This window comes from Rhodococcus sp. NPDC080181 (genome assembly GCF_040702225.1).
Lineage (GTDB): Bacteria > Actinomycetota > Actinomycetes > Mycobacteriales > Mycobacteriaceae > Rhodococcoides > Rhodococcoides fascians.
The window spans coordinates 225,912-337,353 of the sequence record NZ_JBFBKN010000003.1; the positions used below are offsets into that span (position 1 = coordinate 225,912).

111 protein-coding genes, 1 tRNA gene, 2 pseudogenes and 1 riboswitch (2 of these 115 only partly in view) are annotated in these 111,442 nt (G+C 65.1%); of the genes and pseudogenes, 49 read left to right on the forward strand and 65 right to left on the reverse strand.

What is annotated here, in order from left to right:
* Both AB0O58_RS05150 and AB0O58_RS05155 read left to right on the forward strand, forming a co-directional pair.
* A protein-coding gene (locus AB0O58_RS05150; RefSeq protein ID WP_283541985.1) for a sensor histidine kinase KdpD crosses the window boundary here: on the forward strand, positions 1-1,413 show its 3' portion. It extends 1,041 nt beyond the left edge of the window; the window shows 1,413 of its 2,454 coding nt (coding positions 1,042-2,454); its start codon lies beyond the left edge, outside the window; its stop codon occupies positions 1,411-1,413.
* On the forward strand, positions 1,410-2,087 hold the full coding sequence (locus tag AB0O58_RS05155) for a response regulator (protein WP_032367717.1): 678 nt from the start codon (positions 1,410-1,412) through the stop codon (positions 2,085-2,087). Before AB0O58_RS05150 ends, AB0O58_RS05155 begins: the two co-directional genes overlap by 4 nt.
* 19 nt (positions 2,088-2,106) lie before the next feature.
* On the opposite strand, the gene ggt is transcribed toward AB0O58_RS05155, so the two are convergent.
* Both ggt and AB0O58_RS05165 read right to left on the reverse strand, forming a co-directional pair.
* Positions 2,107-4,029: a gamma-glutamyltransferase gene (gene ggt, locus AB0O58_RS05160; protein ID WP_032373476.1), complete on the reverse strand. Its 1,923-nt coding sequence runs from the start codon at positions 4,027-4,029 to the stop codon at positions 2,107-2,109.
* A 36-nt stretch (positions 4,030-4,065) separates the two neighbouring features.
* Complete coding sequence (locus tag AB0O58_RS05165; RefSeq protein ID WP_032373617.1) at positions 4,066-6,288, reverse strand: bifunctional diguanylate cyclase/phosphodiesterase; 2,223 nt, start codon at positions 6,286-6,288, stop codon at positions 4,066-4,068.
* A gap of 201 nt (positions 6,289-6,489) precedes the next feature.
* Here AB0O58_RS05165 and AB0O58_RS05170 point away from each other — a divergent pair, with 201 nt between their 5' ends.
* On the forward strand, positions 6,490-7,200 hold the full coding sequence (locus tag AB0O58_RS05170; protein ID WP_196249528.1) for a Clp protease N-terminal domain-containing protein: 711 nt from the start codon (positions 6,490-6,492) through the stop codon (positions 7,198-7,200).
* Positions 7,201-7,209: 9 nt separating this feature from the next.
* On the opposite strand, the gene AB0O58_RS05175 is transcribed toward AB0O58_RS05170, so the two are convergent.
* Positions 7,210-8,199, reverse strand: coding sequence for an NAD(P)/FAD-dependent oxidoreductase (locus AB0O58_RS05175; protein ID WP_366237970.1), 990 nt, complete (start codon positions 8,197-8,199; stop codon positions 7,210-7,212).
* A 293-nt stretch (positions 8,200-8,492) separates the two neighbouring features.
* Between AB0O58_RS05175 and AB0O58_RS05180 the strand changes: the two genes are divergently transcribed.
* Positions 8,493-8,681 carry a hypothetical protein gene (locus AB0O58_RS05180; protein ID WP_366237971.1) on the forward strand — a complete coding sequence of 63 codons (189 nt, stop codon included), beginning with the start codon at positions 8,493-8,495 and terminating at the stop codon, positions 8,679-8,681.
* Here the strand turns inward: AB0O58_RS05180 and AB0O58_RS05185 are convergent.
* Positions 8,678-8,836 carry a hypothetical protein gene (locus AB0O58_RS05185; protein WP_167328122.1) on the reverse strand — a complete coding sequence of 53 codons (159 nt, stop codon included), beginning with the start codon at positions 8,834-8,836 and terminating at the stop codon, positions 8,678-8,680. The two genes, AB0O58_RS05180 and AB0O58_RS05185, sit on opposite strands and share 4 nt — an antisense overlap.
* A 252-nt stretch (positions 8,837-9,088) precedes the next feature.
* On the opposite strand from AB0O58_RS05185, the gene AB0O58_RS05190 reads away from it, so the two are divergent.
* Both AB0O58_RS05190 and AB0O58_RS05195 read left to right on the forward strand, forming a co-directional pair.
* Complete coding sequence (locus tag AB0O58_RS05190; protein WP_366237972.1) at positions 9,089-9,976, forward strand: SGNH/GDSL hydrolase family protein; 888 nt, start codon at positions 9,089-9,091, stop codon at positions 9,974-9,976.
* 61 nt (positions 9,977-10,037) lie between these two features.
* Positions 10,038-10,679, forward strand: a complete 642-nt coding sequence (locus tag AB0O58_RS05195) for a LysE family translocator (protein ID WP_363796998.1) — start codon at positions 10,038-10,040, stop codon at positions 10,677-10,679.
* A 12-nt stretch (positions 10,680-10,691) separates the two neighbouring features.
* Here the strand turns inward: AB0O58_RS05195 and atzF are convergent.
* The 5 genes and pseudogenes from atzF to AB0O58_RS05220 all read right to left on the reverse strand — a co-directional run.
* Positions 10,692-12,362, reverse strand: a pseudogene (gene atzF, locus AB0O58_RS05200) (allophanate hydrolase); the annotation flags it as partial.
* On the reverse strand, positions 12,352-14,376 hold the full coding sequence (locus tag AB0O58_RS05205) for a 5-oxoprolinase/urea amidolyase family protein (RefSeq protein ID WP_366237973.1): 2,025 nt from the start codon (positions 14,374-14,376) through the stop codon (positions 12,352-12,354). The pseudogene atzF and the gene AB0O58_RS05205, both read right to left, overlap by 11 nt.
* Positions 14,373-14,999, reverse strand: a complete 627-nt coding sequence (locus AB0O58_RS05210) for an urea amidolyase associated protein UAAP2 (RefSeq protein WP_032373482.1) — start codon at positions 14,997-14,999, stop codon at positions 14,373-14,375. The genes AB0O58_RS05205 and AB0O58_RS05210 overlap by 4 nt, the downstream gene beginning before the upstream one ends.
* Complete coding sequence (locus tag AB0O58_RS05215) at positions 14,996-15,778, reverse strand: urea amidolyase associated protein UAAP1 (protein ID WP_032400984.1); 783 nt, start codon at positions 15,776-15,778, stop codon at positions 14,996-14,998. Before AB0O58_RS05215 ends, AB0O58_RS05210 begins: the two co-directional genes overlap by 4 nt.
* A 6-nt stretch (positions 15,779-15,784) precedes the next feature.
* Positions 15,785-17,332, reverse strand: a complete 1,548-nt coding sequence (locus AB0O58_RS05220; RefSeq protein WP_032373484.1) for an amino acid permease — start codon at positions 17,330-17,332, stop codon at positions 15,785-15,787.
* A gap of 187 nt (positions 17,333-17,519) precedes the next feature.
* Here AB0O58_RS05220 and AB0O58_RS05225 point away from each other — a divergent pair, with 187 nt between their 5' ends.
* Genes AB0O58_RS05225 through AB0O58_RS05240 form a run of 4 tightly spaced genes read left to right on the forward strand, consistent with a single transcriptional unit; the run spans position 17,520 to position 20,149 of the window.
* Positions 17,520-18,221, forward strand: a complete 702-nt coding sequence (locus AB0O58_RS05225; protein WP_032367727.1) for a TetR/AcrR family transcriptional regulator — start codon at positions 17,520-17,522, stop codon at positions 18,219-18,221.
* A complete protein-coding gene (locus AB0O58_RS05230) occupies positions 18,218-18,883 on the forward strand; it encodes an SDR family NAD(P)-dependent oxidoreductase (RefSeq protein ID WP_032367728.1) in 666 nt (221 codons plus the stop codon). Before AB0O58_RS05225 ends, AB0O58_RS05230 begins: the two co-directional genes overlap by 4 nt.
* Before the next feature lie 14 nt (positions 18,884-18,897).
* A complete protein-coding gene (locus tag AB0O58_RS05235; protein WP_032373485.1) occupies positions 18,898-19,338 on the forward strand; it encodes a cupin domain-containing protein in 441 nt (146 codons plus the stop codon).
* Positions 19,331-20,149 carry a fused MFS/spermidine synthase gene (locus tag AB0O58_RS05240; protein ID WP_366237974.1) on the forward strand — a complete coding sequence of 273 codons (819 nt, stop codon included), beginning with the start codon at positions 19,331-19,333 and terminating at the stop codon, positions 20,147-20,149. The genes AB0O58_RS05235 and AB0O58_RS05240 overlap by 8 nt, the downstream gene beginning before the upstream one ends.
* 22 nt (positions 20,150-20,171) lie before the next feature.
* Here the strand turns inward: AB0O58_RS05240 and AB0O58_RS05245 are convergent, their stop codons facing one another.
* Positions 20,172-21,524 (reverse strand): 8-oxoguanine deaminase, encoded by a 1,353-nt coding sequence (locus AB0O58_RS05245; RefSeq protein WP_176457184.1) that lies wholly within the window; start codon positions 21,522-21,524, stop codon positions 20,172-20,174.
* 81 nt (positions 21,525-21,605) lie between these two features.
* On the opposite strand from AB0O58_RS05245, the gene AB0O58_RS05250 reads away from it, so the two are divergent.
* On the forward strand, positions 21,606-21,902 hold the full coding sequence (locus AB0O58_RS05250; protein ID WP_027495153.1) for an antibiotic biosynthesis monooxygenase: 297 nt from the start codon (positions 21,606-21,608) through the stop codon (positions 21,900-21,902).
* Here the strand turns inward: AB0O58_RS05250 and AB0O58_RS05255 are convergent.
* From AB0O58_RS05255 to AB0O58_RS05270, 4 genes are read right to left on the reverse strand one after another with little or no spacing between them, the layout of a single operon-like run.
* A complete protein-coding gene (locus AB0O58_RS05255) occupies positions 21,880-23,700 on the reverse strand; it encodes a bifunctional diguanylate cyclase/phosphodiesterase (protein ID WP_230595188.1) in 1,821 nt (606 codons plus the stop codon). The two genes, AB0O58_RS05250 and AB0O58_RS05255, sit on opposite strands and share 23 nt — an antisense overlap.
* A 55-nt stretch (positions 23,701-23,755) precedes the next feature.
* Positions 23,756-26,125 (reverse strand): lysylphosphatidylglycerol synthase transmembrane domain-containing protein, encoded by a 2,370-nt coding sequence (locus tag AB0O58_RS05260; protein ID WP_283541988.1) that lies wholly within the window; start codon positions 26,123-26,125, stop codon positions 23,756-23,758.
* Positions 26,126-26,134: 9 nt separating this feature from the next.
* Complete coding sequence (locus AB0O58_RS05265) at positions 26,135-26,722, reverse strand: GNAT family protein (RefSeq protein ID WP_032367733.1); 588 nt, start codon at positions 26,720-26,722, stop codon at positions 26,135-26,137.
* Positions 26,691-27,974, reverse strand: a complete 1,284-nt coding sequence (locus tag AB0O58_RS05270) for an MFS transporter (RefSeq protein ID WP_032373488.1) — start codon at positions 27,972-27,974, stop codon at positions 26,691-26,693. Before AB0O58_RS05270 ends, AB0O58_RS05265 begins: the two co-directional genes overlap by 32 nt.
* Positions 27,975-28,061: 87 nt before the next feature.
* Here AB0O58_RS05270 and AB0O58_RS05275 point away from each other — a divergent pair, with 87 nt between their 5' ends.
* Positions 28,062-28,376 carry a helix-turn-helix transcriptional regulator gene (locus AB0O58_RS05275; protein WP_027495157.1) on the forward strand — a complete coding sequence of 105 codons (315 nt, stop codon included), beginning with the start codon at positions 28,062-28,064 and terminating at the stop codon, positions 28,374-28,376.
* Positions 28,377-28,410: 34 nt separating this feature from the next.
* Positions 28,411-29,580 carry a macrolide family glycosyltransferase gene (locus AB0O58_RS05280; RefSeq protein ID WP_032373622.1) on the forward strand — a complete coding sequence of 390 codons (1,170 nt, stop codon included), beginning with the start codon at positions 28,411-28,413 and terminating at the stop codon, positions 29,578-29,580.
* Here AB0O58_RS05280 and AB0O58_RS05285 read toward each other — a convergent pair.
* From AB0O58_RS05285 to AB0O58_RS05310, 6 genes are all read right to left on the reverse strand, one after another.
* Positions 29,573-30,031: a hypothetical protein gene (locus tag AB0O58_RS05285; RefSeq protein ID WP_032373489.1), complete on the reverse strand. Its 459-nt coding sequence runs from the start codon at positions 30,029-30,031 to the stop codon at positions 29,573-29,575. The genes AB0O58_RS05280 and AB0O58_RS05285 overlap by 8 nt on opposite strands.
* Positions 30,032-30,050: 19 nt before the next feature.
* On the reverse strand, positions 30,051-30,374 hold the full coding sequence (locus AB0O58_RS05290; protein ID WP_032373490.1) for a hypothetical protein: 324 nt from the start codon (positions 30,372-30,374) through the stop codon (positions 30,051-30,053).
* 57 nt (positions 30,375-30,431) lie between these two features.
* A complete protein-coding gene (locus AB0O58_RS05295) occupies positions 30,432-31,175 on the reverse strand; it encodes an AIM24 family protein (protein WP_027495161.1) in 744 nt (247 codons plus the stop codon).
* A gap of 9 nt (positions 31,176-31,184) precedes the next feature.
* A complete protein-coding gene (locus AB0O58_RS05300; RefSeq protein ID WP_027495162.1) occupies positions 31,185-31,862 on the reverse strand; it encodes an AIM24 family protein in 678 nt (225 codons plus the stop codon).
* Position 31,863: 1 nt separating this feature from the next.
* Positions 31,864-32,472: an AIM24 family protein gene (locus AB0O58_RS05305; RefSeq protein WP_027495163.1), complete on the reverse strand. Its 609-nt coding sequence runs from the start codon at positions 32,470-32,472 to the stop codon at positions 31,864-31,866.
* Positions 32,473-32,537: 65 nt separating this feature from the next.
* Complete coding sequence (locus AB0O58_RS05310) at positions 32,538-33,515, reverse strand: LLM class F420-dependent oxidoreductase (protein ID WP_032368006.1); 978 nt, start codon at positions 33,513-33,515, stop codon at positions 32,538-32,540.
* Positions 33,516-33,574: 59 nt separating this feature from the next.
* On the opposite strand from AB0O58_RS05310, the gene AB0O58_RS05315 reads away from it, so the two are divergent.
* Positions 33,575-33,952, forward strand: coding sequence for a VOC family protein (locus tag AB0O58_RS05315; RefSeq protein WP_287452175.1), 378 nt, complete (start codon positions 33,575-33,577; stop codon positions 33,950-33,952).
* Positions 33,953-33,962: 10 nt separating this feature from the next.
* On the opposite strand, the gene AB0O58_RS05320 is transcribed toward AB0O58_RS05315, so the two are convergent.
* Both AB0O58_RS05320 and AB0O58_RS05325 read right to left on the reverse strand, forming a co-directional pair.
* Positions 33,963-35,087: a trypsin-like peptidase domain-containing protein gene (locus AB0O58_RS05320; RefSeq protein WP_366237975.1), complete on the reverse strand. Its 1,125-nt coding sequence runs from the start codon at positions 35,085-35,087 to the stop codon at positions 33,963-33,965.
* A gap of 38 nt (positions 35,088-35,125) precedes the next feature.
* Positions 35,126-36,670: a metallophosphoesterase gene (locus AB0O58_RS05325; protein WP_283541992.1), complete on the reverse strand. Its 1,545-nt coding sequence runs from the start codon at positions 36,668-36,670 to the stop codon at positions 35,126-35,128.
* Positions 36,671-36,739: 69 nt separating this feature from the next.
* On the opposite strand from AB0O58_RS05325, the gene AB0O58_RS05330 reads away from it, so the two are divergent.
* The 3 genes from AB0O58_RS05330 to AB0O58_RS05340 all read left to right on the forward strand — a co-directional run bounded on the left by AB0O58_RS05330 (position 36,740) and on the right by AB0O58_RS05340 (position 38,613).
* Entirely contained in the window at positions 36,740-37,573 is an 834-nt protein-coding gene (locus AB0O58_RS05330; RefSeq protein ID WP_366237976.1) for a DUF72 domain-containing protein, read from the forward strand.
* Between the two features lie 128 nt (positions 37,574-37,701).
* Positions 37,702-38,403, forward strand: coding sequence for an NAD-dependent epimerase/dehydratase family protein (locus tag AB0O58_RS05335; protein ID WP_283541994.1), 702 nt, complete (start codon positions 37,702-37,704; stop codon positions 38,401-38,403).
* The gene (locus AB0O58_RS05340; protein ID WP_283541995.1) at positions 38,404-38,613 is read left to right on the forward strand and encodes a hypothetical protein; all 210 of its coding nucleotides are present in this window, start codon (positions 38,404-38,406) and stop codon (positions 38,611-38,613) included. It abuts the gene before it with no gap.
* A gap of 238 nt (positions 38,614-38,851) precedes the next feature.
* Here AB0O58_RS05340 and AB0O58_RS05345 read toward each other — a convergent pair whose 3' ends face one another.
* Positions 38,852-39,418, reverse strand: coding sequence for a TetR family transcriptional regulator (locus AB0O58_RS05345; RefSeq protein ID WP_032368008.1), 567 nt, complete (start codon positions 39,416-39,418; stop codon positions 38,852-38,854).
* A 117-nt stretch (positions 39,419-39,535) separates the two neighbouring features.
* Between AB0O58_RS05345 and AB0O58_RS05350 the strand changes: the two genes are divergently transcribed.
* A complete protein-coding gene (locus AB0O58_RS05350) occupies positions 39,536-41,119 on the forward strand; it encodes an MFS transporter (RefSeq protein ID WP_032382430.1) in 1,584 nt (527 codons plus the stop codon).
* 70 nt (positions 41,120-41,189) lie between these two features.
* Here the strand turns inward: AB0O58_RS05350 and AB0O58_RS05355 are convergent, their stop codons facing one another.
* The 3 genes from AB0O58_RS05355 to AB0O58_RS05365 form a co-directional block, all read right to left on the reverse strand.
* Entirely contained in the window at positions 41,190-41,936 is a 747-nt protein-coding gene (locus AB0O58_RS05355; RefSeq protein ID WP_027495176.1) for a GTP pyrophosphokinase family protein, read from the reverse strand.
* Positions 41,937-42,358: 422 nt separating this feature from the next.
* Positions 42,359-42,514, reverse strand: coding sequence for a DUF6131 family protein (locus AB0O58_RS05360; protein ID WP_094611554.1), 156 nt, complete (start codon positions 42,512-42,514; stop codon positions 42,359-42,361).
* A gap of 93 nt (positions 42,515-42,607) precedes the next feature.
* Complete coding sequence (locus tag AB0O58_RS05365; RefSeq protein ID WP_236253927.1) at positions 42,608-44,557, reverse strand: DEAD/DEAH box helicase; 1,950 nt, start codon at positions 44,555-44,557, stop codon at positions 42,608-42,610.
* A 48-nt stretch (positions 44,558-44,605) separates the two neighbouring features.
* Here AB0O58_RS05365 and AB0O58_RS05370 point away from each other — a divergent pair, with 48 nt between their 5' ends.
* From AB0O58_RS05370 to AB0O58_RS05390, 5 genes are all read left to right on the forward strand, one after another.
* Complete coding sequence (locus AB0O58_RS05370) at positions 44,606-45,319, forward strand: type 1 glutamine amidotransferase (RefSeq protein ID WP_366237977.1); 714 nt, start codon at positions 44,606-44,608, stop codon at positions 45,317-45,319.
* Positions 45,320-45,328: 9 nt separating this feature from the next.
* Positions 45,329-46,507 (forward strand): alpha-hydroxy-acid oxidizing protein, encoded by a 1,179-nt coding sequence (locus AB0O58_RS05375; RefSeq protein ID WP_027495180.1) that lies wholly within the window; start codon positions 45,329-45,331, stop codon positions 46,505-46,507.
* A complete protein-coding gene (locus AB0O58_RS05380) occupies positions 46,507-47,802 on the forward strand; it encodes an alpha-amylase family glycosyl hydrolase (RefSeq protein ID WP_366237978.1) in 1,296 nt (431 codons plus the stop codon). Before AB0O58_RS05375 ends, AB0O58_RS05380 begins: the two co-directional genes overlap by 1 nt.
* A gap of 73 nt (positions 47,803-47,875) precedes the next feature.
* Positions 47,876-47,968: riboswitch (TPP riboswitch) on the forward strand.
* Positions 47,969-48,017: 49 nt separating this feature from the next.
* The gene (locus AB0O58_RS05385; RefSeq protein ID WP_230074158.1) at positions 48,018-48,779 is read left to right on the forward strand and encodes a 3-oxoacyl-ACP reductase; all 762 of its coding nucleotides are present in this window, start codon (positions 48,018-48,020) and stop codon (positions 48,777-48,779) included.
* Position 48,780: 1 nt separating this feature from the next.
* The gene (locus AB0O58_RS05390; protein ID WP_032400998.1) at positions 48,781-50,049 is read left to right on the forward strand and encodes an LLM class flavin-dependent oxidoreductase; all 1,269 of its coding nucleotides are present in this window, start codon (positions 48,781-48,783) and stop codon (positions 50,047-50,049) included.
* 9 nt (positions 50,050-50,058) lie between these two features.
* Here AB0O58_RS05390 and AB0O58_RS05395 read toward each other — a convergent pair whose 3' ends face one another.
* The 3 genes from AB0O58_RS05395 to AB0O58_RS05405 all read right to left on the reverse strand — a co-directional run bounded on the left by AB0O58_RS05395 (position 50,059) and on the right by AB0O58_RS05405 (position 52,964).
* On the reverse strand, positions 50,059-50,949 hold the full coding sequence (locus tag AB0O58_RS05395) for an alpha/beta fold hydrolase (RefSeq protein WP_032400999.1): 891 nt from the start codon (positions 50,947-50,949) through the stop codon (positions 50,059-50,061).
* 12 nt (positions 50,950-50,961) lie between these two features.
* Positions 50,962-51,981 carry a PDR/VanB family oxidoreductase gene (locus AB0O58_RS05400; RefSeq protein WP_230593531.1) on the reverse strand — a complete coding sequence of 340 codons (1,020 nt, stop codon included), beginning with the start codon at positions 51,979-51,981 and terminating at the stop codon, positions 50,962-50,964.
* 83 nt (positions 51,982-52,064) lie between these two features.
* Complete coding sequence (locus tag AB0O58_RS05405) at positions 52,065-52,964, reverse strand: metal-dependent hydrolase (RefSeq protein WP_027495186.1); 900 nt, start codon at positions 52,962-52,964, stop codon at positions 52,065-52,067.
* 114 nt (positions 52,965-53,078) lie between these two features.
* Here AB0O58_RS05405 and AB0O58_RS05410 point away from each other — a divergent pair, with 114 nt between their 5' ends.
* A complete protein-coding gene (locus tag AB0O58_RS05410; RefSeq protein ID WP_283550289.1) occupies positions 53,079-53,594 on the forward strand; it encodes a hypothetical protein in 516 nt (171 codons plus the stop codon).
* Positions 53,595-53,734: 140 nt separating this feature from the next.
* Here AB0O58_RS05410 and AB0O58_RS05415 read toward each other — a convergent pair whose 3' ends face one another.
* The gene (locus tag AB0O58_RS05415; RefSeq protein ID WP_283550288.1) at positions 53,735-54,202 is read right to left on the reverse strand and encodes a 2-isopropylmalate synthase; all 468 of its coding nucleotides are present in this window, start codon (positions 54,200-54,202) and stop codon (positions 53,735-53,737) included.
* A 229-nt stretch (positions 54,203-54,431) separates the two neighbouring features.
* Between AB0O58_RS05415 and AB0O58_RS05420 the strand changes: the two genes are divergently transcribed.
* Complete coding sequence (locus AB0O58_RS05420) at positions 54,432-55,634, forward strand: ATP-binding protein (RefSeq protein ID WP_032367752.1); 1,203 nt, start codon at positions 54,432-54,434, stop codon at positions 55,632-55,634.
* 10 nt (positions 55,635-55,644) lie between these two features.
* Here the strand turns inward: AB0O58_RS05420 and AB0O58_RS05425 are convergent, their stop codons facing one another.
* Positions 55,645-56,826 (reverse strand): alkane 1-monooxygenase, encoded by a 1,182-nt coding sequence (locus AB0O58_RS05425; protein ID WP_366237979.1) that lies wholly within the window; start codon positions 56,824-56,826, stop codon positions 55,645-55,647.
* Positions 56,827-56,993: 167 nt separating this feature from the next.
* Here AB0O58_RS05425 and AB0O58_RS05430 point away from each other — a divergent pair, with 167 nt between their 5' ends.
* Together AB0O58_RS05430 and AB0O58_RS05435 are read left to right on the forward strand one after the other, a co-directional pair.
* Positions 56,994-57,860 carry an alpha/beta hydrolase gene (locus AB0O58_RS05430; RefSeq protein ID WP_045841608.1) on the forward strand — a complete coding sequence of 289 codons (867 nt, stop codon included), beginning with the start codon at positions 56,994-56,996 and terminating at the stop codon, positions 57,858-57,860.
* A 30-nt stretch (positions 57,861-57,890) separates the two neighbouring features.
* Positions 57,891-58,739, forward strand: a complete 849-nt coding sequence (locus AB0O58_RS05435) for a patatin-like phospholipase family protein (RefSeq protein WP_045841609.1) — start codon at positions 57,891-57,893, stop codon at positions 58,737-58,739.
* A 16-nt stretch (positions 58,740-58,755) separates the two neighbouring features.
* Here AB0O58_RS05435 and AB0O58_RS05440 read toward each other — a convergent pair whose 3' ends face one another.
* Both AB0O58_RS05440 and AB0O58_RS05445 read right to left on the reverse strand, forming a co-directional pair.
* The gene (locus tag AB0O58_RS05440; protein ID WP_366237980.1) at positions 58,756-59,664 is read right to left on the reverse strand and encodes an amidohydrolase family protein; all 909 of its coding nucleotides are present in this window, start codon (positions 59,662-59,664) and stop codon (positions 58,756-58,758) included.
* Positions 59,651-60,337: a dienelactone hydrolase family protein gene (locus AB0O58_RS05445; RefSeq protein WP_366237981.1), complete on the reverse strand. Its 687-nt coding sequence runs from the start codon at positions 60,335-60,337 to the stop codon at positions 59,651-59,653. Before AB0O58_RS05445 ends, AB0O58_RS05440 begins: the two co-directional genes overlap by 14 nt.
* Positions 60,338-60,443: 106 nt before the next feature.
* On the opposite strand from AB0O58_RS05445, the gene AB0O58_RS05450 reads away from it, so the two are divergent.
* Positions 60,444-61,421, forward strand: a complete 978-nt coding sequence (locus AB0O58_RS05450) for an NADPH:quinone oxidoreductase family protein (protein ID WP_027495194.1) — start codon at positions 60,444-60,446, stop codon at positions 61,419-61,421.
* 21 nt (positions 61,422-61,442) lie between these two features.
* On the opposite strand, the gene AB0O58_RS05455 is transcribed toward AB0O58_RS05450, so the two are convergent.
* The gene (locus AB0O58_RS05455; protein WP_366237982.1) at positions 61,443-62,798 is read right to left on the reverse strand and encodes an AarF/UbiB family protein; all 1,356 of its coding nucleotides are present in this window, start codon (positions 62,796-62,798) and stop codon (positions 61,443-61,445) included.
* Complete coding sequence (locus AB0O58_RS05460) at positions 62,795-63,358, reverse strand: TetR/AcrR family transcriptional regulator (RefSeq protein WP_045841613.1); 564 nt, start codon at positions 63,356-63,358, stop codon at positions 62,795-62,797. The genes AB0O58_RS05455 and AB0O58_RS05460 overlap by 4 nt, the downstream gene beginning before the upstream one ends.
* A 103-nt stretch (positions 63,359-63,461) precedes the next feature.
* On the opposite strand from AB0O58_RS05460, the gene AB0O58_RS05465 reads away from it, so the two are divergent.
* Positions 63,462-64,079, forward strand: a complete 618-nt coding sequence (locus tag AB0O58_RS05465; RefSeq protein WP_366237983.1) for a DUF998 domain-containing protein — start codon at positions 63,462-63,464, stop codon at positions 64,077-64,079.
* On the opposite strand, the gene AB0O58_RS05470 is transcribed toward AB0O58_RS05465, so the two are convergent.
* Positions 64,062-64,841 (reverse strand): enoyl-CoA hydratase/isomerase family protein, encoded by a 780-nt coding sequence (locus tag AB0O58_RS05470; RefSeq protein WP_045841615.1) that lies wholly within the window; start codon positions 64,839-64,841, stop codon positions 64,062-64,064. The genes AB0O58_RS05465 and AB0O58_RS05470 overlap by 18 nt on opposite strands.
* Positions 64,842-64,913: 72 nt before the next feature.
* On the opposite strand from AB0O58_RS05470, the gene AB0O58_RS05475 reads away from it, so the two are divergent.
* Positions 64,914-64,987, forward strand: a tRNA-Met gene (locus AB0O58_RS05475).
* A 72-nt stretch (positions 64,988-65,059) separates the two neighbouring features.
* Here the strand turns inward: AB0O58_RS05475 and AB0O58_RS05480 are convergent.
* The 5 genes from AB0O58_RS05480 to AB0O58_RS05500 all read right to left on the reverse strand — a co-directional run bounded on the left by AB0O58_RS05480 (position 65,060) and on the right by AB0O58_RS05500 (position 72,844).
* Positions 65,060-65,698, reverse strand: a complete 639-nt coding sequence (locus tag AB0O58_RS05480) for an LON peptidase substrate-binding domain-containing protein (protein ID WP_366237984.1) — start codon at positions 65,696-65,698, stop codon at positions 65,060-65,062.
* On the reverse strand, positions 65,695-66,624 hold the full coding sequence (locus AB0O58_RS05485; protein WP_027495200.1) for an alpha/beta fold hydrolase: 930 nt from the start codon (positions 66,622-66,624) through the stop codon (positions 65,695-65,697). The genes AB0O58_RS05480 and AB0O58_RS05485 overlap by 4 nt, the downstream gene beginning before the upstream one ends.
* Before the next feature lie 111 nt (positions 66,625-66,735).
* Positions 66,736-69,336, reverse strand: a complete 2,601-nt coding sequence (locus AB0O58_RS05490; protein ID WP_231578228.1) for an alpha/beta fold hydrolase — start codon at positions 69,334-69,336, stop codon at positions 66,736-66,738.
* A 182-nt stretch (positions 69,337-69,518) separates the two neighbouring features.
* Positions 69,519-72,041, reverse strand: coding sequence for an FtsX-like permease family protein (locus AB0O58_RS05495; protein WP_283542040.1), 2,523 nt, complete (start codon positions 72,039-72,041; stop codon positions 69,519-69,521).
* Between the two features lie 68 nt (positions 72,042-72,109).
* The gene (locus AB0O58_RS05500; RefSeq protein WP_032367760.1) at positions 72,110-72,844 is read right to left on the reverse strand and encodes an ABC transporter ATP-binding protein; all 735 of its coding nucleotides are present in this window, start codon (positions 72,842-72,844) and stop codon (positions 72,110-72,112) included.
* A 75-nt stretch (positions 72,845-72,919) separates the two neighbouring features.
* On the opposite strand from AB0O58_RS05500, the gene AB0O58_RS05505 reads away from it, so the two are divergent.
* Positions 72,920-73,684: a deoxyribonuclease IV gene (locus AB0O58_RS05505; protein WP_027495204.1), complete on the forward strand. Its 765-nt coding sequence runs from the start codon at positions 72,920-72,922 to the stop codon at positions 73,682-73,684.
* A gap of 12 nt (positions 73,685-73,696) precedes the next feature.
* Here the strand turns inward: AB0O58_RS05505 and AB0O58_RS05510 are convergent, their stop codons facing one another.
* From AB0O58_RS05510 to AB0O58_RS05530, 5 genes are all read right to left on the reverse strand, one after another.
* Positions 73,697-74,392, reverse strand: a complete 696-nt coding sequence (locus tag AB0O58_RS05510) for a hypothetical protein (protein ID WP_155288737.1) — start codon at positions 74,390-74,392, stop codon at positions 73,697-73,699.
* A 56-nt stretch (positions 74,393-74,448) separates the two neighbouring features.
* Positions 74,449-74,973: a DUF309 domain-containing protein gene (locus AB0O58_RS05515; RefSeq protein WP_045841731.1), complete on the reverse strand. Its 525-nt coding sequence runs from the start codon at positions 74,971-74,973 to the stop codon at positions 74,449-74,451.
* 54 nt (positions 74,974-75,027) lie between these two features.
* Positions 75,028-76,191, reverse strand: a complete 1,164-nt coding sequence (locus AB0O58_RS05520) for a multidrug effflux MFS transporter (protein WP_366237997.1) — start codon at positions 76,189-76,191, stop codon at positions 75,028-75,030.
* A 168-nt stretch (positions 76,192-76,359) separates the two neighbouring features.
* Positions 76,360-77,304 (reverse strand): aldo/keto reductase, encoded by a 945-nt coding sequence (locus AB0O58_RS05525; RefSeq protein ID WP_363797041.1) that lies wholly within the window; start codon positions 77,302-77,304, stop codon positions 76,360-76,362.
* Positions 77,305-77,354: 50 nt separating this feature from the next.
* Positions 77,355-78,299 carry a DNA-3-methyladenine glycosylase gene (locus tag AB0O58_RS05530; protein ID WP_045841617.1) on the reverse strand — a complete coding sequence of 315 codons (945 nt, stop codon included), beginning with the start codon at positions 78,297-78,299 and terminating at the stop codon, positions 77,355-77,357.
* A 106-nt stretch (positions 78,300-78,405) separates the two neighbouring features.
* Between AB0O58_RS05530 and AB0O58_RS05535 the strand changes: the two genes are divergently transcribed.
* The 3 genes from AB0O58_RS05535 to AB0O58_RS05545 all read left to right on the forward strand — a co-directional run bounded on the left by AB0O58_RS05535 (position 78,406) and on the right by AB0O58_RS05545 (position 83,155).
* On the forward strand, positions 78,406-80,877 hold the full coding sequence (locus AB0O58_RS05535; RefSeq protein WP_082079202.1) for a LuxR C-terminal-related transcriptional regulator: 2,472 nt from the start codon (positions 78,406-78,408) through the stop codon (positions 80,875-80,877).
* Between the two features lie 82 nt (positions 80,878-80,959).
* Entirely contained in the window at positions 80,960-82,198 is a 1,239-nt protein-coding gene (locus AB0O58_RS05540; protein ID WP_269431376.1) for an MFS transporter, read from the forward strand.
* Positions 82,199-82,279: 81 nt separating this feature from the next.
* A complete protein-coding gene (locus AB0O58_RS05545) occupies positions 82,280-83,155 on the forward strand; it encodes a helix-turn-helix transcriptional regulator (RefSeq protein ID WP_045841619.1) in 876 nt (291 codons plus the stop codon).
* On the opposite strand, the gene AB0O58_RS05550 is transcribed toward AB0O58_RS05545, so the two are convergent.
* From AB0O58_RS05550 to AB0O58_RS05560, 3 genes are all read right to left on the reverse strand, one after another.
* Entirely contained in the window at positions 83,101-83,646 is a 546-nt protein-coding gene (locus AB0O58_RS05550; protein WP_204847291.1) for a hypothetical protein, read from the reverse strand. The genes AB0O58_RS05545 and AB0O58_RS05550 overlap by 55 nt on opposite strands.
* A 109-nt stretch (positions 83,647-83,755) precedes the next feature.
* Complete coding sequence (locus AB0O58_RS05555; protein ID WP_366237985.1) at positions 83,756-84,769, reverse strand: DJ-1/PfpI family protein; 1,014 nt, start codon at positions 84,767-84,769, stop codon at positions 83,756-83,758.
* The gene (locus tag AB0O58_RS05560; RefSeq protein ID WP_366237986.1) at positions 84,766-86,058 is read right to left on the reverse strand and encodes a LuxR C-terminal-related transcriptional regulator; all 1,293 of its coding nucleotides are present in this window, start codon (positions 86,056-86,058) and stop codon (positions 84,766-84,768) included. Before AB0O58_RS05560 ends, AB0O58_RS05555 begins: the two co-directional genes overlap by 4 nt.
* Before the next feature lie 133 nt (positions 86,059-86,191).
* Between AB0O58_RS05560 and AB0O58_RS05565 the strand changes: the two genes are divergently transcribed.
* The 4 genes from AB0O58_RS05565 (at position 86,192) to AB0O58_RS05580 (ending at position 88,863) form a co-directional block, all read left to right on the forward strand.
* Complete coding sequence (locus tag AB0O58_RS05565; RefSeq protein ID WP_230074136.1) at positions 86,192-86,452, forward strand: DUF3263 domain-containing protein; 261 nt, start codon at positions 86,192-86,194, stop codon at positions 86,450-86,452.
* 37 nt (positions 86,453-86,489) lie between these two features.
* The gene (locus AB0O58_RS05570) at positions 86,490-87,575 is read left to right on the forward strand and encodes an S-(hydroxymethyl)mycothiol dehydrogenase (protein WP_366237987.1); all 1,086 of its coding nucleotides are present in this window, start codon (positions 86,490-86,492) and stop codon (positions 87,573-87,575) included.
* Positions 87,572-88,204, forward strand: a complete 633-nt coding sequence (locus AB0O58_RS05575) for an MBL fold metallo-hydrolase (protein WP_045841624.1) — start codon at positions 87,572-87,574, stop codon at positions 88,202-88,204. Before AB0O58_RS05570 ends, AB0O58_RS05575 begins: the two co-directional genes overlap by 4 nt.
* Positions 88,205-88,317: 113 nt before the next feature.
* Positions 88,318-88,863: a ribonuclease H gene (locus tag AB0O58_RS05580; RefSeq protein WP_032367901.1), complete on the forward strand. Its 546-nt coding sequence runs from the start codon at positions 88,318-88,320 to the stop codon at positions 88,861-88,863.
* A gap of 26 nt (positions 88,864-88,889) precedes the next feature.
* On the opposite strand, the gene AB0O58_RS05585 is transcribed toward AB0O58_RS05580, so the two are convergent.
* From AB0O58_RS05585 to AB0O58_RS05600, 4 genes are all read right to left on the reverse strand, one after another.
* Positions 88,890-89,774, reverse strand: a complete 885-nt coding sequence (locus AB0O58_RS05585; protein WP_094643620.1) for a pirin family protein — start codon at positions 89,772-89,774, stop codon at positions 88,890-88,892.
* A complete protein-coding gene (locus tag AB0O58_RS05590) occupies positions 89,774-90,229 on the reverse strand; it encodes a MarR family winged helix-turn-helix transcriptional regulator (RefSeq protein ID WP_032369579.1) in 456 nt (151 codons plus the stop codon). The genes AB0O58_RS05585 and AB0O58_RS05590 overlap by 1 nt, the downstream gene beginning before the upstream one ends.
* A complete protein-coding gene (locus tag AB0O58_RS05595) occupies positions 90,219-91,328 on the reverse strand; it encodes an LLM class flavin-dependent oxidoreductase (protein WP_366237988.1) in 1,110 nt (369 codons plus the stop codon). Before AB0O58_RS05595 ends, AB0O58_RS05590 begins: the two co-directional genes overlap by 11 nt.
* A gap of 88 nt (positions 91,329-91,416) precedes the next feature.
* Positions 91,417-91,791 (reverse strand): hypothetical protein, encoded by a 375-nt coding sequence (locus AB0O58_RS05600; RefSeq protein ID WP_366237989.1) that lies wholly within the window; start codon positions 91,789-91,791, stop codon positions 91,417-91,419.
* A gap of 229 nt (positions 91,792-92,020) precedes the next feature.
* Here AB0O58_RS05600 and AB0O58_RS05605 point away from each other — a divergent pair, with 229 nt between their 5' ends.
* A complete protein-coding gene (locus AB0O58_RS05605) occupies positions 92,021-92,521 on the forward strand; it encodes a GNAT family N-acetyltransferase (protein ID WP_032372551.1) in 501 nt (166 codons plus the stop codon).
* Positions 92,522-92,592: 71 nt separating this feature from the next.
* Here AB0O58_RS05605 and AB0O58_RS05610 read toward each other — a convergent pair whose 3' ends face one another.
* Positions 92,593-93,480: an oxidoreductase gene (locus AB0O58_RS05610; protein ID WP_027495223.1), complete on the reverse strand. Its 888-nt coding sequence runs from the start codon at positions 93,478-93,480 to the stop codon at positions 92,593-92,595.
* A gap of 83 nt (positions 93,481-93,563) precedes the next feature.
* On the opposite strand from AB0O58_RS05610, the gene AB0O58_RS05615 reads away from it, so the two are divergent.
* Positions 93,564-93,713 carry a helix-hairpin-helix domain-containing protein gene (locus AB0O58_RS05615; RefSeq protein ID WP_141214575.1) on the forward strand — a complete coding sequence of 50 codons (150 nt, stop codon included), beginning with the start codon at positions 93,564-93,566 and terminating at the stop codon, positions 93,711-93,713.
* A 4-nt stretch (positions 93,714-93,717) separates the two neighbouring features.
* Here the strand turns inward: AB0O58_RS05615 and AB0O58_RS05620 are convergent, their stop codons facing one another.
* Positions 93,718-94,524: a pentapeptide repeat-containing protein gene (locus AB0O58_RS05620; RefSeq protein WP_032372549.1), complete on the reverse strand. Its 807-nt coding sequence runs from the start codon at positions 94,522-94,524 to the stop codon at positions 93,718-93,720.
* Positions 94,525-94,570: 46 nt separating this feature from the next.
* Positions 94,571-94,954 carry an MmcQ/YjbR family DNA-binding protein gene (locus AB0O58_RS05625; protein WP_027495226.1) on the reverse strand — a complete coding sequence of 128 codons (384 nt, stop codon included), beginning with the start codon at positions 94,952-94,954 and terminating at the stop codon, positions 94,571-94,573.
* 81 nt (positions 94,955-95,035) lie between these two features.
* Between AB0O58_RS05625 and AB0O58_RS05630 the strand changes: the two genes are divergently transcribed.
* The 4 genes from AB0O58_RS05630 to AB0O58_RS05645 all read left to right on the forward strand — a co-directional run bounded on the left by AB0O58_RS05630 (position 95,036) and on the right by AB0O58_RS05645 (position 100,990).
* Positions 95,036-95,797, forward strand: coding sequence for a putative protein N(5)-glutamine methyltransferase (locus AB0O58_RS05630; protein WP_032372548.1), 762 nt, complete (start codon positions 95,036-95,038; stop codon positions 95,795-95,797).
* A gap of 127 nt (positions 95,798-95,924) precedes the next feature.
* Entirely contained in the window at positions 95,925-96,626 is a 702-nt protein-coding gene (locus AB0O58_RS05635; protein ID WP_027495228.1) for a type 1 glutamine amidotransferase domain-containing protein, read from the forward strand.
* Positions 96,627-96,794: 168 nt separating this feature from the next.
* Entirely contained in the window at positions 96,795-99,050 is a 2,256-nt protein-coding gene (gene lon / locus AB0O58_RS05640) for an endopeptidase La (RefSeq protein ID WP_230593532.1), read from the forward strand.
* 65 nt (positions 99,051-99,115) lie between these two features.
* Complete coding sequence (locus AB0O58_RS05645; RefSeq protein WP_032372546.1) at positions 99,116-100,990, forward strand: ABC transporter ATP-binding protein; 1,875 nt, start codon at positions 99,116-99,118, stop codon at positions 100,988-100,990.
* 103 nt (positions 100,991-101,093) lie between these two features.
* Here the strand turns inward: AB0O58_RS05645 and AB0O58_RS05650 are convergent, their stop codons facing one another.
* The 3 genes from AB0O58_RS05650 to AB0O58_RS05660 all read right to left on the reverse strand — a co-directional run bounded on the left by AB0O58_RS05650 (position 101,094) and on the right by AB0O58_RS05660 (position 105,925).
* Complete coding sequence (locus tag AB0O58_RS05650; protein ID WP_032372545.1) at positions 101,094-102,089, reverse strand: iron-siderophore ABC transporter substrate-binding protein; 996 nt, start codon at positions 102,087-102,089, stop codon at positions 101,094-101,096.
* Between the two features lie 83 nt (positions 102,090-102,172).
* A complete protein-coding gene (locus AB0O58_RS05655; RefSeq protein ID WP_027495232.1) occupies positions 102,173-103,387 on the reverse strand; it encodes a lipase family protein in 1,215 nt (404 codons plus the stop codon).
* A 231-nt stretch (positions 103,388-103,618) separates the two neighbouring features.
* Entirely contained in the window at positions 103,619-105,925 is a 2,307-nt protein-coding gene (locus AB0O58_RS05660) for an ATP-dependent DNA ligase (protein WP_366237990.1), read from the reverse strand.
* A 59-nt stretch (positions 105,926-105,984) separates the two neighbouring features.
* On the opposite strand from AB0O58_RS05660, the gene AB0O58_RS05665 reads away from it, so the two are divergent.
* The gene (locus tag AB0O58_RS05665; RefSeq protein WP_027495234.1) at positions 105,985-106,413 is read left to right on the forward strand and encodes an SRPBCC family protein; all 429 of its coding nucleotides are present in this window, start codon (positions 105,985-105,987) and stop codon (positions 106,411-106,413) included.
* A gap of 92 nt (positions 106,414-106,505) precedes the next feature.
* On the opposite strand, the pseudogene AB0O58_RS05670 reads toward AB0O58_RS05665, so the two are convergent.
* The 4 genes and pseudogenes from AB0O58_RS05670 to AB0O58_RS05685 form a co-directional block, all read right to left on the reverse strand.
* Positions 106,506-106,715: pseudogene (locus tag AB0O58_RS05670) on the reverse strand (HNH endonuclease signature motif containing protein); the annotation flags it as partial.
* Complete coding sequence (locus AB0O58_RS05675; protein WP_366237991.1) at positions 106,673-107,131, reverse strand: hypothetical protein; 459 nt, start codon at positions 107,129-107,131, stop codon at positions 106,673-106,675. The pseudogene AB0O58_RS05670 and the gene AB0O58_RS05675, both read right to left, overlap by 43 nt.
* A 109-nt stretch (positions 107,132-107,240) precedes the next feature.
* The gene (locus AB0O58_RS05680; RefSeq protein ID WP_143547111.1) at positions 107,241-107,366 is read right to left on the reverse strand and encodes an NAD-glutamate dehydrogenase; all 126 of its coding nucleotides are present in this window, start codon (positions 107,364-107,366) and stop codon (positions 107,241-107,243) included.
* A gap of 5 nt (positions 107,367-107,371) precedes the next feature.
* The gene (locus tag AB0O58_RS05685) at positions 107,372-107,632 is read right to left on the reverse strand and encodes a hypothetical protein (RefSeq protein WP_219519297.1); all 261 of its coding nucleotides are present in this window, start codon (positions 107,630-107,632) and stop codon (positions 107,372-107,374) included.
* Positions 107,633-107,701: 69 nt separating this feature from the next.
* Between AB0O58_RS05685 and AB0O58_RS05690 the strand changes: the two genes are divergently transcribed.
* A complete protein-coding gene (locus AB0O58_RS05690; protein WP_219519296.1) occupies positions 107,702-108,295 on the forward strand; it encodes a TetR family transcriptional regulator C-terminal domain-containing protein in 594 nt (197 codons plus the stop codon).
* 9 nt (positions 108,296-108,304) lie between these two features.
* Here the strand turns inward: AB0O58_RS05690 and AB0O58_RS05695 are convergent, their stop codons facing one another.
* Positions 108,305-108,709: a hypothetical protein gene (locus AB0O58_RS05695; RefSeq protein WP_027495236.1), complete on the reverse strand. Its 405-nt coding sequence runs from the start codon at positions 108,707-108,709 to the stop codon at positions 108,305-108,307.
* Positions 108,702-109,097, reverse strand: coding sequence for a hypothetical protein (locus tag AB0O58_RS05700; protein WP_230074147.1), 396 nt, complete (start codon positions 109,095-109,097; stop codon positions 108,702-108,704). Before AB0O58_RS05700 ends, AB0O58_RS05695 begins: the two co-directional genes overlap by 8 nt.
* A 232-nt stretch (positions 109,098-109,329) precedes the next feature.
* Here AB0O58_RS05700 and AB0O58_RS05705 point away from each other — a divergent pair, with 232 nt between their 5' ends.
* The 3 genes in view from AB0O58_RS05705 to AB0O58_RS05715 are tightly spaced (at most 9 nt apart) and all read left to right on the forward strand, a layout consistent with a single transcriptional unit that may run on beyond the window.
* A complete protein-coding gene (locus AB0O58_RS05705) occupies positions 109,330-109,854 on the forward strand; it encodes an MSMEG_0572/Sll0783 family nitrogen starvation response protein (protein ID WP_027495238.1) in 525 nt (174 codons plus the stop codon).
* Positions 109,855-109,863: 9 nt separating this feature from the next.
* Positions 109,864-110,919, forward strand: coding sequence for an MSMEG_0568 family radical SAM protein (locus AB0O58_RS05710; RefSeq protein ID WP_032372542.1), 1,056 nt, complete (start codon positions 109,864-109,866; stop codon positions 110,917-110,919).
* 1 nt (position 110,920) lies between these two features.
* Positions 110,921-111,442, forward strand: the start of a protein-coding gene (locus tag AB0O58_RS05715) for an MSMEG_0567/sll0787 family protein (RefSeq protein WP_032372541.1). 894 nt of this gene lie beyond the right edge of the window; only the first 522 of its 1,416 coding nucleotides appear in the window; it begins with the start codon at positions 110,921-110,923; its stop codon lies off the right edge, out of view.

Consider the following 111,442-nt stretch of genomic DNA (forward strand, 5'->3'; position numbering starts at 1 on the left):
AAGATCGACGTGCACATGGTCACTCACGCCGAGCAGGCCCGTCGGCGGAGTCTGCAGGTCGATTCGGGGCGTCGCCGGGTGATCGCCTGGCTGGCCGCGGTTCTCGTGCCTTGCTTGGCCGCTGCAGTGCTGAGCACGGTCGGTCCGGACTTCGATTCCAGCGGTGAAAGTGCCCTGTTCTTCATGGTGGTGCTGTGTGTGGCTCTGTTGGGAGGTGTTGCACCGGCGGCACTCTCGGCGCTGATCGCAGGATTTCTGCTGAACTATTTCTTCACCACACCCAGATACAGCCTGACGATCGCCGAGCCGGACAACTTCGTCGTGACCGTCGTACTACTGCTGGTCGCTGTGGCAGTCGCGGCCCTGGTGGATGCGGCCGCTCGGCGGACGCGTCAGGCACGCCGGGCGACGCAGGAAGCCGAACTGTTGACCCTGTTCGCGGGGTCCGTCCTGCGCGGTGCCGATCTGGGCGCGCTGCTCGAGCGCGCACGGGAGACGTATCGGCAGTCCGGCGTCGCATTGTGGGACAACCAGTCCCGGTCCATCGTGGGCAGCTCGGGCGAACACCCGCCGACCGATCGCAACGGGGCCGACACCGAGATCGACGCGGGCGATTTCACGCTGCTGCTCGTCGGCGAACGCACCCGCGCCCACGATCGCCGCGTCCTCACAGCCGTGGCCAACCAAGCCGCGGGCATGGTGCGCCAAGCCCGTCTGGCCGAGGAAGCCAGCCGCGCCAACGCACTGGCCGAGGCCGACGCGTTGCGTCGAGCATTGCTCTCGGCCGTCAGCCACGATCTGCGGACACCGCTGTCGGCGGTCAAGGCAGCCTCGTCGTCGCTGCGCAGCACCGACGTTCAGTTCTCGCCCGAGGACACCGACGAACTGCTCGCCACCATCGACGAGTCGGCCGACCAGTTGACGGCATTGGTGACCAATCTGCTCGACTCCTCGCGGCTGCAAGCCGGTGTGGTCCAACCCAGTCTGCGTCCCGTCTTCGTCGACGACGTGCTGGCAGGCGCGCTGGTAGGGGCCGACGAGCGCGTGCGGGTCGAGGTGGGCGACGTCGAAGTGCTCGCCGATCCGGGTCTGCTCGAACGAGTGCTCGCGAACCTGGTGGCGAACAGTGCCCGCTACGCCCCCACCGGCGAGATCACCGTGCGCGCCGCAGTGCACGGTGACATGGCCGCCATCTCCGTCGTCGACCACGGCCCCGGCATCACCGTCGGGGCCGAAGCGACCATGTTCGACGCGTTCCAACGTCTCGGTGACCGTGACAACTCGGTGGGCGTCGGACTCGGCCTGTCGGTGGTGCGAGGATTCGTGCGGGCCATGGGCGGTACCGTCACGGCGTCGGACACCGTCGGCGGAGGGCTGACGATGACGGTCGAGTTGAAGGCGGCGAGCAGGTGAAGGTACGGGCGCTCGTCGTCGACGACGAACCACAGATCGTGCGGGCGCTGCGGATCAATCTGAACGTCCGCGGATTCGAGGTCGTCAGCGCGGCTACGGGTGGGGAAGCACTGCGGGTGGCCGCGAACTTCCACCCGGACATCGTGATCCTGGACCTCGGTCTGCCCGACATCGACGGTATCGACGTCATAGCAGGTCTGCGCGGATGGACCGATGTGCCGATTCTGGTGCTCTCGGCGCGCACCGACTCGGCCGACACCGTCGAGGCGCTCGATGCCGGAGCGGACGACTTCGTGACCAAGCCGTTCGGCATGGACGAGCTGCTGGCGCGACTGCGCGCGGCCCTGCGCCGCGGTCCGCAATCGGTGGCGGATCCCATCGTCGAGACCGCGGACTTCACGGTCGACCTCGCTGCCAAAACCGTTGTTCGACAAGGCGAGAACGTGCACCTGACGCGCACCGAATGGGGCGTCCTCGAACTGCTCGTCCGCAACGAGGGGAAATTGGTGTCGCAGAAAGAGATTCTGCGTACCGTGTGGGGACCCGGGCACGAGCGCGAAACGCATTATCTGCGAATCTATCTCGGCCAACTACGCCAGAAGTTGGAACGAGACCCAGCGGCACCGGTGCATCTGATCACCGAAACCGGCATGGGCTATCGATTCGTGAGCTGAGCGCTACCCGCGCCCGCACCTATCCACCCAATACCTCACCTTCGCGGCGTGGGTCCGCTCCGCCGATCCAGCCACCGTCGGTGCGTTGCAGCGCGCTCAGCCCGCTCGACTGGTCGGCAACCGAGACCTGGTGGCCCTTCTCGCGCAGCGTCTTCACGACCGGATCGTTCTCTCCAGTCACGTTGGGATGTTCGCCGCCGTAGTTGGTGGACGGGGTGTTGGCCGCTCCGAAGTCGACCATCGACACCGCCTGCTGCGGGTCCATTCCCCAATCGAGCAGTCCTACGAGTGTTTTGACGACGAACTGGATGATCACCGACCCGCCGGGTGAGCCCGCGACGAGAACGAGATCTCCGCGTGTGCCGTCGTCGCCGCGGTCGAACACCAGGGTCGGGGCCATCGAACTGCGCGGGCGCTTGCCTGGCTCGACACGGTTGGCCATGGGAGTTCCGTCCTCGGCCACCGGCGCGGCGGAGAAGTCGGTGAGCTGATTGTTGAGCAGGAAGCCGTCGACCATGTGGAACGAGCCGAAAGCCGACTCGACGGTCGTCGTCATCGAGGCTGCGTTGCCCTCGCCGTCGACGATGGAGATGTGGCTGGTGCCGTGCTCGGGATCGGTGGACGAGGCGAACTGCACCGGTCCGAAGTCGCCCGGTTTCGCGGTACCCATCGACTTGCCTTCGTCGATCAGTCCTGCTCTGCTGCTGAGGTACTCGGGGGCGAGCAGGGTGTCGGGCGAGCCGCCGGGTAGGGGTACGAAATCCGGATCGGCGACGTACTTGTCGCGATCGGCGTACGCCAGTCGCTCGGCCTCGGAGATCAGGTGCACGGCCTCGGCGGTCGGCTTGCCGCCGTTGGCGTCCATGTCCGTCGGGGCGTACTGCGCCAGATCGAAGTTCGACAGAATGCCCATCGTCGACGCCACCGCGATGCCGCCGGAGGACGGCCCCGGCATTCCGCAGATGTCGTGATCGCGGTACGGCGTGCACACTGCGGTACGGGTCTTCGGCTCGTAGCCGGCGAGGTCGTCCACCGTGATCTGCCCCGGGGTACGGCCGGCGGTGGTATCTGCTGTCGCGTCGACGATCGCCTGGGCAATGTCGCCGGTGTAGAAGGCATCGGCACCGTCGGTTGCGATGGCGGACAACGTCTTCGACATCGCCGGATTGTTCAGCACCGTGCCGGCAGGCTTACCGGTTCCGTCGGGCTGCAGGAAGTAGTCCTTCGACGCCGGGTCGAGTGCGAGCTTCGGTGCCGAGTCCGCGATGGACGAGGCCATGCGCGGGCTGATCTCGATTCCGTTGTCGGCGAGCTCGATCGCGGGTCGGAACAGATCCCCCCACGGCTTGTCACCGTGATCCTCGTGCGCCTGCTCGAGCATGCGCACAACACCCGGCACGCCGATCGATCGGCCACTGGACCGCGCATCGGGTTGCGGCACAGTGCGGTTGACGTCGTCGATGTACCGCAGGTAGTCGCCGGTGGCACTCATCGGCGCGGTCTCGCGGCCGTCGTAGCTCTGCACCTCGCCCGACGCGGCGTCGTAGTACATCAGAAAAGCGCCGCCGCCGATTCCCGACGACTGGGGTTCGACGAGCCCGAGCACGGTCTGCGCCACGATGAGGGCGTCGGCCGCGGTGCCGCCGTCGCGTAATACCTCGCATGCGGCCTCCGTGGAGACCGGGTTGGCGGTGGAGACCGAGTACGACGGCGTCTCCACCGGAGTCATGCTCGACCGATATCCGGTCGCCACTTCCGGATTGGTGGAGATGTCACCCGAGCCGGTGCTCGGGGTCTTTCCTACCGGGGTGCCGCCACTGGCACCGAGTACGCAACTGTCCGCCGCGGCGGTGTCGGTACCGGCGTCGTCGCTACTGCTGCACGCGACGAGCGGCACCAGCAGGAGAGCACAGGCGAGGGCGGTGTAGCGAACAGGGCGCATTCCGGTTGCAGACACCGCTCGACGCTAACACCGTGGTCACCGTTGCTGCGCGGATTCGAGAAGCCAATGCGCGATGGGGGCGGGCCTGCCGTACAGATAGCCCTGCGCGAAACGGCAGTCGAGTTGCTCGATGATCGCGGCCTGTTCCTCGGTCTCGACCCCCTCGGCGACGGTCGTCACGGAAAGCGCGGACGCCATGGCGGTGATGGCGCGAATCAGCTGGACGTCGGAATCGGAGACGCCGATCTCGTGGACGAAGGACTTGTCGATCTTGAGCAGCGCAATCGGCATCTTGCGCAACCGGTTCAGCGAGGAGTAGCCGATACCGAAATCGTCGAGGACGATGAGTACGCCCATGGCGGCGAGCCGATCGAGCACGGTCTTCGCTGCGCCGACGTCGTCGATCAGAACACTTTCGGTGATCTCGAGCGCCAGGTCCGCACCGGCGACGCCGAAGGTATCGAGCACCCGTTGGACGATGCCCGGCAGCGAGTCGTCGCGCAACTGCATCGGCGAGACGTTGACCGACATGGTGACGTCCTGCCCGTTCGCGCGCAGTGTCACCAGATCGGAGATCGCGGTGCGCAGTACCCACTCACCGATCTCCTCGATGAGATTGGTCGATTCGGCGATCGGGATGAACTCGTTCGGCGTCCGTACTCGGCCCTGCCAGTTCCAGCGCACGAGCGCCTCGTAGACAACGGTCTTGCGGGACTTCGTCGCGACGATCGGTTGGTAGTAGACCTCGAGTTCTCCGCGCCGGATCGCGCCGCGAAGTGCGGTGGCGGTCTCGATCGCCGATGTTGCTCGCGCACGCAAGGACTCGTCGAAGAACGCGTAGCGAGACGCCCCGAGAGATTTCGCGTGATACATCGCGGTGTCGGCCTCGCGGATGGCGTCGTGCAGTCGTTCGGCGTCGGCGATGCCCACCGAGGCCGAGACGTAGGCGGTGGCAGCACTGAGCGGGAACGGCTCGCTCAGTCGCTCGATGATGCGGCGCGCCAACAGTTCCGAACCGGAACGGTCGCGGCGGGTGAGCACCACGAACTCGTCGCCGGCATACCGAACGACGGTGTCGGCGGCACCGACGGCCGCGCGGATGCGACGTGCCGCGGCGACGATCAACTCGTCTCCGACGCGGTGGCCGTACGAATCGTTGACCATCTTGAAGTTGTCGAGGTCGACGAACAGAGTGCAGGTGCGTCCGGGTCGCTGAGCGCGTTCGTGTCGGGCGTACTCCGCGTCGAGCGTCGTGCGGTTCGGCAGTCCGGTGAGCAGGTCGTGTGCCGCGAGGTAGCGGGCATGCTCTTCGCCGGTCTGCACTCGGGCCAGGGCGCGTTCGCCGCGGAGGAAAGCACCGACCAGGATCGAGGCGAGCAACAGCGAGCGGACGATCAGGTCGCCGGTGGAGACCGCCGAACCGAGCAGCGGCACGGTCGCGCAGACCACCAACATCAACACCACGAAGACCACCCGACGGCTGCTGTGGGCGGGTGCGGGGGTCTGCCGGTGCGACACCGTGCGCATCGACGGGTCGAGCGCTGCCATCGCCAGCGACAGGTACGCGAACAGGTAGATGCCGTCGAGCAACCCCGAGGACGGAGCGTCGTCGGTCGTCGCCGCGAAGGCGTAGGACACGTCGCCGACGAACGTCGCCACCAGGGCGAGCAGCGCCCAGAACAGCGCGGCGGAGCGGGGTTTCGAGGAGAAGAGCAGATATGTCGTCAACGTGATCAGCGCCGCGTCGATCGCCGGATAGATCCCGTTCACCACCGTCGACACGGACGAACGCGGCAGGTCGAGGGCCGCAGAGATCAGCAGCAACCACGACAGGAACAGCGTGCCGAGGAAAATCAGGCCTGCATCGACTAGTGGGGTGATGTCGTCGATCGATCGGCGGTCTCGGATCCACCGAGACAGGGCGTATCCCACCAGGGCGTACCCGGTGAGAGTGAACAGATCCGGGAGCAGCGAGAACGATCGATCCAGCGCGTTCGGGTCGCTGCGAAACGAGACTCCGAACATGAACAGCACCGAGGCTCCGAACAGAGCCCACCAGCATCGGGCGTCGGTCGGGCGGTAGCGACGAATTGCCGCACTGATCGCCACGACCGATCCCACGGCGACGACGGCCAGAACGCCGGCACGCACGTCGGCACTGCCCTGGACGAACACCGTCACCGCGATGACGGCCACCGCAGCCAGGAACGCGGTCCGCACCGATGGCACGGCGAATGGCGCAGCGGCCTTCGCATTCATCGAAGGACCCCACTTCCCCTCGCTGTGCGGCGCTCGCACCTTCTCCGCTGACGCCTTCATCGGTGAATATACGTCTTTGCCAGCAAAAACGGTGATCAGGGTCACTATTTGACCCCGAACAAACTTCGACTCCACCGACCCTCGACGCAGAGTCGTCAACCGAGGGTTGACGACGGACTGGCGTCAACCTAGAGTTGACGTATGACCGAATCGACGAAGATCACCAACCCAGTCCGACTCGACGACCTGATCGCCGCCATCGAGAAGGTGCACACCGACGCACTCGATCAACTCTCCGACGCGGTGATCGCCGCCGATGCGCTCGGCGACATCGCCGACCATCTGATCGGCCACTTCGTGGATCGAGCGCGTCGGTCCGGTGCGTCCTGGACTGCCATCGGCGCGTCCATGGGCGTCAGCAAGCAGGCGGTACAGAAGCGCTTCGTGGCCAAGGGTGGCGACGACCCGGCCGAACTCGACGCCAGTCAGGGCTTCTCGCGCTTCACTCCACGCGCACGAAATGTGGTGGTGGGGGCCCAGAACGAGGCCCGGGCGACGAGCAACGATCACATCACCACCGGCCATCTGATCCTCGGCCTGCTCGGTGAGCCCGAGGGCTTCGCCGCGAAGCTACTGGGTGCGCAGGGGCTCACCGATGGGCAGATCCGTACCGCGGTGACGGCGACGCTGCCCGAACCGGCCGATCCCCTGCCGGCGCTGATCCCCTTCGACGCCGGTGCCCAGAAGGCACTGGAATTGACCTTCCGTGAAGCGCTTCGGTTGGGGCACAACTACATCGGCACCGAGCACATCCTGTTGGCGCTGCTCGAGAACGAGGATGCCACCCTGGCCGAACTCGGGGTTCGCAAAGACGCCATCGAGAGCGGATTGGCAACCGCGCTGGGAAGCTGATGTCCGACGTCAGGAGGCCATTGCTTCGGCCCGTTCCACGGCGAACCGTACGTCCTCCTCGATGAGGTCACCGTTGATCGCGGCACCGGCCTTCACGCCTGCCGCCGACGCCGCGACGACGGTGTCCATGGGTGCCGCCACGTTGCCGGCCACCCACACCCCCGGCACGGACGTCGCGCCGACCGGGTCGGCCTCGATGTAGGTGCCCAAGACGTGACCGTTCATCACCATCTCGGTCGTCTCGAGTCCCAATGACTCGAGAACGTCTGCGCGGGAAGTGAAGTTGGGGCCGACGACCACGGCGTCGAGCGCGACGGCGACGCCGTTCGCCAACGTGACGCCGACGATGGCGTCGTTCTCGACGTCGACTCGCGTGATCTCTTCTTCGACCACGACGATCCCGCGGGCGCGCATCCGCGCCAGCTCTTCGGGGCTCAATTCCGTTGCGGTGTGGGTGAATACGGTGACGTTCTCGGACAGTTGACGCCACATCTGAGCCTGATGTCCGGACATGACGCTGCCGATGATGCCGATCGCCCGGTCTCGGACTTCCCATCCGTGGCAGTACGGGCAGTGCAGTACGTCGCGGCCCCAGCGCTCGGCGAGCCCGGGGATGCTGGGAAGAATGTCGGTGAGACCGGTGGTGACCAGGAGGCGACGGCCTCGAACGACGGTCCCGGCGGCGAGGGACACCTCGAACCCGGAGTCGGTCCGCGCAGCCGAGGTCGCGTTGCCGTGGACGATGCGGACGCCGTAGTGCTCGGCCTCGATACGGCCGAGGCGAACGAGCTCGAGCGGAGATTCGCCGTCGCGCGTCAGGTAGTTGTGGGAATGGGCGGCCGGAGCGTTACGCGGATCGCCGGCGTCGACGATCGCCACGGATCGGCGGGAGCGTCCGAGGGCCACGGCGGCGCTGAGCCCCGCGACTCCGCCGCCGACGATGATCGCGTCGACGGGGACATTCTCGACGGGGGCTGGGTGTGCGTTGTCTGAAGTCATATCTGCAGTGTGCGGACAGGGCTGCATGGTTGGCAAGAAATATTGCTAGAACAGCAACTTGTCGAAGACGAAAATACCGCTGCTCCGACTCGCGCACACAAAACGAGGTAGCTGCCCTGTTTGTCCCCGCGTCGGCCGAACCGCCGGTAGCCATCGGTGGCAGTAAGCGCGGATCTACCGCTTGAACAGGCCGTTCGGGTGCGGTCTACTGATCGGCAGGAAAAATTTTTGGGGGCGCAATGGGGAATTTCGAAATTGGGGATACGGTCGTCGCACTCAGAAATTGGGGACGCGTGCGTTGGCGAAGCGGCATTCCCAAGGGAACCGTGGGGATCGTCGTAGGCATCGACTGGCACGGCGACGCCCGAGTGGACTTCACCGCCGACCCGTCGATGCGAGGGCGCGGAGAAGCGGTGGAGCACATCGTGGCCGACGGTGACGTCCGGACGGTGCGGTCGGCACCTCGCCGCTTGTTCGGCTAGCTGCCGTCGGTTCGCTCGTCGTCGGTGGCTGGGCCGGTTTCGATGGCCCCACCCTCGCTGGACCAGTCGTTGGTGTCTGCGTCCGCAGCCGGGTCGGACTGCACGTCCTTGTCGGCGTCGGGGGCAGAGTTCTCGTCGTGCTTCGGATCAGTCATGTGTGCGGTGTACCCGTGCGGTGCCGGACGAACCGTCGGCACCGCACGGATGGCGAACTGCCGGTCCTACAGTCCGAAGGGCAGCGTTCCCGGTGCCAGCTCGAAGCCGCTGCTACCAGCAGAAATGGAGCCGAAGCCGGTCAGGATCGCGTTGATGAAGTTGGTGATCATGCGATGTTCCTTTCCTTCGATGTGTAGACGTACTCGTGGGACAACCCGGTCGAGGTTACCGGCCGCGGTAGCGTCGAGCCTGTGAGGAACCCTGGGATCTACGTCGGGATTGCTGTTGCCGTGAGTCTGCTGGCGGCGTGTTCTTCGCCCAGTGCACCCGACGCCGACGTTCCGGACGTCCCGGCCTCGGCCTCACTGAACTATGTGGCGCTGGGTGATTCGGCGGCGTCGGGGCCACGTATCCCGGAGCAGGTGGGCGTACCGGGTTGTGAGCAGTCCGACTCGAACTACCCGCACGTCGTCGCGGCTCAGCTCGAGGTCGCGTCGTTCGTCGACGTCACGTGCGGCGGGGCCGTGACCGAGAACCTCGTCTCGACGCCCCAGAGCACCTCCAGCGGGGATCAGCCCGTCCAACTCGACGCGGTGACGCCCGAGACCGATCTGGTCACGGTGACGATCGGTGGCAACGACATCGGGCTCGTCTCGACCGCGGTGGGTTGCCTGACGTTCGCGAATTCCTCGACAGGCAACGTCTGCAAGGACCGGCTCACCGCCGGCGGTGTCGACACCGTCGGCGCCGCCATCGCGGACAAGGCTCCGGGTTGGGGCGCGATGCTCGACGCGGTGGCCGAGCGTGCGCCCGACGCGCGGATCCTCGTCGTCGGATACGGAACGTATCTCCCCGACGGTGGCTGCTTCCCCACTCAGCCGGTTCTCCCCGAGGACGCCGACTACATCCAGAGCAGCATCACCGCCATGAACCAGGCGCTGAAGACACAGGCCGAGGAGCACGGGGCCGAGTTCGTCGACACCGAGGCGCTCAGCGTCGGCCACGATGTCTGTGCGGCAGTCGATCAGCGGTACTTCGAGGGCGTCATCCCGGAGAACCCCGCTGCGCCACTGCACCCGACGGCAGCCGGCATGGCCGCAATCGGTGACGAGGTCGCCTCGATCGTGCGAAGCGAATAGGTGTCCACGGGAAGGTAACTGGCTCTACCCGGGCGTTCGACTATCGGGAAGTGTCGACCGTATGGTCTCGTGGTCTGCAGTATTCGGCGTGTTCGCCGTCGCCCTCGTGTTGGTTCTGACACCGGGTCCCAACATGATCTACCTCGTCTCGCGCAGCATTTCGCAAGGCAGGCGGGCGGGAATGGTGTCCCTCGTAGGTGTGGCTGTCGGCTTTCTGGTCTATCTGACGGCCACCAATCTCGGCCTGGCAGCGGTGTTCACGGCCGTGCCCGCGTTGTACATCGCGGTCAAGCTCGCCGGCGCGGTCTACCTCGGTTGGCTTGCCGTGCAGGCGCTACGCGGAACGGCCTCCGCCTTCGAGGCGACTGCGCTGCAACAGGATTCGAACCGTCGACTGTTCACGATGGGTCTGGTGACCAACCTGCTGAACCCGAAGATCGCGATCATGTACATCTCCGTGATTCCGCAATTCGTCGATCCTGCGGCCGGCCGCCTTCTGCTGCAGGGCTTCACACTCGGCGGCGCACAGATCGCCGTAGCGGTGGTGATCAATCTGGTGATCGTGGTTCTGGCCGGATCGATCGCCCGATTCCTCGCCGTCCGGCCCACCTGGCTGAAGATGCAGCGCTACCTCATGGGCACCGTGCTCGGGCTCCTGGCGGTCCGTGTCGCCACCGACGGCAGCAGGCCCGTTCCCGCGTGAGCTGTACACGCGCCAACCGCCGAATTCGGTGATGTCGGTGCCCTTCTCGGCCGCATCGTGGGCGCAGCAGAACCCGGTGACCCAGCGTCCGTCCGACAACTCGACCGGACCGAGGCCCATCGGCGCGGGCAACCCGGCGAGGAAGGTGCCGAGCGCGGCAGCGGACATCCGGTACAGCTCTCCGGCAATGGGTGCGCCGTGCCCTTCCCGCCGCACCAGACCGGGCTTGGGCGGTGTGGTGTGCAGATCCACGAGTCGGTAGTCCGCAGATGTGGTCACCTCGCCGCTGAACCGTGCGCCCCGATCGGTCAGCTGGCTGTGCACCGGGAACCCGCGTAGGTGTGCCCCTACGGCCAGCACCTCGATGCCGTCGTCGATCAACGAGGGTGACGGCGCTTCGCTCAGCCGAGCAGCGAGGTCGATGGCGATCTGATCCTCGAACGCAGGCACGACGAACATCACTCCGAACGGGTTGTCCTCGGGCGTCGGGGCACCGGGGACGGCCACCGCAGCCATGTCGAGCAGGTTGCAGAAGTTGGTGAACGTGCCGAGGCGTCGGTTGATGCCGACCGGATCTGCCTGCACTGCAGCGATACTCGGGTGCTCGGTGGTGGTGGGCAGCAGCAGACCGTCGACATCGCGCAGCAGTTCACGGGCAGCAGTCTTGGCCTGGGTGAGTGTGCCCAGATCGTCCACGTAACGGTGCGCGGACGGGCCAGCTGCAGAGCGGACGATGGCAGCGACCGTGGGATCGGCACCGTCCGGAGCGGTGTCGAGAAATTGTCCGACGGCCGAATAGCGCTGCGCCACAATGGCTCCGTCGTACAGCAGTGTAGCCGCATCGAGCAGCCCCGAGATATCGACCTCGATGTGGGTGAAGCCCTTGTCGGCCAGGCCTGCGACCGTCTCCTCGAATGCCCGACGGTATGCCGGGCTCAGCGATACCAGATCCGCGGCACGCGGAACGGCGACCCGGGGTTCCGGCGACGCGGCCAGTCGTACGTCGGCGGGCCAGGCCCGGCTGCGTGGATCGGTGGTGGTCGGACCGGTCATGACTTGGATTGCTGCCGTGGCACTGTCGAGATCGTGGGCCAGAACGGTGACGCAGTCGTAGTCGGCGCAGGCGGGAACGACGCCGGTGTTCGGCACGATCCCCAGTGTCGCCTTGATGCCGACGAGTCCGTGGAACGCGGCGGGGACTCGCCCGGATCCGGCTGTGTCGGTGCCGATTCCGATGTCCGCGATCCCCAGTGCCACCGCCACTGCCGAGCCGGAACTGGACCCGCCCGAGACCAGCGTGGGGTCCCAGGCGCAGCGCACTGCTCCGTAGGGGCTGCGGGTGCCGACCAGTCCGGTGGCGAACTGGTCCAGGTTGGTCTTGCCGAGTATCAGAGCGCCCTGGCTCGTCAATCGCTCGATGGCGACGGCGGAGATTGCTGGTGTGTAGGCGAATTCGGGGCACGCCGCAGTAGTGGGCAGACCGGCGACGTCAATATTGTCCTTGACGGCAACCAGCACGCCGGCGAGCGGCAGATCTGCACCGGCCGCGAGCGCCTCGTCCAGCGACACCGCCTCGGCCAGTACGTCGTCCTCGTCGCGCAGGGTGATCCACACCTCGGGTCGGTCGACCTCCGCTATTCGCTTGTAGGCCTGCAGAACTCGTTCTCGTACCTCAGGCAGCATCGATCTTGCCTCTCTTGTCGAATTCTCCGGCTGCCGACCACGCGTCCCGCTCGGCCCCGAAGGCCACGGCCTGAGTCGCGCGGAACTCCGCGATGGACTCGGCGTTGGACTCGAGGAAGTTCTCGTGCTCGGCGAGCGAGAACTCACCGTCGGTGATCTCGACTCCACCGCCTCGGCCTGCAGCGAGATCGGCGCGCAGGTCCATCAGCTCCTCGGGTTCGACCGAGTACCAGGAGATTCGGTCGAAGAACCGCAACAGCCACGGGGTTCCTTCCTCGAACGGGCCTCCGCTGTACGTGGCACTGTGGTTCCACACCTGCGTGGTTCGGCCGACGAACTGGTATCCGCCGGGACCCTCCATGCCGTAGATGCAGAGGTATGCCCCGCCGATGCCGACGGCATTCTCCGGCGTCCACGTGCGTGCCGGGTTGTACTTCGTCGTCACCAGGCGGTGACGCGGATCCAGCGGAGTCGCCACCGGGGCACCGAGGTACACGTCACCGAGCCCGAGCACCATGTAGTCCGCCGCGAAGACGGTATCGAAAACGTCTGCGACGGAACCGAGTCCGTTCATCCGCCTGATGAACTCGATGTTCCAGGGACACCACGGGGCGTCGGCGCGCACACCGTGCATGTATCGCTGGATCGCTTCCCTGGTCGACGGGTCGTCCCACGAGAGCGGGAGCCGAACCTGACGGCTGGGGACCACGAGTTCCGAGGCGGCAGGCAGATCATCCTCGACCTCGGCGAGCAGACCCATCAGCGAATCGATCGACAGCACATCGGGATTCACCTTGACCTGCAGTGAGCGGATGCCGGGGGTCAGATCCAACAGGCCTCGGGGCGCGATGGCTTCGACACGCTGATGCAGCGCGTGCACCCGTGCTCGCAGGGTGAGGTCGAGCTTCATGTCGCCGTATTCGACCAGCACGTTGTCGTCACCGGATCGCCGGTATGTGACGCAGGTATCGGCGTCACGCCGAGCGATGACGCCGTCGTCCCCGTCGCCGCCGGCGGAGAAGACTGCGGGCAATGATGCGCGCCGTGCGAGGCCGAGCGATCCCAGCGGCGCGGTGGCTGCAGCCCGGACCGGCACGAATCGGATGGTGTCGCCGGGACGAAGTTGGCCGAGCTTCCAGCGTTCGGCCGCGACAACGGTGACAGGACAGACGAATCCGCCGAGACTGGGTCCGTCGGGGCCGAGCAGGATCGGGGTGTCGCCGGTGAAGTCCAATGCCCCGACGCTGTAAGCGTTGTCGTGGATGTTCGACGGGTGCAACCCCGCCTCGCCGCCGTCGGCGCGAGCCCACTGCGGCTTGGGTCCGATCAGCCGAACTCCGGTGCGATCGGAATTGAAATGCACCTCGTAACGGGTGGCGTACAGGGTGTCGATGTCGTCGCGGGTGAAGAACTCGGGTGCTCCGTGTGGGCCTTCGGTGACGGCGATGTCCCAGTTGGACGTGAGCACCGGCAGGTGTTCCATCGGGATCGGTCCGAGGACGGCGGAGTTGTCGGAGCGGCCGGCCAGTCCGATGATGTCTCCCTCGCCCAGGATGCCGCCGCGATGTCCGCCGAACTTGCCGAGCGTGAATGTCGCTGCGCTGCCGAGGTAGTCGTCGACGTCGAGGCCGCCCTGGATCAGGACATACACCCGCAGACCGTGTCCGGTGGTGGTACCCACGTCCAATGTTGCTCCGGCAGGTACCAGAACCGGTTTCCACTGCGCGGCCGATCGGCCGTCGATGCGCACCGGAACGGAGGCGCCGGTCACACAGACGTAGGTATCGGCGTCGAACGTCAATGCCGGCCCGGCCATGGTCGATTCGAGTCCCGGTGCACCCTCGGGATTGCCGAGCGCGGTGTTGCCGAGCCGGAACGACAGATCGTCCATCGGACCCGACGGCGGCACGCCCACCTTCCAATATCCGACGCGTCCCGGCCAGTCCTGGACCGTCGTGATCATGCCGGGCCGCTGCACGGTCATCTTGGCGGCCTTACTGTTCACAGCGGTCATGATCGCGTCACGATCATCTGCACCGCGGTTGGGTCGAACCCGTTGCAGGGGTTGTTGATCTGCGGGCAGTTCGAGACCAACACCAGGGTGTCGATCTCTGCGCGCAGCGAGAGCGTCTTGCCGGGGGCCGACAGACCGTCGACGATGCCGAGGGTGCCGTCGGCGTCGACGGGGACGTTCATGAAGAAGTTGATGTTGGGGGCCAGATCTCGCTTGCCGAGTCCCCACTTGGAACCCTCGATGAGGAAATTCTCGACGCACGCGTGCTGGTGTTGGGTGTGATGGCCGTAGCGCAGGGTGTTCGATTCCTTGGAGCACGCACCGCCGACGGTGTCGTGGTTGCCGACCTCATCGTCGATGATCGTCATCAGAGGTGTCGAATCATCGCTGCGAAGAACGGTTCTGGTGGTCAGGAACAGGTTCTGTTGCGCGGTGACGGTCGCGGCCGCGGAGTATCGCAGTGAGTGATCGTGTGCGGCGTACAGCAGGGTGTCCACGGCCTGATTGCCGTAGAGGTCGACGATGGTCAGGACGTCGCCGGCCTCGACGATTGCCGACCAGGGGCCGAACGCGGGAGCGATCTCGTCTCTCACTGTCACCGTGTTCACTGTGCTGGTAGTCATTGCGCTGCCTTCCATGCGTTTTCGGTGTTCTGCACTGCTCGTTGGTATTCCGGCTCGGTGTTGTCGAGTGTGAGCAGCTCTTCCGGTGCGCGCCAGGCCAGTACGTCGAGTGTCGTCGTGTCGTACTCGGGACTGGGGTTCAGTGGGTGAGCGGTGTTGGCGAGCAACACGATCACCGGCAGGTGGATGAGCAGATCCACCGAGCGGCCGGGTCCCGCAGAGCCGGTGCTGACGAGGCTCCCGTCCGCGTCGACGGTGATGCCGTGGAAGAACGACAGTGACGGTCCGACGTCGCGCGGCTCGAGTCCGTGCTTGGCCGCGGCAAGGGTGAACAGCTCGCGGCCGGCCGGAGCGGACGAATGCGGTCCGTTCACTCCGTATTTGGCGATGTTCGTCGCCGTGGACGTGGTACCGCACAGCGCGTCGTGGTGACCGGAGGTGTCGGCCACGATGGTTGCCAGCACGCGGCCCTGATCCGAGAGCAGGGGGTGGCCCGCGCTCAGGTACGCCTGCCACGGAACCTTGACGGTGTCGGCGGTGTTCAGGCGCTCCCACGGTGCGTCGACGCGATAGAGCAGCAGGTTGGCACAGGCGGCACCGTCGACGTCGACGAGGCGCAAGCGGGTTCCGCGAGCCAGAACCTTCGTGGTGTAGCTGCCGCCGGGCACCGATTCTGCCCACGTCAGTTCCGACACGCCCTCCGGTGCGGTGGGGGCCGGTGCGAGGGTCGCCTGCGACCGCGCGTGTTCCTTGGCCGAATGGGTGGTTGCTGTGCTCATGAGACTTCAGGCTCCGATCGTGACGGGCTTCGGGTGGGCTTTGCCGCGGGGCAGGCAGGCGATGCCCACGACGATCACTGCGAGGACGGTCAGGGGTGCGGCCCAGCGCAGCAGCGGGAATTCGCCGGTGGGGTCGAAGATTTCGGCTCGTGGCCACGACAGGTTGACCACCATGAGCCCGCCGTAGAGAACTGCGGCGATGTTGACCGGCAGGCCGAGGCGGCCGAGGGTGAAGAGCTTCTCGCCGTCGCTGTCCTTCTGCACGCCGCCGTGCGGCCAGCCTTTGAGTCGCTGGATCAGCAGCGGGACGGTCACCATCATGTAGGCGAGGTAGATGAGCACGATGCAGACGCTCGACAGGGTCGTGAAGATCGCGGAGTTGCCGACGTTCACGGCGAGGATGGCTACGCAGGCCAGGCCGATCAGCACCGAGGGTGCGATGGGAGTTCCGGTGCGCGAGTTGACCTTGGCCAGTGCAGCGGATGCGGGCAGTCGTCCGTCACGGGCCATGGAGAACATCAACCGGGAGGCTGCGGTCTGGATGGCGAGGGTGCAGATGAACACGGCGATGGCGACGTCGACGAGCAGGACCTTGCTCCACGGCGAGGTGAGAATCGAATCGATGACGTACGGAAGTCCCTGCGTCGCAAGCGCACCGTCGGTGAGGCTGGGTGCGGCCATCAGTGCGCCGACGATCATCAGGCCACCGCCGAGTGCCGATGCCGACAGCGCGAGGCGAATGGTGCGCGGTGCGACGCGTCGGGGATTGCGGGTTTCCTCGGCGAGCTCGCCCGCCGAGCCGAAGCCGACCATGACGTAGGCGGCCATCAGACCCGAGACGATCCAGGCCCCGATGTAGCCGGGATCTGCTCCGGCACTGCCGGTGTCGAAAACCACCTGCGGGCCGCGCTCGGCATGGGTGAAGAACACCAGCACGAGAGCGATGACGCCGACGATCTCGCAGGTGACGCCGATGCTGTTGATGCGCGACATCCAGTTCACGCCGATACAGTTGATGGTGGTCGTGAGTACCAGCAGAATCGATCCCAGCACAACGGCATTGGCTGCTCCGCTCGACGAGGTCAGCGCGGTGTCCTCACCGATGAACTGGAATCCGCCCCAGATGCTGGGCAGCACCACCTGCAACGCGATTGCGGCGGCGGAGGCGGTGACGATCTGCGCGATGATCATGAACCACCCGGCGAACCACCCGACCAGTTCACCGCCCATGCGCCGGGACCAGTGGTAGATGGCCCCCGAGATGGGGTAGCGCGCGGCGAGTTCGGCGAAGTTCAAGGCGACCATGAACTGGCCGAGGAACACCAGCGGCCAGGTGAGGAAGAAGGCCGGGCCGCCGAAGCTGAAGCCGAGGCCGAAGAGCTGGAAGATGGTGGTCAGGATCGAGACGAACGAGAAGCCGGCGGCGAACGACGCGAACTTGCCGAGGCTACGGTGCAGCTGCTGGTCGTACCCGAGGGACGCAAGATCCGAATGGTCCGTCGTACGAACCGGTTCCGATCCCGCGCCGGGGGCCGGCAATGTTGTCGAGCTCATGTTCACTCCTACGGGCGAGGTGGGTGGTGAGTGACCGCCCGCTGCATCGCCGAGGCGGGTTTCTGTCAGTTGATAGTTTTCGGCACCGCCGTTCCCGGGCGGTGTCCGCCGTGAAACAAGCTCGTTTCGTCTATTTCGATCAGATGACAGAAATCTCACCGTCACGTGGACCTGACAAGATGCAGTCATGACCGGCGCAGGCAGACCACGGCTGAGCACAAAGAAGCGGGCAGGAGACACCGCTCGCGAGGAAATACTCGACGCCTCGGCTGAGCTGTTCACCACGCGCGGATTCACCAACACCTCGACCCGCGTCATCGCCGACGCCGTTGGATTGCGTCAGGCCTCGCTCTATCACCACTTCGCCACCAAGGACGACATCCTCGACGCCCTGCTCAGTGGCACCGTCGACGCGCCGTTGGCCGTTGCGCAGCGAATCCACGATTCCGGAGCCGAGGCCCCGACCCAGATGTACGCCCTCGCCTACTTCGACGCCGGGCAGCTGGCCGCGTCCACCTGGAATCTGGGCGCCCTCTACCTGCTGCCCGAGTTGCGCAGTGAGCGTTTCGAGGCCTTTCGAGACCACCGCTACACACTGATGAGCCTGTATGCGGCCATCGCGTCCGACACGGTGGTTCAGCTCGGTTCCGAGCGTCGGCCGGGCACCGAGGACCTGCCGTTTCGCCTGGTGGAGACCGTGGTGAACGCGCGTGCCGACCGCGAGAACGGACGCCGCGACCCGACGGTGGATGCGGCGGGGATTGCCGAGGCCGCCCTGCGGGTGCTCGGCTGGACCGCGGATGTCACCGCGTTGCACGACAGTGCGGAAGCCCTGCTCGAGACGGTCGTCGGAATAGTCGAGGATTCTCGCTCCTTGCATTCGACATGACATCGATAGCAATAGTCGGAGCAGGTGCAGGTCTCGGAGCAGCAGTGGCGCGTAAGTTCGGCGCGGAGGGCTTCTCGGTCGGCCTCATCTCCCGCAACCGGTCCCGTGTCGACGCACTCGCTGATCAGCTCGCTGCCGACGGTGTATCCGCCAAGGGATTCGTCGCCGATGTGCGCGATCCGGCCTCCATCGCCGCAGCGCTCGAGCAGGTCACAGAAACCCTCGGCCCCATCGAGGTGCTGCAGTACAGCCCGCTTCCGCAGAAGGACTTCATGCGGCCCGTGCTCGAGACCACCCCGGCCGACATGGTCGGTCCGGTCGAGTTCTCCATCTACGGACCCATCGCCGCCGTTCATCAGGTGCTGCCGGGAATGCGCTTCCTCGGCAAGAACAAGGGCACGATCCTGTTCGTCAACGGCGGCTCTGCCGTGAAGCCCGGTCGTACCGTCACCGGCACATCCATCGCGTTCGCAGGTCAGGCCGCCTATGCGCAGCTGCTCAACGAGGAGTTGGCCGCGGAGGGAATCCAGGTGTCGCAGTTGATCATCGGTGGTGCCATCGACGGTAGCGATCCGCAGAAGAGCCCGGAGGCTCTCGCCGAGCAGCTGTGGAGCCTGCACACCGAGCGCGACAGGTTCCGGGTTCAGGTCGCCACGGACTGACTAGGCTTGCCGGCATGACATCGTTGCCCGACTGGGCTCAGAGCCTGGACCTTGCACCCCACCCGGAGGGTGGATGGTTCAAGGAGACCTGGCGCAGCGAGGTCACGATTCCACAGGCAGCTCTGCCCGACGGTTATCCCGGTCCCCGCGTGGCAGGGACGGCAATTCTGTTCCTGCTCATGCCCGGTCAGCAGTCGGCCTGGCACACCGTTCGCGGCACCGAGATGTGGCTCTATCACCGGGGCAGTCCGGTGCAACTCGACCTGGGCAGTGATGGAACCCAGCCGGGTGAGGTGACCTCGCTGCTGGTTGCACCCGAATCTCCGCAGCAGATCGTGCCACCGTCGGTGTGGCAGCGGGCGCGTCCGATGGGCGACGAGCCGAGCTTGGTCAGCTGCACCGTCACCCCGGGATTCGATTTCGAGGACTTCCGGCTCGAGGACTCCCATGGGTAGGAAGCGTGAGTCCGCTGGAGGGCTGAAGCCCGGCCTGTTCGAAATCGACTCGGGCACCTGCGAACTGGTGCGCGATACCTTCTCCGACGACGGGTGGGTCGTCAACGTGAACGACGTCCCGAGCTCGCACATCGACATGAACGACCCGACCGTGCTGGAGTTCGAGTACATGCGGTGGATCTCGGGACTGGTTCGGGCGCAATGGGATTCGAGCTTCGCGCTGCGGGCGCTGCATCTCGGGGGCGGGGCCTGCACGCTGGCGCGCTCGTTCACCGCCGAGTTCCCCGGTGCACGTCAGGTGGTGGTGGAGCTCGACGGGAAGCTCTCGGAGCTGGTTCGTGAATGGTTCGACTTGCCGCGGGCACCGCTGCTGCGTATCCGCGTGGGTGAAGCCAGAGCGGTCACCGAGACCTTGAGTGAGAACAGTCGTGACCTGATCGTGCGAGATGTGTTCGCGGGAGCGGTTACTCCGCCTCCGCTGCTCACCGCCGAGTTCACCGAGCATGTTCGACGCGTTCTCTCGCCCGCCGGCATGTACGTCGTCAACTGCGGTGATCGACGCGATCTCTCGCTCGCGAAGCAGGAGGCGTCGACCGTCGGAAGTATCTTTCCGCACACGGCTATCGTCGCCGATCCTGCGATGCTCAAGGGCAGGCGCTACGGCAACATCATCATTGTCGGCAGTGACGTCCCGATCGGAGACTCCCCGGCTCTGGCGCGGGAGCTTCTCGGCGGAGCAGTTCCGGCGCATGTGTGGTTGACCGACGAGGTCACGACTTTCGCGCGTGATGCAAAGGTGTTGCGGGATTGAAGTACTGGGTTCCAAGACCCGCTCACAGCACGTCCTGCGCGAGTGTCATCAGGCGACGGTGCGCATCGGCTCCGGCGCGGCCTATTTCGTCCTGCGGTGCGCTGATCAGGACGTCGTTCTCGACGATCGTTCGACCGCCCACCATCAAGCGAGCAAGCGGTGGCGTCTGCCCGTAGGCGAACGCGACCACAGGGTCGTCCACGGCCGAGTAGAAACCATCGGTGCGCCAGATGGCGATGTCGGCCAGCTTGCCGACCTCGAGCGAACCGATCTCGCTCTGCCGTCCCAGTACCTTTGCACCGCCCAGGGTTCCGATCTCGAGTGCCTGACGCGCGGTCAGTGCTGTCGGACCGTACTTGGCTCGCTGCATGTACATCGCCTGGCGGACCTCGCCGGCAAGCGGCACCATCTCGGCCGAAGCGGAACCGTCCACACCGAGGCCGACGGGTGCGCCGGCCGCGAGCAGGTCCGAGATTCGCGCGATGCCTGCGCCCAGACGTGCATTGGAACTCGGGCAGTGCGCAATGCCGGTGCCGGTGGCCGCCATCTTCGCGATGTCGGAGTCGTGCAGGTGTACCGCATGGGCGAACCACACGTCGTCACCGAGCCAGCCGACCTGCTCCATGTATTCGACCGGGGTGCAGTTCATCTGAGCGAGGCAATGCTCCTCCTCGTCCAGAGTCTCGGCCAGATGGGTGTGCAGCCGAACACCTTTTGCGCGGGCGAGTTGTACGGACTCGACGAGCAGTTGCTTGCTGATCGAGAACGGGGAGCACGGCGCGACGGCGATGCGGAGCATAGAGCCGAAGGCGGCGTCGTGATAGGTGTCGATGGCCTCGGCGGTAGCGGTGAGGATGTCGTCGAGCGTTTCGACCACCTCGTCGGGCGGCAGACCGCCGTCGGAGACACCCCGGTCCATCGAGCCGCGGCACGGCTGAAATCGGACGCCGATGCGCTGAGCCGCGTCGATCTCGGCGGCGAACAGGTCGCCCCGGCCCTTGGGGAAGATGTAGTGATGATCGGTGCTCGTCGTGCATCCCGATTTCGCCAGCCAGCCGAGGCCGGCAGCAGCTGCGCCACCGACGACCTCGGCATCCATCTTCGACCATGGCTTGTACAGCGCCACAAGCCATTCGAAGAGCGTGTTGTCCTTGGCGAGACCTTGAGAGGCCCACTGATAGAGGTGGTGATGGGTATTCACCAGTCCAGGCGTGACGAGGCAGCCGGACGCGTCGATGTTCTCTGCCCCGGCGAGGACCGGTGCCGAGCCGGATCCCACGGCGGTGATCTTCGTTCCTTCGATCACGAGATAGCCGGAGGGAATCTCGTCGCCGACAATGGGGGCGATATACGCATTGGAGATCACGGTGGTCATGTGTCGTCGGCCTTTCGAGTTGCTGCGACATCGTAAGCCCGCCGGAGCGTCGGCGCAGCGGAGCGGGTCTAGGGTGACGGTATGGCTCTCATTGCACAGTTGGATCTGACGTTCAAGCCCGAATCCCTCGCCGAAGCACGGGCGCTGCTGCGGACCGTTCTCGCGGACACCCGCGCGTTCGAGGGGTGCCTCGGCGTCGAGGTGTGGGTCGACGAAGAGAACGAAGCGCACGTCGTCGCGCACGAGACGTGGGAATCGGCGGAGGCCGACGCGAAGTACCGCGAGTTCCGCGCCGGACCGGGCAAGATCGTCGAATTGCCGCCGCTGCTCGCCGCAGCACCGTCGTTGACGAAATTCACCGTCGATTCCTCGGTGTAGCGGATTCGTCGATCCGGCCACCGGCCACGGTGGCCGGTTGTGGTCGACCGGTGAGGAACCCCTGCACCATGTCGGCACCGAGATCGGCCGCCACCCGCAATTCCGCGTCGGTCTCGACACCCTCCATGATCACGCCGGCACCGATCTGTCGGGCGAAGTCGATGATCGCCGTGGCCGCGGCGCGACGGAACGAGTCCCGATCGATTCCGTGCACGAGTGCGTAATCGATTTTGAGGGTGTCGGGCCTGAGCTCGACGATGTGGCGCATACCGGCGAATCCGGCTCCGACGTCGTCGATGGAGATTTGGACCCCCGCGTCGCGCAGACCCTCGATGGCGCGGGTCACCGCACGGTAGTCGTCGACGCGTTCGTGCTCGGTGATCTCGAGGTGGAAGGTTCGGGTTGCCAGATGCGGACGCAACCGGTCGAGTAGGTCGGTGGTGCGGATGGTGTCGGCCGACGCATTGAGCGACACGAACGGCCCCGGTGGCAGCAGGTGAACATCCGCTAGTGCCCGTTCCAGTGCGGCGCGTTCGAGCCGTGGACCGACGCCGGCCTCGGCTGCGTCGCGGTACCACGACAGGGGCGATCCGTGGCCGAACGGGAACCGCGACAGTGCCTCGTAGCCGACGGTCGAACCGGTGACCGTGTCGCAGATGGGCTGAAAAAAGATGTCGGGACCGCCGGATGCGATGAGCGCATCGATTCTCTGCCTGGCCTGTTCGCGGGCGTCCGCTGCGGACAGTCCCGTCTCCGGAAACTTTCCCGAGGTCCGTGCTTTGAAGCGATACATCTCGATGTCGGCGAGAGCGATCAACCGTCGGACCAGTACATGTAGGCCGGTGTCGGCGGGTGGCGTCTCCACGGCCGAGCCCACACTGGTGGTGAACGGCGGGCCGTCGAACGATTCCTCCAGCGATGCGCGAATCCTGTTGTCCGATTCGGCAATGGACTCTCTGGTTCCGACGCTGACGACCACGAACTCGTCGCCGCCGAGTCGTGCGACCGCGGACTTGTCCCCCACCGCATAGGACAGGCGACGGGCGACCTCGACGAGCACTGCGTCACCGGAGGGATGGCCGAACCTGTCGTTGATGTGCTTGAACCGATCGATGTCGAGGACGGTCACTCCGACCGCTTGCTGTGCGCGATCCTCGGCTGGGGACAGGCGCAACGAGTCGACGGTATCGAGCAGCCCACGTCGGTTCCACAGGCCGGTCAACGGATCTCGCAATGCCCTCGCCGCGCTCGTTCGCAGCTGACCGATGTACGACTTGATCATGAAGGGTGCGGCGTAGAGGGATCCGATGGTGACCATTCGAGAAGTGGTGGACCATGGATCGGCGCCCTCGGAGACAGCCAGAGCAGCGAGGCCCGCGAGGGTCAGTGCGCCGATTGCCAAGTGAATCAACATGACACGGTGCGAGCTCGCGACGACGATGAACGCCGCGACGATCGAGAACATCGCGCAGCCCGGCATCGCGTCGAAGTGGGTTTGGAAGGCGAACAGAACGGTCACGATGCCGACGTCGGCGTAGAGGATGTAGACGATCGCCATCCTCGGGGACGCCCACGGCCGGAGGTACCAGGCAATCGCCACCGGCACCGTGGTGACGGACGCCAGGAGCACGGCGATCGACATGGGGTCGGAGAACTGACCGGCGGGGACCATCAGGGCCCCGGCGAGGCCGAACGTGAGCGTCATTCCGCTGATGAACAGCCGCACCCAGCGTTCCTCCGCGGTGGGTGCGAAGTCTCCCGGTTCGGAAATGGTGACGCCCTCCGTAGAACCAGCCACTAACCTGCGTGAACGCTAGCACCCACAACGGGCGCCGTAGTGGGGATGCAGCCGTTCAGACCATGTCGTGCTTGGTGAGCCAGCGCAACGTCGGCCAGCCGAGAAACACCGGTAACCAGCAGGTCAGTACGCGATAGAGCAGCACGGACGGGACTGCGATGGAGGCGGGGAGACCGAACGCGGCAAGCCCGCCGATGAGGGCTGCTTCCACGGCCCCCACACCGCCCGGCGTCGGGGCGGCCGAGGCCAATGTGCCACCGATCATCGTCACCACTGTCACCGTCACGAACGTCGTTCCGCCGCCGAACGCCTCGACACTCGCCCACAGGGCGAGCGCAGCACCCAAAGTGGTTGCGGCGCAACCCAATATGATGATCGAGAACCGTTTCGGGTCGCGGGCGAGTTCGCCGAGCTCGGTGAGCACTTCGGCAACCTGGGGCCGGACGGCCACTTTCAGCCACAGTCGCAGCTTGGGCACGAACATGAAGGTCCCGACGACTCCGAATGCGACGCCGGCGATGAGGTACAGCACGGTGTTGCCCGGCACCATGTTGGACAGCCCCGACGACGTTCCGGCGACGACGCTGAAGAAGATCAACAGGCTGACATGGGTGATCACCTGAACCGACTGTTGCAGTGCCACAGCGGCCGTCGCGCGGACGGTACCCAATCCACCCTTTTGCAGAAAGCGAACGCTCAGGGCCAGGCCACCGACGCCCGCAGGTGTCGTGGTCGCGGCAAAAGTGTTCGCTACCTGCATGATCGTCAGATTCCGGAAGCTGACCTTGCCGAATGCGCAGGCCCACAATGCGGCACCCGCACCGATGTAGGTCAGTGCGGAAACGGCCAGACCGAGAAGTGCCCACCACCAGTCGACCGAGCCCAATTCGACGACGAACGCGGGAACTGCACTGATGAACGGGTAGGCGACGTAGACCAATCCGATCAGCAACACGAGCGAGATGATCTGGTTGCGACTGAACCGAGTGACCTGCTCGGCCTCGATACTCGCGGCGCCGGTCTGATCGAGCACTTCGAGCCGGACGGACTTCATCGTCTTCCCGGCATCGGCAACCGACTGGCGCACCCGAAGGGGGATGGCGGACTTGGTCAATCGACCGGACGCCGCGATCACGACGTCGATTCCCAATACCTCGACGGCGGTGGCCACGGCGCGATGGGAGCCGAAAAGGTCTGCGGTGGTGAGTAACAGCTGTGCGACGTCGGATTGCATCTGGGCGTCCGACGCGCCGAGTTCTGCGTGCCCGAACCCGCAGAACAGTGCCGCGCCGTTGTGGAGCCGCAGTTCACCCCGATGCAGGTCACCGTGCGAGATCTGGTTCTCGTGCAACGTGTTCAGAGCCGACCAGAGAGCTCTGAGCGCGGCATCGTCGAGCTCGGCTTCGATGGGGTCGCCGATGGGCTGGCTGTGTGCGTACAACGTCCAGCCGCGGTCGAGTGCTGCTACCGCCAACGGGTCGCTGCCTGCGGCGTTCATACTCTTGATGGCCAGGCCCATCAATGCGCGATGCTCGACGGCGCGGCGCATGGACGCGTGCAACGGCGCTGTCTCGCTGCCGCGGCGGGTGATCCATCGCCAGAACTGGCGCAGCGCACCGCCACTGCGTTGGTTCTGTCCGTAGAGCTCGACCACCACATCGGCGTGCGGGGTGTGTGCGTTCAGCACCAACGGGCCCGGGCCCGCAGGGCGCACGACGGTGAAGCTGCGGACGTCGACGCCCCGGCTGCGGAACAGGCGCACGGCCGCGTCGAGTGGAACCTCCAGTGCCGGGGTGCCGACCAGCAGCACGATGATCGCACCGACGAGCCAACCGACGGCCAGCCCGAGCAGCGAACGGGCCGGGACCACCGTGGACACGACCAGGTGTATCGGTACGAAGGCGAGCAGCAGTGCCCACCATGCTCGACGCCACCGCGCGGGCAGGCCCGGGCCCGACACCGTGAGCGCCGCGGCGAGCATGGCGATCCAACGTGAATCGTCGAGGAATTGCGACAGGAACGTGTCGAGTCGCTCGGGCACGTCCAGGTCCCACGTCGGAGTCGAGATTCCGGTACCGGTGATGGACAGAGCCAGCGCGGCGATCAGAGCTGCTGCCGCGTACCCGGCCAACAGTTTCCATTTGCGTCCGGCGATCAGCCCGATCAACACCCCGAACGGGAGGGCGAGGATCGCGACGCCGTAGACGATGTAGACAGCGTTGGACTGATCGGGGCTGAGCACGCCGACGATGTTGGACACCGATTGTTCGAGTGCATCCCACTGATTTCGGGTGATGAGCGAGCCGGCGATGACCAAGCTCAAGAACACCGAGGCGGCAACGACCCGAATGATGTCACTGGTTCTTCTCACCAGCGGCTGCAGCAGGTTTCCCGCTACGGGAACGTCCCGCCCATCCACGCGCATGGGCTCAACTTACCGTGCGGTACGTCGACGGAGTTCGTTGCGCACGGCGGGCCATTCGGATTCGATGATCGAGAACACGACGGTGTCGCGCAGTGAACCGTCGGCCATGCGTTGGTGATTGCGCAGAATGCCGTCCTGCTTGGCTCCGAGTTTCGCGATGGCCGTCCGCGATTGGAGGTTCATCCAGTGGGTGCGGAATTCCACCGCGATACAACCGAGTTCCTCGAAAGCGTGCGTCAGCAACAGGAGTTTGCTCGACGCGTTGGTACCGGTTCCGTGGGCGGAGCGCGCATTCCAGGTGTACCCGATCTCGACGCGACGGTTGTTCGCATCGACGTTGCAGAAGGTCGTCGCGCCGAGAATCTGCCCGGTATCGTTGCGCCGCAAAGTGAATGGAAGCATGGTTCCCGCGTCGAGCAGTCCGAGCCGGCGATCTATCTCTGCGGCCATGTCTTCCGGTTTCGGAACGCTCGTGTACCAGAGGTTCCAGAGCTCGCCGTCGCGGGCGGCATCGCACAGCCCCTCGAGGTGATCGCGGCTCAGCGGCTCGAGGGTCACGAGGTCGTCAGTGAGGGTCACCGGTTGCAGAAAGGACATTGGCCGACGATACGTCCCGGCGTGGTGTTCGCAACAGCGAGAAGATCACCGCCGCGGTCACGACGAGAGCTACGACGACGATCGACACGACCTCGGTGTAGGCGTGCGCGTAGGCGTCGGCAAACCCGGGTCGTCCGGCTGCTGCGGCGTCGGCGTCGGCTCGGTCGGGTAGCTCGCCGCGGACCAGGACGGTCAACAACCAGGCATATCCGGCCACCATCAGGGCCTCGCTGCCGATGCGAAACAGGTTCAGCACGCCCGCAGCGGTACCGCTGCTGTGCGGCGGTACCGCAGCCAGTGCCTCGCCGTCCACCAAGCCGATCGGGAGTCCGAATCCGAGCCCCAACGCGATCATCGGGACCACGACGGCACCGAGCGGGACACCTGGTTGCAGTGCCAGCATGCCCAGATTGCCGAGGACGAGGCAGCCGAGGCTGACCAGCACGACCCGAGTGGGGGTGATGGCGTCGAACATGCGGCTCAGGCGGGCAACGGTCAGCGGAGCGAGCAGAACGGGGATGGTCATGGCCAGCATGAACACTCCGGCAAGCCCCGGCGTCAGCGACGCGACAGCGCTCAGCGCAGCGGGCAGATACGTGAGCAGCGTGACGAATCCGATGGCCCCGGCCACCGGAACGAGGCACAGGGCCAGGAATCTCCGGTTGCGCAGTAGCGAGAAATCGAGCAGGCGGTGCGCCGTCGATTCGGTTCGCAGAGGCGGCAGAGCGACAGTTCCGATGGCCGCCGCAGCCAGGACGACCGCCTGGGCGGCGAACACGCCCCGCCACTCGAACGCCGCGACGAGCAGCCCGGAGATGGTGGGCCCGAGTGCCAGACCGAGACCGTTCACGGTGCCGAACAGTGCGAACGCGGTTGCTCTGGCCGTGCCGTGGAAGTGAAGCGAGAGAATGGAAGTGGAGCCCACCAGAACCGCTGCGGCTCCGATGCCCGCGAACACCCGCGCGACATCGAGTAGGTACAACGACGGCGCGACGGCGCTGACCGCACTCGCGACGGCCGTCAGCACCACCCCGATGCGGAACGACGTGCGGTGACCGATTCGATCCGACACCGCGCCCCAGACGACGGTGAACAGCGCGAACGCGATGTTGAAGCCGTTGACGACCCACTGCAGAGGCGTCGGATCGGTGCCGAGGTCGCCGGCGATGACCGGGAGGGCGAGTGCAGTACCCGAGATGGACATCGGTACGACGAATTGAGCCGCGAGTACGACCGGTAGCACTGCTTTCATGTGTCCCCCTGAACCGTAGGTACGATGGTTGTCGTACTAGACCAGGTTTCAAGGTACGGCGCAAGTCGTACCTTGTAGGAGGAGCGCATGGCGGACAAGGACGGGCATCCCGAGCCCGAGGAAATGCAACTGGGTGCGGTGATGTCCGCGTTGGCCGATCCGTTGCGTCGCCAGGTGGTCACCGAACTCGTCGGCGACGACGACGGAGCCGAGCGGACGTGTATGTCGTTCGAGCTCGGTGTCACCAAATCGACTCTGACGCACCATTTTCGAGTGCTACGCGAGGCAGGCCTGGTGTTCCAGGTCGATCGCGGAAACAGTCGCAAAGTGACGCTGCGCCGCCACGAGCTCGAAGAGCGATTCCCCGGTCTGCTCGATCTGATCGCCAACGAAAACCGGTAGCCCCGCACCCTCTCCGCGTCCTACGGTGGGCGGCATGCACTTCGCGATGATCGGCACGACGGCGCCGAGCCACATCTACCCCTCGCTCGCCGTCGTCGCCGAATTGGTCCGACGCGGGCATCGCGTCACCTATGCCGTCGGCGAGTCGTTGCGGCACCTGGTCGAACCCGCTGGAGTGGAGGTGGTGGCGTTCCCGTCGATACTTCCCGACGGGGAGGGCTCCTGGCCGGACGACCCGGCGTCGGCGATGCAGGTGTTCCTCGACGAAGCGATCGCGTCCTTTCCGGTGCTCACCGCGTTCTACGACGACGATCAGCCGGATGTGATCCTCTACGACATCGGCGGCCTGACCGCCCCGATCCTCGGCGCCCGGTACGGCGTGACGGCCGTGCAGCTCTCCCCCACGTACGTCGCCTGGGACGGCTACGTCGAGGATCTCGGTGACGGGATGACCTCTGTCCGCGAGTCGACAACCGGCGTTGCGTATCGCGATACCTATGCGACCTGGTTGCGAGAGAACGACATCGACGCCGACCCGTGGGACTGGATCACGTACCCGGAGCACTGCCTGTCGTTGATCCCGAAAGTGATGCAGCCGAACGCCGATCGAGTCCCCAGCTCGGTGCAGTTCGTCGGCCCGTGTCTCGATCCGGTGCGACTGCACGACCGATCGTGGTCCGCGCCCGAGGGGCCCGTTCTCTACGTATCGTTCGGCACCGGGTACAACGAACGCCCCGACTTCTACCGGCTGTGCATCGAGACGTTCGCGAACACGGACTGGCACGTGGTGATCTCCATCGGCCGTCGCGTCGACCCCGCCGTACTTGGGGATCTATCCGCGAATGTCGAGGTCCACGAACATGTTCCGCAGCTCGCGGTGCTCGACGCCGCCACCGTGTTCGTCACCCACGCCGGAATGGGTGGGTGCACCGAAGCCCTGTGGTTCGGCGTACCGACAGTTGCCCTACCGCAGGCGGTCGACCAATTCGGCAACGCGGCGATGCTCACCGAACTCGGGGTGGGAGTGCACGTCGACTTCGACGGGGTGACGGCGACAGGACTGCGCCACGCCGTCGAACAAGCCCGGGGACTCGCGCCGCGCGCACGCGAGATCAGCGCCGAGGTACGTGCGCACGGCGGCGTCGACCAGGCCGCGAATGCGATCGAAGCATTCGGCGTCGATGCCGGCGGAGCGGCTACGTAGCCAGCGTCGCCAATTCCTCGAACGTCTCGGCGTACGTGTCGCGGACCTGATCCCAGGAAGCCGTCATGTCCACACTCTCCGGACCGGCGATCGGCAGCGCATAGCCGTACTGCGAGCGCGGCACCGGGCTACCGGGCAGAACGAGTACCTGCGTGAATGCCGCAGAATCGGGGTTGAACGTCAGAGTGTGCGAGGCGACGTTGCGTCCCCAATCCTCCGACGGCCACGACAGGAAGATCACGTGCCGAGGACTCTCGGCGGGGTCGGTGTACGAGACGTAGCTTCCGTAATGGTCTTCTCCCGGAGACATGATCTTGTACGCGCCGTTGTCGGTGTAGATCAACAACGCCTCGGCGAACGGCTTCTGATCGAACAGTGCGGTGTACCTCAGCGCCTGAACGAACACGGGCCGGCCCAACGGAATCGAGATTGCATCCTGCTGTGTAGTCACGAGAATCAAAGGTACCGATTCAGTCCTCCAGAACGCTGACGCTCACGCCGTAGGGCAGGAAACGAACCCGTCGACGCGGGTCGGTGTTGTCCTTGTGTGCCCGCAGCGCATCGAGTTCGGTGGCGTAGAGCTGATCGATCTGCGCCGAGCCGGCATCGTCGACGCTATAGATCGCCCAGACGCCATCACCCTTCTGGCCTGTGGTTTCCGGCTCCGGCGGGGCTTTGGGTGCTCCCGTGTCGGCGAACAGCGAGCCGACCACCTCGCGCAGGCCCTCGGTTGCTTCACGCGCGAACTTGTCGAAGTCGTCGGATCCGAATCCGAAGGGTCCCTGGTTGGCCATGGCGCTACCTCCTGAGTGAAACTCCAGTATGCGCGCTTTCTCCGAACGGACGAGAAGCTACTGCTGCAGTCGGGCCCCGATGGTGTTGTGCAGAGCCCGCAGTGAGTTCTGGCCGAGCGAGACCGTCTGCGATTCGATGTGCCGCAACAGATGGGTGTCGTTCAGAACCTTCTCGCTCGACTGGATCAGCACCGTGCCCGCGCCGGTGAAATCGAACTGACGCTCTTCCCCACTGTTGGCCCCGAGGAATCCGCGTGCTGCGCCGAGGAAGTTCTGCATCCAGGCGGCATCGAAGTGATGCGACGGCGACGGGCAATCCGCCCAACCGACAAGCGCTTCCGGGTCGATGCGTAGTGGCGGCTCGGCGAACATGACCGTGCCGTTGGACGAGGCGAGGAACTTGCCGGTACCGAGCAGGGTCAGGAAGCCGGGCACGATGGACTGCTTGAGGTCTAGAGTCGGCTCGAAGGCCAGCAGATTCGCGGCTCGGATCGTGAGGTTGCCGTCGTCGAGGTCGTAGCTGTTGATGTTGAACCCGCGATCGCCGAGGATCAGCTTGCCCTGCCCCTGCGCCAGCACCCAGTCGTTCGAGTACAGCGGCGACGAGAACCGCGCCGCCACGATGGCGGGCATGGACGTCTGCCCGAGCGGTTCGAAGCGAACATTGCCGTAGTACGCGATCATCGCGCCCTTCGACGTGAACCACGGCTGGCCTGCGAGTTCGACGCAGAACGCGTAGTCGTTACCGGGCACGTTGTCGTTGACCGGCAGGGTGTACGGGGTGTGAATGTCCAAACTCATTGCCGCTCCCTAGAACTTCTGCTCGGACGCCTGGACCCACACGGTGCCCATGCCCGTCATCTTCAGCTGGATCGCCTCTCCGCTGCCCTTACCCACGGCGTCACGCCACCCCACGTTGGCGGAGATGTCGACGTTGATGTTGCCGATGTGGCACACGTACGCCTGCGGATCGACCACGACCATGGGGTTGTTGGGCCCGACCTGCAGCGGAGTCGCGCCGCCGTGCGACAGAACCGCGACGCTGCCCTGGCCGGTCAGTTGTGTCGTGAACAGACCCTGCCCGGTCATGGCACCGCGCACTGCTCCGCGAACCCCGCCCTGAGAGGTGAGCGCAACGATGGAACTCTGCAGGTAGCCGTCGTGCACCAGGAGTCGGTCGGCTTCCACGGTGAGCATGGACGAGCCGTCGAGATGGATCACTTCGACGTACAGCCCGGCGTGGCCGTAGAAGACCTCGCCCTGACCCTCGGCGGCCATCATCGCCACGTGCTCGCCTGCCATCATGCGGCCGGCCATCCCCGCGACGCCGCTCATGCCGGGCATGGCACCCGCGCCCCCGCCCATGGAATGCGGGACGAACCGGACGTCGCCGGTGTAATAGAGCATCGATCCGCGCCGAGCCAGCACACTCTGATTCGGTGCCAGAACGGATTTGACGACTTTGCTGTTGACGAGTTCGAGCGGCACGTCAGCGCTCCTCGGGTTGGATGTAGACGACGCCCTGGCCGTCGAAGCGGAGTGAGAACGCCTCGCCGCTGCCGCCGCCGATGGCGGAGCGCCACGTGACGTCGGTGACGAAGCTCTGGTTGAGCTGTCCGCGATGGGCGACGAAGGCGTCGGGGTCGACGACGAGCGGATACTGCGGATCGACGGCGAGCGCGATGATCGGCCCACCCTTCGACAGCAGCGCCACCGTCCCGGAGCCGCTGACGACTGTGGTGAACAGTCCCTGCCCCGACGTCGCACCACGAAGGCCGGAGAACTTCACGTCCGTCTTCAATTGACCTGTGAGAGCAAGCAATTGAGACGATTCGACGTGCAGGTTGTCGCCTTGCACCTCGACGAGAGTGATGTCCTGGGCGTCGACCGCGAAGTACACGGTGCCTTTGCCGGACACGTCCATCAGCGACAACGACTCGCCGGTCACCTTTTGTTTGAGCGCGGCGCGAAAACCGCCGCCACCGCCCATGCCTGCGCTCTTGAAGGCGACATCGCCTTCGTAGGCAACCATCGAACCCGACATCGCGCGCAGAGAGTCACCGGTCAGGTCTGCGACCAAGACACGGTGCCCGTTCATCCTCAGCTGAGCCACGGGGGAACTATGCCACCGCTCGCACCCCCGCGGCTACTGCTGGAGAAAATCTAGACGAGCGGCTTCAGAGCCTTGCCCGCCAATTCGACGGCACCGGGCTGGTGTCCGTTGGTGATCAGGTTGATGATGACGCCGTCGATGCCCTGATCGAGTACGCGCTTCTGCACCTGCTCGGCAACATCGTCGGGCGTTCCGCAGAAGTGGCGATCGGTGGCCTTCGCTGCGTCCTCCTCAGAGAGATTCGTTAGATCGAGGCCCTGCTTCAGCACGAACTCCCGCTGCAACTCCTTGGCCTTGTCGCCGTCCTCGTCGATGATGACGAAGGCGAGGAAGCTCGTCTCGAGATCCTTCGGATCGCGGTCGACTTCCTCGCACCGGGCCTGAACGGCCGCCATCTTGCGGGGCAGTTCGTTTGCGTCGCAGATGATGTTGAGGTGATCGGCGAACTGGGCGGCCAGGCCGAAGGTCTTCTTCTCGCCGCCACCGCCCAACATGATCGGCAGATCATCGCGGATGCGGGGCTCGTTCATCGCGTTCTCGACCTGGTACCACAGGCCGTCGAACGTGGGACGCTGACCGCGCAGCATGGGTTCGATAATCTGCAGGGCCTCGTCGAGGCGCTCGAATCGGTCGGTGAACGTACCGAATTCGAGTCCGAAGCTCTGGTGCTCGAGTTCGTACCAGCCGGCACCGATACCGAGAATGGCCCGGCCGCCGCTGACGACGTCGAGGGTGGTGACGGTCTTGGCCAGGATCGCCGGGTTGCGATACGTGTTGCCGGTGACCAAGGCGGAGAGCTGGATGGTGTCGGTCGCCGTCGCGAGCGCCGACAGGGCAGAGTAGGCCTCGAGCATCGGCTCGTCGGGCTTTCCGATTCCGGGAAGTTGGTAGAAGTGATCCATCACGAACGCAGTGTCGAACCCGGCCGCTTCGGCCTCGCGCGCCTGCGCGATGACCTGGGGAAAGAGTTCCGCGACCGAACCGTCGTAGCTGAAGTTGGGCATCTGGTAACCGAGGCGAATAGTCACGGGAGCCACGCTACTCGGATATCGGCCCACAGCACGTGGGAGAGCGCGATAATTCGTCCATGACCACCATCGATCTGGCCCGAGCACCGTTCTCCGGATTCGCCGTCGACGACCTGCCGGCAGCTCGCACGTTCTACGCGGACACCCTCGGTCTCGAGGTGACCGAGAACGAGATGGGGATGCTCGAACTTCACCTGGGAGCGGCGACGGTACTGATCTATCCTCGTCCCGGTCACGTGCCGGCGCAGTACACCATCCTCAACTTCCCGGTGGTCGACATCGAGGTCGCAGTGGGTGCTTTGATCGCCAAAGGAGTGGTGTTCCAACAGTATCCGGACATGGGCACCGACGAGAAGGGGATCTTCCGGCACGGCGGACCGCTCATCGCCTGGTTCACCGATCCGGCGGGCAACGTGTTGTCGGTGCTGCAGGACTGAACTCGACCGCTCAGGCAACCGGGGTCCCTTCCGCCAAAGCTGTTGTCGCGGAACGTCGTACGCCCCGGGGATCGACCCACTCGACGACGGCGACATCACCGGGGTGCCGTCCGATGAGGGCCTGGGCCAGATCCGACGACGAACCGACACCGGTACCGTCGAAGGCGACGATCACATCGTCGCCGGACAGTCCGATTGCCGAGGCCGGAGAATCGGTAGCCACCGTCACCACCTCGGCACCCATCGCCGGCTTGTTGTCGAACACGGACACATCTCGCACCGACACCCCGAAGTACGGGGTCGGGCCCACATGAACCGTCCCGCCGGACTGCCCCGCGACGACCTGATCGAGTACGGCAGCAGCCTCCGCGATCGGAACCGCATACGCCTCGGGGGCCTGCGGGGGCCTGCTCTCGGAGCCGGTGCGCGCCTCGTCCGAGAGCCCCGCTGTATTGACGCCCACCACACGACCCCAGGCATCGAACAGTGGGCCACCCGAATCACCCGCTCGCACATCGGCATCGACTCGAATCATCCGATCCAGAGTGTTCCGCGAACCGTCCACCGAACTACGGGTACGCACCTGCTGATCCAGAGCCGTCACCGCACCCGGGGCAGGCACCAGAACACCTGCGCCAGCAGCATTCCCGACGGCAGTGACCGCATCCCCCACCTCGGGAGGTGAGTCCGGAGCGAACTCGACCACCGGCAGGTCGGCCGCGGAAATCAACCGCATGACCGCCACGTCACGAGATTTGTCGTAACCGAGCACGGTGGCGTCGTAGATCAGTCCGTTGCCCATGTGCACCGCGCTGATCTCGGTCGCGTTTTCGACGACGTGGAAGTTGGTGAGCACCAGGCCGTCCGGGGCGACGACGAAGCCGGTACCTGCGACGCCGAAGTAGCCGGCGGTGGCGGAGATCGTGACGACGGTGGGGTTCACTCGCGCCGAGAGGTCCTCGAGAGTGAGCGGGGGCGGCTCGACGACGGGGATGGACGTTACCTCGGGGGCCTGCAGCTGGACGTCGGTGCCGACAATTCCGGGACTCAGCACTCCGGGACTCAGCGGCGTGGCGAGGAACCAGACACCGGCGGCGACCAGCGTCAGTACCCACGCTCGCCCACCCGACTGCATGAAAATCGATTATGGTCCGATGCCGAGCACCGTGCCAGTCAGTCTGCGATCACCGCTCGGGGCACGTCGGCGCGCAGTGTGAAGTCGGTGACGAATTCGCCGTCCTCGGGACCGTATCGATTCTTGATGTCGTAGCTCTCGACGTCGAACGCGTCGAGGGCCGGCGAATGGGTCGTGACGGCCATCGAGCCGCTGTCGATGTCGAATTGGAGCAGACGTTGGAAGCCGGTGCTGCGTTCGCCGTCGACCTCGAAGTACTGATAGTCGGCCAGCAGCTGCACGACGGAGCGGTCGGTCTCTCCGACATGCTCGTCCACGACCGCGACCTGGCCGTCGACGTGCCCGGACAGGACGAGGAAGACGGTCTCGTGTGGAACGACCAGTCGATTCCAGATCTGCTGGCCGGAGCTCGACCCGATGTCGCCGAACCCCATCAGTTTCTTCTCGCCGAGTTCGTCGAGGTAGTAGTGCGTGCCGATGACGACATTGCGGTCGGGGTTCTCGTCGAGAACTCGTTCGGCCCACTGCATGACCTTTTCCGGCGGGTTGTAGCCGATGTAGAGCATCAAGAACTTTGCTCCGGCAATATCGACCAGGTCGTAGTGCGCCGAATTGTCCTCGTCGGTGAACGAACCGCCCCAATAGGGTTGATCCCGATAACGCTGAGGGCCGAAGTACTCGTTGTAGAGCGCGTGATTCTTCTCGTGCTCCCCCGGGACCAATTTGCCCGCAACGTTCCAGATGTTGTCGTGGTTACCGGGCAGAACGCCGTGGGCGATGCCGGCATCCTCGAGGATCTGCATCGATTCGCTGGCGGCCTCGAACTCCTTGCGCGCCTGGCCATCCGGACGCCCCGGGCTGATCCAGCTCTGAATCAGGTCGCCGGTGTGCATGCTGTAGTCGATCTTCAGCTCGTCGGCGTTGTCGGCGGTCCACTGCGTCATCTCCGAGTACACGCCGGGATCGTCACGGGCGATGTACTGCGTGTCGGTGATGTGCTGAAGCGCGAAATCGTACGTGCTCGGATCGGCGAAGCTGCTGTCGGGGCGCGCGTTGGTTTCGGCGAAAGAACGATCTGCACGCGGGTTGTCGATGACCAGTACTTCGACAGTGCCTCTCTCGGTATAGATCTCGGCACTCAATTCCACCGAACCGCCGGGCGCAACCGGGTCGGCCGTGGCAATGGCCGGACCCCACGTGTTGCCCGACTCGTCCCATACATGCAACGCCAGATCGTTGGTGTTCACCGATCTGCCGGACCACGTCAGCGTCGCCGTGTCCGTACCCGGCGCGAACGTCGCGGTGTAGCGGAGGTAGGGATATTCGTCCCACCCCGAGGTTCGCATCTCCGTTGTCGACGACTCGACACCGACCTCGTGAGTCGGCGGATTCGGCGCGTCTGCGACACCCGCGACCATGGACGTGGTGATCGCTGCGGGCACCGTCGTCAAACCGATCCCCGGTATTGCAGCCGCCTGGCGAGGCGTCGGGTGGTCGCGGGGCTCGGCAGCCGCATCGGCACCGGTGAGGGCGAGCAGCACACAGGTCAGCGCCAGGGAGCCGAATGCCGATGGGCGCTTCATGCCATCGAGGCTACCGATACCAGCGCCGGAGCCGCGGAAACCGCAGGGCTGCCCGGCTACAGTCGGCTCATGTCCGCGCAGCATCGCCCTCGGGTTCTGATCGGTATCTCCGGCTGGACGTACGCGCCGTGGCGAGGGGATTTCTACCCGAGCGGTCTCGCGCATCGCAAGGAACTCGGGTACGCGTCCGAGCACCTGACGTCGATCGAGATCAACGGCACGTTCTATGCGATGCAGAAGCCGTCGAGCTTCACCAAGTGGCACGACGAGACTCCGGATGACTTCGTGTTCTCCATCAAGGGTGGGCGGTACGTCACGCACATCAAGCGGCTCGTCGGCGTCGAGTCGGCATTGGCGAACTTCTTCGCCACCGGGGTCCTCACCCTCGGTGACAAGCTGGGGCCATTCTTGTGGCAGCTCCCACCCAATCTCGAGTTCGACGCGCAGAAGATGACGGACTTCTGCGCCCTGTTGCCCAGAACTGTCTCTGTAGCAGTAACTCTGGCGGAGTCGCGGGACGACAAACTGGCCGAGGATCGAGTGCTGTTGCCGGCTGCGTCGTCTCGGCCACTGCGGCACTGTATCGAAGCCAGGCATGCAAGCTTCGCCTCCGACGAGGCAGTGGAACTGTTGCGCGAGAACGACATTGCGATCGTGGTTGCCGACACCGCCGGAAAGTACCCGTACATCGACACCCCCACAGCGGATTTCATGTACGCGCGACTGCACGGAGACGAAGAGTTGTACGCCAGCGGCTACACCGACGACGCTCTCGATCGATGGGCCACCAAGATCTCCGAGTGGACGTCGGCGGGCCGGGACGTCTTCGTGTACTTCGACAACGACATCAAGGGCTACGCACCCTTCGACGCCATGAAACTCATCGAGCGCGTCGGTCAGTAATTTATTCCGCTTTCTAGCCCGAGGGGAAGAGATGCCTATAGAGAGCTATTGTGCGTCTCTGCTGTCAGCAGAGCTCCAACCATCCTGATCGGACCGAGTCACTTCACGTCGCCCTGCACACTGAACCCATGAAACTTCTGGTGCTCGGCGGCAGCGATTTCGTGGGGCGAACAGCCGTCGAGCATGCCCTTGCGCTCGAATGGGATGTCACTGTGCTCAACCGCGGGACCTCCCCGCCGAACGAGCGAGTCACTGCTCTGCGCGGAAATCGACTGGACGCCGACGGACTCCAGGCGCTACGTGAGCAACACTGGGACACGGTGTTCGATACGTGGTCCTCGGATCCGACTGCCGTCGAACGGTCCGCTGCACAGTTGGCGGATCGAGTGCAGAGCTACATCTACGTGTCGAGCAGATCCGTCTATGGCACTCCGGCTGCCGGTGCGAACGAAAACTGGCCCATAGTAACGGGATTCGGTACCGACTATGCCCGACAGAAGGCTGCCGGCGAACGAGCCGTCGTCGATGCGTTGGGCGATAGAGCATTGCTGATTCGGGCCGGACTGATTCTCGGACCATACGAGAACATCGGCCGTCTGCCGTGGTGGTTGAACAGAATCGAGCGTGCAGGGGATGTACTTGCGCCCGGCCCCGCCGACCTGGCACTGCAGTACATCGACGCGCGCGATCTTGTCGGCTGGGCTCTGGACGCGGCGGCCCGTGGGCTCGGGGGTCCGTACGACGTGGTGAGTCGGCCCGGGCACACGACGATGGGCGAGGTGCTGCAGACATGTATCACGGCAACCCGGTCCGACGCTCGGCTGTGTTAGGTGGAACCGGAAGTGCTCAGCGCTGCCGGCGTACAGCCATGGACCGAGCTACCGATCTGGATACCGCCTGGTGCAGATCATGATTCGTTGCACGCGTCCGACGTATCGAAGGCAATGGCGGCAGGGCTTCGAGCACGGCCGATCGAGGAGACCGTCACGGACACGTGGATGTGGCTGCAGTCGGTCGGCGGTGTGGCACCCACGAGGTGACCGGCCGACCGTCGGACTCTCGGCCGATCGTGAGGCGGCAATACTGGCGAATGCGAGACGGGCGGAGGGTTGGTGACGTGTGCAGACGCGAGCGCACTTGCCAGATGCGCGCAGAATAGCGACGTGATCGGTGTCGAATTCGCTCGCGTCTGGCAAACGCGCGCGCGTTTGCGGAAATGGGGGCCGCTACCCCACTATTCCGCACTCTTGCGTCAAAGCTAGATATCGATAGACAGCGCTACGGAGCGCAGAGTCGACGCACGGCGGCTTCGATTTTCGACGCCCGACGCTGAATTTCGGCGTCGTCGGCAGGCTCGCAGTGCGGGCTCGGCGCGGTCATCCACGCCGAAGTGATGCCGAACATCATGGTGATCAGATCCTCGACGGTGAAGGCGTCGGAGATCAGTCCGTCTCGCTGGGCGTCGGCCATGGCCCTGTGTCGCTCGGCGATGACCGAGTGGATGTCGTCGGTGCCCGAGGTCGCCATACCGCCCTGAAGCTGAGTCCACAGCAGGAGGCGGTGCTCCTCGGGATGCGCAGCGAGGTGCAGGTATTCGCGCGCTGCGTATCCGCCGAGGTCGTCGACGGCGAAGGGTACTTCGTCGATGAACCGCGCGAACCCGTCCTCGACGACGGCCCGGAACAGGGCTTCCTTGTCCCCGAAGTACGCGTACAGACGTTCCTTGCTGGCCTTGGCTGCGGCCGCGATCCGATCGACGCGGGCCCCAGCCAGCCCGTGTACCGAGAACTCGTCCCGGGCGGCGACGACGATGCGGGCGCGGGTCGCACTGGCGTCAGGTTTCATGGCGGTCACCATACCCCCAACCAACTAGTTCGTTTGACTATTGGTTCTGGGTCGCCTACCTTTTTGCTCGGGACATTTTTCGTGCCCAGAATCAACGAGTACGAGTGGGGTAGAAACATGTCGCAGCTCTCCGAGCGCGAAGCGCCGGATCTGAATCCGAACTACGAGCGCCGATGGCTGGTGCTGTGCATCGTCGCCATCACGCAGCTCACGATCGTGCTCGACGGCACGATCGTCAACATTGCGCTGCCGCAGGCTCAGCTGGACCTGGGCATCAGCGACAGCAGCCGCGCCTGGGTCATCACCGCCTACGCGTTGTCGTTCGGCGCACTGCTGCTGCTCGGCGGACGCATCGCCGACTACTGGGGACGCAAGCGCTCGTTCATCGTCGGCATGGCAGGCTTCGCCGTTGCCTCCGCTATCGGCGGACTCGCCCAAGAAGGCTGGCAGCTGTTCATCGCGCGCGCCGGCCAGGGTGTGTTCGCTGCACTGCTCGCCCCGGCAGCACTGGCCATCCTGACGGTGACGTTCACCGACACGAAGGAACGCGCCAAAGCGTTCGGCGTCTTCGGCGCCATTGCCGGTGGCGGCGCAGCGGTCGGCCTACTCCTCGGCGGAGTGCTCACCGAATACGCGAACTGGCGCTGGTGCCTGCTGGTCAACATCCCGGTCGCAGTGTTCGCCATCGCTGCAGCGGTGCCGCTGGTGAAGGAGAGCAAGGCTCACGGAGACACCCGCTACGACCTGCCCGGCGCGATCCTCGTCGCTCTCGGTCTGGCCTCGCTGGTCTACGGCTTCACCGAGGCCGAAGACGGCTGGGCGACGGTACCCACCATCTCGTTCATCGCGCTCGGCCTCGCTCTGCTGGCCGCGTTCGTCGTCGTCGAGTCCAAGTCCGCCAACCCGCTGCTGCCCTTGAGTGTGTTGCTCGACCGTGACCGCGGTGCCGCGTACATCGGCTCGGCCGTCATCGGCGCTGCCCTGCTCGGTGGCACGTTGTACCTCACGTTCTACTTCCAGATCGTGCTGGAGATGAGCCCGGTCATCGCCGGCGTCGCGTCGCTGCCGATGACCGGCGGCATTTTGATCACGGCCGCGCTCGCTTCTGCGCTCGTGCCGAAGATCGGACCCAAGCCGCTGATGGCCGTCGGTCCGGTCGTGTCCGCAGTCGGCCTGCTGCTGCTGACCCAGATCGGCGTCGACACCTCGTACTTCACGCACGTCCTGCCGGGCGTCGTGCTGCTCGGCCTCGGCCTCGGTCTGCTGATGGTTCCGATGCAGAACGTCGCACTGATCGGCGTTCCCGATCACGACGCAGGTGCCGCATCGGCGCTGATCAACGCCACCCTGCAGGTCGGTGGTGCACTCGGTGCTGCGGTGTTCACCACCGTCTACACCTCGTCGAAGACCTCGTACCTGGCCGAGAATCCGGCACCGACTCCGCCCGCCGGAGTTCCCGCGGAAGCTCTCGCCGGCCAGGAAGTGCCCAGCGACGAGATGTTGGCCGCGCTGCCGGAGCCGATCCGCAACTTCGTGCTCGCGACCATCGACCACGCGTTCTCGGCCGAGGTCTCCGGCTACGCCTGGGCATTCGGTACCGCCGCGATCCTCGTCGCGCTGGTGAGCCCGGTCGTGTTGCTGCTCGTCCGCGCGAAGAAAGACGACCTGCCCGTCGGCGACACCCCGGTACATATCGGATAACGCAGGCACGAACCGACAACCCCGCTGCTCAGCCGTCGAGCAGCGGGGTTGACGTTCTTCGAAGGCATCGTCAGTCCGGGTCGATTGCTTCGGCCTGCGCGGTGAGCAACATGTGCAGCAGCTCGGGGGGCAATGCCATCGGAGGCATCGCGCCGAGAGTGATGGAGTTGTCGGAGTCGCCGTTCAGTTCCTCCACCTCGTCGTGCAGGCTTTCCATCTTCTCGTCCAGCGTGTTGGCCGTCTCGGCGGCCTCGGTCAGTTCCGCCAACAGGGTGGGCGGAATCTGGCCGCGGTACTTGTAGAAGATCTTGTGCTCGAGGCTCGCCCAGAAATCCATGGCAATCGTGCGGATCTGGAGTTCGACCAGGACCGGTTGGACGCGATCGGACATGAACACCGGAATTTCGACGATGAGGTGCAAACTCTTGTAGCCGTTGGCTTTCGGGTTCGCGATGTAATCCTTGACCTCGACGACTCGAACGTCGGTCTGACTACTGAGCATGTCCGCGATGCGGTAGGTGTCGGAGATGAAGCTGCACGTGATGCGGACACCTGCGACGTCGAAGATGTTCTCGCGAATGGCGTCGAGCGTCAGTGCGCACTTCTTGCGCTGAGCCTTGTCGACGATGCTCTCGGGCGTCTTGAGTCGCGACGAGACATGCTCGATGGGGCTGTAGCGGTGGATGTGAGTGAATTCCTGCTTCAGGATGTTGATCTTGGTGATCAGTTCGTCGATTCCGAACTTGTAACTCATCATGAAGCGGGTGAAATCGTGCCTCAGCTGCACCAGGTCGACGACGGCTTCACTGTTGCTCATGCCCCCGATTGTCCACGATCGCCGGACGTGACCGCGCCGCGCGAGAATCGAAGCTGGCGTCGCTGCACGTGGCACCGAGTTCTGGGGTGAACCGCACGAGATTGCACCTCTGGCACTGATGGGTACGGTGATGCCCCCGCTCACACGAGCAAGCACGCGAACCCACCAGTACCGAACCGGCGACAAGCGGATGGCCGTTGGTGCAGTGAGTAGGTGCTCGTTCTGCCCACCGATCGCCGACGCGGTAGAGCGAGCCGGCAACCGGGTCGGTGTCGCGCTCGTCGGATGCCATCGCGCGCAACCGCCTTCGACACTGTCTACCGCCCGATTTGGACCGCCCGAAGTGGCTCCGCTGGCCGCATCGCCAACTCCGGGGGCCCGCTCAGACTAACAGAAATCGAACGTATGTTCTAACGTGGATGTCAAAACCACGTCTTGCGGCCACCGACTGCGCGCCCCATCGAACCGAGCAACGTCAGAACCGCGCCGACGACCACCAGAATGATGCCGATAGTCGTCAAAATTGAAATGCCGGCGAAATAGCCGATGAGGGCGAGGATGATTCCGAGAACGATCATGACTACTCCTGGTGCCAAAGTGAGCCCACTATCGACGAATTGTCGATGGGACCGAACCTACTCGGGCGCGTGGACGATTGCTCACAATTGTCGCTATTTTCCGGCATCCACTTTCGCCGCGAGGAAAGCCTCCGGATCGATCAGATCCGCCTGCCCCACGATCGATCCCAGATCCGCGATGCGCTCGATCCCGGTGAGCACCATCTCCTCCTCGACGGTGCCCTCGGCGTAGCCGTAGTAGCAGGTCGACGTGGTGTGGTTGTGGTCCTTGTCGATGCGGTTGGCGCGGCCCTCGATCTGCCTGATGTCGATGGGTGTCCACCGAGGATCGTGAATCAGCGTCACGCGCGGTGCGAGTGTGGAGACCGTCCCCTCCGGGAGCAGTAACTCGTTGGTGTGCAGGTTGATCGCGCTCGTGGTGGTCGAGACGATGACCGACGCGTCGCCGGTCTGAAATCGGCGAATCGACGCCTCCTGCTCGGGACTGCTCATGCTCCCGTCGACCACGGCGACCTCGAGCCCCTCGTCTCGAAGTGTCTGGGCCAGAGCAGCGACCGACTCGCGGTAGAACATCGAGACGAACACCTGATTGCCTGCCTTGACCCACGTCCGGACTTGATCCGCAGACGCGGGAATGCGCAGGTACGAGCACTTCTGGCGAAATCGCAGCGTCGCCGCACGGGTACTCGGATTCTTCTGCAGCACTCGCTTTCCGCCGACGGCCTTCCAGATCGGCAGGCCGACTTCCTTGCGGTAGTCCACCCACGCCGAGTTGTACAGCCGCTTCTGCGCGGCCGTGAGTTCCTGACCGAGGGGCTCCCGCGGCGTCGGTGGGGACGGCCGCGAAATAGACCACGGCACAGCGCCTCCCGACAACCAGCCGTGCACAGACGCGATGTCGCGGGCTCGCTTCGTCGCGTCCTCGGGCTCCCACCGCCACGTGGTCAACCCCGTCGTCGCCTTGCCTGCCTTGACGGCGAAGCCGGACTCGATGAGGAACTCCGCCCACTTCATCGTCACGGCATAGCCGAGATACTCGTCGTCACCGAGGATCTCGACGCCGCGGCTGCGTTCCACGGCACGGGCCATGTACGCGAAATGCAGCGGCTGATAGCCGGGAGTGGCAGACATCCACACGACGGATCGAGCCGCCTCCTGATACCGCCAGAGGATCTGCGACTGCTGCGACTCGATGTTCATCAACGCATGCGACTCGTCGGCGATCACCACGTCGATGTCGAACCGCAGCTCTCCCAGCGAGATGGTCCGCTTGTTCTGCGTCCGTTTACGTTTGCCCAGATCGGTCTCGGGGGGAACCGACAGCAGCTTCTTGGTGGACTGATAGGTGATCAGCAACCAACGCTTGCGGTCGGACGGCTCGATGTCGGCCTCGCTGTCTGCAATGGTGCGACGCCACCCCGGCAGCGCACCCTTGGGTGCCACCACCAGAACCGTGCCGATCTCGGCGGCCGACATCTGCCGCACGGCCTCGCACACGGCCAACGTCTTACCCAGACCCGTCGAATCCATCTGCGCGAAGTACGGGAAGCCGGCGTCGAGCGCGGCCAGATGGCGTCGGACCGATTCGAGTTGGGTGTCGCGAGGCTGCATCGCCCGTTCGCGCACCTCTTCGTCGCGCCAACTGTCGTTCGCGTCGTCCTCGAGCCACCGCTGCAGGCTGTACGGCATCGATTCGTACGGCTGCAGGTACTCGGGCAGTTCGGTTCCGTAATACGCGAACACGCGCGGTCCGGGGTACCAGCGCGCCCCCGCTGCGCCCGCCGCGGACCGATCCTCGAACGGCACGTCCAACACCCAGACGCGCTCGCCGGGATCGGGCACCCGAAGATCGGGGGCGGCGGACTTACGGGGCGAGGTCTTGCGCGGGGCTGCTCTCTTGCGAGGTGCGGCCTTCTTCGGGGCAGCTTTCTTCGCCGCAGGCTCACCGTTCTTCGCAGCCGCGAACTTTCGCGCAGCGCTGCTCTGCCCGGCCTTGACGGTGCGGGCAGTGGTGGATCGGGCAGTGCGTTTACGAGGTGGCATCGGATCCAGTCTGTCGTACGGTGTGCACGAACACCGTAAAGGAGCCCTGTGACATACCCGAACGACCCGCGCGCCGTAGTTCTCGTCCACGACCGGGACCCGTCCCTGGCGCGTCGCGATATCGGCACCCTCGCCGCCGAATTGCGCACCAGGGGTTTCCTGTTGGACGTGCATTCCTTCGACCACAGTCCCGATGTCGCACCACCGACGCTGTCCGACGCGCAGGTGGTCGTGGTCATGGGCTCACCCGACGCTGCGTACGACGACACCCTGACGTGGCTCGCGCCGGAGATCGCGTACGTGCAGCAGGCGATCGATGCGCAGGTCCCGGTTCTGGGTGTGTGCTTCGGCGGCCAGTTGCTTGCTCGCGTGCTCGGCGGATCCGTCCGCAAGTCCGAGTACCCCGAGTACGGATTCGTCGACGTCGAGATCTCCGATCCCGAGCTCGTCGCCTCGGGCCCGTGGATGGAATTCCACGGCGACACGTTCGTCGCGCCGCCGGAGGCCACGGTCATCGCCCGCAACGCGGCTGCGCAGCAGGCCTTCGTCTGCGGCCCGCACCTCGGGTTGCAGTTCCACCCCGAGATCGACCTCGACACCTACGATGCATGGGCGGCCGCGTGGGACCGCGACGGCGTCGAACACGCGGTGGACGTGCACCAGATCAGGCAGGACATTGCCGACTCCGAAGCTGCAGCTCGTGAGCGGTGCTCGGCGCTGCTGGACGCATTTCTCGCCCGATCCTCGGCGGTGCCCCGGTAGGGTCGAACGATGACCGAGGCCAGGCCCAGCAACTTCAGCGATCACCAGCTCGGCATCTACGCCGCCGGAATGTTCGCCCAGCAGACACCGTCGATCACCACCAACCTGGCGAGGCTGGAGGACCAGGCTGCCGAGAAGCTCTCGCCTGAGGCGCTCGGCTACATCGTCGCCAGCGCGGGCAGTGGCTCGACGGCGCGGGCGAACCGGGCCGCCTTCGACAGGTGGGCCATCACGCCGCGGATGCTGCGCAGCTCGGCCTCGCGTGATCATGCGTGCACCGTGCTCGGCACCGACATGCCTGCACCGCTGCTGATCGCGCCGGTGGGCATTCAGACTCTCGCCCATCCCGACGGTGAACTCGCGACGGTTCGCGCGGCTGCGGAACTCGGTGTGCCGTACATACATTCGACGCAGGCCTCGCATTCGTTCGAGCAGATCGCCGAGGCGGGCGGAGATGCGCCGCGCTGGTATCAGTTGTACTGGCCGACGGACGAATCGGTACTGCTGAGCTTCCTGCAGCGTGCGAAGGACACCGGATTCACCACGTTGGTGCTGACGCTCGACACGACGTTGCTGGGCTGGCGGCCCGCCGATCTCGACCGCGGGTACCTCCCGTTCTTGGCGAACCTCGGCATCGAGAACTATCTGAGCGATCCGGCGTTCCAAGCCGGACTCGCTCAGCCCGTCGAGGAGAATCCCGTTGCAGCCGCGATGCATTGGGCGCAGATGTTCCCCAACCCGGGGCTGTCGTGGAAGAACCTGGCGTTCCTGCGCGAGCATTGGGACGGCCCGATCGTGCTCAAGGGCATCTGCACCGTCGGCGACGCCCGAGAAGCGGCCGCCCACGGAGTCGACGGCATCGTCGTCTCCAACCACGGCGGTCGTCAGATCGACGGTGCCAGGCCGTCTCTCGACGCATTGCCGTCCATCGTGGATGCGGTCGGTGACGAACTGACGGTCCTGTTCGATTCGGGTGTACGGACCGGCGCGGACATGGCCAAGGCGCTTGCGCTCGGTGCCGATGCGGTTCTTCTCGGCCGCCCGTTCCTGTACGGTCTCGCCCTCGGCGGGCAGGAGGGTGTTGCACACGTACTACGTTGCCTACTGGCCGAATTCGACTTGGTGACCAGCCTGTCCGGTCATACCGGCGCGGGCGAGCTCGGTCGCGACTCGATCGAGGCGTCCTGATGGAGTGGACGAAGCACGCCATCTGGTGGCACCTGTACCCGCTCGGCTTCACCGGTGCGCCGGTGCACGGATGGGACGGTGAATCCCAATCGGATCTGCACCGGCTGAACAGAATCGAGAAGTGGCTCGACTACGCCCTCGAACTCGGCGCGTCGGGCATCGCCCTCGGTCCGATCTTCGAGTCGGAGAAGCACGGCTACGACACTGTCGACTACTACCACGTCGACGGTCGGCTCGGCACCGACGAGGATATCGATTCGCTGATCGCTGCGGCGCATTCCCGCGGTCTGAAGGTGATGTTCGACGGCGTCTTCAACCATGTGGCGCAGAGCTTTCCGAAGTTCCGTGAGGCTCTGGCCGAGGGCCCGGACTCCGAGGCCGCGGGGTGGTTTCACCTCGACTGGTCCGGGGACGAGCCGACGCACCGCAACTTCGAGGGCCACGACGAATTGGTCGCACTCAACCACGAGAGCCCGCACGTGCAGCAGTACGTCGTGGACGTACTGTCGCATTGGCTGGACCGCGGCGTCGACGCCTGGCGACTCGACGCGGCCTACGCGGTACCCCCGCGTTTCTGGGCCGCGGTGCTGCCGAAGGTTCGCGAGAAGCATTCGGACGCATACTTTCTGGGCGAAGTCATCCACGGTGACTACGACCGGATCGTCTCGGCCTCCACGTTGGACTCGGTTACGCAGTACGAACTGTGGAAGGCGATCTGGAGTGGGCTGAGCGAGAAGAATTTCTTCGAGCTCTCGCATGCCCTCGAGCGTCACAACGGCTGGCTCGACGCCTTCGTGCCCGCCACGTTCGTCGGAAATCACGACGTCAATCGCATCGCCAGCGTCATCGAAGACGAGCGACATCTGCTGCACGCGTTGGTGGTTCTGTTCACCGTGGGCGGGATGCCGATGATCTACTACGGCGACGAGCAGGCATTCCGCGGTATCAAGGAAGATCGCGTCGGCGGTGACGACGAGGTGCGTCCCGAATACCCCGACACCTCCAAGGATCTGGCACCGTACGGCTGGCCCGTCTACCGAGTGCATCAGGAGTTGATCGCAGTACGGCGTCGCAATCCGTGGTTGTACTCCGCACGCACCGAGACACTCGAGCTCACCAACACCGCGCTGCTCTACCGCGTGTACGCGGACGACAATTCCATGACGGTGGCGCTCAATCTCGGCGACGAGGCCATCGATTACCCGGCCCAGGGCAGCGAAGTATTGGCCGGTGAGGCGCACCTGAACGACGGACGGGTAAGCGTTCCTCCCCACGGCTGGGCTGTCATCGGCTGATCGCAGCATACGGTTGCATTCGGCTGTCTACGTTGAGCGTAAGAAAGCGGTAGAGAGACCTACAGGTACAGTCGAGCGCGACACGGGGTGCCCGTCAGGGCTGAGATCACACCCGTCGAACCTGATCTGGTTAGGACCAGCGAAGGGAATGTCGTGATGTCTCGGTATTTCCTGTCCCTCGCGACGGTCCCGACCTCGAACGAGAGGCGATGCACGTGAAGATCGACGAGCAGACAGTGTTGATCACCGGCGGCGGCCGCGGACTGGGAGCAGCGATTGCCGCTGCTTTCGCCGGTGAGGGCGCGCGTGTGGTGATCGACTACCGCACCAGCAAAGAGGCAGCGGAGGCGTTGGCGGACAGGCTCGGCGACCGGGCATTTGCTGTTCAGGGCGACGTGACCGACGAGAGCGCAGTGGCCTCGGTGTTCGACTCGGCCCGTGCGCATTTCGGCACTCCGATCACCACGGTCGTCAACAACGCGCTGGCCGACTTCTCGTTCGACGGGGATGCTCGCCCCAAGGCCGACACCATCACCTGGGATCGGTTCGACGCTCAGCTGCGAGGCAGCGTTCGCGCGGCACTGCTCACCACGCAGGCGGCCCTGCCGGGAATGCGTGAGGCGGGCTTCGGCCGAATCATCAACGTGGGCACCAACTTGTTCCAGAATCCGGTGGTGCCGTACCACGACTACACCGCCTCCAAGGCCGCCCTGCTCTCACTGACGCGCACGTTGTCGGTGGACCTGGGCGCGGACAACATCACCGTCAACATGGTGTCGGGCGGACTGCTTCGCACCACCGATGCCAGTGCCGCGACCCCGGCCGAGGTGTTCGACTTCATCGCGGCCTCGACCCCGCTGCAACGCGTCACCACGCCCGAGGAGTTCGCCGACGCTCTGCTGTTCTTCGCCTCCCCGTGGGCGCGGTCGGTAACCGGTCAGAACCTCGTTGTCGACGGCGGTTTGGTCAAGAACTGATATGCACCTCAACGCGTTTCTGTACGGCTGCGGACATCACAGTGCAGCGTGGCGGCATCCCGATTCGCGAGTGGAGGACCTGGGCAACATCGCGTACTACGAGGAACTTGCGCAGCTGGCCGAACGGGGAAAGTTCGACGCGGTGTTCTTTGCCGACGGGCATTCCGTTCGCGATCCGGCCGGCGCAGGAACCTGGTTTCTCGAACCGATCACGGCGCTGTCGGCCATGGCCAGAGCGACCACCCACATCGGTCTGGTCACGACTGTGTCGTCGACGTTCTACACCCCGTTCCATGCCGCGCGCATGCTGGCGTCGTTGGACCACATCAGCGGCGGCCGAGCCGGCTGGAACGTCGTCACCTCCATGTTCGACGCCGAAGCACGCAATCACGGAATGGACGCCATCCCGGCTCGGGAGGAGCGCTACGCACGCGCAGCAGAGTTCGTCGATACTGCACTGGCACTCTGGGATTCGTGGGAGCCCGATGCCCTGACGCTCGATCGCACCGGGATGTACGCCGACCCGGCCAAGGTGCACTCGATCGACCACGACGGCAAACACTTCCGAGTCGACGGCCCGCTGACGGTGCCGCGGTCGCCGCAGGGCAGGCCGGTTCTGTTTCAGGCCGGGGCGTCGGGCCCGGGCCGCGACCTGGCGGCGAAGTACGCCGAGGCGATCTACGCCGTCGCCTACGATCTCGTTGCCGCGCAGAGCTATTACGACGACGTGAAGGCGAGAATCGATCGAGCCGGTCGTGACAGTGCGGCAGTGGGCATCATGCCGGGTTTGGTGACGTACGTCGGATCGACGATGGAGGAGGCTCACCGGAAGAAGACCGAACTGGACGTCTTACTGCCGACGGAACAATCCCTGGCGATGCTCTCGACGTTCACCGGGCAGGATTGTGCTGCCTGGGAACTCGATGAACCGGTGCCCCCGCTACCGCCGGCAGCAGAGTTCACCGGACCGCAGGGCCGCTACGAGACGATCCTGCGCATCATCGAGAAGGATCGCCCCACCGTGCGTCAGTTGCTGGGCACCCTTGCGGCCGGCGGTGGGCATGCAACGATGATCGGCACGCCGGATTCCATTGCCGACGAGATGGAATCGTGGACGGGCCGCGGTGCCGATGGCTTCAACCTGATGTGCCCGCGCTACCCCGACTCACTCGCCGATTTCGTCGAACACGTGATCCCGATCCTACAGCAGCGCAGCCTGTTTCGATCCGAATACACGTCGTCCACGCTGCGCGGGCATCTGACCGGGTGACCTGAATATTCAGTCCAGCGATTCGATGAATTCCGTTGTCAATCGGGCAATGTCGTCGGCGTGGGAGATCGGCGACCAGTGACCCGCCGGAATGTCGTTGCGCGTGAGGTTCTTCACCCACTTGCCGGTGTCGTCGTAGTGGTACGGCCGCACCGCGACGTCCTCGGTGTTGACGATGAGATGCACCGGGATGTCGATGTATCGATCCCGCGGATTGGTCAGCAGCGGAATGATGTTGGCGCGGTACAACTTGGTGCCGTTGGTTGCGTCCGACCACAGTGTGGGGTTCTGGGTGACGAGCTTCGGATCGACGCCCGAGAACTCCTGGAGGAATGCCGGCCAGCCCTTGGCGAACTGTCGCTTGATGCGCAACGTCGACAGGCCGGGGATGTGGAAGGTGACGGTGTACCAGGACGCTCGGGTCTGCGCGAGAACCTGCTTGATGCCGGCAAGAGTGGGACGACGTAGCCGCGACTGCGACCACTTACCGAGGTGATCGAGGTTAGGTCCCGAAATCGATGTGTACGAATGGATTCGATCCTTCGCCTGGGGCTGGGCTGCGGCTTCCCAGACCTCCACGGCACCCCAGTCGTGAGCGAGCACGTGAACGGGAGCGTCGGGACTGACCGCATCTGCCACGGCATAGAAGTCCGCCGCCAACCGGGCCAACTTGTACGCCGACTGCTCGACGGGGACCGTGCTCTCGCCGGCTCCACGCGAGTCGTAGCTGATCACCCGAAAACGGTCTTCGAGTTGCGGCACGATGTGGCTCCACAGTTCGTGAGTATCGGGCCACCCGTGAACGAGGACGATGGGTTCGCCGTCGGGGTTTCCGCTCTCGAACACCGCCAACCGAATGCCCTCGTTGACGACCGTCGTACGAACTGCGTTGCTGCTCACTGTCTTTCCGTTCTATAGATCGAGTACGAGACGGGCACTTCGAGCGCGCGAGACGCAGATGAGCATGTGATCGCGCTGCTCCTCCGGGGTCAATCGCGACTCCAGGTGTTCGGGCTCGCCGGCGAGCACCCGCACCTTGCAGGTACCGCAGAAGCCCTGTTGGCACGAGTACGCGATATTGGGCTTCTGCTGCTTGACGGCCGTGAGCACGGAGGTGTCGGCGGCGACGTCGAGCACAGCGCCCGTGCTGATCAGCTGCACCTCGAACGGTGTGCCGTCGAGGATCGGCGGCGGGCCGAAGCGTTCGAAATGCAGTGCGGTGGCGGGGCACTGGCCGAAGTCGCGGCGAACGGCATCGAGCATGGGGGTAGGACCGCAGCAGTAGACGGCACCGCCTGCGGGTGCGCGCTCGAGCAATTCACCCTCGGTGGGGTACCCGTGCACGTCGTCGGTCCGGACGAACACGCGATCCGATTCCCAGCTCTCGATCTCGTCGAGAAAGGGCATCGTGTCCCGGGAGCGACCGCAGTACACGAACTGCCAATCCATCCCGAGAATCCGTGCGGCACGGACCATCGCGATGATGGGGGTGATGCCGATGCCGCCGGCGACGAACAGCGCGCTGCCCTCGGCGACGAAGGGAAAGCCGTTCCGTGGGCCGCGTACGGTGACCTCGGTGCCGGGCTCGAGTGCATGCATCTCGATGGATCCACCTGCGCCGGTTGGGATTCGGCGCACGGCGATCCGGTAGCAACTGCGGTCGGACGGATCGCCGCACAGCGAGTACTGCCGACGGCGACCCGACGGCAGATGTAGATCGAGGTGGCAGCCGGGATGCCAGGTCGGCAGCTGCTCCCCCGTCGGCGAGGCGAGGGTCAGAGCGGCGACGTTCTCGTCCTCGGCGATGATCTCGCGGTCGACGACCACCAGCCGCAGCGCGGAATCGGGATTGTGGCCGGCTACCGCGTCGTCGTACTCCTTGCCGGCAGTCGCATGCATGTAGCCGTTGAGGAACGTTCCGAGCATCTGCATCGAGCGATCGGCGCGGGGGCGTCCGCGGAGATCCGGTGGCGCGTCCTTGGGCAACAGCCGCGGAACGCGACCCGTCGAGAGCTTCACCGCGCCGCAGCCTGCGCGGCCGGGGACGACGCCAGGTAGCGCACGGCCTGAGCCGTCGAGCCTTCCTGACTCGGGTGATACGACTTCTTCAGGTAGCGAGACATACTGCGGCCGACGTGCGTCAGCGCCGGTAGCGTGCCGCGGCGAACAGACTTGCGCCACAGGGCCGATCGGGGCTTGCGGACCGACTTCGGGGCGCTCTGCAGCTCGGGGTCGTTCTTCATCAGGAAGATGATGCCGCGCATCCAGATGTACCCCATCAACGGAACGACCACGACGAACGTGCGCAGGCGACGTACCTCGCGCTTGTCGAAGTAACGAAGGGTGTCGTACGCAACCGAGCGGTGTTCCACTTCCTCGGCACCGTGCCACCGCAGCAGATCGAGCATCGTCGGATGGATGCCGGCTCGGTCCAGACCGTCGGCATTGAGTACCCAATCACCGAGGAACGCCGTCACGTGCTCGATGGCCGCGATGAGGGCCAGCCGCTCGACGAGATTGTTCTTCGATCGCAGACTCGTCACCGAATCCGATCCGAGGACCTTGCCGAAGGCCCATTCCATCTGATCGGTGAACGGAGTGGGGTCGAGTCCGTTGTTCTGCAGATGCACGAGGACGCCGGTATGGGCCTCGGCGTGTACGGCTTCCTGCCCGATGAAGCCGATGACGTCGTCGCGCAGCTTCTCGTCGTCGATGTAGGGCAGGGCCTCTTTGAACGTGTCGACGAACCAGTGTTCGCCGGCCGGGAGTAGTAGATGCAGCACGTTGAGGACGTGCGTGGTGTACGGATCGCCGGGCACCCAGTGCATCGGCAGATCGCTCCAGTCGAACTTGACGTTCCTGGCCTGAAGCATCACTTCGCCCGGGTCCGATGCGACGGCGTTGCGCTCGTTCATCGAGTCGACCTCCTCCACGTCCGCGATGTGGCCGCTGCCACAGTGCGCGACTTAGTATAAACACCGGTTACAGGTAAAAGGAACCGTGTCGGTGGACAGTGAGAGACTCCTGTGATGACCGACCCCTCCCCAGCGGCTGTTCCCCCGAGCAGCGTGCCCGTGGCCTGGCCCACCGAGTGGCCCGTCGATGTGCGTCGAATCGCGGACGCCACAGTCGATGCCCTTGCTGCTGTCGTGGCGCAGGATCCGATCGCGTTCGACGAAGCCGTCGAACTGTTGGACCGCTCGGACGCGGCCAAGGCCGGGAACGTGCATGCGGAGATGGTACGGAGTTTGCTCGAAGAGGTATACAGCGATGGCTTGACCGGGGAGAACGTCCAGGAAGTACTCGGCCGGACCGTCCGCGGAGCCGAGTGGCTTCCGAGCGTGGACATCGCCGGATTCGTCGAAGTGCTCACCGGCGCGCTGGGTGTGACGGACGTCTACGAACAGTCACGTTCGCGGCCGCGGCCCGCACATGCCCTGTTGGTGGTGGCGGATCTGCTCGCGGTTCGTCGAAGCCGCGCCGAGACGTATGTGCGCCGCGCACTCGCCGAGATCCACCGCGCGCAGACAGTGGAGATGCCCTAGCGAGATCTGCGCCTGTATTACTTGGACGCTAGAGAGGCGAAGAAAGCCCTACCAACGCGAGGGGTGTGTCGAGCTCGCAGTTGTGCAGGCAATGAGGGCGTTTTGGCCTACACAACTGCGAACTCGGCACTGGGTTGGGGCTACCGATGCAGCAGATTGGCCCCGGCGACGATGGCCCGGATCGACGACAGGGTTGCGTCGGGCTCGATGGACATCGACCATTCGCGGCGACCGTCGTGCTCGGCCAGGACGAAGGTGGCGGTCTCGTCGCCGATGCGCTGTTGGTGGAACGAGAGGATCTCGATGCGGAATCCGGCGTCGTGGAGCATCGACGTCAACGCCTCGATCGGTCCGTATGTTGTTGTGGCACAAGCGAAGATGGTGTCACCGATACCGAAGGTGGCGTCGAACGACATCTTGCCCCCGGTGGCCCCAGTGCCGGACCAGGAGCCCAGTCGGAGAGGCCCGGTGGTGGGCGAGAAGCGGTCGAGGAAGGCCGTCCACGACATGTGTTGCCCGGTGATCTCGTCGCGCATCGTGCGCGGCAGGGCGCAGCCGAAGCGAGCATGGAACGGATCTGTGGCGAAAGTCGAAGCGAGTGAATTCATGAGGGTGGTCCTGGCGAATGTGAAGGGAGGACCGAGAGAGCACGACGACCCGCAGCGAGGGGTCGGTCCGAATCAGACCCCGCTACGGCGGCGTACTACGAGAATGCGCTTCACGGAGCCGACAGTAGCCCCGGTCTCGGGCGTCCCGCAAGTATCGAACGAATACGGATCTCTAGGACACGAGCTAGATGTCCGCATATATCGCACGATTCGTTGTAACTTTGGCCCCATGGACCCCGTGCGTAACCCTTACGCTCCCGGCGCAGGCCAGCGCCCACCCGAGCTCGCCGGTCGAAAGAAGCAGCTCGACGCCTTCGACGTCGTCCTCGAACGCATCACCCGCGGCCGGCCGGAACGCAGCGTCGTTCTCACCGGGCTGCGCGGCGTCGGCAAGACGGTGCTGCTCAACCACCTCCGATCCGCGGCCATCGCGCGCGGTTGGGGCACCGGGAAGATCGAAGCTCGCCCCGACCAGGAACTGCGCCGGCCCCTGTCGTCGGCGCTGCACATGGCGGTACGCGGCATTGCGGCCTCGCATCGAGACCCCGAACGCGTCGACGAGTTTCTCGGCGTCCTCAAGGCCTTCGCGCTGCGCGCCACCGCGGACAAGGGGATGCGCGAACGGTGGCAACCGGGCATCGACGTCCCGGCGAAGACCGGCCGCGCCGACTCCGGCGACATCGAGATCGACCTCGTCGAACTGCTGCTCGACGCCTCCGCGCTGGCCGGGGACGTGGGTGTGGGCATCGCCATCTTCATCGACGAGATGCAGGACCTCGGTCCCGCAGACATCTCCGCACTGTGCGCGGCCTGCCACGAACTCAGTCAGGACACCGCGCCGCTGATCATCGTCGGGGCCGGACTACCGCACCTACCGGCCGTGTTGTCGGCATCCAAGAGTTACTCCGAGCGCCTGTTCAGCTACCACCGAATCGGCAGGCTCGAACGAGCCGCAGCAGATCTCGCGTTGATCGCGCCGGCCGACCGCGAGGACGTCGAATTCACCCCCGAGGCACTCGACGCGCTGTACGCAGCCGCCGATGGCTACCCCTACTTCGTGCAGGCCTACGGCAAAGCGACCTGGGATCTCGCCGCCGACAGCCCGATTTCCGCCGAGGACGTGCGTGTTGCCGCTCCGACGGCTGAGGAGGAACTGGCCGTCGGATTCTTCGGTTCGCGCTACGAACGCGCGACGCCCGCCGAACGCGAATACATGCGCGCGATGGCCGAACTGTCGGTGGACGACGGTTCGGTACCGACCTCGGCCGTGGCCACCGAGCTCAAACGCAAGCCGGCATCACTGTCGCCTGCCCGGGACGGCTTGATCAAGAAGGGCCTGATCTACTCGGCCGAGCGCGGCACGATCGCGTTCACGGTGCCGCATTTCGGGCGCTACCTGAGAGCGCAAACCGACGAGCCCGCTGCGGTCTGAGGCGTCGACGCTACGACTGCGCTCGCGCCCCGGTCAGCTTCTCGAGGCGGCGGACCGCGGTGCGATAGGTGCGGTCGACGTTGACGAGGCTCGGGTCGCCGTCGTAGAAGTCCATCAGGCGCTGATCCATCACCTTGCGCCACAAGGGCGGAACCATCGCGCAGAAGATCATCACCGCGTATCCGGCCGGGAGTTGCGGGGACTCGTCGACGGTGCGTAGTGCTTGGTAGCGGCGCACCGGATTCGCGTGATGATCGCTGTGGCGCTGCAGGTGGTACAGAAATAGATTGCTCCACAGGTGATCGCTGTTCCAGCTGTCCCGGTGCGAGGGCTTGGCGTAGCGACCGTCCGGACGCCTGGTGCGCATCAGGCCGTAGTGCTCGAGGTAGTTGGCCGCCTCGTACAGGACGATGGCGATGGCGGCCTGAATCAGTAGGTACGGCAACACGATCCAACCGAACACTGCGATCAGTGCCCCGAACAGAACGATGCTCATCGCGGCCGCGTTGAAAAGGTTGTTGCGCAGCGTCCACGGTGACGAGCCCGACCGCGCGAGTCGACGGGTTTCGAGATCCCAGGCCGAATGCAGACCGTGAAACATCGTGCGTGGCAGAAACTTCCAGAACGATTCGCCGAATTTCGCCGACGCCGGATCCTCGGGGGTGGCGACGCGCAGATGGTGGCCGTGGTTGTGCTCGACGTAGAAGTGGCCGTACAGCGTCTGCGCCAGAGTGACTTTGGAGAGCCACCGCTCGACGTTCTCGCGCTTGTGCCCCAGTTCGTGCGCGGCATTGATGCCGACGCCGCCGACGACGCCCACAGTGACGGCCAGACCGATCCTCTCCGGTGTGCCGAGTGGGCCGTGGGCCCACAGGTAACACGCGGCCACCAGGCCGGCGTACTGCAGCGGGAGGAAGAGGTAGACGCACCACCGGTAGTACTTGTCCTTGTCGAGTGCTGCGAGAGCCTCGTCGGGTGGATTGCTGCGATCGACGCCCGCGAACTTGTCGACCAACGGCAGCGCGATGCCCATGATCATCAGCCCGAGTGCCCAGAATGCGCCGGGTCCGAGGAGTGACACCAAGCCCCACGCCAGGAACGGGCTCAGCGGAATCGTCAGGCCGAGCGGCCAGAGATAACGCTTGGGATCGCGCCACGTCGGCGAGGCCCCTGCGGCGTCCTTGTCGGGCATGCGTGAACTCACTCCTGATCTTCGAGGCTGCCCACGCGGTACGAGGGGGTGCGGTGGTGGTCTGTCACAAGTACATCGCCACGCATCTGAGGATAGTTACCTAGACGAATCTGTGGGGTTCGAGCGATGGGCCGTCGAAGGCGTCGCGGTCCTTGTACGGTGACCGAATGCAGCATGTCGAGTCGTCGTTCGCCGGGGTACACGGAACTCGCATCGTCTACGACGTCTGGACCCCGGACGCCGCCGCCGATAACTCCCCTACCGGCGTTCTGGTGCTGGCCCACGGCCTGGCCGAGCACGCAGGTCGGTACCGACACGTGATCGAGCGGCTCGGCTCGCTCGGCCTCGTCGTCTACGCACCCGACCACCGCGGGCACGGGCGATCCGGCGGCAAACGAGTCTCTTTGGCGAAGTGGTCGGACTTCACCGACGACCTGCACACACTGTTCTCGATCGCGGCTGACGAGCACCCCGGCAGCCGCACCTTCCTCCTCGGACACAGCATGGGCGGTGCCATCGCGCTGTCCTACGCCCTCGACCATCAAGGTGATCTGGACGCACTGATGCTGTCCGGGCCTGCGGTCAACCCGTCCGTAGGTCAGCCGAAAGCGTTGGTCGCGGTGGGTGCAGTACTCGGCAGGTTCCTGCCCTCGCTGCCGGTTCTGAAACTCGACCCCAACGACGTCTCCCGCGACAAGGCCGTCGTCGACGCCTATGTCGCCGATCCGCTGGGCTATCACGGCAGCGTCACGGCCGGGCTCGCTGCAGCGTTGTTGCAGGAGAGTCGTACGTATCCCGCCAGATTGCCGTCGCTGACCATTCCGGTGTTGCTGCAGCACGGAACCGCAGACCGGTTGGCCGACGTCTCGGGCAGCGAGCTGATCGCCGAGCTGGCGGGATCCGAGGACCTGACCTTGAAAACCTACGACGGGCTGTTCCACGAAGTCTTCAACGAGCCGGAGCAGGAACGCGTGCTCGACGACCTGATCACGTGGTTACGGCCGCGGGTCGGCGGCGGGGCTGTAAGTTCCTGACGGGTCCAGCGGAAGAACGGGGTTACGACCATGGCCAGACGAGCGCTCGTATTGGGCGGCGGCGGTGTAGCGGGCATTGCGTGGCAAACAGGCGTCCTTCTGGGACTGGCCGAGGCCGGGGCCGATGTCAGCGACGCCGAGATGTTGCTCGGAACGTCGGCCGGTTCTTCGGTGGCTGCTCAGATCTCGAGCGGCACCCCGGTGTCGGAGTTCTTCGAGCGTCAGGCGGACGAGTCGAAGCAGGACAACGAGCCACACGCCGAGGCCACCATCGACGAGCTCGTCACCATGTTGGCCCGAGCAGCCCAGAACTCGGACGGCAGTGCGCTGGACACCCGCAGGCGCATCGGTGCCGAAGCTCTGGCGACAGCGACGATCAGCGAACGGGAACGACGAGCCATCATCGCCCGTCGACTGACGAAGCACTCGTGGCCCGACCGCGATCTGCGGATCGTCACCGTGGACGCCCTGACGGGGCGCCATCGAGTTCTGGACCGGGGATCGGGCGTCGAGCTCATCGACGCCGTGGCCGCGAGTTGCGCTATCCCGGGCATGTGGCCGCCGGTGACGATCGGCGATCACCGCTACGTCGACGGCGGTATCCGTGCGAGCGAGAACGCCGATCTGGCGGTGGGTTTCGAGAAGGTGCTGGTGCTCAAGGTCGGTGCACTCGACCTGGAAGGCGACCCCTTCGAGGTCGAACGGGGAAAATTGGTCAAGGGCGGCTCGAAGGTGGAAGTGATCGTTCCCGACGCGGCTTCGGCGGCTGCGATCGGACCCGACCCCACCGACATCGCCGTGCGCGCAGCGGCGGCAATAGCCGGCCGGGCGCAGGGCACCGCCATCGCCGAGCGTATCGCGGAATTCTGGGTGGGCTGAGACCCGCGAACGGGACTCAGCCGAACAGGGCCGCGCCGTTGCTCCAGCACACGGCGCGAACCCACTCGTCGCCGAGTCCGAGACGGCTCACCGCCTGCAGCGCGTCCAGGTAGGGGTACGGGATGTTCGGGAAGTCGCTCCCGAACAGAATGCGATCCTGTAGGTCCAGCAGCCGCGGCATCTCGTGCCGGGGAAACGGCGCAGCGGCTTCGGAGAAATCCGTGAAGGCCATGGTGGTGTCCAGGCGTACGTTCTCGTATCGATCGGCCAGATCGAGAAAATCGATGTACTCGGGCATGCCCATGTGCGCGACGATCAGCGGTAGCGTCGGAAACCGCTGCAGCAGAGCGGCGATCGGCTCGGGGCCGGTATACGAGCCGGGTGCCGGTCCGGAGCCGCAGTGGATGACCACCGGAATCTGCGCATCCGAAATGGTGCCCCAGACGCCGTCGAGCAGCGGGTCGTTGGGCGAGTAGTTCCCGACCTGGATGTGCGACTTGAAGATTCGGGTTCCGTTCGTCACCGCCTGCTCGACGTACTGCGTGGCTCCGTCCTCGGGATAGAACGTGGCAGTCTGCAGGCAATCGGGGGTGCGGGCCGCGAAGTCGGCACCCCAGGAGTTCAGCCAGGCCGCCATGGCAGGTTTGTGCGGGTAGATCATCGACGTGAATCGCCGCACGCCGAACCCTCGAATCACCTGCAGCCGTCGGTCTTCGGCGAAGCGGTACGAGATGGGCCAGGCGCTGCCCGTCAGCGGGCCTGCGCTGTCGAAGTAGCTCCATACTTTGTCCATCACGTTCTTCGGCATGAAGTGCGTGTGGACGTCGAACAGGCCGGGCAGCGCCAGCTCGGTCCAGAAGGCGACGATGCGTTCGGTCTCCGCCGCCAGTTCGGCGTCGGAGCGAGGGTGCTCAGCGTGCGACATGCGCGTCGAACCACTCGAGGGTCCTGGTCCACGCGTCGCCTGCGGCTGCGGCATCGAACACGGCAGGGCGGTCGTCGCAGTGAAAGCCGTGCTTGCCGTGGGGGTATCGGGTGATCTCGGTGCCGACGGGTGCCGTGGCGGTGATCTCCCGCAGTGTCTCGACGTCCTGGAACGGAATGCCCTCATCCAGATCTCCGAAGAAGCCGTGCCACGGTGTCTGGAGGGCGTCGCCCACCGAGGGCATCGCGGGATAACCGAAGCGGCCCTTCGTGATTCCGCCACCGTAGAACGTGGCGGCCGCACCGAGTTGCCGTCGAACCGCGGTGTGGAAGGCCACGGTCCCGCCCATGCAGAAGCCGACGATCGCGATGGACGAGGGCTCGAACCCCAGTTCGGCCAGCGCACTCGCCGCCGCGTCCACGTCGGAGTCCACCTCGTCCGCCTCGAGTTTCCCGATGGCCGCCATGGCGGAATCCATGTCCGAGTAGTCGAGCACGCTCACCCCCTCCTGCCGGTGGAACAGATGCGGAGCCACGGCTACCCAGCCTGCGGCCGCGACCCGATTGCAGACGTCGACGATGTGGTCGGTGACCCCGAAGGCTTCTTGGATGACGATGACGCCGCCGCGGGCGGTGCCGTCGGGCGAGACGACGGTGAGGGGAGTGGTGTTCACCCCTCGATTGGAGCACATCACCAGGAGTGGATGCCGGTAGCGGCGGTGAGTACAGCAGTTTTGTACCGTGGCAGGCAGGGAACGATCCCGACCGAGAGGACACTTCATGCGCGCGGTACAGATCTCCAGTCTCGACGGACCCGATTCGGTGACCGTTGCCGATATCGACGAACCCACCGCGCGTGATGGGTCGGTGGTCATCGAGGTCAGGGCCGCGGGCGTCGCGTTTCCCGACGCGTTGCTCACCCGTGGGCTGTACCAGTACAAGCCCGAGTTGCCGTTCGTTCCGGGCAGCGAAATCGCCGGCATCGTGCGGTCGGCTCCGGCCGATTCCGGCTTCTCGGCCGGAGATCGCGTGGCAGCGTTGACGGGGCTCAGCGACGGTATGGCAGAAGTCGCCGTCGTCTCGCCCGACACAGTGTTCGCGTTGCCCGAGTCCGTGTCGCTCACTGCGGGCGCAGGCTTGCTGTTCAACGATCTGACGGTGCACTTCGCGTTGCGCGAGCGCGGCCGCTTGGCGCAGGGCGAGACGGTGTTGGTGCACGGCGCGGCGGGCGGGATCGGAACCTCCGCTCTGCGAATGGCTCCGGTGCTCGGGGCAGCACGGGTGATCGCAGTGGTGAGCTCGGAAGCAAAGGCAGACATCGCGCGAGCCGCCGGAGCCACCGACGTCGTACTGGTCGACGGCTGGAAGGACGCGGTCAAGGAGCTGACCGGCGGCCGTGGCGTCGACGTGGTCGTCGATCCGGTGGGCGGTGACCGATTCACCGACAGCATCCGTTCGCTCGCGCCGTCGGGCCGAATTCTGGTGTTGGGCTTCACCGGTGGCGAGATCCCGACCGTCAAGGTCAACCGGTTGCTGCTCAACAACGTCGATGTCGTCGGCGTCGGGTGGGGTGCGTGGTGGATGACGCGCCCCGGCTACCTGGCCACTCAGTGGGCCGAGATCGAGCCACTGCTCGCGGACGGTTCGCTCGTGGCTCCCGAGCCGTCCGTCTTCCCCGTCTCCGACGCGGCAGCAGCGATCGCCTCGCTCGAAAACCGAACGGCAGCAGGGAAAGTGGTACTCGACTTCAGTCTGTGATCGGGTGCGCGGGCTGCCGTATCACTCCGGCAGCTCGATGCCCCGTGCCTCGGACAGCGCTGCGATCTCGGCGGGAAAGACGTTCTTGAACACGAACGGGTCGGTGCCCAACGCCCAGTTCGGTGCGAGTTCGATGGCATACCTCTCGAAGTAGCCGAGCTGCTTGGCCACCAGGATCAGTTCCTCGGGGCTCGACGTCTTGTACTGCTTGCCCATGCCCACCAACGCCCGGATGAAGTCCGCCAGGCTGAAGTGGGCGAGGGTGGCCGAGAGCATCGGCGCGAACACCGACTGCAGAATCGCGCCGACTTCGGCGTCCGAACCCATCTGCGGGGCAACGATTCCCAGGCGTTTGACGGTACCGGCGAGGCGGGTGAAGTCGCCGTCGATCACCGTGGCGTGGAAGAGGTCGAGCAACAGCGCGCGCCACTGCTCGTCCACCTCGCCCATGACGCCGAAGTCCAGAAAAGCCACTCTGCCATCGTCGAGCACCCAGACGTTTCCCGCGTGCACGTCGCCGTGGAACAGGCCGTGCAGGACCAGGGCCTCCATCCAGACCTTGGCGGCACGGCGGACGATCAGCTCCGATTGCTCGCCGGGCCGGTACCGGTCCAGCGGCGAGCCGTGCATGCGTTCCATGCAGACCACGCGTCCACCGCAGTAGTCGAGAAACACTTCGGGTGCGGTGACGTGCGTGTTGTCGCCGAATGCCCCGATTGCGCTGCGAAAGCTGTGCTGGCGCTTGGCTTCCACTGCGCTGTCGAGTTCTGCGAACGTCGCGGCGTGCAGGTCGACGATGATGGCCGACGCGTTGGCCGTGGCGAAGAACGGAATGAACTTCTCGAGACCGCGCGCGATGAGATATGCGATTCGCAGGTCGATCTTCATGCGGTGGTAGATGCCTCGCCGCTGCACCTTCATGACCACTTCGCGGCCATCATCGCGGCGCACGCACAGGTGTACCTGGGCGACCGACGCCGACGAGAGCGGTACGTCGTCGAACGAGGAGAACAACTCGTCGACGCTCCGGCCCAGGTCTGCCTCGATCACCGCGCGGGCCTGTGACCCGGGAAACGGCGGCACCTCGTCCAGGCATCGCAGACAGGTGTCGGCGAGGACCTTGGGAAACAGTCCGGGCGACGAACCCATCAGTTGCCCCACCTTGACGAAGGTGGGGCCGAGCACGAAGAACGCGTCGACGACGGCCTTGGAGGCGTGAACCGGCCAGCCGCGCCGCGGCGCACGAACCCAGCGGCCGATGGCGATGAACTGAAAGTACGTCAGCACCGACCCGATCACGATGAGTCGCAACAACTCTCGTATCCCGAAGGTCTTCAGCTCGGGTGCCGGCTTGGGCGTCGTGTCGTCAGGTGTCATGCGTGCACTCCCGCCGACACGCGTGCGGCCGAGGCTTCGAGTCGGGCCAGCACCCGGTCGAATCGTGTGGCATCGTCGAAAGCCCTCGCCAGCACCAACGCCCCCTGGATTCCGGCGACGATCTCTTCGGCCAGCTCGGCCGCCGAGTCTCCGTGACCGAGCCGCTGCAGCACCGGAGTGAGTGCCTCGATCCACTGGGTGAAATGCGCGGCGACACGGCTGGAGAAGGTGGCACGCTCGAGCCCGAGCGTGAACGCGCCGAACAGGCACACCAGGCGATTGGACCGAAAATAGCGGGCGGTCTGCTCGAACATGTCGTGGGTCGTCGACGCCGCGTCGTCTCCGTGCCGCAGCGGCTCGAAGACGTTGTGGTGGAACCACAGCTCGACGTCGTCGAGGACTGCCTCGGCCATTTCCTGCTTTCCCCGCGGAAAGTAGTGGTAGAGACTGCCTTTGCCGAGTCCGGTGCATCTGCTGATGACCGCGAGGGACGACCCGTCGAACCCGTGGTCGCGGAACACTCCTGCGAGTATCGGCACCACGTCGTGGCGATCGCTCATGAGCCGGTACTGTACCAATCGGTACAAGCCCGGTGCATCGGGGTGGCCGGGAGTGGAGCCTGCGGAATGACCCATCGGGTATCGGGCAGTGAATACTGCAGTGGTGAAGCGATCGACAGTTCTGGCCGCCGCGGCGTTCGTCGTCGGTGGGTGTACCTACCTCGCTGCCGAAGCGATTTCGGCGCGCGGCTGGACCGACCGACCGTACAGCTACGCGCGCAACAACATCAGTGACCTCGGGATTCCGGATATCTCACCGTGGCACCCGGTGATGAACACCGGCTTTGTGGTCGACGGCACGCTGTTCGTTCTTGCCGGCCTCGGATTGTCGGTGTTGTTCGAGGGTCGAGCGCGCTGGATCGTGCTGGGCACGTCGGTCGTGCACGGCGTCGGCAGCATCGTGGTCGGGCTCGCGCATGCTTCGGTCGACGGAGCATCGACTCCGCATGCGGCGGGCGCGGGTATGGCGATCATCGGTGGAAACCTGGTGCTCCTGGCTGCAGGCCGGTACGGCGGACGCGTCGGCGCACCTCGGTGGTACGCAGCGGCCAGCGCCGTCGCCGGTGTCGTGGGGCTGGCCGGTTTCGCATTGTTTCTCGCCGATACCGGCATCCTCGGCGGTGGAGCGTTCGAGCGGATTTCCGTCTACACCATCATCGGATGGGAGATCGTCACCGGTGCAGCACTTCTCGCGCGGGCCCGGCTATCGAAAGCTCGGTGATTCCTTGGCGAGGAAGGCCCGTACGCCCTCTCGGCCGTCGGCCGACTCGAAGGCTTCCTCGAACACCGGCAGTGCGCGTCGTGCCGGTTCGTGTGGTGACTGCCCGAATGTGAGCGCGAGAGCTCGCTTGTTCGCGTGCACGGCCGAGCGGGACTTCGCGGCCAGCAGGTGTGCCAGGTCCAGTGCCATCGACAACGACCCACCGCGTGGAGCCACCCTGTTGATCAGACCCCATTCCAGAGCTGTCTCGGCAGAGATGGGCTCGCCGAGCAACACCAGTTCGGCTGCGCGCGACTGACCCACCCGCCGCAACGCACGCATGGTCCCGCCACTGCTGGGGACGAGCCCCAGATCGATCTCGGGCAAGCCGAGGCGGGCACCCGCGTCGGCAACCACGAGATCGCAGCACAGCGCCATCTCGAGCCCACCGCCCAGGGCGAACCCGTCGATCGCAGCGACCGTCGGGAGCGGTAGGTCGGCCAGTAATTCGAGGGTCGCGTTCTCGACATTGCTCTTGCGTTCGAGGACGTCGCCTGCCGCCTGCATCGCGGGCATTTCGGAGATGTCCGAACCGGCACTGAACACCCGGTCGCCGGTGAGCACGACGGCCCGGACGGAGGAGTTCTCGGCCAGCTCGCGAAGCATCGCCCGCAGACGTCGCGTCGCAGACTGGGTCAAGGCGTTCACCGGAGGGTTGCTCAGCGTGATCTGTGCGACCGTCTGGTGTGGAAAAGACAGGACGGGTGACGACTCGGTGGGCATGAAAGAACCGTAGAGCGTTGACCTGGCGATTGGGAGTCTGCCACGACGGCATGTACCGTGGGTATCACCCGACGCGGGGTGGAGCAGCTCGGTAGCTCGCTGGGCTCATAACCCAGAGGTCGCAGGTTCAAATCCTGTCCCCGCTACTACGAAGATCAGGTCCGGCACCGATGGTGCCGGGCCTGATTTCTTTTCTGGGTTCGCCGGACTGGCTCCGGTTAGGGCTGAAGTCTGAATTGCACGACGGCCGTGACGTTTTCGATCGCGTCGTCGAGTGCCTTCAAGCGCGACGGGGCGTCCGGTGCCGACAGGATGTCGAGTCGGTCGGACTGGCCCATCGGGATCAACGAGGCCAGTGACCAGATCTTCTCGGCGGCCGAAATCGGGAGGCTCAGAAAATCCGGAACGCCCGGCGTCACGATGTCCCCGGAGGATTCGAGCCGACCGATCAGCTCGTACATATCCTCGACCTTGGCCCAGGTGGCGGCGAATTGCGTGTCGGCGATGACGGCATCGACGTCTGCGTCGGGCCACGCGCGGACGTCGGCCAGTGGGTAGGGGTCGTCCGGGAGCCACGCGTCGATACGGATCCGTTCGCCGCCGACGCACTCGAGCAGATACCTGCCGTCTCCGATGGCCTCGTGACCGATGATGTGGGCGATCGTCGCCACATCGTGTCGGACGTCGCCACCGCCTGCTTCGTGCCCCCGGGCAATGAGAACGACGCCGAAACGGGGATCGTCCATCTTCAGACAGTCCTGTACCAGTGCCTGGTATCGCGGCTCGAAGATGTGCAACGGGAGACGTTCGCCCGGTAGCAACACGCTGCCGAGCGGGAACATCGGGATGACGCTCACGGGCGCTGGAGCGGCATGGCTGCCGGGGTGATCTCCGTCGGCGCGCTGTGGTCCGCGTCGCTCGAGTCGGTGTGGTTGGCGGCCAAGAACTCGTCCAGTAGCCGGAAGAAGAAGTCCGGCTCGTCGAGCTGCGGGAAGTGGCCGGCGTCGGGAAAGATCTCGACGCGACTGTTGGGTACCTCGCGTCGGATGTTGTCCGCATGCTTGGCGGGAATCATGCGGTCCTTGCCGCCCCAGATCAGCAGCGAGGGAATGGACTCGAACTTCTCGAAATGCTGCTTGGCGCTGACGGTTTGGCCGCGAGGACCCACGACGGCCCGCGTCGACGCCAGAAATGCCTCCCGCGTCGACCGGTCTGCGACCGATCGGAACGAGCGCCAGGTCTCGGCCATGCTGGGGCCGGGCTCTACCGGAACCCCCCACTTGCCCAGTCGAGCCAGCACTCCTTCGGTGTTCCTGCGGAACCAATCCGAGGCCAACATCGGAAGCACCAGTTCGCTGCCGGGTAGCGTCGCGGCCTTGAGTAGCAGGCTGACCTCCGGGCCGAGTCCACCGCTGCTGACCAGCACGAGGCGATCGACCCGTTCGGGAAAGAGGTACGTCATCTGCATGACGATGCCGCCGCCGAGCGAGTGGCCGACCAGTGGTGCCGAGTCGATGTTCAGGTACTCCATCAGGTCGCGGATGGTGGCCGCGTGCGAACTGAGCGAATAGTCGCCGGACGGTTTGTCGGAGTCACCGTGCCCGAACAGGTCGGGTGCGATCACCCGATACCGGTCCGACAGTCGCTCGATCTGCGGGCCCCAGGACTTGTGCGATCCGAGCAGCCCGTGGACGAGAATCACGGGCGGCCCGTCGCCGATATCGACGTACCGCAAGACGTCCTTGTGTAGTTCCACCGACTGCAGTTCGTACGATGCGCTCATGGTCGACCTCCCTGTCTCGGTTCGGGCCGGTGGCTCGGCTGATTAGCCGTCCGGCACAAACGTACAAGCTGTGCCGCCACCGCGACAGGCCGTCGCGGGTGATATTCCCAGTCAGCGCGCGTTGTCGACGGTGCCGTCGATGATGTCGGCCAGTTCCTTCGCCATCGGTCCGCGCAACATGTTCGCGTGGTGGCCGGTGATATCGACGAATGTCAGCTCGCCGTGAGCGACTGCTCGCCACGACCGGAGGTCCTTGACGTTCTCGGTGGTGCGAACCACAGTCATCGACCCCGACCACGGAGTCGGCACATGCTTGTTCAACGCCACGTACCCGATGCTGGCGAACACCAACCATTCCATCGTCGTCGGATACTGCAGCAGCCCAGCGAATTGCATACGCAGCCACAGCGCGGCCGTACCGACACGGCCCAGATGGAAGCCGGCGTCTTCTCTGGTCGGTGCGGGCGGCGCTGCCGGGACAGACGTACCCCCGGGAAGCCGGTCCAGGAGATGACGGAACAGCCGGGTGTCGAGAAGTAGCAGATGCGGGGTACCGACGCCGGAATCTCTGATCTCCTCTGCCATCGCGATGGCGATCCAGCCGCCGAGCGAGTGGCCGACAAGATGGAACGGGCCGTCGGGGGCCACCGTGCGGATCGCGTCGACATACCGTGCCGCAGTGGCTCTGATGGTCCGGTCCGGTCGCCCGCGTGTGCCTCGGCCGTGTGCCTGCAGGGCATAGACGGGACGGTCGGCGTCGAGGTGCTTGACCAGATCGAGAAACGCCATCGCGCCCACGCCGGCACCACCGATCAGGAAGATCGGAGCTCCGGTACCCCCGGTGCGCAGCGGGACCAGAACGTCGTGGACACCGGACGAGCGCCGACGTGCGGCGGCGGTGTCGCGAAGCCGAGCGTCGACGGTGGTCGCCAGCGTTCGCACGGTGGTCGACGCGAACACGTCCTGCGGATCGAGTTCGATCTTCAGGTTCTCGCGCAAGTGGGCGAGCATCGCCGTCATGGTCAGCGAGTTGCCACCGAGTTCGAGGAAATCCTCGTCCCGCCCGATGGCGTCCAGTCCGAGTGCAGTGCGAGCGGCCTCCGCGACTATGTATTCGGTGGGGCCGACCGCGGTGCGTTCGACGCGTCGGTCGGACGGCTCGGGCAGTGCTCTGCGGTCGATCTTGCCGCGTTCGTTGCGGGGCATGGCGTCGAGCGCAACGATGTGGGTGGGCACCATCCATTCCGGCAGGGTTCGGCGCAGGGCGGCCCTGATGTCGGCCTGGCTCGCCCGGACGGCCCGGTCGGAGCAGATGTACGCGACGAGGTCGGTATCGGCGCCGGATCTCCTACCGATCACCACGGCATCGTCGATGTTCGTCAGCGCGCGCAGTGCTGCCTCCACCTCGGCCGGTTCGACGAGGTAGCCGCGTACCTTGACTGCGTCGTCGATGCGCCCGGCGAGCTGCAATGTTCCGTCCTGATCGAACCGGCCCAGGTCGCCGGTGCGATAGCGGAACAGGCCGTCGCCGAGGGCAGCGAATTTCTCCGAGTCCACGCCGACATCCTCGAGATAGCCGTCGGCCAGGCACGCCGACGTGACGCGCACCTCGCCGATGACGTCGGGTTCGCACGGGGAGCCGTCGGCAGCAACGACCTCGACGAGCTTTCCTGCGACGGGAGTGCCCGCGGGCAGAAAGCCGGACGGTAGCGCACGGTCGAGGGGGTACTCGCTGAACGCGACGGCCCCGGCCTCGGTGGTCGCGTACCAATTGACGAGTGTGGCGCGGTTGTCGGAAGCCAGGCGGAAGCGGCGCGCGTCGTCGGCGTGCAGTGATTCCCCGTAGGTGGTGACGACGCGCAGCGTGGGTACGGTGACCTGGCCCGCGACGGCGCGCAGCAGCGACGACGAGCAGTGCAACGTGGTCAGCGAATGCTCCGATACCCACTCTGCGATGCTGCCGACCGTGCCGGATCGAGGGTCACGGCAATGAACGGTGGCACCGCTGAGCAGCCCGGCGAACAGAGTGTTCAGGCCCGCGCCGAAACTGACGGGAAGGGCATCGCCGACGCGATCGTGGGTGCCCAACCCCAGCGCGGTCGACACCTCGTACGCCTTGGTCAGGCACATGCGATGACTGAGTACGACGCCTTTGGGCGTACCGGTGGATCCGGACGTGTAGTTGATCACCGCGGTGTGGCCGCCCGAGACCGTCGGCAGCGGTACGCAGGAATCGACCGCTGCGTCGACGGTCGCCGAATCGAGGGTCGAGGCCTTGGCCTGTTCGACGATGCGGTCGCGGCGCTCGTGGGGGAGTTGCGGATCCAGCGGAACCAATGGATGGCCTGCGGCGATGACGGCCAGCATCAGCACGATCGAGTCGACCGACGCGTCCGCCTCGACGGCGACGGGCCGGTGATCGGACGGGCGCAGGGCAGCGATCTTGCGTGCCTGCGAATACACGCGATGCAGCAGCTCGTCGAAGGTCAGTGACGTCCCCGCCGCGTGCAACGCTGCAGCGTCCGGCATGGCGTGCGCTACCTCGCGGTAGCGAGCCATCAGCGTGTCGCGGCCGTCGGGACGACACAGCGGGGCGAGCGCGGATCGCGTCGGCACAGCTCGACTCGACACGGGTCCCGTCGGCTCAGATCGGGTCGACACGGATCCCGTCGGCACAGCTCGGGTCGGCGCGTAGGCGTCCTGAATCGTCATGATTCTCCTTGCACGAGCCCGACCCGCGAGGTAAAGGTTCGTTTGCGGTACACAAACCTACTTGAAGACTGTTTTACCACCCCTAAAGTAGACGCGGGCCGTCTTTCCGCGCAAGCCGAAAACCGGACATTTCGTAACGAACGGGTGTCGTTACGAAATGCCCGGTGTCGGGGCGACCCTGATCAGAGGTCGGCTATCGCCTCCAGCGGTTTGGTGCGCGCGGCCCGAACGGCAGGCCACAGAGCAGCCAGCACTCCGACGACCGCGGACCCGAGAAGCATCGCGACGACCTGCCCCCAGGGCACCGTCATGGCACCCAGGCCCTCGTCGCGCAGGGTCTGGACGAAGCCCCACCCGAAGGCGATGCCGAGGGCGACGCCGACGATGGCACCGAACAGGGCGATGAGCAGCGACTCGAGGTAGATGATGCGCCGCACCTGCGGTCGCTGCATTCCTATCGCCCTGAGCATGCCGATCTCGCGTCGACGTTCGACGACCGACAGCGCGAGGGTGTTGACGATGCCCAGCACCGCGATGACCACGGCCAGGGCGAGAAGTCCGTACAGCACCGCGAGCAGTGTGTCGATCTGCTGGCCTTGGCTGCCCTTGAACTCTTCGACGTCCTGTACCTGCACCACCACGGACGGTTTTGTCGCAGCCTCGAGGTCGGTGCGCAGCGTACCGAGGTCGGTTCCGGGCGCGGCTTTGACCAGGACCAGCAGATCCGACCGCGTGATGGACGGCGTGACCTTCTCGTAGATGTCGCCCGAGACGATCCAACTGCCGATCAGTGGGTTGTCGGTGAACACACCGGTGACGGTGACGGGAACCGAAGCTCCGTCGACGGAGTCGAACACGACCTGGGTGCCGATGTCCCAGCCCTTGGTGGACGCTTCGGTCTCGGACACCGAGAAGCCGTTGCTCTCGAGGTCTGCGGTGCCCCGAACCATGGACAGGTCGAGCAGCCCTTCCGGGGAGCCGTCGATGGCAGCGCCGAATTCTTCTTCTCCGGCGATCGTGACGAACACCGGATGCAGCACAGCGGTTCGTTCCACCCCGTCGACCTGTTGTGCGGCCGCCGTGGCTCCGGCCGGGACACCGATCGACTGTGGACCGGACAGGATGTAGTCGGCTTCGACGCCGGTGTCGACGAGTGAATCGACACTCGCCTTCGCCGTCGACCCGAGTACCCCGATGACGGTGACGAGCATGAGGCCGAGCATCAACGCGAATGCGGTGGCTGCCGTGCGGCGCGGATTGCGCACCGAGTTGGTTCTGGCCAAGCGACCGATCGCACCGAACGGCCGGGTGAGGACGGCCCCGAGCGCTCCCACGACGGGCCGAGACAATGACGGTGCGGCCAGGGCCGTGGCCACGATCGCCGCCACCGCGCCGACGCCGACGGTTGCTGCGGCAGCGCCGCCGGTCGACTGAGCGCCGATGACTATCGCTGCCGCTCCGGCAATACCCAGTCCGACGCCGATGAACGTCCGGGTTCGCAGGGTGTCGCCGGCGGACGCGAACTCCTCGCGCATTGCGGCCACCGGTGGAATCTTGGCTGCTCGCCGCGCCGGTGCGTAGGCGCTGAGGACGGTGACGATGATGCCCACCGCGAAAGCGACGACGACGGTGCGTGGTTCGAGGGCGAGAGGGCCCGACGGCAACCCGAGGTCGAAGGCATTGAGCAGAGCGCGCAATCCGTACGCCAGTCCGACGCCGCCGGCGAACCCCAGCACACTTCCGATGACGCCGACGACGACCGCTTCGAGTACGACCGAGCGACTGACCTGCCCACGGCTGGCTCCGATGGCGCGAAGCAGCGCCAGTTCGCGTACCCGCTGAGCGACGATCATCGAGAACGTGTTGTAGATGATGAACGTGCCGACGAGCAGTGCAATGGCACCGAACGCGAGCAGGAAGTACGTGATGAACGACAGTGCCGACTCGACCTCGGCCTTGGTTTCGGCCTGGACGTCGGCAGCGGTCTGCACTTTCAGATCCGGGAACGCGGCGGCGATCTCGTCCCTGAGGTCGCTCTGCGTCTTGCCCTGTGCGGCGAGATCGTTGCCCGCGACGTCGATGTACTGCACGTGCGCACCGTCGGTGAACAACTCGTTCGCCTGGCTCTGCACAAACTGAATCCCGATGAAACCACCGGATTCTGTTGCAGTGGAATAGATTCCGGAGATCGTGATGTCGGTGGTCCCCTTGGACGGCACGAGTACCTGGGTCGCGTCGCCCACCTTCAGGCCCGCTCGATCGGCACCGCCGGCGTTGATCGCGACCTGGCCGGGCGCGGTAGGGGCCGAGCCGGAGACGAATGTCGCCGGATCGCCGAGCCGCTGCTCGTCCGGCAGGTAGGACTCGCCGATCGTCGGTGCACCGCCGGATTGCACTGCGGCACCGTCTTTACCCAGCAGAACGAGTTGTCCTCCCACGTACGGGGAGACGGCACGCACGCCGGGAAGCGCCGAGATGGCGGCGATGTCCTCGTTGGGTACTCCGCTCGATCGCGCATCCTCGGGGGCGACTCGAACGTCGGCTCCCTGTGCGGTGTCGGCGAACAGTGACGAGAACGTGCGCTGCAGCGTGTCGGTGAAGACGAACGAGCCTGCGACGAAAGCGGTTCCGAGTACGACGGACAGAACTGTCAGTGCCAGCCGAACCTTGTGGGCGGCAAGGTTTCGCAGCGACACCTTACGCATGGGGTTGCCCGACGCGGCCCGCGTCGGGGCCTTGTCGGGATTCGATTTCTTGGCGACCGAGTGCGACATCAGTGGACCGTTTCCAGCTTCTTCATGCGCTCGAGGACGGCGTCGGCGGTGGGCGACGCCAGTTGATCGATGACAGCTCCGTCGGCCAGGAACACGACGCGGTCGGCGTAACTGGCCGCTCGTGGGTCGTGGGTGACGATGACGACGGTCTGATCGAATTCGTCTGCGGCCGTGCGCAGAATCGACAGCACCTCACCGGACGAACGAGAGTCCAGGTTGCCCGTCGGCTCGTCGCCGAACACGATGTCGGGTCGACCGGCCAGTGCACGAGCGCACGCCACGCGCTGTTGCTGCCCACCCGAGAGTTCGCTCGGGCGATGGCCCAGGCGGTCGCGCAGTCCCAGTCGGTCGACGACGGTATCGAGCCAGCCCTGATCCGGGGTGCGTCCGGCGATGTCGAGCGGCAGAGTGATGTTCTCGAGCGCGGTCAGGGTGGGCACCAAATTGAAGGCCTGGAACACGAAACCGATTCGGTCCCTTCGTAACCCGGTCATCTCCTTGTCGGACAGCGCCGTCAGCTCGGTGTCACCGATCGTGACCGTGCCCGAGGACGCGGTGTCCAACCCGGCCAGGCAATGCATCAGTGTGGATTTGCCCGAGCCGGACGGGCCCATGATGGCGGTGAATTCTCCGCGGGCGAACTCGACGTTCACCCCGGACAGTGCGTGCACCTGGGTGTCGCCAGAACCGTAGACCTTCGATACGTCGACCGCACGTGCGGCAATGTCGCTCATGGGTGCCAGTGTTTCAGTGTTCGGGCCCGGTCGCTATCAGGGGAGACCCTGAACTCGACCCCTATGATGGGCGTCATGCGCATCGGAGCACATGTCCGCGACAGCAGCGACCCTCTGGGCACGGCCGAGACGCTCGGCGTCGACCTGGTCCAGATGTTTCTGACGGATCCGCAGAAGTGGAACAAGCTCACCCCGCACCCCCAAGGTGAGGCTCTGTTGACCGGAGACGTCGATGTGGTGGTGCACTCGTCCTATGTTCTGAACGTGGCGAGCCTGAACAATCGCATCCGAATCCCGTCCCGCAAAGCGGTCGTCGAACAGGCCGCAGCAGCTGCCGAGATCGGTGCGATCGGTTTGGTGGTGCACGGCGGTCACGTCCGAGAGGGCGAGGACACCGCCAAGGGAATCGACAACTGGCGCAAGCTGTTCGAGCGTCAGGCCGAGCAGGGTGGTTTCGGCGTACCGATCTTCGTCGAGAACACTGCCGGCGGTGACTCGGCGATGGCGAGGCGCTTCGACGACATCGCGCGGTTGTGGGACGCCATCGGGGAGTTCGGTGCCGGTTTCTGTCTCGACACCTGTCATGCGTGGGCCGGCGGCGAAGACCTGATCGACGTGGTCGATCGCATCAAGGCGATCACCGGACGAATCGACCTGGTGCATCTGAACAATTCGCGCGACGAGTTCGACTCTGCCCGCGACCGGCACGCGAACCTGGGCACCGGAACGATCGACGCGGACATTCTGACGGCCGTCGCGCTCGCCGCCGATGCACCGGTGATCCTCGAAACCCCGGCAGAGGGAATCGACGACGACGTGAGGCTGCTGAAAAGCCTGTAGCGAATCCGGCGGTTACGAGGGCGCTGCCGTCAGCTCGGTGGTCGCTGCGGCCCACAGCCGGACCAGTTCGTCCATTCCCTCGATGCCGGTGGACCAGGTGATTCGGGCCGACACGAGCCCTGATTCCGTCTCGCCGATCGCGATGTCGATGGCGTAGCCGCTGGGCTCGCCATGGCCGGCGTCGGCTTCGGATACATCGTGGCGGAACAGAATCTGCGCTCCCGGGCGGCAGGCCAGCGCCGGGTAGTTCCGGGTCAGCGGGTAGTCGCGGCCACCGTGAGGTGCCGAGTCCAGCCGTCTGCAGACGTCGTCGACGAGGTACGAGGCGCGGGCGGATTCGGTGAGGGCGTCGACCGGAACGGCGGGGAGCCGGACGGGATGGACGAATCCGGTGTCGTCGACGTCGATATCGACCAGGACGCCCGACGACGAGCCGCGGCGGTTGTCTCGCTGCCACGTGGACACCGCAGATCCGAGCGCGGCGAGCAGCCGAGCGTCGAGCCGGTGCGTGTTCGTGGGAACGGGCAGCGTGACCGTGGTGCGCTCACGGAGCGGAGACGGCGTGACCTGCAGCGGACGTTCGGCCGGGGTCAGGACAGCGACCCAATAGGGAACCTGTTCGGCGACCTCGGTGCAGAAGGTACGTCCGAGCTGAGCTGGGCTGATCGTCTCGCGATGGGCGAGTTTCAGCGGTGCGAACACGGTCACGCCGAGGAACCCCACTTCCGGTGAAGATTGTCCTAGCCTTACCTAATTCCCTCAGGCTAGCTCGAGTCCGGCCGGTGTGCCAGGACGCCCCCGTCCGATCCCGATTCCACCGCCCGGCGCAGTGCGGGAACGCCTGGTGAGGTCGGTAGCGTTCCCGTCTCCAGGTCCTCGAGCAGGTCCTCGGACCAGCCGAGCAGACCCGTCACGTCGATCCGGTGCGGGGGCTCGACCTCGTAACCGATCAGGCGGTCGTGTCCTTGGCGGAGCAACGAAGCGGCACCTACGCGGTTTCCTCGCATCAGGTGCGTCAATCCGACGGCCAGTTGCGCGAGGCCCTGCCAAAGCTCGCGTTCGTCCGGGACGCAGCTCTTCCACGTGCCCTCGAGTACCTCGTGGGCGTGAAACGGCATACGTGCGTCCAGGAATCGCTGCGCTTCGGTGAGGGCGGCGTCCGGTGGAAGACGGAGATCGTCGGGAACCCGGGGTGTTCCGGTACCGCCGCGGGCCAGCGGGCGGCCGAGGCCGTCGCGCGGCCGGGCGTTGAGGGGCTTGCCCTGCGGGTCGCGCTCGCGTTCGGCCATGGCGGTCACCCTAGTGGGGTGACCGCCATGGCCCACACGATGACGCGAGTGAGGTCACCGACGTGCGGACAGGACGGTCACCGACCCGAGTGCGATCAGCGCTGCCGCCGAGGTGGCGACCATCGTCGTCGAGACGGCGATCGCGTCGTTGCCCAGTGCACCGACGATCGGTGCGACGATCGCCCCGAGTCCGAACTGTGCGGCACCGAGTAGTGCAGCTGCGCCGCCTGCCGCTTCACCGTGGCGGGACAGCGCCAGCGCGGGCGCGTTGGGCATGACGAACCCGACGGCCCCGAGTACGAACCACAGCGGGACGACGAACCCAGCCATGCCGCCGACCTCGGTGACCGCCAGGACGACCATGATCGCGCCGGCGACGACGCCGAAGGACAGCGCCGACAGGACGATCTGCACCGGTGCGAAGCGTCCCAACAGCAGGACGTTGAGCTGGGATGCGCCGATCAGAGAGATCGCACCGGCCGCGAAGACGATGGCGAATTGTTGCTCGTCGAGGCCGAACTCCTCCTGCAGGACGAACGACGAACCGGCGACGTACGCGAAGAGCGCCGACATGGCCAGGGCAGCGACCATGACGAGGACGACGAACTGTGTGTCACGCAGCAGCGATCGGTAGGTCCACAGAACGGGCATGATGCCACTGGCTCGACGACGCTCGGGCGGCAGGGACTCGCGCAGCGACACGATTGCCAGCGTCATCAACGCCACGCCCATGATCGCCAACGCGGCGAACACGAGCCGCCAGGAACCGACGAGAAGTACCGCACCGCCGAGCGACGGTGCCAGCACCGGAGCGACGCCCATGACGAGCATCAGGCGAGACAGGACGGTCGCGGCGGCTCGCCCGCTGAACAGATCTCGGACGATGGCCATGGCGACCACGGCAGCAGCTGCGGCACCGAGGCCCTGAATCGCACGCAGGCCGCCGAGTACGGCGATGTTGGGAGCAACGATGCAGGCGAGCGACGCCAGGATGTGCACTCCGGTGCCCACGATGAGGGGCAGTCGTCGGCCGACGATGTCCGACAGCGGCCCGATGACCAGTTGGCCGAGCGCGAGGCCGACCAACGTACCCGCGAGCGTGAGCTGCACTGCAGACGACGGGGTGTTCAGATCCTCGGCGATGGCAGGAAGTGCCGGCAGGTACATGTCGATGGTCAGTGGACCGAGGGCGATGAGCGCGCCGAGTACGAGGATCACCCGGAGGCGCTCGCGTGACGTCGGCTCGGTTGTGGGAGCCGACGTGCTGCTCTCGCGCGTGTCGGTCACCTGCGCGCTGGTTACGGATGTGTTCGATGCTGGGGCCACCCGAAGGTCAGCAGCGTAGGAGTTGATTCTGTTCCCGTTGCTGACTACAACTTTCGTGTCCTATGCCACCGCGTCGGACAGTCCGGTGAGTGTGTCCACCTCGTGGCTGGTCAGACGCAGTGTCGGCGCGTCGAGCAGAGCCGGTACCTGAGCGAGCGAGCTCGCGCTCGCGATCGGTGCGGTGATGCCCGGTCGAGCGAGCAACCAGGCGAGAGCCACACTCGACAACTCGGCCGAGCGGGAGTCGGCGATCTCCTGCAGGCCCTGCACCACAGCCAGGCCTGCGTCGGAGAAATAGCCCGTCGTCAGTCGCTCGCGCTGAGTACCGGCCAGATCCTCCCGGGTGCGGTACTTACCCGTCAGGAAGCCGGCGGCGAGGGAGAAATACGGAAACACCCCGAGGCCGTTGTCGACGGCGAGGGCTTGCAGTTCACCCTCGTAGTCGCGACGGGCAACGAGGTTGTAGTGCGGTTGCAGTGCGATCGGTGCCGCGAAACCGTTGTCTTTCGCCAGGCCCAGCCACTCGCGAACCCGCGCGGGGGAGTAGTTCGAGATGGCGACGTGGCGAACTTTGCCTGCCCGGACCAGGTCGTCGAACGCGGCCAGGGACTCGGCCAACGGCGTCTTGTCGTCGTCGTAGTGCGCGTAGTAGACGTCGATGTGATCGGTCTGCAGCCTGGCCAGGGAGGCGTCGGCCGCGGCCCGAATGTTGCCCGGTGCCAGACCGCGGAACTCGGGATGCTGGCTCACCTTGGTCGCGAGAACGACGTCGTCGCGGTTGCCACGGGCCGTCATCCACTTGCCGATGATCGTCTCGGATTCGCCGCCGGAGTTGCCGTCGGCGAAGGCAGAGTACGAATCGGCCGTGTCGACGAAATTGCCACCTCCCGCGGTGAACGCGTCCAGGATGTCGAAGGACGTGTCCTCGTCGCTGGTCCAGCCGAAGGTGTTCCCGCCGAGGGCAAGCGGAAAGATGTCCAGATCGGACGTACCGATAGCAACCACGAACTACTCCTTAGGTCGGCGAACAACTAGACTGTACGAGTAGGCCGGGATCAGTGCCAGGTGTGGTCCACCAGCGCGGTCCGTGGCCCGAATTTCGGCTTGGTCGCCTTGCCGCTGAGATACAGGAGCCGAATCGCGCGATGACGATGCGGTGCCAAGGGCTGCAGATACTCGACCATCTCCGCGTCGTCGATCGGTCTACCCAACAGCGACCACCCCACCACCGCGGCCAGGTGGTAGTCGCCCACCGACAACGCGTCGGGATCCCCCAGGGCGCGCTGCGCGGTCTCGGCCGCGGTCCAGATGCCGACACCCGGGATCGCGCGCAGCCTGCGTTGCGCATCCTCGGGCGTCATGTTCGACGCCTCCTCCAGCCGTCCGGCTGCGCGCGCGGCACGGACGATGGTCTTCGACCGAGCCGGGTCGACGTTGGCGCGGTGGTAGTCCCACGACGGGATGCGTCGCCACACGTCGGCGGTGGGAAACACGAACATCGTCTTCGGGGTCGGGCCCGGTGCGGGGTCGCCGAACTTGCTCACCAGGTACCGCCACGAGCCGAACGCCGAAATGCCGTGTACGCGTTGCTCGATGATCGCCGGTATCAGGGCCTCGAGCACCAGCCCGGTCCGGCCGAGGCGTAGGTGCGGAAGTTGTCTGTGTGCCTCGCGCAGAATCGGATGCTCGGGCGCGAAACTCGAGGCGTCGTCGTCCCGGCCGAGCAGAGCCGGGGCAACGTCGAGCAGTTCGTCGGCACCGGGCCCCCAGGCGCGCACCATGACGCTGCTCGGTGAGGCCTGCACCAATCGGTACGTGACCGGGCCGGAAATCATGCGCGACGTCCGCCACACGGCACCGTCCGGCGTGGACTCGTAGGTGGGATCGCCGCGGCCCCGACGCAGCGGTGACATGGACATTCGGATGTCGACGCGCTGCTCGAAGTCGACAAGGCGGGTGACGCCGTGATCGGTAGGGCCGGAGGAGGCGTTCTCGGTCATCGCTCGGGTCACCTCCGTCGCAGTCGTCGTCGGCCGGTTCAGTGTGTCCCTGCCAGGGCCATATTCAACACCCTTGCGCAGACACGGGTGAAAATATATTGGACGAATGCCCACATCACCGGATCGCGACGCAGTGCTGCGTGAGGGCCGCTCGTGTTTGTCCGCTTCGCCGGAGAACCGGCGGATCCTGGTGATCTCGGGTGCGCGAGGCATCGGCAAGTCCACGGTTGCCAACACCATCGCGGACGAGGCGACAGCGCTGGGTTTCCGGGTGGTGGATCTGCCGTGCCTCGCGTACTCCCCTGCGGCCGCGCTCGATCAGGGGCTGCTCGATGAGGGGCTGCTGGGTGATCTGGTGGCGGCCGACGTAGATGTGAAGCCGACGCTGCTGGTAATCGACGACCTGCATCTGTTGCCCGCGGGCTCGCGTGACCGACTCGCTCGTGCGGTGAAGGCGGCGGTACGTACCCCGCATGTCCGGTGTATCGCCACGACCGTCGACACCGTCCCGCCGCCGTTGTGGCGGGAGTTCGCCTTCCACCGTGTGCGACCGCTGCCCGACGACGCGGTGCGCGATCTGTTGAATGCTACGGAAACGGCAGCGGCGCAACGACAATCGATTATCGAGTTGTCGCAGGGAAACCCTCTCGTCGCGACCGAACTCGCTCGCGCTGCGCCGATCTGGCGCCGGGATCCATCCGTCGGCGGTGCGATGCTCGACCGCGCCCACCTCACCGATACGCTCGCCGACATCGGCGCGTTCGAGGTCGCCGGGCTCGACGAGGAGTCCAGGCGTCAAATTCTCGGCGATGCGGTGCGACACATCGTCTCTAGCGAGCACGGCAGCGACTCCGCGGCCGTCCACCCACATGGCGACACTGTCGCACAACTGTGGATTCTTGCCTCCTCGACCGCCGAGGAGCGCATCGCCGTTCACCTCGAATCCGCTGCCGACGGTCGGCTGACGCCCGACGAGCGTCTGGTGCATCGGGCACTCGCAGCCCGAGCGCCCGATGCGCACCTCGTCACTGCACTCGACGAGCGGGCGCACGACCTGGCGTCGCTGCAGCGCTACCGCCGGGCAGTGGCGTTGCTCTGCCGTGCAGCAGCGCTCGAATCCGATCGTGGACGCGCCCAGGCCCTCGAGGTGCGGGCGGCGTCCATAGCGGCATTCGCCGGCTTCGTCGATCTCGCGGTAGCGGTCTTGGACCGTATGCGGTCTGGACATCCCGATGCGGCCCTGTCCGAGACCGTTCCGGCCCGAGCCTTTGCCGTCGTGGCCCGGGGAGGCGACCCCCGTGCTGCGTTCGGCGTCGTCGTGCAGGCTCTCGATCGATTGCCGGATGCGGTCGCCCCTGACGTCGTCGATCAGTTGATCGGTTCGGTTCTGGCGTACAGCGCACTGAGCGGTGACAGCGAACTGGTTGCGCAGGCCCTGCAATGGGCGGTCAAATACGAACAGCATCTCGATCCGGTCAACGTGCTCGTCGCGCGGTCTCTCGGCGTCTCGGGTTCGAGAGTGCACGTGAGGGCACTCGAGAGCCCGGCGCTGATGGACGCGGTACGAGCCTCGCTGCGCACCGGAGACCCGTGGAAACCGGTCCTGCTGCAGCTGGCGATGCCCACCTTGCTGTGGGATCCTAACGACAGTTGTCGGCTGTCGGACGTGGTGGACTCTGTCGCAGCTGGGTTTCCGGCCGCCGAGTCTCTGACCCGGCTGCGGCACCTCGCCGCACTCGCCGCTCGAGGACAGTTCTCTGCGTTCGTCGAGGCCGTCTCCTCGGGACTGCCGGATGGCCTCTTCGACGAGCAGGAGGGCCTGCTGAAATCCTCGGTGGCAGCTGTCGCTGGTGGCGAGAAGAGCTGTACTGCAGCCGAATCGGTGGCACTGGGCCGCTTCGACGTCGCCTACGAGCGGATGCGCCGCCGCGATCTCTCGGCGGAGCACTGTTCGATCACTCCGTACGGACCACTCGAAATACTGGACTACGTCGAATCCTGTGTACGGCTGCGGCGGTCGGACGAGGCGCGCACGTATCTCGACCGACTGCGCCGAACCCGGCCCGATTTCTGGGGAGCCCGCCACAGTGCACTGCTGACTGCAGCCGAAGCGATGCTGGCGGAGGCCGGAGCCGAGGCGCTCTTCGAGGCGAGTCTGCATGAACTACGCACCGCAGGATGGTATTTCGATGCGCCGCGGGTTGCGCTGGTCTACGGTGAGTGGCTGCGCCGCCACCACCGGGTGATCGAAAGCCGCGGTCGGTTGAGGTACGCCGCAGATTTGTTCGCAGAACTGGGTGCACGCACGTGGCTGCGCCGAGCCGAGGACGAATTACGGGCGGCAGGAGCCGGCCCGCGCCCGCGTGAGGGTGATGCGGGCTCGGGGTTGACCGGGCAGGAATTGCGCATCGCGTCTCTTGCTGCCGCCGGTCTGACCAACAAGGAGATCGGCGAACAGCTGTATCTCTCGGCTCGTACTGTCGGCGGTCATCTGTACCGAGTGTTTCCCAAATTGCAGATCACCACGCGGTCCGCGCTGCGGGACGCACTCCTTCGTTACGAGGGCGGTGGACGGTGAGTGAGCACGTACTCGCCGGCTCTGGTTCGATCTCCTTGTCGACGGCACAGGACGGACGGCCCTTGCAGAACAGGAGATCAGCGTGACCCGATCGGACGAAAAGTCGTCGCCCCGCATGTCGTCGCCCCGCATGTCGGTGTCGAGTGCGACGGCATTCGTCGGAGTTGCCTTCGCGTTCGTGGTGGCGATGATGGGCACCACCATGCCGACGCCGCTCTATGCGCTCTACGAGGTCGAGTTCCACTTCTCCGTCTTCGTCGTCACCCTCGTGTTCGCGGCGTATGCCGTCGGTGTACTCGCAGCTCTGTTGGCGTTCGGCCGCTGGTCCGACTCGTTGGGACGACGCCCGATGCTGTTGGCGGCCATAGCATTCGGATTGATCAGTGCCGTGGTGTTCGTCACCGCCGGCTCGCTGACGGCCCTGGTGATCGGCCGCGTGTTGTCGGGAATCTCGGCCGGCATCTTCGTCGGTACCGCGACGGTGACGTTGATCGAGTTGGTACCCGACCGATGGCGTGACCGTGCATCGGCGATCGCTACCGCAGCGAACATCGGGGGCCTCGGCCTCGGACCGTTGGTGGCCGGAGTGCTCGCGGAGTATCTACCGCAACCGTTGCGTCTGACGTTCGTCGTCGACATGGTTCTGCTGGCTGCGGCAGCAGTGGCGGTGTTCCTCGCACCGGAGACGGTGCGGGTGGACGGCGGAGCACGCCCGCACATGCAGCGGCTGTCCGTTCCACCGGAGGTGCGCGGCACCTTCGTGCGCGCCTCGATCGGAGGTTTCGCCGGCTTCGCCGTACTGGGTCTGTTCACTGCCGTCTCGCCGGGATTCATCGGCGGTGTGTTGGGAGTCGACAATCACGCCGTCACCGGGGTGGTGGTGTTCACGGTCTTCGCTGCGTCGGCGACGGCCCAGATTGCTTTGCGCGCAGCCGATCCCGCGTCGGCGCAGCGGTGGGGATGCGCGCTGCTGCTGCTCGGTCTGGTGTTCCTGGCCGCGTCGCTGCTGCTTACCTCGTTGGCCGTTCTGGTGGTAGCGGCGCTGCTCTGCGGCGTCGGTCAGGGCATGACATTCGCCAACGGCATGTCCACGATCGGTGCCGAGCTTCCTCCGCACCGTCGGGCAGAGGTCACCTCGACCTTCTTCGTCGTGTTGTACATCGCCATCTCGGTACCGGTGATCGGGGCCGGAGCCGTGGCGACCGGATGGGGCCTGGTGACGGCGGGAGTGGTGTTCGCCGTCGTGATTGCGGTGCTCGCGGCGGTGGCGTTCGTGCTGTTGACCATCGATCTGCGCAAGTCTCGGGCTGCCGTGTCCTGAAACGGTCGACAGTGGGCCGGATTCGCACTCGATTCGGGACGGCGGGTAGGAGATGATGGTTGTCGACAGGAGGTCCTGACGATGGCCGAACGCTCGTTGCTTGCGGACTTCCTTCGGGTGCGCCGGGAATCGCTGCAACCCGAGCAGGTGGGTCTGGTGCGCGACGGCAACCGCCGAGTGCGCGGCCTGCGACGAGAAGAGATCGCCCGGCTCGCCGATATCAGCGCCGACTACTACCTGAGGCTCGAGCAGGGGCGCAATCATCAACCCTCCGAGCAGGTTCTGGCTGCGCTGAGTCGGGCTCTGCGTTTGGACGAGGACGAGCGGGCGTACTTCCACCGGGTGGCGCGCGCGCAGTCCGGCCCGGCCGTGGTCGAGGCGCTTCCGCCGCGAGTGACCGAGGCGTCGGCCCGGGTGTTGGAGCAGTGGGTCCACACGCCGGCGTACATCACCGACCGCCATCACGATCTGCTTGCGCTCAACGGTCCGGCTGCGCTGATGACGCCGGGCCTGAAAGTGGGTACCAACCTGATGCTCGATGTGTTCGCGCACGAGCACAGTGCCGCCTCGCCGGAGGACTGGGCCGTCACGGCGCAGCGAATGGTGTCGGCGCTGCGATTCCACGCGGCACCGGGTCACCCGCGACTGACGGAGTTGGTGGGCAGATTGTCGGTGGAGAGCCGCGCTTTTCGCAGGATGTGGGCCAAACACGACGTACGGCCGTTGTCGTCGAGCATCTCCGTCGTCCCGGTGGAGCCGTTCGGTCTGGTCGAATTCCGTTCGCAGACTTTGGAGATCGTCGGCGAGGGTGGGCAGTTCATCACCACCTACTTCGCCGATCCCGGTAGTCGGTCGGCATCGGCGATCCGGCATCTGGTTGCCGGAGTCCCCGGCCGCGACACTCAGTTCGTTGTTCCTCGGTCCGATTCGGACGATCGGACCGCGTCGGCTAGTTGACGTAGAGCTGCCCTCGACTGTGCTGTTCGGGGCCGCAGCACCATCAGTACGTGGTCCTCGGCGGCAGGCATCAACAGGTAGTCGAGCATCAACGGACCGACGACGGCATGTTCGATCGTCACGGTTCCGGTTCTTCTCGCGCTGGTCTCACCGGCCCACTTCTGCGCGAATGCCGAACTACGGGTGGATAGTTCGCCGACGATGCGGCGAAAGGAGTCGTCTGGCTCGTGCCGATCCAACGACTCACGAAGCATGGCGACCACCTGATCCGCCGACGATTCCCACCCAGTAGGCGGGTCGTAGGCGGGATCGTCTCGATCGCTGCAGAGCGAACCGGCGTCGACGAATGTGAACACGGCCAGATTGACCCCCTCGGCGAAGCTCGGCGACACCGCGCGTGCGAGCATCGTGGACGATTCGACGGTCAGATGCCGATCCAGCAGTACTGCAGGCGAATACGCCCAGGACTCGAGCGCCTCCACGTTGTGCATGATTCGACCATAGATGCAGGCAGTTGCCGGTCCGGTAACCCTGCCAGGGCCACCTTCGACCGGCGGTGTTCGATCCTCCCGAGGTGAACGAAAGCGTTGGGGCCGAGTATCACTGGGCTGGATCGGTCGTGCGGAACTTTCTCTGGTAATCCGACGGTGTCACACCGAACTTGGTGACGAACGCACGCCGAAAAGCAGCGGGCGTGCCGAATCCTGCGTCGGCAGCGGCCCGGGCCACCGAGTAGCCGGACTCGAGTGCGGCTACCGCGATATCGAGACGCATCGCGGTCACGTAGTCGAGAGGCGTCGTGCCCAGTTCCTCGCGCACGATGCGATTGAGATGCCGCACACTGACATTGGCGTGTGCCGCGAGAGCGCGCAGGTTCGCGGGTCGTGTCGGGTCGGCATGGATGTAGTCGGTGATAGCGCGAGAGACCTGGGTCCGCGGCGGCGGACCCTTCAGCGACACCGAATACTGCGACTGGCCGCCGGAGCGCTGCATGTACACCAGCAGTAGTTGCGCGACCGTTCTGGCTATCGGGGCACCGTGATCACTTTCGACCAACGCCAACGCCAGATCGATTCCGGCAGCGACCCCGGCCGAGGTGTAGATGTCGCCGTCGCGAACGAAGATCGAATCGGGTTGGACACGCGTGTCGGGAAAGCGTTCCGCCAGAGCCGACGTGAACTTCCAGTGAGTGGTCGCACTCCGGCCGTCGAGCAGACCGGATCCCGCCAGCGCGAACGCCCCACTGCAGATAGACGCCACCCGCCGCGCTCGGGGCGCGAGCAGCGCCACCGCGTCGAGCAACGCCGGGTCCTCGAAGATGGCCGGAGCCGATTCGCTACCGGGAACGATGAGGGTGTCGAAGTCGCCGCTGTCGGCGACGGCGGCGTTCACCGACACCGTCATTCCCATCGAGGTCACCACGTCACCGCCGTCGATCGAGAGGAAGACGATGTCGTAGCCGTCGACTCGCTGGTTCGCTTCGAGGAAGACCTCGGCCGGGCCGACGAAGTCGAGCATCTTGACCTGGTCGAAGAGCAGAATGCCGATGCGCCGACGCTGGGTCGGACCACGCCGAGACGGGTCGTCGTTCACCCGAGTGGTCGAACGCGTCACGATGCTCGGATTCCGGCCTTCATGCCCACGGCACCCGCTTCACCGCGGGTCTTGACCTCGAGCTTCCTCAGGATGCTTGCGACGTGGAACTTCACCGTGCTCTCGCCGATGTTGAGGCTCGCGGCAATGTCCTTGTTGCGCTTGCCGTATGCGAGGTAGCCGAGAACTTCTCTCTCGCGACGGTTGAGGGCGGCGAGAAGTTGTTCGTCGGCTCGTGCGGGAGGCGGGTCGAGAGGAATCGCGATGCTCACGCGTGATCCCCACCCGGCGGTGGATTCGAACGAGATCGATCCCCGGAGGGTGTGCACGCGTCCGGAGAGCTGTTGGGTCAGAGTCTCGGTGTCGCAGGCGTGCAGGCCGTCGTTGCGGACTTCGAGCAGCAGGTTGGTTCCGTCGCAATCCCACGCGATACGTACCCGTCGAACATCCGGCTGAGCCACGTAGGCGAGTACGACGGTCCGAACCACGGCTCGCGCCGCGCGTGCGATCTCGCCGGGGACCGGTCTTCCGTCGACTGGGGGAGCGACGTATTCGACGTCGATCGAGGACTGGTCCAACACAGTGGCGAGCTCCCCCTGCAGCCTGGCGAAGGCGGTGGTCACTGCTTCCTGCCCCAGCTCACGGTTGGCTTCTTCGATGGAGCGAAGCTCGATCAGTGCCGCCGACGCGGTATCGCTGGCGGTTGCGCGTGCTCGCGCGTCATCGAGGTCCTTCGAGCGCAGCGTGGACAGCACGGACGTGAGGGTATCGACGTGGGCGTCGACCATCTCCGAGATCACCCGAGCACGCTCGCTCGAGGCCGCCAGGGATTCGGCGAGATACGCAGGACTCGCCTGGACCACCTGATGGCGTATGGAGGTGGCTACGATTCCGAAGGCAACGCCGACGTCGGAGTCCGGATCGAACTGCGGCGCAGCCGATTTGGGCACCAGGACCAGCAGGGTGTCGGTCGTGTCGTCGAGTTGCGTCGCGAGACGTCGCTGTGCACCGGCCAGGCGCCCCGGGCCGTCCAGAGCTCGGCGCCCACTCTGCTGCACCGATTGCTTGAGGTCGTCGAGCTCCTTGATCGTCACGCGGCTCGTCATCGACTCGTCGCCACTGACTTTTCTCGGACGGCCGGTGCATTCCCTGGTGAAAATGATCATCGCCGAGTGCGGATACCGCTGCGACGACCACCACGAAAAACGAGCAGCTATCTCGACCAGCGGACCGGTCAGGACCTCCCGAAGCGCGGCGAGCGAGTCGGTCGGTTCGGACCTGGCGGGGGTCGACGGGGCAGGGCTGCTCACGTGCGCATCCTAGTACTCGGAGCGGCGTCGTGTGATGTCCGTTCGGCCAGTGATTACTAGCCGTTGTGCGTGGTTCTTTTCTCGCGGTAGGACGACAACCTGGACATCGGATTCATCGACGAAGGGAACACCGTTGAGGACGACCACCGAAACCCTCGCGTCGACTCTCGGCTGCCCGGAAACGAAGCGCATGATCGACTTCGCGACCCGGTGGATGCCCTACGGCGGCGGGCCGGCCGAGGACATTCTGGTCGGGTTCGGAATCAGCCCCACCGAATACTTCACCAGACTCGCCGCAGTGCTTCGCGAACCCGACACAGAATCGACTCTCGACCGCGACACGATGTCCGCGTTGCTCGAGGTGTGCCGCCGCAGGCTCTGGCTCGGCGAGTGAATCGTCCTCCGTACATCACCTGACCTCAGGAGTGCTTGTGTCACAAACCGTTCATGCCGTCGTCGCCAAGGCGAAGGGTGAGCCCGTCTCGATCGAGACGATCACCATTCCCGATCCCGGCCCGAACGATGTCGTGGTCACCATCGCCGCGTGCGGGGTGTGTCATACCGATCTGCATTACCGCGAGGGCGGTATCAACGACGAGTTCCCGTTCCTGCTCGGCCACGAAGCCGCAGGCACCGTCGAAGCGATCGGCGACGCGGTCACTCATGTCGAGGTCGGTGATTTCGTGGTGTTGAACTGGCGTGCGGTGTGCGGGGAATGCCGAGCCTGCAAGAAGGGCACCCCCTGGTATTGCTTCGACACCCACAATGCGTCGAAGAAGATGACTCTCGCCGACGGCACCGAACTCTCTCCTGCGTTGGGGATCGGGGCGTTCGCCGACAAGACCCTCGTCCACGAAGGACAGTGCACCAAAGTCGACCCGGACTCCGATCCGGCGGTGGTGGGGTTGCTCGGCTGCGGGGTGATGGCCGGGTTGGGTGCGGCGATGAACACCGGGAACGTCTCGCGCGGGGATTCCGTCGCCGTGATCGGGTGCGGCGGTGTCGGTGATGCTGCGATCGCCGGGGCCCGCCTGGCGGGGGCGTCGACGATCATCGCCGTCGACCGCGACAAGGGAAAGCTCGACTGGGCTCTCGATCTGGGGGCCACGCACACGGTCGATGCCTCGCAGGTCGATGCGGTCGAGGCCATCCAGGAGTTGACCGGTGGGTTCGGGGCGGATGTGGTCATCGATGCCGTCGGGCGTCCGGAGACGTGGAAGCAGGCGTTCTACGCCCGCGATCTCGCCGGGACCGTCGTCCTCGTCGGGGTGCCGACGCCGGAGATGACCGTCGAGATGCCGTTGATCGATTTCTTTTCCCGGGGTGGGTCGTTGAAGTCGTCGTGGTACGGCGATTGTCTGCCGGAGCGGGATTTTCCGATGTTGGTCGATCTGTACGAGCAGGGTCGGTTGCCGCTCGAGAAGTTCGTGACCGAACGGATCGGTCTCGGTGATATCGAGGCGGCGTTCGAGAAGATGCATCAGGGCACGGTGCTGCGTTCGGTGGTGGTCCTGTGAGCGGGCAGTTCCGGGTCGAGAAGGTTGTCACGTCGGGGACGTTCGCGCTCGATGGTGGCGAGTGGGAGGTCGACAACAACATCTGGTTGGTCGGTGACGACGACGAGGTGGTGATCGTCGATGCTGCGCATACGGCCGGTCCGATCGTCGATGCGGTCGCCGGTCGTGCTGTGCGGGCGATCGTGTGTACGCATGGTCACAACGATCATGTGACGGTCGCTCCGCAGTTGTCGGGGGAGTTGGATGCGCCGATTCTGTTGCATCCGGCCGATGATGTGTTGTGGGAGCAGACGCATCCGGGCATCGGGCATTCGGTGCTCGAGGACGGTCAGCGGATCACCGTCGCGGGGACGGAGATCGTGGCGTTGCACACTCCCGGTCATTCGCCGGGGTCGAGTTGTCTGTATCTGCCCGAGGCCGGTCAGTTGTTCTCGGGGGACACGTTGTTCTCCGGTGGGCCAGGGGCGACGGGTCGGTCGTATTCGGATTTCCCGACGATCATCGGCTCGATCCGGGATCGATTGTTCGCGTTGCCCGCCGAGACCCGGGTCAACACCGGGCACGGAGACGGAACGAGTATCGGGGACGAGTCCCCGCACCTCGAAGAATGGATCGCCCGCGGGAATTGAGGTTCGATGTTTCGCAGCACAGTGTCAGCGATGCCCAGCTTGGGAGAAGTCTCTCCCGGCTGCCGGGGCGAGTCAGCCGGGGTTTGTCGGTGGCCCGAAGTAGGGTCCTGTCCGTGATCATCGTGAGTACGGACGGCTCTTGTCTGCGTAACCCCGGCGGAGCAATCGGGTGGGCGTGGGTCAATCACACGGGTCCGAGCAACTCCGGCGGCGAGCCCTCGGGCACCAACCAGGTAGCCGAGCTCCGCGCCTTGCTCGAGGCAGTGTTGGCCCACCCCGGCCCGGAGCCGTTGCTGATCGAATCGGACTCTCAGTACGCCATCAAGTGCGCGTCGGAGTGGCTGGCAGGCTGGAAGCGCAAGGGGTGGAAGACTGCGGGCGGCACCCCCGTGCGCAACCTCGATCTGGTGCAGAGCATCGAGCGAGCCATCACCGAACGCGAAGGGCCGGTGCGATTCCGGTGGGTTCGCGGCCACGTCGGCAATCACTTCAACGAAGCAGCCGACGCGCTGGCGGGCGAAGCCGCCCGTGCCATCGCGGCCGCCGGAGCGAACGCGGTGCCTGCACCGACCGAGGCTCGCAGCGGACCCGTTGCACAGAAGGAATCCGTTCCCGCTGCGCCGCGCCCGTCCGAACCGGAGATCGCCACCCTGTTCTGACGGCCGAGCCGCGCGCATGTTCCGGATCAGCCGCGGGGTCTCATCCGCGCGTTGGGTAGTTCCGGTGCGTGCAACCTGGGCCCGGGGTAGCCCTCCACGGTGCCGAACTGACCGTTCTCGGCCTCGTACGCGGCCCGATACTCCACCACGTCCTCGTGGCTGCGGCCGACGAAGTTCCACCACATGACTATCTGTTCACCGAACGGCGGACCGCCCAACAGGAGGAATCGAACCGGTTCGCGGGCGGGATTGTGGAGCTGCATCGACCGGTGCCCGGGTTCGAGGTAGCCGAGTTCGGCTGCGGCCAGATCGGTCTCGTTCAGCGTCACCGATCCTTGGTCGACGACAACTCCGTGTTCGTAGGACTCGTCGATCTCGACGCTGACCCGCGCCCCGGCGTCGAGCACGATCTCCGCTCCGAGCAGTGGCGTGTACGTCGACACCGGCGAGGTCTCGCCCAGAAGCGATCCGAGAAACACCCGAGCGGTCAGGCCGGGCCGGGAGATCGAATCGGGAACGTAGTGCTCGAAAGTCGGTGCCACGAAACGGGATACGGCGGGCAGTGCCACCCACAGCTGCATCCCGTGCAGGATGTCGGTGTCGGGTGTCGACACCTCGGAGTGGCTGATGCCCTGCCCGGCCGTCATCAGGTTGAGCTCCCCGGGCCGCACCATCGCATGAGATCCGACGCTGTCGCGATGCTCGATCTCACCGGAGAACAGCCAGCTGACGGTCTGTAGGCCGGTGTGCGGGTGCGGTGCGACGTCCATGCGCGAGTGCTCGGGCCCGTAGTGGTCTGCGAAACACCATGCGCCGATGAGGGATCGGTCCTTGTGCGGCAGGGTGCGGCGCACCTTCATGGCACGAGGGCCGCCGAGTGGAACCTCGCGTGGGGTGAGGACCTGGATCATCAGTGCTCCCGGATGTCGGTCTGGGCGAGTCTGAGCTTGGTGCACAGACTGTCGAGTGTCCTGAGTTCGTCGGTGTCCAATGCATCGCCGACGTAGCGCCTGATGCGGGCGGCGTGTTTGCGTCCGATCGAGGCCTGCAGGTCTGATCCCGCGTCCGTCAGGCAGATCACGGTCCCGCGTTTGTCCGACGGATCATGCTCTCGGACAACGTAACCCATCGCCTCGAGTCGGTCGCACATCCGGCTCAGCGACGGTTGGCTGAGCAGGATCTCGTCGTTGAGTCGACGCAGTCGGAGTCTGCGGTCCGGGCTGGTGCTCAGGGTGAACAGCACGTCGTATTCGCGCATGCCGATCGGATCCCAGATGTCGTCGGCGGCGAACCGGCGCATCAGGGAAACCTGGGAGCGAAACAGCGACTCCCAGGCGTTCACCGCCACCTCCGTGTCAGACGGCAACTGCTGGTTCCTTCGCAGCGGCCGCGGCCTTCTCTGCCAGCATCGAGGCGTCGGTCGGAGGATTCTCCGGAACGCCGGCCGGGCGTCGGGCAGCGAATTCCTTGCGCAATACCGGTACGACGTCCTCGCCCAGGATGTCGAGTTGCTCGAGCACTGTCTTCAGCGGCAGGCCGGCGTGGTCCATCAGGAACAGCTGACGCTGGTAATCGCCGAAGTAGTCTGCGAATGCGAGCGTCTTCTCGATGACCTGCTGCGGAGATCCGACGGTCAGCGGGGTCTGCTCGGTGAACTCCTCCATCGTGGGGCCGTGGCCGTAGACGGGTGCGTTGTCGAAGTACGGTCGGAATTCGTTCACCGCGTCCTGGCTGTTCTTGCGCATGAACACCTGACCGCCGAGACCGACGATGGCCTGGTCGGCGCGGCCGTGGCCGTAGTGCTCGTAGCGCTCCCGGTAGAAATCGATGAGCTGGATGTAGTGCTCTTTCGGCCAGAAGATGTTGTTCGCGAAGAAGCCGTCACCGTGGTAGGCGGCGATTTCTGCGATCTCCGGGCTGCGGATCGACCCGTGCCAGACGAACGGCGCAATGTCGTCGAGCGGACGGGGAGTGGACGTGAACCGGTCGAGTGGCGTCCGGAAGTTTCCCTCCCACGTGACGACGTCCTCGGTCCACAGGCGTCGCAGCAGCTGGTAGTTCTCCAGAGCCAATGGGATGCCCTGACGGATGTCCTGTCCGAACCACGGGTAGACCGGGCCGGTGTTGCCGCGACCCATGATGAGGTCGACGCGTCCCTCGGACAGATGCTGGAGCATCGCGTAGTCCTCGGCGATCTTGACCGGGTCGTTCGTCGTGATCAGCGTGGTCGACGTCGACAGGATCAACTTCTCGGTGGTGGCCGCGATGTAGCCGAGCATGGTCGTCGGTGACGAGGGTACGAACGGCGGATTGTGATGCTCGCCGGTCGCGAAAACATCCAGACCAACGTCCTCGGCATGCTTGGCGATGGTGACCATCGATCGAATGCGCTCGTGCTCGGAGGGCGTCGTCCCGGTGGTGGGGTCGGTGGTGACATCTCCGACGGTGAAGATTCCGAACTGCATGGCGTGCTCCTACCCGAACGACAAGTTCATGCGTTTGCATTGACTATGCCGTACAACCGGGGTGCGGTCCGGGTTATTTCCGCGGCGGTCACTGCACGAGCGACGCGGTTCCGGTGAGCAACCGCACGTCGTACGACTCGGTCGGGCCGTGCTGCTCGGTGGTTCCGCCGTGCACGGTGTACAGCACTGCGTACGAGGTGAACGTGACGTCCTGGCCGTCGTCCGTATCGATGTTGACGCGGGGCAGAACGACGAGCAGGTGGGTCCGGTTACCGTCCGAGAGGGTCTCGACGACGGTCCGCACCTCGAATCCCAGATCGGATCGGGTGACGTCGGTGGATTCCAGCGTCTCTCCACTGAGGACGAGCTGCGCCGCCCACACTCCGGCGGAGCGATGGGCGTCGACGGTTCCGGTGAGGTCGTCACCGCTGAAGTCGTAGTGGTTCGCTGCTTCGAAAGGCATGGTCACAGGCTATGCCTCGGTCGGTGAAAAAACTTCGAGAGAATTTCCCATCCGCTACCCATCCACCCGGTGACGGGCCCCGAATGGTCAATGAGACACCCGCTACTGCTGTCGCCCCCGACCGCCGTCAGTAGTGGGTGTCTCCCTTTGTTTTGCAGTGGCTCCGTCTTGGACGCCATAGGTGGGCCGTGAGCCCGTATCGGCCTTCCGATTCCCTAGCATCGACTTCATGGCGTTTCGTATCGTTCCTGTCACGGCCGAGTCGTGGCGGTCGTTCCGTGCGCTTCGCCTCGAGATGTTGGCAGATTCGCCGAAGGCCTTCGGCGAGACTCTCGATGCTGCGTCGCGGCAATCGGACGACGACTGGCTGCGGCGAGCCGCCGAAACCAGTTCTGCGCTGTCGTGTGGATTCGCCGCGGTGGACGACGCCGGTCGATGGGTAGGGATCATGCGGGCTCGGGTCGAGGACGGCAGGACATTTCTGCTGGGCGTCTACGTGACGCCGCTCCTGCGGGGCGAAGGCTTGGCCGAAGCCTTGCTGCTCGAAATCGAGCGGTGGGCCGGCAAACGTGGGCACGACCAGCTGACGCTGGAGGTGCACGAGCACAATCAACGCGCCCAGGCGTTCTATCGGCGCATGGGATTCAACGACACCGGTGACAGAGTCCCTTACCCCCTTGCTCCCCAGGAGCACGAAGTTGTGATGACGAAACCTTCTGTCGTGACGTAGTTCTCGTCGAAGAGGAAAGATGTTGCGAAACCCCGGCTTCCGATATCGGTCTATCTCGCCGGGATTCCGTCTCAGAACGGGTAGCCGACTCCAGTGAGTTTCTCGCTGGCGTCCCACAGCTGGGCTGCGAGTGCGGGATCCTGAGCCATCTTGGTCATGCTCGCCGGGCCCGGCTTGCCGCGGGACTCGAACAGCGATGTGGGACCGCTGTAGGTACCGCCGCCTGCGACGTCGACCGCATAGAGTGTGGGAAGCGCTCCGGCACGGGCGGACTGAGAGATGAACTTCAGTCCGATCGGTGCCAGGGTCGCCAGGATCTTGTTGCTGCCCAAGCCGTCCGGGCTCGAGTAGAGCTCGGTCGACGAGATGCCGGGGTGTGCCGCATTGCTGGTGACCTTGGATCCGGCCTTGTCGATCCGACGCTGCAGTTCCAGCGCGAACAGGATGTTCGCGAGCTTGGAGTTCGCGTATCCACGTTGCGCGTTGTAGCCACGCTCGAGCTGGAGGTCGTCGAAGTCGAGCTTGGGGCGCTGACGGTGCGCGACCGAGGCGACGGTCGTGATCTTCGCGTCGGCGGCGAGCTTGGGGAACAGCAAACCGGTCAGCGCGAAGTGGCCGAGGTGGTTGGTGCCGATCTGGAGCTCGAACCCATCCTTGGTTTCGGTTCGCTTCGCCGGCATCATGACGCCAGCATTGTTGATCAGAATGTCGATCGATTCGGGAGCCGACTCGGCGTACTTGCGGACCGAACCGAGATCGGCCAGGTCGAGGGTGGCCGTGTCGACAGTTCCGTTCGGGGCCTCCGCGCGGATCTTCGCCGCTGCGGCGTCGGCCTTGTCCTGGTTGCGGCAGGCGAGCGTCACGTGATCGCCGCGCTTGGCCAGCTCCAAAGCTGTGTAGTAGCCGATACCGGTATTCGCTCCGGTGATGACAACGCGTTTCTGCTTGGTTTCGGGCACGGCAACAGGCTACCGGTCTGTTTTAGAATGCGCCGGTGAGTACAGCAGAACCCCTTTTTCCGACAGGGATCGGAAACCCCGCGATGCGGGCATTGCGAGCTGCGGGATATACCTGTCTCGACGACCTGGCCGGGGTGCCCGCTGCTGAGCTCGCGTCACTGCACGGAGTCGGACCGAAGGCAGTGAGGATCGTTCAGGAAGCGCTCGAGCGCACCGGCAGGTCACTGAGCTGAACGGTCACGTCCAATGTCCGGGACGGGTCAACGCCTCGGGTAGCTGTGTCGATCTGTCACCGAGCGCCGCATTGATCTGGAATTGCGTCGCGAAGATCGTCTCGCGCAGATTCGCACCGCGGAGATCGGCACCGCGAAAATCGGCCCCGATCAGGTCGGCCCAGCGCAAGTCGGCACCGCGCAGATTCGCCCCGATCAGGTACGTGCCCCGCAAGCTCGCACCGCGGAGGTCCGCACCGGCCAGCTTGGCCCCGATCATGTCGCGTCCGCGGTAGTTCTTCTTCTTGCCCGACACCTCTGCGCGCACCAGATCGCTTGCATCGAGCAGCGCCTCGTTGACCCGCGAGCGCACTGCGAAGACGTCGACCGACAACAGGACCTCGGGAGTCTCCGACGTGAGAGCGTCCAGCTCCTCGTACTCGTGGGTAAGCCGGCTGTGCAGGGATGCGGTCGATGTCCGGCCACGTGCATCTGCCAGGTACCAGAGCAACTCGTGCAGATCCCGCATGATCGGGAACACCGCGAACATCTCCGACGAGTTCGACGGCGTTTCTCGCCAGTCCCGTCCCGCGAACGTCGATTGCGACACTTTCTGCCCAGCACCGAAACAGTCGTACACCGTGCATCCGGGAAAGCCCTTCTCCCGAAGCGACGAGTGGATGCCGCAGCGCGAGTCCTTCTGAAGGTTGCGGCACGGTTCCCCGGCGGCTTTGTCGACGGCGAAATCCGACGACTTGGCGAAGGGCAGAGCAACGCAACAGAGTCCGAAGCAGCTGCCGCAATCGGCGAGCAGATTCTCGGGTGGGCTCATGTGTTCACTCTGTCCTTCGGGCAGCCGCAGCGTCAAACGAGAATCGTCACTCCGGACGTCGGAGGAGTGCGACGAGCTTCTTCGGGGCCCGGGTGCAGTAGCTCTCCGTGATCAGCTCGCCGAGTTCCGTTCGATCCACCGACTCGTCGAGCAGCATGCCGATGATCTCGGGTCCCCAGCCGGGGGCGAAGAAGCCGTCCTGCCTCGACAATGCGTCGAGTTCTATTCCTCGGGAACGGAATACGAGGACGTGAGCCGGTCCGTCGGTCCCCGCTGCTGTTGCGAATGCCGGAGGAGTGCCGTCGACAATGTCGAGGACGTGGGCGAAGGTGCGGCCACGTACCCGCCATCGGGTACCGACCCACGCCTGCTCCTCGTAGGTCTCGGGCAACGCCAGACACATCTGTCGGACCTCGGGTTCCCAGTTCATTCGACTCCCTGTGACACATGCCGGGCTACAGTATTTCAGCGCGGGGCAGTTGGGCGCAGGCACTTGGAGGAGGCTCCATCCATGGTGAGACCCGAGTACGACGAGGTCGTGTCCGGTCTGCGCGGGGCCGGCTGCGTGTTCGCGGAAGAAGAAGCCGACATTCTGGTCGAATCCGCATCGGACAGCGACGATCTCGCCGCCCTGCTCGCTCGCCGTATCGCCGGGGAACCGCTCGAACACATCGTCGGCTGGGTGTGGTTCTGTGGTCGACGCGTCGCCGTCGAACCGGGGGTATTCGTACCCCGTCGGAGAACTGAATTCCTGGTGAATTGCGCTGCAGCACTGCAGCCGTCGCGATTATTGGACATGTGCTGCGGATCAGGTGCGGTAGGACTGTCGGTCGGTGGCGTCACCGAATTACATGCCGCCGATCTCGACGCGGCGGCCGTGGAATGCGCCACGCGCAACCTGGCTGCCGTCGGGGGTACGGTGCACCGCGGCGATCTGTACGACGCCTTGCCGCCGGAGTTGCTCGGATCCTTCGATGCGATAGTGGTCAACGCGCCGTACGTCCCGACGGCCCACATCGAACTGATGCCGCGAGAAGCGCGATTGCACGAGCCGCGGATCGCGCTCGACGGCGGCGAAGACGGTGCCCGATTCCACCGTCTCGTGGCCGAGGGGGCACCTGCATGGTTGTCCCCCGGCGGTCACTTGCTGATCGAAAGCAGTGCTGCACTGGCTGATTCGACTCTGCGGGCAGTGCGCGACTGCGGATTCCACGCGCGGGTGAGCGCATCGGACGAATTCGACGCGGTGGTCGTGATCGCTTCGCGTACGTGACGAGACGAGTGCCACACCGCCGGTTTCGGCGGCGCGTTTCGGCGGTGCGTTTCGGCGGTGCGTTTCGACCGAGGCGTTTCGTGGCATACCCCAACGGATCCCGATAGAGAAAAGAGGCTGTTCGACCATGACTACTTTGCTGTTCGCGGTAACCGCTGCCGACCATTGGACCCTGAACGACGGAAGCAAGCACCCCACCGGGTACTGGGCCGAGGAGCTCGTCGAGTCCCATCGCACATTCGTCGAGGCCGGGTGGGACATCACGGTGGCGACGCCGGGTGGCAAGGCTCCGGTCGTCGACGAGGGCAGCCTGGCCGTCGACGCGAACGGTGGCGACGAGCAGAAGGTGGCGGACCAGAAGAGCTACCTGGCCTCGATCGAGTCGATCCTGTCCTCGCCCGCGAAGCTGGAAGACCAGAAGGCCTCCGACTTCGACGTCGTGTTCGTCCCCGGTGGCCACGGGCCCATGGAGGACCTCGCCGTCTCGACGAGCTTCGGTGCCCTCGTGGTCGACTTCCTCGATGCGAACAAGGTGGTCTCGGCGGTGTGCCACGCACCGGCGGCCCTGCTGCCTGCCGTCCGTACCGACGGCTCCTGGGCTTTCGACGGGTACGAGCTCACCGGCTTCACCGACGAGGAAGAGACCCAGGCCGGGCTCGCAGACAAGGCCCCATGGCTCCTCGAGACCCGGCTGCGCGAGAACGGCGCCAAGTTCGAGAACGCCGACGCCTGGTCGCCACATGTGGTCGTCGACCGCAACCTCTACACGGGCCAGAACCCCGCATCGACGCGTCCTCTCGCGGAGAAGCTGGTCAGCGCCCTGAAGTAGGACGCCGTGGACGGTCGGTGTTCTGCCCACGGAGAACATCGACCGCTCGGGGAACATCACTACTCCTTTCGAAGTTGAGCCCCTATAGCTCAACCCTTTGGAGGAGAAGTGACCGGAACCGTTCGTGTCCCCGTACTGTTCCTGACCGACCCGATCGTCCTGCCCGGAATGGTGGTGCCCGTCGAACTCGACGAGGCCGCACGCGCCGCCGTCGACGCAGCGAAGGCAAGCAACGACGGCACGCTGCTCGTCGCTCCCCGACTCGAAGATCGGTACGCCGCTTATGGCGTTCTCGCCACCATCGTGCAGATGGGACGGTTGGCCGACGGTCGCCCGGCCGCCGTCATCAAGGCAACTCGTCGTGCGCACATCGGCCACGGGGTCAGTGGCCCCGGGGCGGCCCTGTGGGTCGAGGCCGAGCCCGTCGCCGATACAACCCCGAACGACGACCTCAAAGCGCTTGCAGCCGAATACAAGCAACTCGTCGTGGCGATGCTGCAACGCCGCGACGCGTGGCAGGTGATCGACTCGGTCAACAAGCTCACCGACCCCGGCGCGATCGCCGATACCGCGGGCTACGCGTCGTACCTGACTGACGTCCAGAAGCGGGATCTGCTCGAAACACCTGACGTGGCAACGCGTCTGACATCGCTGATCGAGTGGACCAAGGCTCACTTGGCCGAGGTCGAGGTCAACGACAAGATTTCCGGTGACGTCCGAGAGGGCATGGAGAAGACACAGAAGGAGTTCCTCCTGCGTCAGCAGCTCGCCGCTATCCGAAAAGAACTGGGCGAGGACGAACCCGACGGTGCGGACGACTACCGCGGCCGCGTGGAGGCTGCGGACCTGCCAGAGAAGGTGCGCGAACAAGCGCTCCGTGAAGTGGGCAAGTTGGAGCGGGCCAGTGATCAGAGCCCCGAGTCGGGGTGGATTCGCACCTGGCTCGACACCGTGCTGGACCTGCCGTGGAACAACACCACGACCGACAACACCGACATCGATTCGGCGCGAGCCGTTCTCGATGCCGACCACCACGGCCTCGACGACGTGAAGGACCGCATCGTCGAATATCTGGCCGTTCGCGCACGGCGCTCCGAGCGGGGTATGCAGTCCGTCGGCGGACGCGGCTCCGGTGCAGTCATGGTGCTCGCCGGACCTCCCGGTGTCGGTAAGACCTCGTTGGGCGAATCGGTGGCCCGCGCTCTCGGTCGTACCTTCGTCCGTGTTGCCCTCGGTGGGGTTCGCGACGAGGCCGAGATCCGCGGCCACCGTCGCACCTACGTCGGCGCATTGCCGGGCCGCATCGTGCGGGCGATCGGCGAGGCGGGATCGATGAATCCCGTTGTGCTGCTGGACGAGATCGACAAGGTAGGTTCGGACTACCGCGGTGATCCCAGCGCCGCACTGCTCGAGGTACTGGACCCGGCGCAGAACCACACGTTCCGCGACCATTACCTCGATCTGGATCTCGACCTGTCCGACGTCGTGTTCCTTGCCACCGCCAACGTGATCGATCAGATTCCCGGCCCACTGCTCGATCGCATGGAGCTGGTGACCATCGATGGATACACCGAGGACGACAAGGTCGTCATCGCTCGGAACTACCTGCTTCCGCGTCAGATGGAGAGGGCGGCAGTCACATCCGACGAGGTGACCGTCACCGACGCCGCACTGCGCAAGATCGCTGCCGACTACACCCGAGAGCCCGGGGTGCGGCAACTCGAACGCTTGCTGGCCAAGGCTCTACGTAAGGTGGCGACGAAACTTGCGGGCACCACGGACGCGCTCGAGATCGACGAGCCGGATCTGGTGACCTACCTCGGTCGTCCGCGCTTCACCCCCGAGGCGCACGAGCGAACCGAAGTACCGGGTGTCGCAACGGGTCTGGCGGTAACCGGGCTCGGCGGCGACGTGCTGTTCATCGAGGCGGCCTCCACCGAGGGCGACGCGGGCCTCACGCTCACCGGCCAGCTCGGCGACGTGATGAAGGAGTCGGCGCAGATCGCGCTGTCCTACGTGCGAGCGCACGCAGCTCGATTCGGCGTCACTGCCGAATCACTGGATCGCAGTATCCATGTGCACGTTCCGGCCGGGGCAGTGCCCAAGGACGGTCCTTCGGCGGGCGTGACGATGGTGACGGCCCTGGTGTCGATGGCCACCGGGCGTCCGGTGCGGTCGGACGTGGGAATGACCGGAGAGGTGACGCTCAACGGACGTGTGCTGCCGATCGGTGGAGTCAAGCAGAAGCTGTTGGCGGCTCAGCGCGCCGGGCTGAAGACGGTGTTCATTCCGGCACGCAACGAACCCGATCTGGACGACGTCCCTGCGGAGGTCCTGGAGGCGTTGGACGTTCGGCCGATGACCGACGTGGCCGACATCCTGGCGCTCGCGCTGGAACCGGCGGAAGCTGCCGCGGCCGCGTGAGGTGACGGCGACCGTTCTCGGGCTCTGCTTGACCTCGAGTTCGGTCGAGGTTCTACGTTGGTGTCATGAGCATGGAGATGACCGCGTGGAACCAGATGTATCGCACGATGAACAGCTCCGGCGCGCAGTCTTCGTTCTCCAAGGAGACTGCGCGCCGGATCCTGTCGTTCGCAGCACCGCATCGACGCGCCCTCGGCGGCTTCCTGGTGCTCAGCGTCGCGCTGGCGGTGCTTGCGGTGGCAACTCCGGTATTGGCCGGGCGGGTGGTCAACGCGATCGTCGACGGGCGAGAGCTACGTGTGGTGGTGCTGCTGGCTCTGGCCATCGCGGTGATCGCCATCGTGGACGCAGGCTTCGGTCTGATCAACCGGTGGCTCTCGTCCAACATCGGTGAGAGTCTGATTCTGGATCTGCGCACCGCAGTGTTCGACCATGTACAGCGGATGCCGATCGCCTTCTTCACCCGCACCCGAACCGGCGCTCTGGTCAGTCGCCTCAACAACGATGTCATCGGTGCCCAACGCGCATTCAGCACCACGTTGTCCGGAGTCGTCAGCAACGTGGTGACGCTGGCTCTGACGCTCGTGGTGATGATCGGAATCTCCTGGCAGATCACTCTGCTCGCGCTGATCCTGTTGCCGGTGTTCGTGCTGCCGGCCCGTCGCATGGGTCGACGGCTCGCACGTCTGCAACGTGAAGCGGCAGCACACAATTCGGCGATGAGCACCCAGATGACCGAGCGTTTCTCGGCGCCGGGAGCGACACTGGTCAAACTGTTCGGGCACCCCGACCAGGAATCCGTCGAGTTCGCGGTTCGAGCCGCCCGAGTCCGCGACATCGGAGTTCGGAGCGCGATGGTGCAGACCGTGTTCGTCACGGCGCTCACCCTGGTGTCGGCTCTGGCCCTCGCCGTGGTCTACGGACTCGGCGGCTTCTACGCACTCAGTGGTCGACTGGACCCGGGTTCGGTTGTCGCACTGTCCCTTCTGCTGGCCAGGCTCTACGCGCCGCTGACCGCACTGGCGAGTGCCCGTGTCGAGGTCATGAGCGCGCTGGTCAGTTTCGAGCGAGTGTTCGAGGTGCTCGATCTCGTTCCTCTGATCGCCGACAAGCCGGACGCGACGGTGCTGCCCCCGGGGCCGGTGGCCGTCGAACTCGACGACGTCAGGTTCGCATACCCGTCGGCCGACAAAGTGTCGCTCGCGTCCCTGGAGGAGGTAGCAACTCTGGATTCCCGTGGCGGCGAAGAGGTTCTGCACGGTGTGTCGTTCCGGGCCGAACCCGGTCAGATGGTCGCCCTGGTGGGTACCTCCGGTGCGGGCAAGTCCACGATCGCGCAACTGATCGCTCGGTTGTACGACGTCGACAGCGGCGCAGTGCGGCTCGGCGATGTCGACGTGCGAGACCTGACCGCCGAATCCGTCCGCAACACAGTGGGAATGGTGACTCAGGACGGTCATCTATTCCACGAAAGCATTCGCTCGAATCTGCTGCTGCCACGGCCCGACGCCACCGAGGACGAACTGTGGGACGCACTGTCGCGGGCCAGGCTCGCCGATCTCGTGCGTTCCTTGCCCGACGGGCTCGAGACAATCGTCGGCGAGCGCGGCTACCGCCTGTCCGGCGGGGAGCGTCAACGCCTGACGATCGCACGGCTGCTGATCGCGCAGCCACGGGTGGTGATACTCGACGAGGCCACGGCCTCACTGGATTCGACGTCCGAGGCCGCCGTGCAGGCAGCGCTGGCCGAGGCGCTCGAGGGCAAGACGTCGGTGGTGATCGCGCACCGGCTCTCGACCATCCGAGCAGCGGACGCCATCCTGGTGATCGAGAACGGACAGGTCATCGAGCGCGGAACACACGACGAGCTCCTCGCAGCGGGCGGCCGCTACGAGGAGCTGCATCGAACACAGTTCGCGCACACCGTGCCAGCGGAGTGACCTAGGAAAGCCGGGAGCGCAGCCTGCGGAGTGACCTAGGAAGGCCGGGAGCGCAGCCTGCGGAGTGAGCTATGAAGGCCGGGAGCGCAGCCTGCGGAGTGACCTATGACATCGGATCTGGGACCACGGTGGCCGGGTCGTTGTCGGTTGCGGCGGCCAGCATCGGGGTGAATCCGTCGATTGCGTAGTCGAGGGACAGTGGGCTCGAGTAGCCGAGAGCCGACGGTAGGTCGGTGCTGAACGAGCCGATGTAGACGGTGCGGTCCTGCTTCACGACGTCGAGTGCGGCGATCAGCGGGTTTGCCTGCAGTTGTTCGCGGCTCTGTCCGGCGATGACGAGGACGTCGGTGTCGAGTCGGCTGAGGTTTTCGGGGCTGACCGTTTCGCTGGCGTCGGGGATCTCGAAGCCGAGGTCGGTGAAGAACAGCGCTCGGATGTCGTCCTTACCGAGAACGAAGTAGCTGCCGTCGTCCATGACGAACGCGAGTGTCAGTGCCTTGCCGGCGAACTGAGGGTTGTCGGTCTGGGTGGTCTCGAACTTCTGCTCGAGCTCGGCAGTTCGCTCGTCGGATTCCTGCTTCTTGCCCAGTGCCTCGCCGACCACGGCGAATTCCTGCTGCCACGTGGCCGCGGGGACGTCGTCGTATCCACCGATGTCTGCGATCGTCGGCGCCATCGCCGAAAGTTGGTCGTACTGGCCTTGATCGATGAACGAGTACGGTCCGAGGATCAGATCGGGTGACTGCGCTGCAATCTGCTCGAGGTTCAGGTCGGTGCTGCCGACCTCGGGGATCTCGGTGCCGCCCAATGCTTCCTGGGCCCACGGGCGTTGGCGGTAGTCGTAACTGAGATTTCCACGGGTGGCGACGGGCTTGACTCCGAGCGCCAGCGCGAAGTCCTGCTCGTTGAATCCGATGGTCACGACGCGGGAGGGTGCGGCGTCGATGACCGTCTCACCGAAGTGGTGCTCGATGGTGACGGGAAAGTTGGCACCGTTCTCGGAGTTACCTGAGGCAGTGGGTTCGTCGCTCGACGAACAGCCGACCGCCAGTGCCATGACTGCGGCACCGGCGGCGACTACGTGGACGGTCTTCTTCATGGGGACTCCTCGCGCGTGTGTTTGCGAGGTTAGCCTAACCGACCCATGCGCTCATCCAGCACGCACCGGGTCGGACAATACGGTCAGCAGTTGGAAACGGCGGGCACTCCGGCGAACCGCTGATCGATCCATTCCAGAGCCTGCGGCAGGCCGAGTACGGCAGCGGTCAGGTGATCGTTGCTGGGTACCTGGACCTCGGTGACGTTGACCCCGGCCCGGCAGTACCGGGCAATCGTGTTGTCGATCGAGCTGACCGGGATGAGCGCATCGGTGGGACTGTGCCACTCGAAGTACGGAGCTTTCGGCACACCGGGGTACATCTCGACGCTGTTCTCGTTGACGGCCGCGATCATCTCCGGGCTGTTCATCAGGTCCAACGTGCCCGCGACCTCCATCGCGCTCTTACCGGCTCCGGCGGCGATGATGTCGTTGGTGCATCCGTTCTGGATCTCGCTTTCGATCTGCTTGCCCAACGGGTTCAACTGGGAGCTGATCGGAATGCGAGTGGGGTACTCACGCTCGAGGCCGAGCGCAGCGGCGAAGGCGAGACCGAACACCGGGTGGGGTGCGAAACCGAGATCGCGAGCCATGCGCTCGAGGTTCATCGGAGCACCGCCCGCGGCGCTGCCGACGATGTTCAGCTCGGGCGCGTAGTCGTTCTGCAACGCTGCTGCCCACGCCGTCGCCATGCCGCCACCGGAGTATCCGGCCAACGCAACCGGGCTCTGCCGCAGCTGCAGCGGATCGAAACGCTGGGTGGCGCGGATGCTGTCGAGCACGATCTGTCCGCCGAGCTTGGCTGCACCGTAGGCACTGTTGGGGCCGAGGTGATCGGCGATGACAACCGTCCAGCCACGCTGCAGAACGGCGTTCAGCGCGGGTGCCTCGCGGATCGCCAGATTAGGATCGTTGGACCAGAGCGCTTGTGACGGTGCACATTCGAGACCGAGTGCGTTGATGATGTGTTGGTAAGACAGCACCGGCCCGTTGGGGGCTTTGTTGCGGGGGACCAGCACGGTGTTGATCGCCGCGATGGGATTACCCGCCGAATTCGTGGAGCGGAACTTCAGCTGCCACACGTCGACGTCGAAGAAGCCGGGAGGTGGCGGCATCGGCCGGCTGGAGATCACGTCCCCCGGTGCCATAGCGGCGAGGTCGGCGGGCGGAGCGTAGAAACCGTCCGATATCGGCGTCGGAAACAAGGGCGCCGCAGCGGCCTGACCTGGGCCGACAAGCGTCGAACAGAGAACGGCAACCGCCGTTATGCTGACAGCGCCTGCCAATTTGAGAACCCGCATCTGGTAAACCCCTCCATGCCTGAATCGAAACGGCGCGCGTCTCGACGATTCGGCAAGCCCCCGTAGAGCTGGCCCGCAACTCGATATAGCTATTGATCTGTGACTCGTTACGCCCCCCGGGCGACGATGAGCGCAACGGTACGCACCCAGCGATTCTATGGCAACCGAAGAACGGTCTTTCTGCCGGTTTCTGTGACTCGGCCAAATCCGCTGCTGGGCAGTTGGCGTCGGCTACTCGGGAACGACGTCCGTCGGCGACTTGTCCGGTCGCAATCCGCGCCAGCTCGGGTGGCGAAGATGGCCGGATTCTGTCGCCTCGTAGTACCGCACTTCTCCGACGAGAACCGGTTCCACCCAAACGGCACCGCGCCTGTCGGCCGTCGGAAGCGTCGTGGAGAAAGGACTCTCCGACGTTTCCAGCGGAGCCAGCGCTGCGGCCAGTGAATCGAGCGCGCGATCGTCGAAACCGGTGCCGACGCGACCGACGTAGCGAAGGCCGTCGCCGTCGGGGATTCCCATCAACAGCGAGCCGAATCCGCCGGAGCGACGTCCTTGGCCGCGTCGCCAACCGCCGATCACGACTTCTTGCGTGCGCCAGTTCTTGTACTTGATCCAGGTGTGGGCGCGCTTGCCCGGCTGGTAGATCGAATCGGTGCGCTTGGCGACGACTCCCTCCCACCCCCGTTCCCGGCTCTCGGCGATGGCGTCGGCAGCCGAACCCGTCAGCAACGGCGGCACCAGAACCGAGTCGAGGCCGGTGGTGAGCAATTCCAACAATCGTCTCCGGTCGGAGTACTTCTTGCGCACGAGGGAAGTGCCGTCGAGATGGAGCAGGTCGAAGGCGATGAACCGGATGTCGTCGCGGGCGGCGTTCTGCAGCTTCTCGAAGCTGCTGATGCCGTTGCTGTCGAAGACGACCACTTCACCGTCGATGACGGCGTCGTGATCGGCCAGGTCCTCGGCGAGAGACCCGATGGCTCCGAACTTCTCGGTGTAGTCGTTTCCGCTTCGGGTGCGCAGGGTCATCGAACCGTGAGTCAATTCCGCGACGATGCGGAAGCCGTCCCATTTACCCTCGAACGACCACTCGTCCTCGGGTAGATCGAGTATGTCGCCCACTGTTGCAAGCATCGGTGAGATGTTCTTCAGCACCGGCTTGTCCGTCGGCGGGCTGTCCATTTTTGTCGAGTGCTCTCCGGGTTGGTCCTTCATCAGGTGCATGAGCCACTGGTTGCCCTTGGTGCAGATGAGGGCGAACCTGCCGCGTGCTTTGGCTCCGTGCAGAACGACGATGACTTCGTCGTCTCTCCACTTCTCGAGTTCGTAGGTTCCGCTGTCCCAGATCGAGACGTCTCCGCCGCCGTACTCGCCCTTGGGGATTCGTCCGGAGAACGTCGCATATTCCAGCGGGTGGTCCTCGGTGTGGACGGCCAGACGGTTCTGCCCGCTCTCGACCGGGATGTTCTTGGGGACGGCCCACGACACCAAGACTCCATCGTGCTCGAGCCTGAAGTCGTAGTGCAGGCGTCGGGCATGGTGTTCCTGAATCACGAACGTATCGTCGTTACCCTGGGGCTCGGCGGCTTTCGGGATGGGCTCCGGAGTTCGGTCCGAGCTACGCATGCTGCGGTACTTGCCGAGCTTGTCCGTGCCGGAGGTGTCGTGTTCGTCCGCTGCCGGCTTCGGATCGAGGTCAGCCAATAGGTCTCCGGTGTCGTGGAACCGTTCCAGAACTTCCTGGAATCGAAGTTGTTGCAGTCCCGGCGATTCGAGCTCCTCCCAGGTTCGGGGGGCCGCGACGGTGGGTAGGGAACGGCCCCGAAGTGAGTACGGCGCAACGGTTGTCTTCTTTCCGTTGTTCTGACTCCAGTCGACGAACACTCGACCCGTGCGCTTCGCTTTCGCCATCGTGGCGGTCACCCGATCCGGTGACCGTTCTTCGAGCAGGGTGGCGACGCGTTTGGCGACGGTGGATGCGCCGGACGTCGACAGCGGTTTGTCCAGCGGTACGTACAGGTGAATTCCCTTGCTGCCGCTGGTGACCGGGTACGCGGTCATGCCGATGTCTGCAATGAGGTCACGTATTTCGCAGGCCACCTCAGCGCATCGGGCGAGGTCGACGTCGTCGCCGGGATCTAGGTCGAAGACCATGCGGGTGGCAGGGCCGGGTTCGGTGCCGTCGAAACGCCATTGCGGCACGTGCGCTTCGATGGCCGCCTGCTGCCCGAGCCACACCAGATCCGCTGCGGTGGAGAACAACGGGTAGGTGACGACTCGGTCGGAATGCTGCATGGATCGGCGGTCGAGCCAGTCGGGTGCGGATGCGGCGAGATTCTTCTCGAAGAACGAGGATTGTTCGACGCCGTTCGGCCACCGCTTGCGGGTCACGGCGCGTCCTGCGACGTGCGGCAGCATCGCCGGGGCGATGGCAGCGTAGTACTCGATGATGTCGCTTTTGGTGGTGCTGGTTTCTGGGAACAGCACCTTGTCGAGGTTGGTGACGGAGACCTTTCGGCCTTCGATCTCGAGCGTGGCCATCGTCTCAGGTTAGTGCTCGCCGTCTGAACCTGCGAGCAAGTTGTGACAGGCTCGAATGCATGGCAACGATCAGTGTCTCGGTACAGATGCCCGAGAACCCTCAGGGCGCGTGGGACAAGGCTTCCGCGCTCGACCGGTTCGACGAGTGGATGACCATCCACGGTGGTTGGTGCAGTCCGCCGCCGAACAAGGTCGGCAAGGGCACAAAGGTCGAGTCGCTGGTGAAGGTGAAGGGTTTCAAGAACACGATCAACTGGGAGTTCACCGAGTACGAAGAGCCGAAGCTGATCGAGATGTCGGGCCGCGGCAAGGGTGGAGTGAGGATCTCGCTGACCGTCCACGTGCGTGAGGCCGAGGGCGGTTCGGAGCTGACACTCGACGCGAAATTCGGTGGGGGCGTGCTGTTCGGCCCGGTGGGTTCGGTGGTCGCCCGTGCACTCGATACCGATGTGAAGCAGTCGGTGGCGAACCTGGCTGCATTGAAGTGACGGCATCTCGGGATTCCTGAAGCAGCTGTCGGACAATCTCTTCCAGCCCCGCAACGTGTTCTCGGTGCGGGGCTGGTGTGCGTTCGAGGGGCCTATGCGATGTGGGGGCCTGCTCGGGCGTGGGATTGTCTCGGTTGTCGGTAGGGGTCGACGGATGCCGGGGGTACGAACCAGGGGTGTTGATCGGTGCCGATGAATACTTCCCAGTCGCTGTGGTGGATGAGTCGGTGGTGGAATCCGCACAGGAGGACGAGGTTGTTCATGTCGGTGGGTCCGCCGTCGGTCCAGTGCCAGATGTGGTGCCAGCAAAGCCACCAAGATCGTTGCCCTCGCCCGCGGACTGAAGAACTTCCCCGACATCGCCGACGCCGTCAACACCGGCGTCATGTCCGTCGACCACGCCGCCCTGATTCTCACCTTCGCCGAAACACCACCGAAGAACCTCCCCCAAGAGGGTCGCGACATCGCCCGCAAAGCCATGATCACCGCCGCAACCGGGCCTGGGGCACGCACCGACAAGATCCGTGGGGGTGAGCAGGGTGGTGGAGGTGAGCCACCCTGCGGGTCCGGGGAAGCCGAGTTTCTCTCGGCTCACGCGGGTGTCGATGTCGGCGACGAGAGCGATGCGCCGTGCTTCGAGCAGTTGGATCTGGTGGGAGACATCAGCAGCGTCGGCGAGGAGTTCGCTTTCGCTCAGTTGCCAGATCTCCGTTGTCATGGACCAAGTGTATCGAACGGGTGTTCGATGCGCAATGATGGTGCAATCGAAAACTATTGCCGTGCAGAAGGATTCGAGATTCGAACCTGTCGGTGGTCCGTGGTAGGACCTACGGCACGCGTTTCCAGATGGCAATCGCTGCAGCAATTCCGATCGCCAGTAGCGCGGCCACTATCCCGACTTTCCACAAGAGGTCGACGAGCAGGTGGTGCATCAACTCCTCCCCGGTGGACATCGGCCTCATGACGAATGGTCGCCGTCGTGGTCGATCAGCCGCGCGGCCGCATTTGCGGTACGGGCGGTTCGTGATTGGCGACCAACGCGTCGCGCGTACAGGTCCGCCGTGCGCACGGCCACCGGCCCGATGCGGCGTTTCGTCTCACTCCATCTGCCGCGTCGTTTCAGTCGCACTGCAATGGCGAAAAGTATGACGGCGACGATGGTCACGACAGCGGCGACGACCGCGAATCGAATGAGCAGGAATGTCAGAACGGTTTCCATGGACGACCCTTCTTTAGAAGCATGAGCGTGCTAAATAACAAAGTAGCACGACACTGCTATAAAAGAGCAATGCCAAGAGTTGTGGATCCCGCCGAGAGGCGTCAAAAGATCTTCGAAGCCGTATTCGACGTTGTCGTCCGATCGGGAATCGAGCAGGTCACGCTACGTGCGGTCGCCGACGCCGCGGGCCTGGCCATCGGATCTGTGCGCCACTACTTTCCGTCACGCGACGAGCTGATCGGTGCTGCCTCGCACGAGATAATCGATCGAGTTTCGGCGCGGATCGAGTCACATCGAGAGCGGTTGAGTGATAGTGCCGATCGTCTTGCGGTGGTTGAGGACATGCTGTGCGAGTTGCTACCGCTGACCGAGCACACGACCAGGGAGGTCACTGTCTGGCTAGAGATCGTCACGTCCGGACGCACCGATTCGGTTTTGGCTGCCGCGGCCGGACGGCTCTTCGAGGGGTCGTCGTCATTGGCGCGACTGGTTGTCGTGCGAGCCAGGTTGGGAGCGGAGTCGGAGTCGGATCTCGAAACCGAGAGGTTGGCCGCCATGATCGACGGACTGGCACTCAGAGCCACGCTGCATCCCGATCAGTTGTCGTCGGCTGTAGCCCGAAAGGTGGTGCGTCGACACCTGACACAGTTGCGCGAGATGTAGAGCAGACCTCTACTGCTGGCGTGTCTTTCGCAACCACCACAGTCCTGCGATGGGTAGCACGACCGGGATGAAGACGTAACCGGATCCGAAGTGCGACCACACCGTCGGCTCCGGGAAGTCCTGTGGCTGGATGTAGCTGAGGGTGCCGATGCCGAGGACTCCGACGAGTTCGATGATGCAGGAGACCGTCACCACTCGTCGTGATGCCTCGGTTGCTCGTGCCAGGCCGACCGTCGCGATGATGTAGACCACGGCTGCAAATGCCGACAGCAGGTACGCGACCGGGGCGTTGTCGAATCGGGTGGTGAGTTGCACGATCGATCGCGATGTCGCGGCAACGGCGAACACGGCGTAGACGGCGATGAGGAAGCGTCCGAATCCGGTGCGCGTGGCTTGCTGAAGTTTGTCAGGCATATCCGGCCCAAATCTGGCTCAGTCGCAACACCATGGCTGCGAGGGTGAGGACGGCTACGAGGAGCACTGCGGTGCCGCCGCGGGAACGGTCGCCCAGAGACCACCACGTTCCGAGTGGGAGCAGGAACAGCAGTCCGACGAGGTACGACCCGAACGTGAGGCGGTGAATGTCGCGATCGGAGGCGAACATCATCACGAACCCGATCACGGCCTGCAGTGCAACGACGCCTTCGGTAGCCGCGATCGTCCAGAACAGCGCGCGGTCGGCCTTGTTCTTCAACAGAACGGGCCTGTTCGTGGCGAGCTTCACGAGCACCCAGATCCCCACTACCAGGGACAACACGTACAACAAGCCGGTGACGGCGCCGATCATCGAGTTCCTCGTCATGCTGCGGTGGGTGGATGGACTTCCCTTCACAGTAACCGCGTAACACCACGTCAACACTGTGAGGCCCTTGAAACACGACGTTGTTCCGAGCGTGACCAATCGGAAATCGACGAGGCCTGTACTTGTTCCATGGCCGCAGAGGATCTGCCCTCTCGTCGGACATGACGGTTTTCTCGGGTGGACATCGGTGTCCACCGCATCCAGCCCGCTCTGCGAACCTCAGGAGACGCACGTGTCAGATCTCGACCAGTCCATCGCCGAGAACATCAAGAAGTCCCTCGAGGAGATTCCGCATCCCTCACTTCCCAAGGGCAGCAACATCTACGGGTCCACCAAGATCTTCCCCGACTACAAGGCAGAGAACGGCGAAAGCTACTTCACGCTGGTGCACGGCATCGCCCACGAGTCGTCGGTATCGTTCGTCGCGGTGCTACAGGCCACCCGCGCTCTGCGGAAGGGCTTCGAGTCGGCGATGTACTTCTATGGGCCAGGCGCTATCAATTGCCTTGCCACGCGCGGCTTCCCGACGACGGGAGACTCGGGCTTCCCGGGTGAGCAGAACATCAACGACTCCCTCGCGACGTTCATCGCCGAGGGTGGCACCGTGTTCTGCTGCCGCTTCGGGCTGGCCCTGCACGGGGGTCGCGAAGAAGACCTCATCGAGGGTGTCATCCCGGCCCACCCCCTGGACGTGCAGGACGCATTGATCCATTACGCGCGCAAGGGTGCCATCATCAATTCGACCTACATGGTCTAGGGGACGGTTATGTCCATCTCTACACGTGTGGATCTGGCGTTGCTCGGGATTCGAGGAGCAACGCCGGTGTCCAGAACTGCCGGTGCCGGCCCGAGTGACGATGGACATGTCCGCATCGATGGTCTCGGCGCAGCAATCCCGCGCAACCCGCTCAGTCCGTACGTACTCGAAGAAGGGCGAGTTCTGTTCGACGGCAACGACATCGGCCTCGATGTTCAGGCCGTCGATCGCCCGAAGTTCTACGACCTCTCCACCGCCGACGGCGTCGCCTACGAGAAGATCGCCAAGCTGCACGGCACCAGTGTTCTGGCCACGACCGTGGTCCAGACGTGCATTCGCTACGACGCCGATCAACGGTGCCGCTTCTGTTCCATCGAAGCGTCTCTGGACGCGGGCGACACCATCGCTGTCAAGACGCCCGCGCAACTTGCGGAGGTGGCGGAGGCCGCTGTCCGGCTGGACGGGGTGACGCAGATGGTCATGACGACGGGCACTTCGGCCGCGAAGGATCGCGGTGCCCGTCATCTGGCCCGGTGCGTACGTGCCATCAAGGCCGTGGTCCCGGAACTGCCGATCCAGGTGCAGTGCGAACCTCCGGGTGACCTGCAGGCCATCCAGGACCTGTACGACGCCGGAGCCGAGTCCATCGGAATTCACGTCGAATCGCTCGACGACGACGTGCGCCGCCGATGGATGCCGGGCAAGGCATCGGTCTCGATGGACGAGTACCGCGCGGCATGGAAAGAAGCGGTCCGGGTTTTCGGGCGCAACCAGGTTTCGACGTACATACTGGTCGGTCTCGGCGAGGATCCCGACGAATTGGTCTCGGGTGCAGCGGAACTGATCGAGATGGGTGTGTATCCCTTCGTCGTTCCGTTTCGGCCGCTCGCAGGCACGTTGGCGGTGGATGTCGACCGGGCGACGGCTCCCGCTGCCGACGTCCTCGAAAGCGTCACCCGACGCGTCGCCAAGGAACTTCAGGCAGCGGCGATGCTCGGGTCCGATCAGAAAGCAGGCTGCGCGGCCTGCGGTGCGTGCAGCGTTCTGCAGAACGCGGGAGGGTGATATGTACGGCGTCGTGGAGGGTAACGATCTCGCCGGATTATCCGGCGCTGCAATCGCTGTCGTGCAACCGGAGTTCATCGTCCAGCCGTGCAGCGGCACAGCAGAACTGAACGCGTATCGGGCACTGCGCAGAGAGACGTTTGTCGCCGAACAGGGCTTGTTCGCCGGCACCGATCACGACGACGTCGACGACGATCCTCGCTGCGTCGTTCTCGTGGCCACCGATCGAGACGGCACCGTGCTCGGTGGGGTGCGCCTGGCACCCTGCACGGCAACGGATCTGGGGTGGTGGGCCGGCAGTCGCCTGGTGGTCACCACCTCTGCGCGCACTTCCGGTGTGGGCCCAGCGCTGGTTCGTGCGGCCTGTGCTCATGCCGAAAGTCGTGGCGTTTTGCGCTTCGACGCGACGGTGCAGAAGCGCAACGAGACACTGTTCACCCGTCTCGGCTGGATCAGGCGTGGAGACGTCGAGGTGGCGAATACTCCACACGTGGCGATGTATTGGCCGATCGACAGGATCGAA

Excerpts from the sequence above, each read along its gene's own strand:
- AB0O58_RS05305 (WP_027495163.1), bottom strand. The coding sequence starts at position 32,472 with ATGAACGGGCACCGTGTCTTGGTCGCAGACCTGACCGGTGACTCTCTG.
- AB0O58_RS05295 (WP_027495161.1), bottom strand. The coding sequence starts at position 31,175 with ATGAGTTTGGACATTCACACCCCGTACACCCTGCCGGTCAACGACAAC.
- AB0O58_RS05595 (WP_366237988.1), bottom strand. The coding sequence starts at position 91,328 with ATGCAGTTCGGAATCTTCACCGTCGGAGATGTCACCACCGACCCCACC.
- AB0O58_RS05635 (WP_027495228.1), top strand. The coding sequence starts at position 95,925 with ATGACTACTTTGCTGTTCGCGGTAACCGCTGCCGACCATTGGACCCTG.
- AB0O58_RS05420 (WP_032367752.1), top strand. The coding sequence starts at position 54,432 with ATGGACCCCGTGCGTAACCCTTACGCTCCCGGCGCAGGCCAGCGCCCA.
- AB0O58_RS05325 (WP_283541992.1), bottom strand. The coding sequence starts at position 36,670 with ATGAAGCGCCCATCGGCATTCGGCTCCCTGGCGCTGACCTGTGTGCTG.
- AB0O58_RS05405 (WP_027495186.1), bottom strand. The coding sequence starts at position 52,964 with ATGAACGAGCGCAACGCCGTCGCATCGGACCCGGGCGAAGTGATGCTT.
- AB0O58_RS05360 (WP_094611554.1), bottom strand. The coding sequence starts at position 42,514 with ATGATCGTTCTCGGAATCATCCTCGCCCTCATCGGCTATTTCGCCGGC.
- AB0O58_RS05215 (WP_032400984.1), bottom strand. The coding sequence starts at position 15,778 with ATGAGCACAGCAACCACCCATTCGGCCAAGGAACACGCGCGGTCGCAG.
- AB0O58_RS05175 (WP_366237970.1), bottom strand. The coding sequence starts at position 8,199 with ATGACTTCAGACAACGCACACCCAGCCCCCGTCGAGAATGTCCCCGTC.
- AB0O58_RS05410 (WP_283550289.1), top strand. The coding sequence starts at position 53,079 with ATGACCGACCCCTCCCCAGCGGCTGTTCCCCCGAGCAGCGTGCCCGTG.
- AB0O58_RS05290 (WP_032373490.1), bottom strand. The coding sequence starts at position 30,374 with ATGGCCAACCAGGGACCCTTCGGATTCGGATCCGACGACTTCGACAAG.
- AB0O58_RS05620 (WP_032372549.1), bottom strand. The coding sequence starts at position 94,524 with ATGAGCCCACCCGAGAATCTGCTCGCCGATTGCGGCAGCTGCTTCGGA.
- AB0O58_RS05695 (WP_027495236.1), bottom strand. The coding sequence starts at position 108,709 with ATGCCTGACAAACTTCAGCAAGCCACGCGCACCGGATTCGGACGCTTC.
- AB0O58_RS05500 (WP_032367760.1), bottom strand. The coding sequence starts at position 72,844 with ATGAGCGACATTGCCGCACGTGCGGTCGACGTATCGAAGGTCTACGGT.
- AB0O58_RS05195 (WP_363796998.1), top strand. The coding sequence starts at position 10,038 with ATGGTCTCGTGGTCTGCAGTATTCGGCGTGTTCGCCGTCGCCCTCGTG.
- AB0O58_RS05625 (WP_027495226.1), bottom strand. The coding sequence starts at position 94,954 with ATGAACTGGGAACCCGAGGTCCGACAGATGTGTCTGGCGTTGCCCGAG.
- AB0O58_RS05270 (WP_032373488.1), bottom strand. The coding sequence starts at position 27,974 with ATGAAAGCAGTGCTACCGGTCGTACTCGCGGCTCAATTCGTCGTACCG.
- lon (WP_230593532.1), top strand. The coding sequence starts at position 96,795 with ATGGTGGTGCCCGTCGAACTCGACGAGGCCGCACGCGCCGCCGTCGAC.
- AB0O58_RS05400 (WP_230593531.1), bottom strand. The coding sequence starts at position 51,981 with ATGCAGATGCTCGGAACGTTCCTCAACGGCTACATGCATGCGACTGCC.
- AB0O58_RS05545 (WP_045841619.1), top strand. The coding sequence starts at position 82,280 with ATGGCCGAACGCTCGTTGCTTGCGGACTTCCTTCGGGTGCGCCGGGAA.
- AB0O58_RS05515 (WP_045841731.1), bottom strand. The coding sequence starts at position 74,973 with ATGGCCGAACGCGAGCGCGACCCGCAGGGCAAGCCCCTCAACGCCCGG.
- AB0O58_RS05585 (WP_094643620.1), bottom strand. The coding sequence starts at position 89,774 with ATGATCCAGGTCCTCACCCCACGCGAGGTTCCACTCGGCGGCCCTCGT.
- AB0O58_RS05440 (WP_366237980.1), bottom strand. The coding sequence starts at position 59,664 with ATGTCGCACGCTGAGCACCCTCGCTCCGACGCCGAACTGGCGGCGGAG.
- AB0O58_RS05660 (WP_366237990.1), bottom strand. The coding sequence starts at position 105,925 with ATGGCCACGCTCGAGATCGAAGGCCGAAAGGTCTCCGTCACCAACCTC.
- AB0O58_RS05330 (WP_366237976.1), top strand. The coding sequence starts at position 36,740 with ATGTCCGCGCAGCATCGCCCTCGGGTTCTGATCGGTATCTCCGGCTGG.
- AB0O58_RS05240 (WP_366237974.1), top strand. The coding sequence starts at position 19,331 with ATGGGTAGGAAGCGTGAGTCCGCTGGAGGGCTGAAGCCCGGCCTGTTC.
- AB0O58_RS05320 (WP_366237975.1), bottom strand. The coding sequence starts at position 35,087 with ATGCAGTCGGGTGGGCGAGCGTGGGTACTGACGCTGGTCGCCGCCGGT.
- AB0O58_RS05335 (WP_283541994.1), top strand. The coding sequence starts at position 37,702 with ATGAAACTTCTGGTGCTCGGCGGCAGCGATTTCGTGGGGCGAACAGCC.
- AB0O58_RS05535 (WP_082079202.1), top strand. The coding sequence starts at position 78,406 with ATGCCCACATCACCGGATCGCGACGCAGTGCTGCGTGAGGGCCGCTCG.
- AB0O58_RS05205 (WP_366237973.1), bottom strand. The coding sequence starts at position 14,376 with ATGACCGCTGTGAACAGTAAGGCCGCCAAGATGACCGTGCAGCGGCCC.
- AB0O58_RS05425 (WP_366237979.1), bottom strand. The coding sequence starts at position 56,826 with ATGCCCGACAAGGACGCCGCAGGGGCCTCGCCGACGTGGCGCGATCCC.
- AB0O58_RS05235 (WP_032373485.1), top strand. The coding sequence starts at position 18,898 with ATGACATCGTTGCCCGACTGGGCTCAGAGCCTGGACCTTGCACCCCAC.
- AB0O58_RS05460 (WP_045841613.1), bottom strand. The coding sequence starts at position 63,358 with ATGAGCGATCGCCACGACGTGGTGCCGATACTCGCAGGAGTGTTCCGC.
- AB0O58_RS05630 (WP_032372548.1), top strand. The coding sequence starts at position 95,036 with ATGGTGAGACCCGAGTACGACGAGGTCGTGTCCGGTCTGCGCGGGGCC.
- AB0O58_RS05275 (WP_027495157.1), top strand. The coding sequence starts at position 28,062 with ATGGCGGACAAGGACGGGCATCCCGAGCCCGAGGAAATGCAACTGGGT.
- AB0O58_RS05265 (WP_032367733.1), bottom strand. The coding sequence starts at position 26,722 with ATGTCCTTTCTGCAACCGGTGACCCTCACTGACGACCTCGTGACCCTC.
- AB0O58_RS05485 (WP_027495200.1), bottom strand. The coding sequence starts at position 66,624 with ATGAGCGCATCGTACGAACTGCAGTCGGTGGAACTACACAAGGACGTC.
- AB0O58_RS05495 (WP_283542040.1), bottom strand. The coding sequence starts at position 72,041 with ATGCGTAAGGTGTCGCTGCGAAACCTTGCCGCCCACAAGGTTCGGCTG.
- AB0O58_RS05220 (WP_032373484.1), bottom strand. The coding sequence starts at position 17,332 with ATGAGCTCGACAACATTGCCGGCCCCCGGCGCGGGATCGGAACCGGTT.
- AB0O58_RS05450 (WP_027495194.1), top strand. The coding sequence starts at position 60,444 with ATGCGCGCGGTACAGATCTCCAGTCTCGACGGACCCGATTCGGTGACC.
- AB0O58_RS05165 (WP_032373617.1), bottom strand. The coding sequence starts at position 6,288 with ATGAATGCGAAGGCCGCTGCGCCATTCGCCGTGCCATCGGTGCGGACC.
- AB0O58_RS05435 (WP_045841609.1), top strand. The coding sequence starts at position 57,891 with ATGGCCAGACGAGCGCTCGTATTGGGCGGCGGCGGTGTAGCGGGCATT.
- AB0O58_RS05225 (WP_032367727.1), top strand. The coding sequence starts at position 17,520 with ATGACCGGCGCAGGCAGACCACGGCTGAGCACAAAGAAGCGGGCAGGA.
- AB0O58_RS05455 (WP_366237982.1), bottom strand. The coding sequence starts at position 62,798 with ATGACACCTGACGACACGACGCCCAAGCCGGCACCCGAGCTGAAGACC.
- AB0O58_RS05350 (WP_032382430.1), top strand. The coding sequence starts at position 39,536 with ATGTCGCAGCTCTCCGAGCGCGAAGCGCCGGATCTGAATCCGAACTAC.
- AB0O58_RS05345 (WP_032368008.1), bottom strand. The coding sequence starts at position 39,418 with ATGAAACCTGACGCCAGTGCGACCCGCGCCCGCATCGTCGTCGCCGCC.
- ggt (WP_032373476.1), bottom strand. The coding sequence starts at position 4,029 with ATGCGCCCTGTTCGCTACACCGCCCTCGCCTGTGCTCTCCTGCTGGTG.
- AB0O58_RS05665 (WP_027495234.1), top strand. The coding sequence starts at position 105,985 with ATGGCAACGATCAGTGTCTCGGTACAGATGCCCGAGAACCCTCAGGGC.
- AB0O58_RS05355 (WP_027495176.1), bottom strand. The coding sequence starts at position 41,936 with ATGAGCAACAGTGAAGCCGTCGTCGACCTGGTGCAGCTGAGGCACGAT.
- AB0O58_RS05250 (WP_027495153.1), top strand. The coding sequence starts at position 21,606 with ATGGCTCTCATTGCACAGTTGGATCTGACGTTCAAGCCCGAATCCCTC.
- AB0O58_RS05260 (WP_283541988.1), bottom strand. The coding sequence starts at position 26,125 with ATGCGCGTGGATGGGCGGGACGTTCCCGTAGCGGGAAACCTGCTGCAG.
- AB0O58_RS05530 (WP_045841617.1), bottom strand. The coding sequence starts at position 78,299 with ATGACCGAGAACGCCTCCTCCGGCCCTACCGATCACGGCGTCACCCGC.
- AB0O58_RS05390 (WP_032400998.1), top strand. The coding sequence starts at position 48,781 with ATGCACCTCAACGCGTTTCTGTACGGCTGCGGACATCACAGTGCAGCG.
- AB0O58_RS05170 (WP_196249528.1), top strand. The coding sequence starts at position 6,490 with ATGACCGAATCGACGAAGATCACCAACCCAGTCCGACTCGACGACCTG.
- AB0O58_RS05230 (WP_032367728.1), top strand. The coding sequence starts at position 18,218 with ATGACATCGATAGCAATAGTCGGAGCAGGTGCAGGTCTCGGAGCAGCA.
- AB0O58_RS05185 (WP_167328122.1), bottom strand. The coding sequence starts at position 8,836 with ATGACTGATCCGAAGCACGACGAGAACTCTGCCCCCGACGCCGACAAG.
- AB0O58_RS05605 (WP_032372551.1), top strand. The coding sequence starts at position 92,021 with ATGGCGTTTCGTATCGTTCCTGTCACGGCCGAGTCGTGGCGGTCGTTC.
- AB0O58_RS05680 (WP_143547111.1), bottom strand. The coding sequence starts at position 107,366 with ATGTCCACCGGGGAGGAGTTGATGCACCACCTGCTCGTCGACCTCTTG.
- AB0O58_RS05430 (WP_045841608.1), top strand. The coding sequence starts at position 56,994 with ATGCAGCATGTCGAGTCGTCGTTCGCCGGGGTACACGGAACTCGCATC.
- AB0O58_RS05655 (WP_027495232.1), bottom strand. The coding sequence starts at position 103,387 with ATGCGGGTTCTCAAATTGGCAGGCGCTGTCAGCATAACGGCGGTTGCC.
- AB0O58_RS05710 (WP_032372542.1), top strand. The coding sequence starts at position 109,864 with ATGTCCATCTCTACACGTGTGGATCTGGCGTTGCTCGGGATTCGAGGA.
- AB0O58_RS05245 (WP_176457184.1), bottom strand. The coding sequence starts at position 21,524 with ATGACCACCGTGATCTCCAATGCGTATATCGCCCCCATTGTCGGCGAC.
- AB0O58_RS05380 (WP_366237978.1), top strand. The coding sequence starts at position 46,507 with ATGGAGTGGACGAAGCACGCCATCTGGTGGCACCTGTACCCGCTCGGC.
- AB0O58_RS05315 (WP_287452175.1), top strand. The coding sequence starts at position 33,575 with ATGACCACCATCGATCTGGCCCGAGCACCGTTCTCCGGATTCGCCGTC.
- AB0O58_RS05375 (WP_027495180.1), top strand. The coding sequence starts at position 45,329 with ATGACCGAGGCCAGGCCCAGCAACTTCAGCGATCACCAGCTCGGCATC.
- AB0O58_RS05645 (WP_032372546.1), top strand. The coding sequence starts at position 99,116 with ATGAGCATGGAGATGACCGCGTGGAACCAGATGTATCGCACGATGAAC.
- AB0O58_RS05280 (WP_032373622.1), top strand. The coding sequence starts at position 28,411 with ATGCACTTCGCGATGATCGGCACGACGGCGCCGAGCCACATCTACCCC.
- AB0O58_RS05615 (WP_141214575.1), top strand. The coding sequence starts at position 93,564 with ATGCGGGCATTGCGAGCTGCGGGATATACCTGTCTCGACGACCTGGCC.
- AB0O58_RS05505 (WP_027495204.1), top strand. The coding sequence starts at position 72,920 with ATGCGCATCGGAGCACATGTCCGCGACAGCAGCGACCCTCTGGGCACG.
- AB0O58_RS05470 (WP_045841615.1), bottom strand. The coding sequence starts at position 64,841 with ATGCCCACCGAGTCGTCACCCGTCCTGTCTTTTCCACACCAGACGGTC.
- AB0O58_RS05690 (WP_219519296.1), top strand. The coding sequence starts at position 107,702 with ATGCCAAGAGTTGTGGATCCCGCCGAGAGGCGTCAAAAGATCTTCGAA.
- AB0O58_RS05210 (WP_032373482.1), bottom strand. The coding sequence starts at position 14,999 with ATGACTACCAGCACAGTGAACACGGTGACAGTGAGAGACGAGATCGCT.
- AB0O58_RS05550 (WP_204847291.1), bottom strand. The coding sequence starts at position 83,646 with ATGCACAACGTGGAGGCGCTCGAGTCCTGGGCGTATTCGCCTGCAGTA.
- AB0O58_RS05675 (WP_366237991.1), bottom strand. The coding sequence starts at position 107,131 with ATGACAACGGAGATCTGGCAACTGAGCGAAAGCGAACTCCTCGCCGAC.
- AB0O58_RS05490 (WP_231578228.1), bottom strand. The coding sequence starts at position 69,336 with ATGACGATTCAGGACGCCTACGCGCCGACCCGAGCTGTGCCGACGGGA.
- AB0O58_RS05415 (WP_283550288.1), bottom strand. The coding sequence starts at position 54,202 with ATGAATTCACTCGCTTCGACTTTCGCCACAGATCCGTTCCATGCTCGC.
- AB0O58_RS05600 (WP_366237989.1), bottom strand. The coding sequence starts at position 91,791 with ATGCCTTTCGAAGCAGCGAACCACTACGACTTCAGCGGTGACGACCTC.
- AB0O58_RS05365 (WP_236253927.1), bottom strand. The coding sequence starts at position 44,557 with ATGCCACCTCGTAAACGCACTGCCCGATCCACCACTGCCCGCACCGTC.
- AB0O58_RS05700 (WP_230074147.1), bottom strand. The coding sequence starts at position 109,097 with ATGACGAGGAACTCGATGATCGGCGCCGTCACCGGCTTGTTGTACGTG.
- AB0O58_RS05650 (WP_032372545.1), bottom strand. The coding sequence starts at position 102,089 with ATGAAGAAGACCGTCCACGTAGTCGCCGCCGGTGCCGCAGTCATGGCA.
- AB0O58_RS05685 (WP_219519297.1), bottom strand. The coding sequence starts at position 107,632 with ATGGAAACCGTTCTGACATTCCTGCTCATTCGATTCGCGGTCGTCGCC.